The organism is Pseudomonas sp. PGPR40 (assembly GCF_022014505.1).
In the GTDB taxonomy this organism is placed as follows: domain Bacteria; phylum Pseudomonadota; class Gammaproteobacteria; order Pseudomonadales; family Pseudomonadaceae; genus Aquipseudomonas.
The window spans coordinates 113,200-203,067 of the sequence record NZ_JAKLSP010000006.1; the positions used below are offsets into that span (position 1 = coordinate 113,200).

General features: G+C 58.9%; 78 protein-coding genes and 2 pseudogenes (1 of these 80 only partly in view). 52 read left to right on the top strand and 28 right to left on the bottom strand.

What is annotated here, in order from left to right:
* The 9 genes from MEB48_RS07640 to MEB48_RS07680 form a co-directional block, all read left to right on the top strand.
* Positions 1 to 752 carry the 3' portion of an aldehyde dehydrogenase gene (locus tag MEB48_RS07640; protein ID WP_237883341.1) on the top strand. 739 nt of this gene lie to the left of the window's left edge, so only the last 752 of its 1,491 coding nucleotides appear in the window; its start codon lies off the left edge, out of view; the stop codon is at positions 750 to 752.
* Positions 753 to 804: 52 nt separating this feature from the next.
* Positions 805 to 2,088: an NAD(P)/FAD-dependent oxidoreductase gene (locus MEB48_RS07645; protein ID WP_237883343.1), complete on the top strand. Its 1,284-nt coding sequence runs from the start codon at positions 805 to 807 to the stop codon at positions 2,086 to 2,088.
* Between the two features lie 443 nt (positions 2,089 to 2,531).
* Positions 2,532 to 3,080, top strand: a complete 549-nt coding sequence (locus MEB48_RS07650) for a cupin domain-containing protein (protein ID WP_007895886.1) — start codon at positions 2,532 to 2,534, stop codon at positions 3,078 to 3,080.
* A gap of 300 nt (positions 3,081 to 3,380) precedes the next feature.
* The gene (locus MEB48_RS07655) at positions 3,381 to 3,848 is read left to right on the top strand and encodes a GNAT family N-acetyltransferase (RefSeq protein WP_237883346.1); all 468 of its coding nucleotides are present in this window, start codon (positions 3,381 to 3,383) and stop codon (positions 3,846 to 3,848) included.
* 177 nt (positions 3,849 to 4,025) lie between these two features.
* Complete coding sequence (locus tag MEB48_RS07660) at positions 4,026 to 5,021, top strand: isocyanide synthase family protein (RefSeq protein ID WP_237883348.1); 996 nt, start codon at positions 4,026 to 4,028, stop codon at positions 5,019 to 5,021.
* On the top strand, positions 5,021 to 5,737 hold the full coding sequence (locus tag MEB48_RS07665; protein ID WP_442969068.1) for an HAD family hydrolase: 717 nt from the start codon (positions 5,021 to 5,023) through the stop codon (positions 5,735 to 5,737). The genes MEB48_RS07660 and MEB48_RS07665 overlap by 1 nt, the downstream gene beginning before the upstream one ends.
* A gap of 27 nt (positions 5,738 to 5,764) precedes the next feature.
* On the top strand, positions 5,765 to 7,525 hold the full coding sequence (locus MEB48_RS07670) for an isocyanide synthase family protein (RefSeq protein WP_237883352.1): 1,761 nt from the start codon (positions 5,765 to 5,767) through the stop codon (positions 7,523 to 7,525).
* Between the two features lie 158 nt (positions 7,526 to 7,683).
* A complete protein-coding gene (locus MEB48_RS07675; protein WP_201060167.1) occupies positions 7,684 to 7,977 on the top strand; it encodes a type II toxin-antitoxin system RelE/ParE family toxin in 294 nt (97 codons plus the stop codon).
* Positions 7,978 to 7,979: 2 nt separating this feature from the next.
* Positions 7,980 to 8,288, top strand: a complete 309-nt coding sequence (locus MEB48_RS07680) for an addiction module antidote protein (protein ID WP_095053372.1) — start codon at positions 7,980 to 7,982, stop codon at positions 8,286 to 8,288.
* 61 nt (positions 8,289 to 8,349) lie between these two features.
* Here the strand turns inward: MEB48_RS07680 and MEB48_RS07685 are convergent, their stop codons facing one another.
* Both MEB48_RS07685 and MEB48_RS07690 read right to left on the bottom strand, forming a co-directional pair.
* Entirely contained in the window at positions 8,350 to 8,634 is a 285-nt protein-coding gene (locus MEB48_RS07685) for a fructose-bisphosphate aldolase (protein WP_237883354.1), read from the bottom strand.
* 541 nt (positions 8,635 to 9,175) lie between these two features.
* Positions 9,176 to 10,045 (bottom strand): helix-turn-helix transcriptional regulator, encoded by an 870-nt coding sequence (locus tag MEB48_RS07690; RefSeq protein WP_237883356.1) that lies wholly within the window; start codon positions 10,043 to 10,045, stop codon positions 9,176 to 9,178.
* 153 nt (positions 10,046 to 10,198) lie between these two features.
* On the opposite strand from MEB48_RS07690, the gene MEB48_RS07695 reads away from it, so the two are divergent.
* The 8 genes and pseudogenes from MEB48_RS07695 (at position 10,199) to MEB48_RS07730 (ending at position 14,618) form a co-directional block, all read left to right on the top strand.
* Positions 10,199 to 10,921 (top strand): cysteine hydrolase, encoded by a 723-nt coding sequence (locus tag MEB48_RS07695; RefSeq protein ID WP_237883358.1) that lies wholly within the window; start codon positions 10,199 to 10,201, stop codon positions 10,919 to 10,921.
* Between the two features lie 57 nt (positions 10,922 to 10,978).
* Positions 10,979 to 11,239 carry a DUF2798 domain-containing protein gene (locus tag MEB48_RS29335; RefSeq protein ID WP_442969067.1) on the top strand — a complete coding sequence of 87 codons (261 nt, stop codon included), beginning with the start codon at positions 10,979 to 10,981 and terminating at the stop codon, positions 11,237 to 11,239.
* 121 nt (positions 11,240 to 11,360) lie between these two features.
* On the top strand, positions 11,361 to 12,026 hold the full coding sequence (locus tag MEB48_RS07705) for a hypothetical protein (protein ID WP_237883361.1): 666 nt from the start codon (positions 11,361 to 11,363) through the stop codon (positions 12,024 to 12,026).
* 221 nt (positions 12,027 to 12,247) lie between these two features.
* Entirely contained in the window at positions 12,248 to 12,670 is a 423-nt protein-coding gene (locus MEB48_RS07710; protein ID WP_237883363.1) for an HD domain-containing protein, read from the top strand.
* Between the two features lie 461 nt (positions 12,671 to 13,131).
* Positions 13,132 to 13,488, top strand: a pseudogene (locus MEB48_RS07715) (DeoR/GlpR family DNA-binding transcription regulator); the annotation flags it as partial.
* Positions 13,489 to 13,549: 61 nt separating this feature from the next.
* Complete coding sequence (locus tag MEB48_RS07720) at positions 13,550 to 13,786, top strand: hypothetical protein (RefSeq protein ID WP_237883365.1); 237 nt, start codon at positions 13,550 to 13,552, stop codon at positions 13,784 to 13,786.
* Positions 13,787 to 13,915: 129 nt separating this feature from the next.
* Entirely contained in the window at positions 13,916 to 14,146 is a 231-nt protein-coding gene (locus MEB48_RS07725; protein ID WP_095053364.1) for a hypothetical protein, read from the top strand.
* A 73-nt stretch (positions 14,147 to 14,219) separates the two neighbouring features.
* Positions 14,220 to 14,618 (top strand): DUF5329 domain-containing protein, encoded by a 399-nt coding sequence (locus tag MEB48_RS07730; RefSeq protein ID WP_237883366.1) that lies wholly within the window; start codon positions 14,220 to 14,222, stop codon positions 14,616 to 14,618.
* 12 nt (positions 14,619 to 14,630) lie between these two features.
* On the opposite strand, the gene chrA is transcribed toward MEB48_RS07730, so the two are convergent.
* Positions 14,631 to 15,989 (bottom strand): chromate efflux transporter, encoded by a 1,359-nt coding sequence (gene chrA, locus MEB48_RS07735; protein WP_237883368.1) that lies wholly within the window; start codon positions 15,987 to 15,989, stop codon positions 14,631 to 14,633.
* Positions 15,990 to 16,024: 35 nt separating this feature from the next.
* Positions 16,025 to 16,876 carry a CAP domain-containing protein gene (locus tag MEB48_RS07740; RefSeq protein WP_237883370.1) on the bottom strand — a complete coding sequence of 284 codons (852 nt, stop codon included), beginning with the start codon at positions 16,874 to 16,876 and terminating at the stop codon, positions 16,025 to 16,027.
* A 179-nt stretch (positions 16,877 to 17,055) separates the two neighbouring features.
* On the opposite strand from MEB48_RS07740, the gene MEB48_RS07745 reads away from it, so the two are divergent.
* The 4 genes from MEB48_RS07745 (at position 17,056) to MEB48_RS07760 (ending at position 22,701) form a co-directional block, all read left to right on the top strand.
* A complete protein-coding gene (locus MEB48_RS07745) occupies positions 17,056 to 17,676 on the top strand; it encodes a cell wall hydrolase (RefSeq protein WP_237883372.1) in 621 nt (206 codons plus the stop codon).
* 188 nt (positions 17,677 to 17,864) lie between these two features.
* Entirely contained in the window at positions 17,865 to 19,766 is a 1,902-nt protein-coding gene (locus tag MEB48_RS07750) for a potassium transporter Kup (protein ID WP_237883374.1), read from the top strand.
* Positions 19,767 to 20,211: 445 nt separating this feature from the next.
* A complete protein-coding gene (locus MEB48_RS07755; RefSeq protein ID WP_237883376.1) occupies positions 20,212 to 21,927 on the top strand; it encodes an amidase in 1,716 nt (571 codons plus the stop codon).
* 78 nt (positions 21,928 to 22,005) lie between these two features.
* Complete coding sequence (locus tag MEB48_RS07760) at positions 22,006 to 22,701, top strand: tRNA (adenine(22)-N(1))-methyltransferase (RefSeq protein WP_330932698.1); 696 nt, start codon at positions 22,006 to 22,008, stop codon at positions 22,699 to 22,701.
* A gap of 22 nt (positions 22,702 to 22,723) precedes the next feature.
* On the opposite strand, the gene MEB48_RS07765 is transcribed toward MEB48_RS07760, so the two are convergent.
* The gene (locus MEB48_RS07765) at positions 22,724 to 24,007 is read right to left on the bottom strand and encodes an MFS transporter (protein WP_237883378.1); all 1,284 of its coding nucleotides are present in this window, start codon (positions 24,005 to 24,007) and stop codon (positions 22,724 to 22,726) included.
* A 115-nt stretch (positions 24,008 to 24,122) separates the two neighbouring features.
* Between MEB48_RS07765 and MEB48_RS07770 the strand changes: the two genes are divergently transcribed.
* A complete protein-coding gene (locus tag MEB48_RS07770) occupies positions 24,123 to 24,581 on the top strand; it encodes a winged helix-turn-helix transcriptional regulator (RefSeq protein WP_237883380.1) in 459 nt (152 codons plus the stop codon).
* Between the two features lie 66 nt (positions 24,582 to 24,647).
* Here the strand turns inward: MEB48_RS07770 and MEB48_RS07775 are convergent, their stop codons facing one another.
* Positions 24,648 to 25,388 carry a Mut7-C ubiquitin/RNAse domain-containing protein gene (locus MEB48_RS07775; RefSeq protein ID WP_237883382.1) on the bottom strand — a complete coding sequence of 247 codons (741 nt, stop codon included), beginning with the start codon at positions 25,386 to 25,388 and terminating at the stop codon, positions 24,648 to 24,650.
* Between the two features lie 118 nt (positions 25,389 to 25,506).
* Positions 25,507 to 25,986, bottom strand: a complete 480-nt coding sequence (locus tag MEB48_RS07780) for a VOC family protein (RefSeq protein WP_237883384.1) — start codon at positions 25,984 to 25,986, stop codon at positions 25,507 to 25,509.
* 148 nt (positions 25,987 to 26,134) lie between these two features.
* Between MEB48_RS07780 and MEB48_RS07785 the strand changes: the two genes are divergently transcribed.
* The 6 genes and pseudogenes from MEB48_RS07785 (at position 26,135) to MEB48_RS07810 (ending at position 33,028) form a co-directional block, all read left to right on the top strand.
* Positions 26,135 to 26,476, top strand: a complete 342-nt coding sequence (locus tag MEB48_RS07785) for a hypothetical protein (RefSeq protein WP_237883386.1) — start codon at positions 26,135 to 26,137, stop codon at positions 26,474 to 26,476.
* A 98-nt stretch (positions 26,477 to 26,574) separates the two neighbouring features.
* A complete protein-coding gene (locus MEB48_RS07790; RefSeq protein ID WP_237883388.1) occupies positions 26,575 to 27,831 on the top strand; it encodes a TolC family protein in 1,257 nt (418 codons plus the stop codon).
* Complete coding sequence (locus MEB48_RS07795; protein ID WP_237883390.1) at positions 27,828 to 29,312, top strand: efflux RND transporter periplasmic adaptor subunit; 1,485 nt, start codon at positions 27,828 to 27,830, stop codon at positions 29,310 to 29,312. The genes MEB48_RS07790 and MEB48_RS07795 overlap by 4 nt, the downstream gene beginning before the upstream one ends.
* Entirely contained in the window at positions 29,309 to 32,467 is a 3,159-nt protein-coding gene (locus tag MEB48_RS07800; protein WP_237883392.1) for an efflux RND transporter permease subunit, read from the top strand. The genes MEB48_RS07795 and MEB48_RS07800 overlap by 4 nt, the downstream gene beginning before the upstream one ends.
* A pseudogene (locus tag MEB48_RS07805) lies at positions 32,464 to 32,544 on the top strand (copper-binding protein); the annotation flags it as partial. The gene MEB48_RS07800 and the pseudogene MEB48_RS07805, both read left to right, overlap by 4 nt.
* Positions 32,545 to 32,728: 184 nt before the next feature.
* A complete protein-coding gene (locus tag MEB48_RS07810; protein ID WP_237883394.1) occupies positions 32,729 to 33,028 on the top strand; it encodes a hypothetical protein in 300 nt (99 codons plus the stop codon).
* Between the two features lie 76 nt (positions 33,029 to 33,104).
* On the opposite strand, the gene MEB48_RS07815 is transcribed toward MEB48_RS07810, so the two are convergent.
* Entirely contained in the window at positions 33,105 to 34,169 is a 1,065-nt protein-coding gene (locus MEB48_RS07815) for an alpha/beta fold hydrolase (RefSeq protein ID WP_237883396.1), read from the bottom strand.
* 358 nt (positions 34,170 to 34,527) lie between these two features.
* Here MEB48_RS07815 and MEB48_RS07820 point away from each other — a divergent pair, with 358 nt between their 5' ends.
* Complete coding sequence (locus tag MEB48_RS07820) at positions 34,528 to 34,872, top strand: cupin domain-containing protein (RefSeq protein WP_237883398.1); 345 nt, start codon at positions 34,528 to 34,530, stop codon at positions 34,870 to 34,872.
* Between the two features lie 93 nt (positions 34,873 to 34,965).
* On the opposite strand, the gene MEB48_RS07825 is transcribed toward MEB48_RS07820, so the two are convergent.
* From MEB48_RS07825 to bcsQ, 11 genes are all read right to left on the bottom strand, one after another.
* Positions 34,966 to 35,484 (bottom strand): isochorismatase family protein, encoded by a 519-nt coding sequence (locus MEB48_RS07825; protein WP_237883399.1) that lies wholly within the window; start codon positions 35,482 to 35,484, stop codon positions 34,966 to 34,968.
* A gap of 236 nt (positions 35,485 to 35,720) precedes the next feature.
* Positions 35,721 to 36,281 (bottom strand): YSC84-related protein, encoded by a 561-nt coding sequence (locus MEB48_RS07830; RefSeq protein ID WP_237883401.1) that lies wholly within the window; start codon positions 36,279 to 36,281, stop codon positions 35,721 to 35,723.
* A gap of 226 nt (positions 36,282 to 36,507) precedes the next feature.
* Entirely contained in the window at positions 36,508 to 37,683 is a 1,176-nt protein-coding gene (locus tag MEB48_RS07835) for an alginate O-acetyltransferase AlgX-related protein (protein ID WP_237883403.1), read from the bottom strand.
* Positions 37,683 to 39,092, bottom strand: coding sequence for an MBOAT family O-acyltransferase (locus tag MEB48_RS07840; RefSeq protein ID WP_237883406.1), 1,410 nt, complete (start codon positions 39,090 to 39,092; stop codon positions 37,683 to 37,685). Before MEB48_RS07840 ends, MEB48_RS07835 begins: the two co-directional genes overlap by 1 nt.
* 17 nt (positions 39,093 to 39,109) lie before the next feature.
* Positions 39,110 to 39,778 carry an alginate O-acetyltransferase AlgF gene (locus MEB48_RS07845; protein WP_237883408.1) on the bottom strand — a complete coding sequence of 223 codons (669 nt, stop codon included), beginning with the start codon at positions 39,776 to 39,778 and terminating at the stop codon, positions 39,110 to 39,112.
* Positions 39,775 to 40,443 (bottom strand): SGNH/GDSL hydrolase family protein, encoded by a 669-nt coding sequence (locus tag MEB48_RS07850; protein WP_237883410.1) that lies wholly within the window; start codon positions 40,441 to 40,443, stop codon positions 39,775 to 39,777. The genes MEB48_RS07845 and MEB48_RS07850 overlap by 4 nt, the downstream gene beginning before the upstream one ends.
* Positions 40,444 to 40,460: 17 nt before the next feature.
* Complete coding sequence (locus tag MEB48_RS07855) at positions 40,461 to 44,324, bottom strand: cellulose biosynthesis protein BcsC (RefSeq protein WP_237883412.1); 3,864 nt, start codon at positions 44,322 to 44,324, stop codon at positions 40,461 to 40,463.
* Positions 44,300 to 45,520, bottom strand: a complete 1,221-nt coding sequence (gene bcsZ / locus MEB48_RS07860) for a cellulose synthase complex periplasmic endoglucanase BcsZ (protein ID WP_237883414.1) — start codon at positions 45,518 to 45,520, stop codon at positions 44,300 to 44,302. The genes MEB48_RS07855 and bcsZ overlap by 25 nt, the downstream gene beginning before the upstream one ends.
* Positions 45,521 to 45,527: 7 nt before the next feature.
* Entirely contained in the window at positions 45,528 to 47,777 is a 2,250-nt protein-coding gene (gene bcsB, locus MEB48_RS07865) for a cellulose biosynthesis cyclic di-GMP-binding regulatory protein BcsB (RefSeq protein WP_237883490.1), read from the bottom strand.
* Between the two features lie 41 nt (positions 47,778 to 47,818).
* Positions 47,819 to 50,050, bottom strand: coding sequence for a UDP-forming cellulose synthase catalytic subunit (gene bcsA, locus MEB48_RS07870; RefSeq protein WP_237883415.1), 2,232 nt, complete (start codon positions 50,048 to 50,050; stop codon positions 47,819 to 47,821).
* Positions 50,047 to 50,892, bottom strand: a complete 846-nt coding sequence (gene bcsQ, locus MEB48_RS07875) for a cellulose biosynthesis protein BcsQ (protein WP_237883417.1) — start codon at positions 50,890 to 50,892, stop codon at positions 50,047 to 50,049. Before bcsQ ends, bcsA begins: the two co-directional genes overlap by 4 nt.
* A 1,098-nt stretch (positions 50,893 to 51,990) precedes the next feature.
* Here bcsQ and nspC point away from each other — a divergent pair.
* Both nspC and MEB48_RS07885 read left to right on the top strand, forming a co-directional pair.
* A complete protein-coding gene (gene nspC / locus MEB48_RS07880) occupies positions 51,991 to 53,088 on the top strand; it encodes a carboxynorspermidine decarboxylase (protein ID WP_237883419.1) in 1,098 nt (365 codons plus the stop codon).
* A 27-nt stretch (positions 53,089 to 53,115) separates the two neighbouring features.
* A complete protein-coding gene (locus MEB48_RS07885) occupies positions 53,116 to 54,351 on the top strand; it encodes a saccharopine dehydrogenase family protein (protein ID WP_237883421.1) in 1,236 nt (411 codons plus the stop codon).
* Between the two features lie 148 nt (positions 54,352 to 54,499).
* On the opposite strand, the gene MEB48_RS07890 is transcribed toward MEB48_RS07885, so the two are convergent.
* Positions 54,500 to 55,984, bottom strand: a complete 1,485-nt coding sequence (locus MEB48_RS07890; RefSeq protein WP_237883423.1) for an aldehyde dehydrogenase family protein — start codon at positions 55,982 to 55,984, stop codon at positions 54,500 to 54,502.
* Between the two features lie 463 nt (positions 55,985 to 56,447).
* Here MEB48_RS07890 and MEB48_RS07895 point away from each other — a divergent pair, with 463 nt between their 5' ends.
* From MEB48_RS07895 to MEB48_RS07955, 13 genes are all read left to right on the top strand, one after another.
* The gene (locus MEB48_RS07895) at positions 56,448 to 57,116 is read left to right on the top strand and encodes a haloacid dehalogenase type II (RefSeq protein ID WP_237883425.1); all 669 of its coding nucleotides are present in this window, start codon (positions 56,448 to 56,450) and stop codon (positions 57,114 to 57,116) included.
* 36 nt (positions 57,117 to 57,152) lie between these two features.
* On the top strand, positions 57,153 to 58,427 hold the full coding sequence (locus MEB48_RS07900; protein WP_237883427.1) for an NAD(P)/FAD-dependent oxidoreductase: 1,275 nt from the start codon (positions 57,153 to 57,155) through the stop codon (positions 58,425 to 58,427).
* Between the two features lie 93 nt (positions 58,428 to 58,520).
* Positions 58,521 to 60,164 (top strand): ABC transporter substrate-binding protein, encoded by a 1,644-nt coding sequence (locus MEB48_RS07905; RefSeq protein ID WP_237883429.1) that lies wholly within the window; start codon positions 58,521 to 58,523, stop codon positions 60,162 to 60,164.
* Positions 60,165 to 60,210: 46 nt separating this feature from the next.
* Positions 60,211 to 61,167, top strand: coding sequence for an ABC transporter permease (locus MEB48_RS07910; protein ID WP_237883431.1), 957 nt, complete (start codon positions 60,211 to 60,213; stop codon positions 61,165 to 61,167).
* The gene (locus MEB48_RS07915; protein ID WP_237883433.1) at positions 61,164 to 62,036 is read left to right on the top strand and encodes an ABC transporter permease; all 873 of its coding nucleotides are present in this window, start codon (positions 61,164 to 61,166) and stop codon (positions 62,034 to 62,036) included. Before MEB48_RS07910 ends, MEB48_RS07915 begins: the two co-directional genes overlap by 4 nt.
* A 1-nt stretch (position 62,037) precedes the next feature.
* Positions 62,038 to 63,882, top strand: coding sequence for an ABC transporter ATP-binding protein (locus MEB48_RS07920; protein WP_237883435.1), 1,845 nt, complete (start codon positions 62,038 to 62,040; stop codon positions 63,880 to 63,882).
* On the top strand, positions 63,879 to 64,187 hold the full coding sequence (locus MEB48_RS07925; RefSeq protein WP_237883437.1) for a (2Fe-2S)-binding protein: 309 nt from the start codon (positions 63,879 to 63,881) through the stop codon (positions 64,185 to 64,187). Before MEB48_RS07920 ends, MEB48_RS07925 begins: the two co-directional genes overlap by 4 nt.
* Positions 64,169 to 65,560: an FAD/NAD(P)-dependent oxidoreductase gene (locus MEB48_RS07930; protein WP_237883439.1), complete on the top strand. Its 1,392-nt coding sequence runs from the start codon at positions 64,169 to 64,171 to the stop codon at positions 65,558 to 65,560. The genes MEB48_RS07925 and MEB48_RS07930 overlap by 19 nt, the downstream gene beginning before the upstream one ends.
* Positions 65,557 to 66,711 carry an NAD(P)/FAD-dependent oxidoreductase gene (locus MEB48_RS07935; RefSeq protein WP_237883441.1) on the top strand — a complete coding sequence of 385 codons (1,155 nt, stop codon included), beginning with the start codon at positions 65,557 to 65,559 and terminating at the stop codon, positions 66,709 to 66,711. The genes MEB48_RS07930 and MEB48_RS07935 overlap by 4 nt, the downstream gene beginning before the upstream one ends.
* The gene (gene argE, locus MEB48_RS07940; RefSeq protein ID WP_237883443.1) at positions 66,708 to 67,865 is read left to right on the top strand and encodes an acetylornithine deacetylase; all 1,158 of its coding nucleotides are present in this window, start codon (positions 66,708 to 66,710) and stop codon (positions 67,863 to 67,865) included. Before MEB48_RS07935 ends, argE begins: the two co-directional genes overlap by 4 nt.
* 1,094 nt (positions 67,866 to 68,959) lie before the next feature.
* Positions 68,960 to 70,417, top strand: coding sequence for an NAD-dependent succinate-semialdehyde dehydrogenase (locus MEB48_RS07945; protein WP_237883444.1), 1,458 nt, complete (start codon positions 68,960 to 68,962; stop codon positions 70,415 to 70,417).
* Positions 70,418 to 70,457: 40 nt separating this feature from the next.
* The gene (locus MEB48_RS07950; RefSeq protein WP_237883446.1) at positions 70,458 to 71,537 is read left to right on the top strand and encodes a tartrate dehydrogenase; all 1,080 of its coding nucleotides are present in this window, start codon (positions 70,458 to 70,460) and stop codon (positions 71,535 to 71,537) included.
* Between the two features lie 239 nt (positions 71,538 to 71,776).
* Positions 71,777 to 72,550 (top strand): nuclease-related domain-containing protein, encoded by a 774-nt coding sequence (locus tag MEB48_RS07955; RefSeq protein ID WP_237883448.1) that lies wholly within the window; start codon positions 71,777 to 71,779, stop codon positions 72,548 to 72,550.
* Positions 72,551 to 72,677: 127 nt separating this feature from the next.
* On the opposite strand, the gene tatA is transcribed toward MEB48_RS07955, so the two are convergent.
* The 4 genes from tatA to MEB48_RS07975 all read right to left on the bottom strand — a co-directional run bounded on the left by tatA (position 72,678) and on the right by MEB48_RS07975 (position 75,754).
* On the bottom strand, positions 72,678 to 72,902 hold the full coding sequence (gene tatA, locus MEB48_RS07960) for a twin-arginine translocase TatA/TatE family subunit (RefSeq protein ID WP_237883451.1): 225 nt from the start codon (positions 72,900 to 72,902) through the stop codon (positions 72,678 to 72,680).
* A gap of 88 nt (positions 72,903 to 72,990) precedes the next feature.
* Positions 72,991 to 73,698: a cupin domain-containing protein gene (locus MEB48_RS07965; RefSeq protein WP_237883453.1), complete on the bottom strand. Its 708-nt coding sequence runs from the start codon at positions 73,696 to 73,698 to the stop codon at positions 72,991 to 72,993.
* 57 nt (positions 73,699 to 73,755) lie between these two features.
* Positions 73,756 to 74,613, bottom strand: a complete 858-nt coding sequence (locus tag MEB48_RS07970; RefSeq protein ID WP_237883455.1) for a GNAT family N-acetyltransferase — start codon at positions 74,611 to 74,613, stop codon at positions 73,756 to 73,758.
* Positions 74,614 to 74,827: 214 nt separating this feature from the next.
* A complete protein-coding gene (locus tag MEB48_RS07975; RefSeq protein WP_237883457.1) occupies positions 74,828 to 75,754 on the bottom strand; it encodes a 2-hydroxyacid dehydrogenase in 927 nt (308 codons plus the stop codon).
* A 288-nt stretch (positions 75,755 to 76,042) separates the two neighbouring features.
* On the opposite strand from MEB48_RS07975, the gene gabT reads away from it, so the two are divergent.
* The 3 genes from gabT (at position 76,043) to MEB48_RS07990 (ending at position 78,619) form a co-directional block, all read left to right on the top strand.
* Complete coding sequence (gabT, locus tag MEB48_RS07980) at positions 76,043 to 77,335, top strand: 4-aminobutyrate--2-oxoglutarate transaminase (protein ID WP_237883459.1); 1,293 nt, start codon at positions 76,043 to 76,045, stop codon at positions 77,333 to 77,335.
* 92 nt (positions 77,336 to 77,427) lie between these two features.
* Entirely contained in the window at positions 77,428 to 78,084 is a 657-nt protein-coding gene (locus tag MEB48_RS07985; RefSeq protein WP_237883461.1) for an HAD family hydrolase, read from the top strand.
* 46 nt (positions 78,085 to 78,130) lie between these two features.
* The gene (locus tag MEB48_RS07990; protein WP_030128877.1) at positions 78,131 to 78,619 is read left to right on the top strand and encodes an Lrp/AsnC family transcriptional regulator; all 489 of its coding nucleotides are present in this window, start codon (positions 78,131 to 78,133) and stop codon (positions 78,617 to 78,619) included.
* A 20-nt stretch (positions 78,620 to 78,639) separates the two neighbouring features.
* Here the strand turns inward: MEB48_RS07990 and MEB48_RS07995 are convergent, their stop codons facing one another.
* Genes MEB48_RS07995 through MEB48_RS08005 form a run of 3 tightly spaced genes read right to left on the bottom strand, consistent with a single transcriptional unit; the run spans position 78,640 to position 81,278 of the window.
* Entirely contained in the window at positions 78,640 to 79,239 is a 600-nt protein-coding gene (locus MEB48_RS07995; RefSeq protein ID WP_237883463.1) for a TetR/AcrR family transcriptional regulator, read from the bottom strand.
* Positions 79,226 to 80,077, bottom strand: a complete 852-nt coding sequence (locus tag MEB48_RS08000) for a 3-hydroxybutyryl-CoA dehydrogenase (RefSeq protein WP_237883465.1) — start codon at positions 80,075 to 80,077, stop codon at positions 79,226 to 79,228. The genes MEB48_RS07995 and MEB48_RS08000 overlap by 14 nt, the downstream gene beginning before the upstream one ends.
* A gap of 16 nt (positions 80,078 to 80,093) precedes the next feature.
* The gene (locus MEB48_RS08005) at positions 80,094 to 81,278 is read right to left on the bottom strand and encodes an acetyl-CoA C-acyltransferase family protein (protein ID WP_237883467.1); all 1,185 of its coding nucleotides are present in this window, start codon (positions 81,276 to 81,278) and stop codon (positions 80,094 to 80,096) included.
* Between the two features lie 131 nt (positions 81,279 to 81,409).
* On the opposite strand from MEB48_RS08005, the gene MEB48_RS08010 reads away from it, so the two are divergent.
* Positions 81,410 to 82,426 (top strand): AraC family transcriptional regulator, encoded by a 1,017-nt coding sequence (locus tag MEB48_RS08010; protein ID WP_237883469.1) that lies wholly within the window; start codon positions 81,410 to 81,412, stop codon positions 82,424 to 82,426.
* Positions 82,427 to 82,463: 37 nt separating this feature from the next.
* Here MEB48_RS08010 and MEB48_RS08015 read toward each other — a convergent pair whose 3' ends face one another.
* Positions 82,464 to 83,414, bottom strand: coding sequence for a LysR family transcriptional regulator (locus MEB48_RS08015; protein WP_237883471.1), 951 nt, complete (start codon positions 83,412 to 83,414; stop codon positions 82,464 to 82,466).
* Positions 83,415 to 83,540: 126 nt separating this feature from the next.
* On the opposite strand from MEB48_RS08015, the gene MEB48_RS08020 reads away from it, so the two are divergent.
* The 4 genes from MEB48_RS08020 to MEB48_RS08035 all read left to right on the top strand — a co-directional run bounded on the left by MEB48_RS08020 (position 83,541) and on the right by MEB48_RS08035 (position 89,445).
* Positions 83,541 to 83,804, top strand: coding sequence for a DUF2798 domain-containing protein (locus MEB48_RS08020; RefSeq protein WP_237883473.1), 264 nt, complete (start codon positions 83,541 to 83,543; stop codon positions 83,802 to 83,804).
* Between the two features lie 1,177 nt (positions 83,805 to 84,981).
* Complete coding sequence (locus MEB48_RS08025; RefSeq protein WP_237883475.1) at positions 84,982 to 86,769, top strand: type I secretion system permease/ATPase; 1,788 nt, start codon at positions 84,982 to 84,984, stop codon at positions 86,767 to 86,769.
* A complete protein-coding gene (locus MEB48_RS08030; RefSeq protein ID WP_237883477.1) occupies positions 86,750 to 88,063 on the top strand; it encodes an HlyD family type I secretion periplasmic adaptor subunit in 1,314 nt (437 codons plus the stop codon). The genes MEB48_RS08025 and MEB48_RS08030 overlap by 20 nt, the downstream gene beginning before the upstream one ends.
* Before the next feature lie 2 nt (positions 88,064 to 88,065).
* Entirely contained in the window at positions 88,066 to 89,445 is a 1,380-nt protein-coding gene (locus tag MEB48_RS08035; RefSeq protein WP_237883479.1) for a TolC family outer membrane protein, read from the top strand.
* Positions 89,446 to 89,868: the final 423 nt, after the last annotated feature.

Genomic DNA, 89,868 nt, shown 5'->3' on the forward strand with positions numbered 1-89,868 from the left:
TTGCCAAGCAACTGCTGATCTACGCCGGGCAGAGCAACATGAAACGCGTCTGGCTAGAGGCGGGCGGCAAAAGTCCGAACGTGGTGTTCGCCGATGCGCCGGATTTGCGCGCTGCAGCACAAGCGGCGGTCAGCGCGATTGCCTTCAACCAGGGCGAAGTCTGCACCGCTGGCTCTCGCCTGCTGGTGGAGCGTTCGATCCGCGAGCAGTTCATTCCATTGCTGGTGGAAGCGCTGCAAGCCTGGAAACCAGGGCATGCCCTCGATCCTGAAACTACCGTCGGCGCGGTCGTCGATCAGCGCCAACTGGAGAACGTGCTGCGCTACATCCAGGTCGGTAAAGAGCAGGGCGCGCAACTGATCGCTGGCGGCAGCCGCACCCTCGAACACACCGGTGGCCTGTACGTGGAACCGGCGATTTTCGACGGCGTGACCAACGCGATGACCATCGCCCGGGAAGAAATCTTCGGGCCGGTTCTGTCACTGATCACCTTCGATACCGCTGAAGAAGCGCTGCAGATCGCCAACGACAGCATCTTCGGTCTCGCCGCCGGCGTGTGGACCAGCAACCTCAGCAAGGCCCACACCTTCGCTCGCGGCTTGCGCGCCGGCAGTGTCTGGATCAACCAATACGACGGCGGCGACATGACCGCGCCGTTCGGCGGGTTCAAGCAGTCGGGTAACGGCCGGGACAAATCGCTGCACGCGTTCGACAAATACACCGAACTCAAAGCGACCTGGATCAAGCTCTAACACCTTTACAGCGGCGGTCGCCGGCATAGGTTGGCGGCCCTCGGAGAAACGTATGAAACAGACTCATGTAAACAGCTACTACGCTGCGACTCGTAATCAGATCGGTGATTATCCGGTTCTTGAAGAATTGGTGGAGTGCGACGTCTGCGTGATCGGCGCCGGCTACACCGGTCTATCCTCGGCGCTGTTTCTCAGCGAAGCGGGCTATAGCGTCACCGTGCTGGAAGCGGCCAAAGTTGGCTTCGGCGCCAGCGGTCGCAACGGCGGTCAACTGGTCAACTCCTATAGCCGTGACGTCGATGTGATCGAAGAACGCTACGGCGACAAAACCGCCGAAGTGCTTGGCAGCATGATCTTCGAAGGCGCCGACATCATCCGCTCGCGCATCAAAGAGTACGACATCAAATGCGACTACCGCCCCGGCGGCATCTTCGCAGCGCTGAACAAAAAGCAACTCAACGGCCTGGTCGAGCAAAAGAGCAGCTGGGAGCGCTATGGCAACAAGAACCTGAAAATGCTCGACGCGGCTGACATCCAGCGCGAAGTCGGTTGCGACAACTACGTCGGCGGCCTGCTCGACATGCAGGGTGGTCACATCCATCCGCTCAACCTGGCTCTGGGCGAAGCTGCCGCGATCATCAGCCTGGGCGGCAAAATCTACGAACAATCCGCCGCCGTGGAAATCACCTATGGCGAACCGATCACCGTACGCACCGCCAAAGGCGTGGTGCGGGCCAAGTACCTGCTGATCGCGGGCAACGCCTACCTGCCTCAAGACCTCGACAACCGCGTCACGCGCAAAAGCATGCCCTGCGGCTCGCAAATCGTCGTCACCGAACCGCTGTCCGAAAAAGTCGCCCGCAGCCTGATCACCCACAATTACTGCGTCGAAGACTGCAACTACCTGCTCGACTACTACCGTCTCACCGCCGACAACCGCCTGCTGTACGGCGGCGGCGTGGTCTACGGCGCTCGCGAGCCGGACGACATCGAACAACTGATCAAACCAAAAATCCTCAAGACCTTCCCGCAATTGAAGGACGTAAGAATCGACTACCGCTGGACCGGCAACTTCCTGCTGACCATGTCCCGCATGCCGCAATTCGGCCGCATCGAAAAGAACGCCTACTACATGCAAGGCTACAGTGGTCACGGCGTCACTTGCTCGCACCTGGCCGGCAAACTCATCTCGGAAATGATCCGCGGCGACGCCGAGCGCTTCGACGCCTTCGCCTCCCTGCCGCACATGCCCATGCTCGGCGGCCGCACCTTCCAGGCCCCACTCACCGCCATGGGCGCGGCGTATTACGCGCTGCGTGACCGGTTCGGCATCTAAACCCAGGCGCAATCCCTGTAGGAGCCGAGCTTGCTCGCGAAGACGACCGGACATTCAGCATCAATGTCGACTGGCAGACCGCTTTCGCGAGCAAGCCTCGCTCCTACAGGATGATGTGTCGGGCACAGAAAGTTTATGCACCGCGTTCCCTTGTAGGAGCGAGGCTTGCCCGCGAAGGCGGCTGCACAGTCGCCATTGATATCGCCTGACACACCGCCTTCGCGGGCAAGCTCACTCCTACAGTTTCTGCATCTGAACTGACTAATATGAGGGCTGCTCGGCTTTTTTGTCAGCCGTTTATCGAACCTGCTGAGCAACACCAACAAACGTGATTTAATACCGCCTCTCACGTTTTTGGGACAGGGAATCGGTGTTCTTCGCGGCCAAAAGTCGCCCGCCATCCACCCCCATTACCCCTTAAGTCGTTCTCACATAAGGCTGTCATGGACACGGGCTCACGACTCAAATTAGTACGCGAAAGCTACAAGCTGTCCCAGCGCGAGCTGGCCCGGCGTAGCGGCGTCACCAATGCCACCATCTCCCTGATCGAACAGAATCGCGTCAGTCCCTCCGTCAGCTCCCTGAAAAAACTGCTCGAAGGCATTCCCATGTCCTTGGCGGACTTCTTCACCTTCGACCAACCGCCTCGCGAGCACCAATACGTGTTCCGCGCCAATGAACAGCCGGATCTGGGGCGTCATGGTCTGCGGTTGTTGCTGATTGGCGCTTCGGTGCCGAGTCGGCAGATGCGGCTTTTGCGCGAGCAGTACGCGCCTGGGGCGAGTTCGGGGGAAGAGCCGATTGTGCATTCTGAGGGAGAGGAGTGTGGGTTGGTTACCCGTGGCACGGTCGAGTTGACGGTGGACGGGCAGATTAGTGTGCTGAATGCCGGGGATGGGTATTACTTTCCGACGACTTTGCCACATCGGTTTCGGAATATTGGGGCCGATGAGGCGGAAATCATCAGCGCCAACACCCCGGCTAACTTCTGATATCGATAGTGAATATCAAACCTGTAGCAGCTGCCGAAGGCTGCGTTCGGCTGCGAAGCAGTCGTAAATCCGGGTACTGTTCCTGATCATTCCGCTCCACGATTGACAACCCGGATCATCCAAAACACTATCAGCCCATGACCTACACACGCCGCATGAACATGATGTGCTTCTACATGACCGCTTCTGGCGGGCCATGAGGTCATGCGTTCGTAGAATTTGACGTAATTACTCAAGGCCCCGCCAGAAATGGACGGGGCTTTTTAGTTCTCCGTCTATCGATGGCTAACGGAGAATGAAATGTTCGAGATTAGACGAGCCACGCACAGCGATGCCCAAACAGCGTTCGACATTCGCCTTCAAGCGATACGGCACCAATGCATCGGCGCCTATACCACGGAGCAAATGTTGGCCTGGACGGCAGGAGCAGCCAAGGACGGGTATAGCGATCTGATGGATAAACACTTTTATCTGGGCTGTATTCAAGGTGAGCCGGTGGCGACAGAAATGCTTGATCTGGAGAGGAGCGAAATCGGCGCGATCTTTGTCCTCCCGAGCTTTATGCAACGAGGCATTGGTTTGAAAGTTTTGGACTACCTTGAACGCCTGGCACGGGAGTTGGGGCTGAGGGAAGTCAATCTGGATGCCACTTTGAACGCCGCTGACTTTTACCGGCGCTGTGGTTTTGTTGGTGACAAACCTGCTATTTACCACTCACCCTCCGGGCTTCAGCTGGCTTGTGTGCCAATGGTGAAAGGGCTTTTGTAGGCGACAGGATTGATAGCTTCACCGACGGCAGACCCGGAGGAGCTCGTGCAGCCCGCAATATTCCGGATTGCCACGATTGACAGCCCTCACGACTTGTAGGAATTTAGCCGCCCGCAGGTAAGGAATATCTGCTGACGGCCAAAAAATGGCCGTTATTCACCTCACAAGGGATTGTCTATGCAAGGTTCAAACACCGGTGCTCAACAGGTGTGCGGTCAGATGGTGCACGAGCATCAGAACAACGCGCACATGAACATTGCCCAGCAAATCCTCGAATGCCTGTTTCGACGTCGTAGCCTTGCCCCAGGGCAGGATCACGAACTTTCGTTGCAGGTGCTGGAACCCCATCTGACCAAGGTCATGCAAGCGGTCGAGAGCGGACGCCAGATCGAAATGGTCTTGCCAGCCTTTCCCGGCAAGTCGCCCAGCCGCAAGAAAACCCTCAGTCATCTACCTGATCTTGCTGAACATCATGCAATCGACGAGTTACATCGCCTGTGCAATGAGGTTCAGGAGGTCTATGCACCGGGGGCGCTGATTCATATCTGCTCCGATGGCTATGTGTTCTCTGACCTGGTGCATGTTCCCGATGCAGACGTCAAAGCCTACACCGACGCTATCCAGGACTACGCCGACCAGCACTATCCCGGCACGTTCGCCCATTTCGACCTCAGGGATGCCTATCCTCCGCTTGATTGTCTGGACGCCATGCGTGAGGAAATGATGATCGAGCATGGCCAGTCATTGGTCTTGTTGCAGCAGCGCTTCAAGGATGATCCGCACATGATGTTGATGTACTGCGGCATCCATCGCTTTCTTTCCGAGGATTACTCGGGGCTCAAAGTATTCGCCGGCATGAGCCTTAATGCGGTGAAGAAAGTCGCCAAGCCGGCCTCGCAGCGGGTGATCCAGCGCAGTGAGGCCTGGAGTGCGCTGTTACAGGCGCGCTACCCGCATTGCCTGCGCCTGTCGATTCACCCGCAATTGGCGGTGTCGACGAAGATCGGTATTCGACTGGTGCCAACCAGTGACCTGTGGCGTACGCCCTGGCATTCGGTGGCCATCAAGCGACGGGGTGTGGTCACCCTCGAAAAACGCAGCAATGTCGATGAGCGCTACCACCGCTTGGTGTTCCGCAAGGGGCGTCCTTGTCACTACGCCAGTGCTCAATGATGGCGTCTCGGTTGCGGGTCGAAGCCGTACTCTTCGATTTGGACGGGACCTTGGTCGACACCTTGCCTGACATCACCTGGTGCCTGAACCAAGTGTTGCTCGAACACGGTTGCCCGGCGCAGACAGCGCAAACAGTGCGGGGTTATATCGGCGGTGGGGTCACGGCGATGATCGAGCAGGTTGCCACGCAGTTTGGCATAGCCGATGCGGTCGCCCTGCACCAACGCTATGTGGCGCTGTATCAAAATAACATTGTTCAATTTTCCCGGCCCTTCAACGGTGTGCTTGCGTTGCTCGAAGGTTGTCGCCAATTGCAAGTGCCGCTGGCAATCGTCACCAACAAGACCGAAGGCATGGCCCGGCAAGTAGCTGATGCGCTGCTTCCCCAGAATACCTTCGGGACGATTCTGGGGCATCGCGCGGGCAGGGCGCTCAAACCTCAGCCGGAGGTGGCCTGGGAAGCTGCCCGGCGATTATCGGTTGATCCGCAACGCTGTTTGTTCGTCGGTGACACCGAGATCGATCTGAAGACCGCCCGTGCTGCAGGCATGTACTCGGCGGCGGTCACTTGGGGCTATAGCCTGACCCCGGCATTGCAGGCTCAGGCCCCGAACTTCTGCTGCGAACAGCCGGCCGGATTGCTGCGCATTCTGCAGCAAGTCTGCGGAACAGCGCATGCATTCACCGAACATGGCGATACCGTTAAATCCTATTGATACACACATTCTCAAGGAAGTTGTTCTATGGAACATAGAGACTCATGGATCGCTGCTGTCAGCGATTTGCTCGCGGGTTATCTGCTCAAAGGCGCGGATGATTGTTTCGAAGCACAAGGCAGAGCGCATCTCGCCCTACGCCTGGGACACTGCTTCGATCAGAGCCTGCCAGTGCGCCTGGTACTGCCAGGCTTTCCCTGCAAGTCGCCGAACGCCACTGACCAGACATTCGGTGTGCTGCCGGATTATGGCGAAGTAATCGCCATCGAGCGCCTCGACCAACTCGGCCAAGCCATCGCCGCGTTGCACGCACCGGGTTGTGTGGTGTCGATCCTCAGTGACGGAACGACTTTCAACGACATCGTTGGCGTTGCCGACGACGTTCGCGCCGCCTACAACCGGGCTTTGCGTGAACTGTGCACCACCCATACGATTCAGTGGGTCAGCATGGAAGACCTGTTCCCCCAGGCTCAAAGTGCCGAATCGGTTCGCGCCAGCCTGATCAAGCAAGCCCGTCTACCCTGGAAAAACCTTGGGGATCTGATCGAGCAGAGCCGGCACGATGAATCCCTTAGCCAGGCCCATGACCACCTCTGCAGTCACCTCTACAACGACCTGCGCCTGTGCCGTGAAGAAGGGCAGAGCGAGGACGAATACCTGCAACAGATCAACTTCAAAGCCTACCAAATGATGTATCGAGGGCAGGCATTGAATGCGGCGGTGGATCGCTTCTTCGGCGATGACATTCGCTTGTCGGTCCATCAATACAGCAATGCCGGACCCAAATTCACCTTCGGCCTGGCCGAAGGGCTGACCCGTGTCGGCAGCCCCTGGCATGCCGTGCCGGTGTGCAACCTCGACGGCAGCCAAACCCTTCGCGCCCGAGCCCAAGTCGACCTCGACCAGCACGTGTTGGTCACCTATGAGGGGCGGCCGTGGCTCTACCACCAAACAGAAAACCCACAGGCCCAAGGCTTCGAGTACGAACTGCAAAAGCTGCCGCTCTTTGGCCTGGTGGTGCGAGACCCGTTGGGGCTGGGTTTCGAACGACTGTCCACCGGCTTGCTGGAAGCACTGGTGGAAACTTTCGGTTTCGTCTGCCTCAAGGGCTGCCGCTTCGACGACCAGGACAGCTTTGCGCGCGATTGCGAACGCTTCGGCACGCTGTACGAATGGGCCTTCGGCGCCGTGCACGTGGTCAAACCCGCGGACAAGCCCCAAGGCGTGGTGCACTCGCTGGAGAAAACACCGTTGCACTGGGACCTGAACATGCTGCCCGACAGCGACGCACAGGTTCAGCGCAATCCGAAATTCTGCGCCAGCAAATTCATGCTGTATTGCAAGACCGCACCGCAGCCGGGCGAGGGCCAGACCACCATCGTCGACAGCCGAAACGTACTGCGCAAAGTCGGGCAGCAAGTCGCCCGACAATGGCAGTCGGTGAGCATTACCTACTACACCAAAATGACCTACTTCGGCGGCTCGCCACGCATGTACAGCCTGGTGGATCACCACCCCCGCAGCGGCGAACTTATCCTGCGTTATCAAGAGGGCACTGATTCGACACTGCAGACGCTTAGTCAATCTGTGCAGGATCATGATGAGCAGGCGCAGCAGGCATTGCTGGAACAGGTCAATGCGCTGGTTTATGACCCGGAGTGCATGATTGCCCATCAATGGAGTGAGGGGGATTTGGTGCTGATTGATAACTATCGGACGCTGCATGGGCGGTTGCCGATGTCGGCGGGATCTTCGTCACGGGAGTTGTGGCGGGTGCAGGTTTACTGATTGGTGTTGTCTTGCGGGCCCTGGAGATAGGGCTTGCGAGAAGTCTCGAATCATCAGTAACCGTTTCGTCATGCTGTCTACACGATTCAGGGAAAAAACACACTAGACCAGAGAATGGCCTGACTGCTCGTCTGTATTCACATGGATACAGTCGAGCAATGAATTATCTTGTTCAGCAAACCACAATCTTCGTGGCATGGCATGCCTCGATTCGCGACTTGCGGGCCAAGGTTGCAATCGCTCGTCGCATTGACCGTGCCTCTGCGGGTAATCTAGGCGATATCAAGCCGGTAGGTGATGGTGTCTCCGAAATGCGCGTGGATGTCGGCGCTGGCTATCGGGTTTACTTCACTATGAGAAATGGCGCAGTCATCGTTTTGCTGGCCGGTGGTGACAAGTCTTCGCAAAACACCGATATCCGACGGGCGAAAAAATTGGCAAGGGAGGTTTAAAAATGGGCCACACGTTGACTACCTTCGACATGGCGGCACTACTCGACAGCGACGAAGCCATCAGCGAGTACCTCTCTCAGGTACTGGCAGACGGCGACAACGAAGAATTTCTTCGTGCTATTGGCTACGTGGTAAAGGCCCGTGGCATGACACAAATTGCCAAGGATTCCGGAATGGGCCGCGAAAGCCTGTACAAGGCTTTCGCGCCAGGCGCGAAACCACGTTTTGATACGGTTCTAAAGGTCATCCATGCCCTTGGCATTGATCTCTGCGCACAACCGGGACATGCGGCAAATCACTCGATTGTCTGAGCGCGACCTCGAAAAAGGTGACAGATCTATTTAAACAAATGGATCTGCCACCTTTTTGATTTTACGGCCTATCAAAACCACGCTGCTCAATCACCCGAAACACATCGCTCACATCCTGGACCATGATCCGGGCGATGTTGGTGACGGTGTTGATGTCGTGCTCGGCGTAGTCGGGGAGGCTGGTGCAGGCCATGAGGTTGAGGTATTTGAGGACGGCGTTGAGGCGTTCGCTGAGGCAGTTGTGGAGTTCGCGCAGTGGGGCGTCGGCGTCGATGAGGAGGACGGGGTGCTCGGTGGCGAGGTGGGACATTGGGGAGTAGTGGCGAAGCGGTTTTTGAGTCGTCATGGTGTTAATCCTAATAAAAGTAGAATCGCCACCGTTTTGCTGCGAAACAAAATGGGTGGCAGCTATGCGCGGGTTCGCAGACCGGAGGATTAACACCAAGACCCGGCAGACCCGAAGGTCTCCCACGCACAACCGCCATAAAACGATACGCAGCCGGGAGTCGGCCGTGCCTGACGGAACAAGGTGTCAATCTTAAGGGCTGCGAAACCCTATCGCCAACTGATGTCAGCGACAGACCCACTCTAGGCAGCGATTTTGATAGCTGCAACCGGGGTGTAGGACCGTGCACGGTCATTGTGGGGGGCTTGTCGGAACGCCGCATCGCCCCGTTCGGCGGCGTAGCCGTCGTAAAACCGGGTACTGCGGTGTGTCTGAGGAAACCGGCTAGTAGCGTTTGGGGCTGCTTCGCTGCCCAACGGGGGCAAGCCCCCTCACCACAATGAGAGGATTCCTACAGGATTTGCAGACTTCAAAATCCCGGCCGCTTCTTTACCGAACGATCACTCGTGGGATTTTCGGTGGTGAGGGTGCTTGCTTCTGACTAATCCTGTGCGGATCGCACGTGCGCGGTCACCAACGGTTCTTCTGCATTGGCATCACGTTTCAGCCATTCAGCTGGCGGGCAACCCATCACGTTCAGAAAGCTTTTCGAGAAAGACGCCTGCGAGCTGTAGCCAACCGACTCGGCAATCACCTTGATCTGAACACCATCGCGAAGCATGTCCTGAGCCACCTTCATTCTCCAGGCGGTGACATACCCCATGGGCGATATCCCCATTATCTGGGTGAAGCAGGCTGAAAATTTCGACCTGGACATGTTCGCCAGGCTCGCCAGTTTCTCGACGCTCCAGCGCGCATCCGGCACTGAATGAATGCTGTTGAACACCGCGCCGAGGCGGCCATCCTGCAGGGCATAAAGCAAACCACTGTATATCTTTCCATCTGCCACGGCGCGGCGCACGATCAGGACAAAAATGTATTCAAGCAGCAAGTTCAGCGCTTTGGTTCTTCCTGCACCTTGATCCTGAAATTCGGCAAGTAACGCGCCAATCACCGGGCTGAGATTTTCCAGCTCCCTGAATGGGAAGATCAGTGTTTCTTTGAGTCCGAGAGGGAAGGGTTGCAGGGTGTTGCGCCCGAATTGAAAGGAGGCGCAGATCAACTCCGCGCCCTCAACCGTATTGGAGCGTAACTGGTAACGGCAGCTGCTCGGACAGAACAACACACTGGGTTCTGCGATTGATATTTTCGGCAACCCAGGCTGAACCAAGTCGATATTGCCCTGACTGATGACATGGATGAACGCCATGCCTGGGGGTTTATCGAGGACAAGCGTGCCGTCGATCCGACCAGAGAAGAAAAGCCTGCCCTGAAGGTTCGTGCGTTCGAAGAATTCGGACAGGATATCCATGATAGGGACGACCGGATAAAGACTCTGTACGCGCTGACAAAACCGGATCAGGACGTGGAGATAGGATGAAGTTCTCGCCGATGGTAAACAACGACCCCTTGGGGCGCCATGGCACAGAGCAACTTTTCTTATCGACGATCGGAGTCAAATGTCATGAGCAATGAGACTACTCGCCTTGCACCCCAGTATGCAGACCCGGCAGCTCCTGCGCTGCCAAATCCAGGGATGAAAATTGATCTTTCTCGCGCCGCTCTGGTCGTCATCGACCCGCAAATCGACTTCCTCAGCCCTGAGGGCGTGAGCTGGGGCGTATTTGGTAAAAGCATCGTCGAGCATGATGTCGTCAACCACCTCGGCCAATTGTTCGCCGCCGCCAAGAGCGCCGGCATCACGGTTGCCGTCTCCCCGCACTACTACTATCCGTGCGACCACGAGTGGCATTTCGGCGGGCCGTTGGAAAAGGTCATGCACAACATCTGCATGTTTGATCGCAAAGGACCGTTGAGCCTCGATGGCTTCGAAAACTCCGGTGCCGACTTTATGCCTGAGTTCAAGCAATACATCCTCGATGGCAAAACCATCATCGCCTCGCCGCACAAGGTATATGGCCCGGAAACCAATGATCTTGCACTGCAACTGCGCAAGCATGGCGTGTCGCAAATCATCCTGGCGGGCATGGCGGCGAACCTCTGCGTTGAGTCGCACCTGCGTGAACTGCTGGAGCTTGGGTTTGAAGTGGCCGTGGTTCGTGACGCCACCGCAGGTCCAACTACTCCTGAAGGGGACGGTTACCTGGCCGCTCTGATCAACTTCCGCTACATCGCCAATGCGCTGTTGACGACTGCGCAGACTGTTGAGTTGCTCCAAGCCAAGTAAGGCCCATATAAGCCGGCTGCTCGCTACTCGCGACGCAGCCGTTCAGGAGTGCCGGAAATGCCCAAGCTCCATCGGCGATATCGTCAGCAGGCTTCTGCGGTGATCCAATCCGCAATCACCTGTGCTATTGCAACGGCCATCGCCAGTCCATCGACTCTTTCGGCCAGCCAGTTACTTTCGTATGGATTCAGAGCCTGGTGGGTGGCCTGGTTGACCATCGTGCCATTCGTATTACTGGCGACACCACTGATAAGACGGTTGACGTCCTTTGTGGTGCAAGATGAACCCCAAGAAGCTCGCCTGAATGAGCGACGCTGATTGAGGTCATCTCCGGCAGGGAGTGGCAATTCAGCCTCGGCCAGAAACAGGCACAGGGGTAGAAATGCATCTATCCTTTTTTTTGTCATTTTTTCCTGCTACATCGCATGCCGGAGTTGCTATGAGGAAAACTCATGCTGCCAGTTTCGCGCTATTTCTTGTTTTATGTGGCGTTAGGGTGGCCAACGCTGAATCAACATTCTCCTTTGAGTCAGCGGCAACGCTCGATGACATGTCATCTCTGATCAGATCAAAAACACCACTTGGATCTTCTCGCGAAAATGTCCGAAAAATTTTCGTAGAAGAGGGGCGCGCGACGCAAAAGGTCAAGACGAATGATTCTAGCGTCGAGAAATATATCTACGATATTGATTTATGCCATTACTACATTTGGCGGTGGAATATCTCGTTCGATTACGATGGCAGTGATCAATTGCGTCAAGCCTACGTAAATGGAAATACAGTTTTCCCGCACGGCAATCCAAAGAAGGTCATTCCGAAATTTGCGGAAGAAGGAAAAAAGGCGTCGATATATCGGATGCAACGCCCTAGGCGCGAAGCATACAAGGGCGAGAGTTCGCTGGGATTTTTGCTCTTTGATCGCGACAGCAACCCCAGCACCACTGATGATCAAGCCCTTATTGGCGCCGGTCCTAGCCGAGCCGATCCAATTAACATGGGCAAACTGGTCATCTATAAAGACGTCGAGCCCTGGCGCTCTATTTTCGACTTCGATGCCGCTGACCGCATCGTGCCTTATCAAGGTAATTGCAATACGGCCAGGTAGCCTGGATATCCGGATGGTGGAAAACCGCCAAGCGGATTTTTCACTCTACTGATGCATCCTGGCATTGTAGGGTGGACAACGTTTTTCTTGTCCAGCGGCTTTTATGAATGCCCGCAATGGGGTCGTGTGCAGCCGGTCGCTGGTCAGGTCATTGCGCGTAGGGGGGGCGTCGCAACATTCATTTCACCAGCCGTTACGGCGTTTAACCCGAGGAAAATCCCATGACCCAGACACTGGAACGCGCCATTGCCATCGCCGCCGCAGCGCATGAAGGGCAGGTGGACAAGGGCGGCGCGCCTTACATCCTGCATCCGCTGAGAGTCATGCTGCGGGTGAACACGCTGGAAGAGCGCATCGTCGCGGTGTTGCATGACGTGGTCGAGGACTGTGGCATCAGCTTCGACGATCTACGCAAAGAAGGCTTTAGCGAAACGGTGCTGATGGCGATTGCCTCGGTGACCAAGGTGCCGGGCGAGTCCTACGAGGAGTTTGTCGAGCGCGCCGCGCAGAACCCGATCGGGCGGGTGGTGAAACTGGCGGATCTGGAAGAGAACAGCGACTTGTCGCGGATTACCCAGCCGTCCTGGGAGGATCTGGAGCGTGTTGAGAAGTATCGGCGGGCGATAGGGGTGTTGCGTTCGTAATGAAGTTTGGCACCGCGCTGCAGGCGCGAGTTTCAATCATTCAGAGATGGACGGGCATCAGGGTTAAAAGAGCGAAAGTGTCATTAGTATTTTTCCATTTACTTGTCATCCTCCTTGAAGAGAATCGGTCTAAAAAGCCCGACCCAGGCGTCGTACGATTTGCTATTCTGAAACTGTAGGTGAAGACGCAGACTGATGCGCAAAGGGATAGCGAGGAAGCGTGGGGCGCGCTCCCAAGGGTACACGGTTAGAAAGATCTCCGCGCTGAGATCCAGCCCTTATGCCGTGTGAGGCAGAACAGCCTAAAGCTAAAAATCCTGTTCTGTGAGAGGCCCGATAAACCTTGTAAGCCAGAGACCAGCGCTGGCCACCTACATCGATTTCCAAAGCCCGCCTTGTGCGGGCTTTTTCCTGTTTGCGAGTCGGTGAAACCATTTTAACCACGACGCCCTTTGTAGCCGCTGGCGCAGCCTGCGTTCGGCTACATCAAAAACGGCCAGATCGTGATTTTCGATTCCGGCAGCACCACGCTGCAGATCGCGCGCTCGCTGCCCGCTGACCTCGCAATCACGGCCATTCATCCCGAAGTCGGCATCAGCTCACTTCATTTCGATGAGGTGCCGGTGAAGCAGGCGATGCTTGCCAGCGCTTCCCACGTGATCGCCGTCACCACTGCGGACAAACTGGGAGCGGTGGAGCCCTTCGTTGTCGCGCCTTGCAACCGTGTGCATACGCTGATCACCGAACGTCACGTGGCCTCGGGCAATGTCGAGGATTATCAAAAACTGGGGATCGAGGTAGTGCAAGTGGACGCTTGAGCGTCATCGCGGTCAGCGCTGCATGGGTTACGCTGATAGCAACCACGGGAGGAATACAGCCATGACTGAGCGCCATATGATCCACTCGGAAACACTGTCGAACGGATGCAGCATCGAGGTAAAAGCCGAGATATTGAGAGACGGCTCGTTGAAGATGTTCATTGGTGTTTACCGGCCGGACGGCTCTGTCATCGTTGAGGACAACCACCCGTCACCGCACCTGCTGGACATGGAAGCCGCGATGGAGTGGGGCATCGAAAAAGCCAAAACCATCGGTAACAGCCAAAGAACGCTGTAAGACCTGGCGATAACTGAATCATTAAGCATCTGGAAGGTCGTATCTGCGGTTTGCACGCACCGCGATTGAATTCGTGGATAGCGTCAACTCATCCCCGCAGCTCTGACCTTTGCTTTTAGGATGTTTCAAATGAAGCGCACCGCGATAATGACCCTGGCCATTGCAAGCACTCTCCTGTTGGGAGGCTGCTTTCCTCACTGGGAAGATGACGACAGGTACGATCGGGATCACCGCCGTGAATACCGTCGCGACCATGACCGAGGCTATGATTACCGTGATGATCGAAGGTATGACCGCGATTACGACCGTCGTGATGATCGCCGTCGTTACCGCGATCGGGACGACCGCGACGACGATTGATATTGGGCCCGTCAGCCTTCAGAGCGCAGGGCACTGCCGCTCTGATCTGCCGTCAGTCATGTGAGGTATCACCATGGGAATTTTGTCTGGACGTTTCGCTCGGCGCCTCAGCCATTGGCTGATCGCGGCAGGTATCGGCCTGACCGCCATAGTGCTCGATGCCCAGGCGCAAACCCCACCTCAAGCCACTCAGGAAATAAACAGCTTGCTGGACTTTGTCGAGCACAGTGAGTGCCGGTTTGTGCGTAATGGAAGCGAATACCCGGGCGCTGAGGCTCGGGTACATCTGCAGAAGAAGCTGAAGTATCTTGAAGACCGGAACAAGATAAACAGCGCAGAGGACTTCATCGATCTGGCGGCCAGCCAAAGCAGTATGAGTGGCCGCGCCTATGAAGTGCGTTGTCCGGCAGGCGTACAATCCGCCAGCCTCTGGCTGAAGACTGAGCTACAGAGGCTACGGCAAGGCCAATGATGTCTTGATGGGCTAGCGCAGTAGATGCACCGCCAACCCAATCAGCCCACACCCTATCAGCACCTCGATCACACCCCGCTTGAAGCGGAACAAGGCAATGGCCGCTGCAATGGCGATCAGCGCCGAAGGCCAGTCGAGTTGGCCGCTGAAGCCGTTGGGCCAGAGCACGTGGTAGCCGAAGAAACACGCCAGATTAAGAATCACGCCGACCACCGCCGCGGTAATCGCGGTCAGCGGCGCGGTGAGCCTGAGTTCGTTGTGCGTCGACTCCACCAACGGGCCGCCGGCGAGGATGAACAGAAACGAAGGCAGGAAGGTGAACCAGGTCACCAGCGTGGCAGCGAGGGCGCCGGCCAGGAACACTTGATCGGGGCCGAATACCTGCTGAACATAGGCACCGACAAAACCGACGAAGGCCACCACCATGATCAGCGGCCCGGGGGTGGTTTCGCCGAGCGCCAGACCATCGATCATCTGCGTGGGTGTCAGCCAGCCATAGTGACCGACAGCGCCCTGATACACATAGGGCAGCACGGCATACGCGCCGCCGAACGTCAGCAACGCCGCTTTGGTAAAGAACCAGGCCATCTGGGTGAGGGTGCCGTCCCAGCCGAACAGTGCGGTGAGCATCCCCATCGGCAATGCCCACAAAACAGCGCCCACCAGCAACAGACGCAGCAATTTAAAACGGCTGAAACGGGCGTGTTCGGGAGGCGGGGTGTCGTCGTCGATCAAGGCCGGGCCGAAGGATTTTTTCGCCGCGCCGTGGCCCCCGGTCCTGAACCTTTCAGGTGCCAGACGTCCGCCGATATAACCGATGATCGCGGCGCCCAGCACAATCAACGGGAACGGCACATTGAACACGAAGATGGCCGTGAATGACGCCGCGGCGATCCCCCACAACCAATTATTCTTCAACGCCCGCGAGCCGATCCGGTGGGCCGCCTGCACCACAATGGCGGTCACGGCAGGCTTGATCCCATAAAAAAGACCAGCCACCGCCGGCACTTCGCCAAAGGCGATGTACACCCAGGACAACCCGATCAGGATGAACAGCGAGGGCAGCACAAACAGCGCGCCGGCGATCAGGCCGCCCCACGTGCGGTGCATCAGCCAACCGATATAGGTCGCCAATTGCTGAGCCTCCGGCCCGGGCAGCAACATGCAGTAGTTGAGGGCATGCAGAAAACGCCGTTCCGAGATCCAGCGTCGGCGCTCCACCAATTCCTGGTGCATGATCGAGATCTGTCCGGCCGGCCCGCCGAAACTGATGAAGCCGAGCTTCAGCCAGAACAGGAAGGCTTCTCGCAGGCTGATCGACTCAGGCTTCGACAGGTCCTGTTCGACGGTCGAAGAGGGGTTTTTATTCAAATGACCATTCCCTTTTCAACGGGCGATTCAGGCCTTCAAGGCGTCCCGAACATCGCTGTCCAATAGATTCCCGCGTCACTCTTCGGGTCCACCGCATAGGCCGCACCCAGCTCGCGAAATTGTGGGTTCATCAGGTTGGCGCAATGTCCCGGGCTGGCCAGCCAGCCATCGACCACCTTGCGCACGGTGTCTTGCCCGGCGGCGATGTTTTCACCGACCTGCTGACCGGCGTAACCCGCCAATTCAGCCCGATCACCCGGTGTACGGCCATCGCGGTCCTTGTGATCGAAATAGTTATTGTTGGCCATGGCCCGGCTGTGGGTCTCGGCGGCGGAGCCCAGCGTGGCGTTCCACGCCAGTGGCGTCGTGGCGCCAAAGGCTTGGGTGCCGCACTGGCGTGTCTGAGCGCGGGCGCTGTTCATCGCTTCAAGCAGTTTTTGTCCCTCCGCCTGCCAGTCGCCCAGACGCCCGGTCAACAGCGGACGCGCCAGCACGATGCGCCATTCACGGCCATCGCGGCTGACGCCGATGTCGACGAATTGCGGGTCCAGCACCACCTGGCAGAAGCTCTCCTGAATTGCCTTCATGGCGGATGGCGCATCACGCGGGCCGGACAAGCTGATCGCCTGCACATTGACCATCGGATAAGCCGCGCGGGCCAGTGCCTGTTGCAAGTCGCCGATGCTGTTGGCGGACAGGACCAGACGTGGATCGCTCGCCAGCGGTGGCAGCTCCGATGACGCCTGGCCGCCGCAACGCTGCACCTGACTGCGGTAAACGTTGATCGATTCGACCAGTTGCGTTTCTTCGACCGCCGACGCGGCGACGTTGAACACCAGCGCGAATGACAACACGCCAAGATGCAAAACGGATGACAGGCTGCGCATGAAAATCTCCCTTGATCGGACTGCGCCCATGATGCGCGATTTCACCCCTCCCGAGGCAATGCCTTTTTGCGTTTATTGCCAGGCGACTGGAATGATTGGCGACGACTACAATCACAGCAGGTCAGGCCACAACATCGTCGTTTCATTGCTCAAGCCAAGTGTCATCGGAAGGATCGATCATGCGATTAAAATGGGTAGCCACCTGCTTCGCAATCATCCTTCTGTGTGGACAGCTATTGGCGGCTGACCAGGAGCAAAAACAGGAAGTGGCTGAGGACAAGGCGCAGGTCCTGGAAGAGAAAGCGGCAGAGAAGGGCAGCGAAGTTCCGGTGCCCAAGGCCGCAGTCATCAGCCCCTCCGAAGCGCAGGCGGTCGATCCGGCAGGCGCAGCCCCTCTGGACGATGCAATCACTTGCATGGCCCGCAGTATTTATTGGGAAGCCAAAGGTGTGGCAGGTGCCGACATGGAAGCCGTCGCCAACGTGGTCATGAACCGGCTCGGCCACGAGGGTTTTCCCGATACGGTGTGTGCCGTAGTCAAGCAAGGTTCTGAAACGCGTTCCTGCCAGTTTTCGTGGTGGTGCGACGGACGTGCGGATCAGGTCAAGGAAGACGACGAATATGCCCTCGCCAAGGAAATCGCGCGCAAGGCCCTCAACAAGCAACTCACGGACCGCACCCATGGTGCTTTGTATTTCCACGACAGAACGGTAAAGCCCGCCTGGGCGAAGAAATACATCAAGACGGCCGAGACCCGGAAGTTTCTCTTCTACAAGCCTCGGGGCGGGAAGGCGCAGTAGGTGCGAATCGCTTGATGAGCATAGAAGGAGGGAGTGCTGCCGGTAGGATTTTACGGTTTTTTTACGGTGGATATTCTTCCCCACGATGATACTTACCGCGTTTTTTGATCATCAATAATGCCTGCGATCCTTCGTCCTCCGGTTGATTTGAGGTCAGTTCCTTTTCCTCCGTTTCAGAGAAGCTATCCGTGAGCGAAACAACAATCCTTGCCCATGAAGAGTCCCACTCCAAAACATCAGGCGTGGGTTTGCTCATCGCCGCGGTGGGCGTGGTTTATGGGGATATCGGCACCAGTCCGCTTTACACCCTCAAGGAAGTGTTCGCCGGTCACTACGGAGTTCAGGCCAATCACGACGGTGTACTGGGCGTTCTGTCGTTGATCTTCTGGTCACTGATCTGGGTCGTCTCGATCAAGTACGTATTGTTTATCCTTCGCGCCGACAACCAGGGCGAGGGTGGGATCATGGCCTTGACGGCACTGGCGCGTCGGGCCGCCGCGCCGTTTCCCAAAATGAGCAGGGTCCTGGTATTGCTTGGCTTGTTTGGCGCGGCACTTTTTTACGGCGACAGCATGATCACCCCAGCCATCTCGGTGCTCTCTGCGGTTGAAGGGCTACAGCTTGCGTTCGATGGCATCGAGCATTGGGTGGTGCCGTTGTCCCTTGTCGTCCTGGTGGCACTTTTCCTGATACAGAAACATGGCACGGCGCGTATCGGCATCCTGTTCGGCCCGGTCATGGTGCTGTGGTTTGTGGTGCTAGGCACACTCGGCATTTATGGCATCTTGCAACGGCCGGAAGTTCTGCAAGCGCTGAATCCTGCGTGGGCGGTGCAATTTTTCGTGGTTCATCCGGGCATCGGTGTCGCCATTCTGGGCGCCGTTGTGTTGGCATTGACCGGTGCTGAAGCACTGTATGCCGACATGGGCCATTTTGGCCGCAAACCCATTGCTCGTGCCTGGTTCATCCTGGTGCTCCCCGGTTTGTTACTCAACTATTTTGGTCAAGGCGCGCTGATACTCGGAAACCCGGAGGCGGTACGTAATCCGTTCTATCTATTGGCACCTGACTGGGCGTTGCTGCCGATGGTTGCGCTCTCGACCCTGGCCACCATCATCGCCTCCCAAGCGGTAATTTCCGGGGCGTTCTCACTGACTCGCCAGGCCATTCAACTGGGTTACGTGCCGCGTATGTTCATTCAGCACACCTCCAGTCAGGAACAGGGGCAGATTTACATCGGCATGGTGAACTGGGCGCTGATGGTCGGCGTTGTGTTGTTGGTCATCGGCTTTGAATCGTCCAGCGCCCTGGCGGCGGCCTATGGCGTGGCGGTGACGGGGACCATGCTGATTACGACCATTTTGTCCTCGGCCGTCGTCTTGCTGCTTTGGAAAACACCTCGTTGGTTGGCGATTCCAATGCTGTTGGGTTTTCTCATTGTGGACAGCCTGTACTTTGCCGCCAACGCACCGAAGATTTTCCAGGGCGGTGCGTTCCCGGTCATTGCGGGTATTGCCCTGTTCATTTTGATGACCACCTGGAAACGGGGTCGAAAGATCATTGTCGAGCGACTGGACGAAACCACGCTGCCACTGCCGTTGTTCATCAGCAGCATCGGCTCGCAACCACCTCATCGTGTGCAGGGCACAGCGGTATTTCTGACAGCCAGGTCTGATGCCGTCCCTCATGCGCTTTTGCACAATCTGTTGCATAACCAGGTGCTGCACGAACAGGTCGTGTTACTCACCGTGGTGTCTGAAGACAGCCCGCGGGTGGCGGCGGATCGGCGATTCGAGGTCGAGGCGTATGGTGAAGGGTTCTTTCGGGTGAGTTTGCACTTTGGTTTTATCGAGGAGCCCGATGTACCTCTGGCGTTGAGCCTGTGCCATTTGAAAGAACTGGATTTCAGCCCGATGCGCACCACTTACTTCCTCAGCCGGGAGACGGTCATCCCGACCAAGCGTATCGGCATGGCCCGTTGGCGCGAAACCCTGTTCGCGTTTTTGCTGAAGAACGCCAACAGCAACCTCAAATACTTCAAGTTGCCGCTCAATCGCGTGATAGAGCTGGGCACGCAGGTTGAGATGTAGACGGCATAATCCAAGCGGGCTTGCTCGCGAAGAGGGAGTGTCAGTCGACATCACCGTTGCCTGATACACCGCTTTCGTGAGCAAGCCCGCTCCCACAGGTTCTGCGTTTAATGGCCTGGATGTTTTTAACTCTGCAGTGTTGTCATTAAACCCAGCGGTTTATCGAGTTCTTACATGTGAACCTTCAGGGTGCCTAGCGCTCCAGCGCTGTTCATGGCGTGCGCTCTTTCTCAATTTTATGCAAAATCACGAGTATAACGTCCTCACAGCGTATTGATCGCAGATCCTGCATCAAGCGCCCTGAAGTAAAGATGTTAAGCACGTATTGTGAATAATCGATCGCGCTGATGCAGCGCAACGAGAACCGATATGAAAACCCATTTTGAGATAAGTGATGTCCTTGAGCCCAAGAGCCAGTCACCCATCAGCAGCCGGCGGTAACAGCATGATCGAAGTCACCGAGGTTTCCATTGCCCAACTGCGTGCTGCGCTCGCATCGGGCCGGACGACGGCGGTTGAGTTGGTCCAGGCCTATCTCGCCAGAATCGACGCCTACGACGGCCCTGACACGCCCACCGCCCTCAACGCGGTGGTGGTTCGCAACCCCGATGCGCTCAAGGAAGCGCAGGCGTCCGATGCCCGTCGGGCCAAGGGCCAGACGCTGGGTCCGCTCGATGGCATTCCTTATACGGCGAAAGACAGTTATCTGGTGAAGGGGCTTACCGCAGCCTCTGGAAGTCCCGCTTTCGCGAACCTGATTGCTTATCGCGATGCGTTCACCATCGAACGGCTTCGTGCCGCTGGCGCGATTTGCCTGGGCAAAACCAATATGCCGCCCATGGCTAACGGCGGCATGCAGCGCGGGGTTTATGGCCGTGCGGAGAGCCCGTACAACGCGGATTATCTCACCGCCCCCTTCGCATCGGGCTCATCGAACGGCGCCGGTACTGCAACCGCCGCCAGTTTCGCGGCATTCGGCCTCGCCGAGGAAACCTGGTCGAGCGGCCGGGGGCCTGCCTCGAACAATGGTTTGTGTGCTTATACGCCTTCGCGCGGCGTGATCTCGGTGCGCGGGAACTGGCCGTTGACGCCGACCATGGACGTTGTCGTACCGTTTGCCAGAACGATGGCAGACCTGCTCGAAGTGCTCGACGTAGTCGTGGCGGAGGATCCCGACACACGAGGCGATCTGTGGCGGATGCAACCCTGGGTGCCCATTCCGAGTGTCGCCTCGGTGCGTCCCGCGTCCTATGGGTCGCTTGCCGCAAATCCCGATGCCCTCGCCGGAAAACGCTTCGGCGTTCCTCGTATGTACATCAACGCGGATCCCGAGGCAGGCACCAGCGATGCGCCTGGCATCGGTGGCCCGACGGGCCAGCGAATCAACACCCGCCCCTCGGTGATCGGGCTCTGGGAACAGGCTCGCAAGGCACTCGAAGCCTTTGGTGCCGAAGTGATCGAGGTCGATTTCCCGCTGGTCTCCAATTGCGAAGGCGATCGTCCTGGTGCACCGACCGTGTTTAACCGCGGCCTGGTTTCCAAAGAGTTCCTTCACCATGAGTTGTGGGATCTGACGGCCTGGGCGTTCGACGATTTTCTGCGGGCCAACGGCGATCCAAAACTCAATCGCCTGGTCGATGTGAACGGACCGCTGATTTTCCCGCACGATCCGGGAACGCTGCCCAACCGCGAGGGCGATCTTGCCGCTGGCATGGATGAGTATGTGCGAATGGCCGAACGCGGCATCACCCCTTGGGATCAGATCAGCACGGTGCCTGACGGACTACGCGGCCTTGAACAGACGCGCCGAATCGACCTTGAGGACTGGATGGATCGATTGGGGCTCGACGCGGTGATCTTCCCGACGGTGGCCGACGTTGGGCCGGCGAATGCCGATATCGATCCGAAGTCGGCGGATATCGCATGGAGTAACGGTGTCTGGGTCGCCAACGGCAACCTCGCCATCCGCCACTTGGGTGTGCCCACGGTCACAGTGCCGATGGGCATCATGCCGGACATCGGCATGCCCGTCGGGCTGACCTTTGCCGGTCGAGCCTATGACGATTCCACACTGCTGCGCTTGGCTTCGGCGTTTGAGTCGACGGGGACGAAGCGATTGATCCCGCCGCGAACCCCACCATTGTCCGGTGGCCAAAAATAGAAACGGCGGGGTTGGGGCTCAGAATCTCGCCCTGACCCGGCCAAGGGTGCTGGACTTCGTGGTGAAAAGGAATTGCAGTTGAACGAACAGACATTGTCCATGCGCCTGGAGCGCGTAGCGGCGCATGTGCCAGCGGATGCGTGCCTGGCCGATATCGGCTCGGATCACGGCTACCTGCCGGTGGCGTTGATGCGCCGTGGCGCCATCGCGGCGGCGGTGGCCGGCGAGGTGGCATTGACGCCGTTTCGCTCGGCCGAACGCACCGTGCGCGACAACGGCCTGACTCGCCGGATCACCGTGCGCCTGGCCAGTGGCCTGGCGGCGATCGAGCCGGGAGACGGGATCACAGCGATCAGCATCTGCGGCATGGGCGGCGAGACGATCCGCGACATCCTCGACAGCGGCAAGGCGCGTCTGAGCGGCCAGGAGCGGCTGATCCTGCAGCCCAACGGCGGCGAACAACCCCTGCGTCACTGGCTGATGGAAAATGGCTACCGCATCCTGTGTGAGGAAGTGCTGCGGGAAAACCGTTTCTACTACGAAATCATCGTCGCCGAGAGTGCCGGGCCGGTGATGTACAGCGCCGAGGAGCTGTACTTCGGCCCGCTGCAGATGCAGGCACGCAGCCCGGCGTTCCTGAGCAAATGGCAGCGCATGCTGCGCGAAAAGCACAAGACGTTGGCCAACTTCGCCCGGGCGCGGCAGGCCGTACCCGAGGAGAAGGTGCAAGACATCGCCCGGCAGGCCCGGTGGATTACCGAGCTGCTGGCTTGAGCCCGGTCCTGATGCCCGGCTTTCATGCTGATCTTCCTTGAGTAGTACTCGAGAAATGACTGGTAAAAAACCACAGCGCCAAAGCTGTAGCACTGAGCAAGGCGCCCAGCAGGCTGACTGCCATCCAGCCCCAGAGCGCATAAACCTGGGTCGCGGCTGCCGCCCCCAGCGCGCTACCGACCGAGTAGAAGCACATATATGCGCCGACCATGCGACTTTGGGCATCGGGTCGTGCAGCAAAAATGAGGCTCTGGTTGGTGACGTGTACCGCTTGCACCGCGAAGTCGAGCAAAACCACGCCGCAAACCAGCGCGATCAGGGACGTCTCGGCAAAAGTGATGAGCAACCAGGAAAGCGTCAGGAGTCCCAGCGAAATGCCGGTCACTCGTTGTCCCAAACCCTGGTCGGCCCAGCGACCGGCTCTTCTTGCAGCAAGGGCTCCGGCGACGCCGGCCAAGCCAAACATGCCGATGGCCGTGTGTGAAAGCGTCAGAGGCGGAGCGCTCAACGGCAGCACCATAGCTGTCCATAGCACGGAAAAGGCGGCAAAGATCAGTAAGGCCAGCAGGCCCCTGATCCGCAAAACCGGTTCGGTCATGAACAGCTTGAACAGCGACCGGATGAGCGCTGGGTAGGAGTGTTGAGTGCGTGGTGACACTGCGGCAGGAACCACTTTCCAGAACACCGCCGCGACAGTCAGCATCAATCCCGAGGAAACGAAATAAACGGCGCGCCAGCCCGCGAGATCTGCGATCAGCCCAGAGGTAAACCGTGCCAGCAGAATACCCAGGACAATGCCGCTGGTGACTGTCCCCACGGCCTGCCCACGTTGTGATGGCGTTGCCAGCACGGCGGCATAGGCCACAAGCACCTGCGCGACCACTGCCAGTAAGCCCATCATGATCATGGCTCCCAGCAGGGCCAGCCATTGCTGCGATGCGCCAACGGCCGCCAGCGCAATCGCAGACAGCACCACTTGAGTGATAATCAGCCGTTTGCGGTTCACCCGGTCGCCCAGCGGCACGATGAACAGTAACCCCAGCGCATACCCCACCTGAGTGGCCGTCACCACGACCCCGATCAATCCCGAGGCGACGCCCAGGCTTTGCGCCATTGAGGCCAGCAAGGGTTGGGCAAAGTAAACATTGGCGACTGCAAGTGCGCAGGTGACGGAAAACAATAATGTGAGCGACGGAGAAAGTCCCGCAGTCCGGTCGGTTCTGCTGCTTTCTCTGGTATCCGTATGCGGCAATCCCGAAGGCTGCCTGGAGAAAGGTTGGGTGGCTGAGTCGGCATCTGCTGTCATACACGCCTCCATGGCGTTAAACTGGTTTCAATTAAAAACTGGTTGCGATTGTTATCGAGCAAGGTTTCAAATTGCAACCGGATTGATCGACAGACTTGGTCAGGAGGTAAATACGATGGTCGAAGGTGCTTCACCACAAAGCGGCGAATGCCCGGTAGCAAGAACACTGGAGGCCATTGGCGATCGCTGGTCGCTGATGATCATCCGCGACGCATTTGACGACATTCGCCGATTCAGTGAATTTCAAAAGAGCTTGGGCGTGGCCAAAAATATTCTGGCATCGCGCCTGAAAACCTTGGTCGAGGTCGGTGTATTCGACGTTCGACCGGCATCAGATGGAAGCGCCTACAAGGAGTACGTGCTTACGAACAAAGGACGGGAGATCTTTCCGGTTGTGGTCAGCATGAGGCAGTGGGGCGAACGTTTCCTGTTCGAGCCGGGAGAGACGCGTTCTGTGCTGTTGGACAACGAGTCCAGACAGGTGCTGATGCCGATTGATGTTCGCTCATCAAGCGGTCAAAAACTTGGACCGTCTGACTGCCACAGAGTGAGACTTGTTGCCGACAAGTCGTGAATCGACAGCAGGCTTATCTCAAGGCCCGTTATCCCAGGCAACGCAGCCGGCGCCCGACGCATTCGGCTATCGATTCAGCAGAGGTGCCAGCAATGCGCACATACTGCGCCAGTGCGAACCCTCCCAGTAAACCCGTTGGCAGGCATCGCAGCGCAGGAAGTGCGAATAGAGGACGCCAACGCGTGGCGGCACCTGCTGTCGGGCCAGCTCCGGGCTGATCTCGTGCAGCGGCAGGTTGCAATGAAGGCACAGGCTGAATGGCCGTGCGCTACGCGCCAGGTCGAGGCGCTCATACAATTCGCGCAGCTGCAGCGACGGTTTCAGGGCATGCACATAACAGCCGTGACTGATGATCCGCCGCTTGAGCAGTTCGCGGTCGCGGGTTAGCACGATGCGTCCTTGCTGCGCAGCGATCTCGGCGATCTCGCCATCCTCGAAGCCATTGTCGTAGAGGGTGTCGAAGCCACTCATGCGCAGCAGATTGGCCAGCCCGCCAAGGTGTGCATCAGCGACGAAACGCAGCACCCGTAAAGGTTGCGCACGAACCTTGAGCAGCGGGCTGATGTCCAGCGCTTCGAACTTGGGATACACCGCCAGCCGGTCACTGTCCAGGATCACCCGCTCGAAACCCACCGACTCGCCGTTGAGCAGCACCAGCTCGACCTCGGTGTGCGGTATGCCGAGCGCCTCGATCATGTGCTTGACCGTCGCCCCTCGCGCGCACTCGCAGGTGAAGGACTGCCGCCGCCGTTCGGCCGGCAGGAAATCGTTGAGCTCCTCGTAGAAGCGGAAGGTTGCACGGGTCATGTTGAACAGTATGGCAGGGCTGCAGGATCAGCGAGGTTGTAGGAGCGAGCTTGCTCGCGAAGGCGGCAGTACAGTCAACAGTGATGTCGCCTGACCAGCTCCTCAACCTTGCCAAGCACTAACCCTTCAAAGCCGCTTCGATCGCAGCGATGTCGATCTTTGTCATCCCCATCATGGCGTCGAACGCGCGCTTGGCCGCCGCTCGATCAGGACTGTTTATCGCGGCTGTCAGCACGCGCGGTGTGATCTGCCATGACAGCCCCCATTTGTCCTTGCACCAACCGCATGCACTTTCCTGGCCGCCATTTCCGACAATCGCATTCCAAAAGCGGTCCGTTTCGGCTTGATCGTCGGTCGCGACCTGGAACGAGAAAGCTTCGTTGTGCTTGAACGTTGAGCCCCCATTCAGTCCAAGACAAGGGATGCCCATCACCGTGAACTCGACCGTCAAGACATCGCCCTGTTTGCCCGCCGGATAGTCGCCAGGCGCACGAAGAATAGCTCCCACAACGCTGTCCGGGAATGTTTCGGCGTAGAACTTCGCAGCGTCCAGCACGGTGCCGTCGTACCAGAGACAAATCGTGTTCTTGCTGATCATCTTGGTTCTCCAGAATTGGGACTGATACGTGCATTCTAGCAGCGCAGGCAACCGGACTATTTTGGCAGCCTGAATCAGGGCTGGCGGCAGGCCATTGAGAACATGCATTCAATTGTAAGAGCCCATTTCAGCGACTACACTGCAGCCCATGAAACGCTATCTGCGGTTTTGCATCATCTTCATGATCAGCTTGGCGCTTCCTATCAGCGGGATGGCGGGCGTTCAGGCACAGACAGAACCTTGCCCAATGAAGACGATGAGCATGGCGATGATGGACGACATGGAAATGGACTGCTGCAACGACATGAAAAGCCCGACAGAGCATGGCAAACCCTGCAAGCCGGGCCAGGAATGCAAGACTGGCGGCATGCTGCAAGTCTCGATCCTCAAGCCTCCTGTAACCGTATTCAGCCCCGTCGTGCTTTCCTGCTCCAGTGAATCCCTACCCGTACAGACCCCGTCCGGGGTATGGCGACCGCCTCGCGTTTGATTCCTGTCCCACATTGAGCCTCATTCCGCATTAGCGGGGTGGACTGGCTGCGCGCATGTCTTTGACGCGTGCAGTGGATGATCACAGGAATCGTAAACATGAACTCCAAGTGCTATTGCACAGGTTGGTCCCTCGTGGCCGGTCTGGCGGCAAGCGTACTGGCATTGCCGAGCTTCGCTGGCGCATTGACACTCGATGAAGCGTTGCGGCTGGCTGAAACCAATGCACCGTCGCTGACCGCACAAGACGCCAAAATTCAGGCTGCCAGCAGTGCGGCTATTCCAGCGGGTGAATTACCTGACCCCAAGTTGCTGGCAGGTGTGCAGAACTACCCCATCGGCGGCCCGGATCGCTGGAGCATTGACCAGGACTTCATGACCATGCAAATAGTCGGGGTCAGGCAAGAGATGCCCAATAGCGACAAACGCAAAGCGCGTATTGAGGTCGCCGATGCGGCCGTTGATCGAGCCGCGGCAGAGCGTCGAGTCGAACGCTTGAACGTACGCCAGTCCACGGCGTTGGCCTGGATCAGCAGCTACTCGGTCGAGCGAAAAGATGCGCTGTTCCAGGACTTCTACAAAGAAAACCGCCTACTGACCGATACTATCCGGGCCCAGATTGCCGTTGGCCGCGCTCAACCCGCCGATGCGGTGACACCCAAGCAAGAAGCGGCTCGACTGGCGGAGCAACAGGACGATCTGATTCGTCAGCGCATACAGGCCCGAGCGGCCCTAAAACGCTGGATCGGCTCCGCCGCCAACGACAAGCCTGTGGGCGGCTTGCCTCAATGGCCTGTCGATCCCTCAAGCTACGCCCATAAACTGCAACACCATCCCGAGTTGGCAGCGTTTGCGCCGATGACCCGTGAAGCGCAAGCCAAGGTTCGTGAAGCCGTGTCGGAGAAGCAGTCGGACTGGAGCTGGGAACTGGATTACCAGCGCCGTGGCCGTGAGTTTGGCGACATGGTCAGTGTGCAATTTTCCTGGGATCTACCGCTGTTTCCTGACTCTCGGCAAAATCCCAAAATCGCAGCCAAACAGGCTGAACTCAGTCAGCTTGAGGCTGAGCGCGATGCCCTGTCACGCGAGCACACTCAGCAACTGGAAAACGAACTGGCTGACTATGAGCGCCTGAATCGTGCGGTAAGCCGGAACCAGGAAAGCCTGTTGCCGCTGGCCAGGGAAAAGGTCGAACTCAGCATGGCCAGCTACCGTGCCGGCAAAGGCGATTTAAACGCCGTTGTTACTGCCCGACGTGAACTCATCGAAGCCAGACTCAAACAGATCGACGTGGAAGAACAGCGAGCACTGACCAGTGCGCGTCTGTTTTTTGCTTATGGGGAGTCCAGCCAATGAACCTTACAAAATGGAATGGGGCATGGCTGGCAGGCATCTCGCTGGCATTGGGTGTGGCCGGTGGTTACTGGTTCGCTCCCCAGCGCATGAGCGGAGTACCCAGTACCGCCCCGGAGAAGAGCCTCAATTCACCGGACGAACGCAAGGCTCTGTATTGGTACGACCCCATGTACCCGCAGCAAAAGTTCGATAAACCGGGTAAGTCCCCCTTCATGGACATGCAACTGGTCCCCCAATACGGCAGTGGCGTCGGGGAGCGTGCGACCGTCAGTATCGATCCGAGTCTGACCCAGAATCTCGGTCTGCGTTTTGCGACCGTCACTCGTAGCGTCTTTGAGTCCAGCCTCGAAGTAACCGGTGTCTTGGCGTTCAACGAACGTGATGTCGCTGTGATCCAGGCACGCACGCCGGGCTTTGTGGAGCGGGTCTATGCCCATGCACCCGGTGATGTGCTCAAAGCCAACGCGGCATTGGCGGATATCCTGGTGCCGGAGTGGGCCGCTGCCCAAACAGAGTTTCTTGCCCTCAAGCGCAATGGGGATGCCGACCTGTTGGCTGCGGCCCGCCAGCGACTGAGGCTCACAGGGATGCCGGTTGCGCTAATCACCCAGGTAGAGCGCAGTGGCAAAGTCCAACCGAACCTGACCCTCACCAGCCCCATCAGCGGCGTGCTGCAAGAGTTGAACGTACGTGCGGGTATGACCGTGGCGGCTGGCGAGACTCTGGCACGCGTCAATGGCCTGAGCAGTGTCTGGCTGGCCGTGGCCGTTCCAGAATCGGATGCTGGAGCCATCACCGTGGGCCAGGCAGTCGAGGCGCGCTTGCCAGCCTTTCCAGGGGCAACGCTCAGTGGCAATGTCAGCGCGATTTTGCCCGAGACCAATCCGGACAGCCGCACCCTTCGCGTACGTGTCGAGTTACCCAATCCGGACGGGCGCTTGAGACCAGGTTTGACGGCGCAGGTCCGCCTGAATCGTACAGCTGAGCAAAGTGTATTGTGGGTTCCGAGCGAAGCGGTGATTCGCACTGGCCGACGTGCCCTGGTGATGCTCGCCGAAGATGCGGGCCGCTACCGTCCAGTGGAGGTGCAACTCGGGCAGGAAAGCGATGGCAAGACGGCGATTTTGAAAGGTCTGGAAGAAGGCCAGAAGGTGGTTACGTCTGGCCAGTTCCTCCTCGATTCCGAGGCCAGTCTCAAGGGCATCGTTGCAAGCTCGGAGGAAGAGTCACCACCCAGTGCGGCAGTCGCCAGTTTTCATGAAGCGGATGGGCAGATCGTTGAGATCAACGACAAAGACGTCACGCTCGCCCACGGTCCCTTCAAGACGCTGGGCATGCCTGGCATGACGATGACTTTCCCTCTCGCCACTCCGGCGCTGATGCAGGGCCTCAAGGCGGGTGACAAGGTTCGGGTCGCGGTGAGCCAGACCGACGATGGCTTGCGTGTCGAGCGCCTGGATAAATCGGGGAGCCAGCCATGATTGCTGCCCTGATTCGTTGGTCGGTCGCCAACCGATTTCTGGTGCTACTGGCGACGTTGTTCGTTACGGCTTGGGGTATCTGGTCAGTGCAGAGCACGCCCATTGATGCACTGCCAGACCTTTCCGATGTGCAGGTGATTATCCGCACCCCTTATGCAGGACAAGCGCCGCAGATTGTCGAGAATCAGGTGACCTATCCGTTGGCCACCACCATGCTCTCGGTGCCGGGCGCCAAGACCGTGCGTGGTTATTCTTTCTTTGGTGACAGCTTTGTCTACGTGCTGTTTGAAGACGGTACTGACTTGTATTGGGCTCGCTCACGGGTGCTGGAGTACCTGAGCCAAGTACAGAGTCGGTTGCCGGCCAGTGCCAAGCCAGCGTTGGGACCCGATGCGACGGGGGTGGGTTGGATTTTCCAGTACGCACTGGTGGATCGCAGCGGCGGACACGATTTGGCACAGCTTCGCGCACTTCAGGACTGGTTTCTCAAGTTTGAACTCAAGACGCTGCCCAACGTTGCGGAAGTGGCCACTGTGGGTGGCATGGTCAAACAGTACCAGGTGCAGCTTGATCCGCTGAAACTGGGCAGCCTTGGTATCACTCAGGCTGAGGTGACCGACGCTATCGGCAAGGCCAATCAGGAAACCGGCGGGGCGGTGCTGGAGATGGCAGAGACCGAGTTCATCGTGCGGGCTTCCGGCTACCTGAAGACGCTCAATGACTTTCGGGCGATTCCACTCAAATTGGGTGCGGGTGGTGCTCCGGTGACCCTTGGCGATGTCGCCACGATCCAATCAGGACCGGAAATGCGGCGTGGCATCACCGAACTCGACGGCGAAGGCGAGACGGTCGGTGGCGTGGTGATTTTGCGCAGCGGCAAGAATGCTCGCGAGACCATTGCAGCGGTCAAGACCAAGCTCGACGAACTTAAAAGCAGTTTGCCGGCCGGGGTGGAAATCGTCACCACCTACGATCGCAGCAAGCTGATCGATCGCGCGGTGGAAAATCTCAGCCACAAACTAATCGAAGAGTTCATCGTCGTCGCGTTGGTCTGCGGGGTCTTTCTCTGGCACTTGCGCTCATCGCTGGTAGCAATCATCTCTCTGCCGATGGGAGTGCTTATTGCCTTCATCGTCATGCGCTACCAAGGTATCAACGCCAACATCATGTCCTTGGGCGGAATCGCCATCGCCATCGGCGCCATGGTCGATGCCGCCGTGGTGATGATCGAGAATGCCCACAAGAAGATTGAAGCATGGCACGTGGCCAATCCTGGAGAGGAACTGAAGGGTGAACATCATTGGCATGTGATGACCGAAGCCGCGGCTGAAGTGGGACCAGCACTATTCTTCTGTCTGTTGATCATCACCCTGTCGTTCATTCCGGTGTTCACCCTGGAAGCACAGGAGGGGCGACTGTTCGGCCCATTGGCGTTCACCAAAACCTACGCCATGGCCGCAGCGGCGGGATTGTCAGTGACCTTGGTGCCAGTGCTGATGGGCTACTGGATTCGGGGGCGAATTCCCAGTGAACAACAGAACCCGTTGAACCGGTGGTTGATTCGAATTTACCAACCAGCCCTGGACGCAGTCTTGCGTCGACCAAAGATCACATTGCTGGTGGCGCTGTTGTTTTTTGTCAGTGCGTTATGGCCAATGTCGCGTTTGGGTGGCGAGTTTCTCCCCCCGCTGGACGAGGGCGACCTGCTCTATATGCCTTCAGCTCTGCCAGGTTTGTCTGCGCAGAAAGCGGCGCAACTGCTGCAACAGACTGACCGCCTGATCAAGACCGTGCCAGAGGTCGAACATGTCTTCGGTAAAGCCGGTCGTGCCGAAACTGCCACCGACCCGGCACCGCTGGAGATGTTCGAAACCACGATCCAGTTCAAACCACACGAGCAATGGCGTCCAGGCATGACTCAGGAAAAGTTGGTGGAGGAACTGGATCGCGTGGTGCGCGTACCCGGTTTGACAAACATCTGGATACCGCCGATTCGCAACCGTATCGACATGCTGGCGACGGGTATAAAGAGCCCAATCGGCGTGAAGGTTGCCGGCACCAATCTGGCGGAAATCGATGCGGTCACCCAGGTGGTCGAGCGAGTAGCCAAGGACGTGCCCGGTGTCAGTTCGGCTCTGGCCGAGCGATTGACCGGAGGCCGCTATATCGACGTGGATATCGACCGCAAGTCCGCCGCTCGTTACGGGCTTAACATCGCTGATGTGCAGTCCATCGTGGCCGGTGCTATCGGCGGTGAAAACGTCGGCGAGACCATTGAAGGTCTCGCACGTTTCCCGATCAACGTACGTTACCCACGGGAGTGGCGCGACTCGCTCGGCGCCCTGGAACAATTGCCGATCTACACCCCTCTGGGGAGCCAGATCACCCTTGGCACTGTGGCGAAGATCAAGATCAGCGACGGCCCACCGATGCTCAAAAGCGAGAACGCACGGCCCTCTGGTTGGGTATACGTCGACGTGCGTGGTCGGGACATTGCCTCGGTGGTCGCCGATCTACGCCGGGTCGTAAGCGATCAGGTCAAGTTACAGCCCGGTATGAGCCTGAGCTACTCAGGGCAGTTCGAATTTCTCGAAAGAGCCAACGCTCGACTCAAGCTGGTGGTGCCGGCCACGCTGTTGATCATCTTCGTGTTGCTCTACCTGACTTTTGCCCGCTTCGATGAGGCCTTGCTGATCATGGCCACTCTGCCGTTCGCACTGACTGGGGGGGTATGGTTTCTCTATCTGTTGGGCTTCAACCTGTCGGTCGCCACCGGGGTCGGTTTCATAGCCTTGGCCGGGGTTTCCGCGGAATTTGGTGTGATCATGCTGCTCTACCTGAAAAACGCATGGGCCGAACGTGAAGACCTCGGCGACAGCACTGAGCGCGGGCTGGTGGCGGCCATTCGTGAAGGCGCTGTGCAGCGCGTTCGACCCAAGGCCATGACCGTGACCGTGATCATTGCCGGTCTGTTACCCATCCTATTGGGCAGCGGCACCGGCAGCGAAGTCATGAGCCGCATTGCCGTGCCCATGGTTGGCGGCATGATCACCGCTCCCTTGCTGTCCCTGTTTGTCATTCCGGCAGCCTATCGATTGATGCGCCGTCGGCACCTCCAATTTGTACCCATTACACCTCAAGGAAAAGTCGTATGAAACTGACCCTGATTGCAGCTGCTAGCACCGTAGTTATGCTGTCTTTTTCTGCCCCGGCAGAGGACATGCCGGGAATTACCGGACTCAGATTTCACGTGGCAGCGTCCTAAAAAGGCTGCCAAGCATGGAGAGCAATCGCCAATGTCAGGGCTAGCGCAAATCAGTCCGCCAAACGGGGCCAAGGGCATGCGCAACACCGTCTAATCTGAGTAGTACGCGAGCACAGACGTGACTCACGCCTCTTTCTACAGGGGAAACGGGATGACCGGAAAAACAGCGCGCCGATGCTCGTCATGGATCCTGTCCTCCCTGCTAGCCATTAACCTGGGAATGACGGCGGGATGTGCAGGCAACGCTGCCACGGCTCGCTATTCGGCCTCAAACATAGGCTCAAGCTGCTATGCAAAAGCGCTACCCACTGCCGGTGAGGGCGGCCTGGCTTGGGGGGATACCTTGAACATGGCTCGCGAAAAATCCCTGGCTAATTGCATACGCTATGCCGGCCGATCCGGTGGAACGCCGGATACCTGCCATGTGGTGTTGGCGGAGTGCAAAAACTAGAAAACGGCTCGTTAAATGAAACGAGCCGTTGTTGTGATGGTGCTTATCGGGGAAGTGCACGGATGTGAGACCGGATTCAAAGGTGGTCCGCATCAATCACGGCCTTGGCGAATGCCTGTGGATCTTCCTGCGGCAGATTGTGGCCGATGCCGCCGCTGATCAGCCGGAACTCATATTTACCGGTGAAGCGCTTGGCATAATCCTCGGGGGCAGGGTGCGGCGCGCCGTTGGCATCGCCTTCGAGGGTGATGGTCGGCACGCTAATGGAAGGCGCCGTAGCCAGTTTCTGCTCTAGCGCTTCATATTGGCTTTCGCCTTGAACCAGCCCCAGGCGCCAGCGGTAGTTGAATACGGTGATGTCGACATGGTCGGGGTTCTCCAGAGCCTTGGCGCTGCGGTCGAAAGTGGCGTCATCGAACGCCCATTTCGGCGACGCCAGTTGACATATCAACTTGGCGAAGTCGTGGGTGTTTTTCTCGTACCCGGAGCGACCGCGGTCGGTGGCGAAGTAAAACTGATACCACCATTGCAACTCGGCCTTGGGTGGCAGCGGATTTTTGCCGGCCGCCTGGTTACCGATCAGATAGCCGCTGACCGAGACCAATGCCTTGACCCGTTCTGGCCACAGCGCCGAGACGATGTCGGCCGAACGCGCGCCCCAGTCATAGCCGCCGAGCACCGCCCGTTTGATCTTCAACGCATCCATAAAGTCGATGACGTCACTTGCCAGCGCGGCCGGTTGACCATTGCGAACAGTTTTCCCGGACAGAAAATGCGTATCACCGTAGCCACGTGCATATGGCATCAGCACTCGATAGCCCTTTGCTGCAAGCAATGGCGCGACCTTGTCATAGCTGTGAATGTCGTACGGCCAGCCGTGCAGAAGAATGACTACGGGTCCATCGGCCGGGCCTGTTTCGGCGTACGCCACGTTCAACAGTCCGGCGCTGACATGCTTCAGCGGGCCGAACGGGGAGGGTGACGCATGAGTGGTGCTGGCGCCGATCGCTTCTGGCTGCACAGCTGCGGTCGTATGTGCGTGGGCCGCACTGAGAGCACCGAGCAGGGTGAGCGCGAGGATTGACGAGCCGACCAGACGGCGACGAGTTTTGCCGGTTTTGTTCTGCAGCGCCATCTTCATGGTGATGTCTCCGTTGCAAGCCGTTGGCCAGGGGGGCTGGGTGATCCCCTTTAAACCTGGCTTGCATTTGAACGCGGCGACGTATCTGGCTTGTGTCGGATCGGAGGCCAGATGAAAACCCGTGTATCAAGAGGCTGGCCAGACACACTGCGATACACAGCGGAGCAGCTGTGAAATGACCTCGACATTCTTTATGAAGCGGGTTATCCCCTTGTGACGGCGGTGCAAGACTCCTGCTTCGACGTTCATACAGCGTTATGCGTACATCAGGAATTTCCGCCTTCTGCCCAACGAGCTTTCCCGTCTTTTAGGGTGTTTACTTCTAGTCAGGCCCTGTATGTACAGAGAGGAGAGCACCATGAGCAACGAACAGGTGGCACCTGAGACTAAAGGCGTTGCGGTGAAGTTACTTGCAACGGTTGACCTTGGGCCTGAGATCGAGGGCATGGCAGGGCGCCAGCTTAGAATGCGTATGGTGATCATCGAGCCTGGAGGCGTCTTCGGGCCGATTCATAACCATAAAGACAGGCCAGGCACTGTCTACATACTGCAAGGAACGATCACTGACCATCGAAATGGAGTCGCTACGGACTATGGGCCGGGAGTGGGCTGGCCCGAGGACAGGAACACCACCCACTGGCTCGAGAACAGAGGAACGATGCCAGCGGTGGAGATCTCGGTCGATATTGTCAGGCAAGAGTAAGCTCAGGCCCGACATCTGACACGCGACCCAACCGAAAACGACGCTGACAGAAGGGCAGATCGACCCAGTCTTGAGCCGATCTATCAATGCCGGTTAGAAGTGCCAGTTCTCAGCAAGAACGACACGACAGAATGGGCCCGCCAGGGTTGCATTGTGATGAGCGACGATACTTTCGGCCTTCAACGCGGGGGTGTCGGTGCAGGTATGACCATCGGCGATCAGCACTGCATCGAACCCAAGATATCGTGCAGCGCGGCAGGTGCTGTCGACACAATACTGGGTCTTCATTCCGGCAATGACCACGCCTTGAGATCCACAAGCTTTTAACCGATCGGCCAGGTCGGTCATGGCGAAAGCGTTGGGTCGGCTTTTTTCGAAGACCACCTCGTCGCCTTGTAGCAGAAGTTCCTGCACCAGTTGCGTCAACGGGTTTGCAGGTTCGATAGGCGAGCCAGGCGGACCTACGTGGCGAGCAAGAAAAACCGGTGCGCCTGCTTTCCGGGCTTTGCTCAACAGGCTATTCAAAGTATTCAGCAACGCTTCGCCAGCCCATGGTTTATCCGGGCCATGAAACAATCCAACCTGCATATCGAGAATCAACAGTGCGTACATCGTGCTTTTCCTTGCGTTTGGACCAGTGACGCAAGGGCAAAAGAAAAGGCCCTATCCATCACTGGCGGGCCTTTTGAAGTTCGTGCGTTATTGGCTCACGACACCTCTCACGACCCGCCTTGGGCGGTCGTGGTAGTGGTGGTCGAGGCAATGCGTGGCTGATTCATAGCGCTGACAGTATCTGCACGGTACCTGGTTGGCAAGAGGGCGCATCCGTGCGCCAAAAAACGACCGTTTCAGCGCTTGATCAGGGAAATCTTGGTTCCTTCGATGCTGATCCCGGCCATTAACCCCTGCTGGTCGAAAATGAACGCATAAGCATCGTCCTTCACTGTCGTGCTGGACAGATTCTTCGCCACCCCTTCATCAACCATAACAACAGTGGGTCCTACGCCGATTTCCCAACCCTTGGTTTTACGTATGTAGTCCACGGCTTTGTCGGTCATCAGGAAAACCGCATAGCCATACGATTGGGCGCCTGCTTGCAGCCCCCATGACCCGGTTACGGAGTTGTAATAATTCTCTACTTTCTTGCCCTCCAACAACACGCCCTCGCCATAGCTGCCGCCAAATACAAGGCCCGCCTTGATGATTTTCGGGAAGACAAGAATCGCTTTGGCGTTGTGCGAAATGCTTTCAGCAAAAGGTGTGGACTTGTAGAGAGTTTGCAACGCTTGCCGAGAATCGACATCCAGATCCTCGGCGGTTGCCGCTCCTGCCGTGTTCAGGAAGCTCGCCGATGCCAGTGAGGCTGTCGCAAGGATGATCGATAGGAAGAACCGCATTGACTGAGTCATTTTAGTACTCCAATACGGGAGCATTGGATGTGAGTAGCCGTCAGCACCTGCCCTCGGCAGAAATCCGAGCCTGCTGACATTATCCAGCGCACCCTAAAGTGTGTGAACTACTGGCTTCGCCCTTGAATGAAGCAGGCCAGAGGCCTTTGATCATTGGCGATGTCATCACTTGCTTTGACCGCTGGGTATGGGCGGGGTTCGTCGTCCGTTTCCGGAAGAGAGCGAGCTATTCTTTTGCTTCATGAAGGCTGTCATTCAATAGCGATCGATCCTCTTCGGCGTATGCCGACTGCAGGTCCCGTTCCGGGATTTCCCAGATGATCAATTTTGGCGGTGTTTCCTTGAAGGCCGGGTTGTTGAGGTAGCTGTTTGCGGCGCCAGAGAAAGCGCCCCCATCTTTTGCGAAATTACCCACCGGAGCCCCTAGCGCCTGTTGCAGGAACCCTGCGAAGTTCGAGTTGCGCGAAAATGAGGTTCCGATCAGAGCGGTGTTGGGTAAGTCGGCATCACCAAAAAGGTCTCCCTCATTGTCAGCGCTGTCGGCCGACACGTCGGGAATTTCGCGGATGCTGGTCTGGGCGATCCATTCGGGTGTGGGTTGCCATTCAAGCGGCAGCCAGTCGATGCCCGCCAGGTGCACCAGATCGCCGGGCCGTATGGCGAGCGGGGCGTGACTTTCGTTGAACGATCGGTGTGGTGTTGCGCTGATGCCCAGGGTTTTCAGGTGCTGCGCGATAGCTTCGGCTGCAGCCTTGGCGCCGGATTCACTCCAGTGCGTATCGGTACGCAAATAGGCTTGGGGTCCTAGTGGCGCCAGTGCACCGGTCAGGTCCAGATTCGCCAGCCTGGCCACATTGAGCTTCGCCGTCCAGGACTGGATGCGTTCTTCGAAAGACGCCGGGCGATGCAGTGAGCAACGTTGTGCAGAAGCGATGCGGCTCTTGTCTGGAACGATGACCACCAGCAAGCTGATGTGTCGTTGAGAGAGCTGTTCTTTCAGATCGATCACGGCCTGCAGCTTGGCATCGGCATTACGTTGCGCTTGATGATTGACCTTTAGCTCATCGGCCAGAAACAACCAGTCAGTGCATCCTGAACGAACCCTGGGCCCCGTGTCATTGAGCAGGAGCCAACTGGCACCGCGTTCCAGCTTGGCGAACGTGGTGGGGAAGGCGGCTTTCGACAGCTCCTTGGCGATTTGATGGGTGATAGCGCCGTCAAGCATCTGCGTCGCCGATAATTTCGGGGGGAGCGGCTCTAGTTGCCCTGACCCGATCAGCCAGCCAGAGGACAGCAGCCCGACGAACAGGAATATCAGCAGCGATGCGCCTGCCAATGGACGGGTGCGTGCGACCGGATCGTCAGGTTGAGCAAGCGTAAGGGTGTGCTCTGGCGTCTTCATCAGAATTGAAAGTACAGAAAGGGTACGGTTTCGCGACTGGCGGTCAGCGCGAACGACAGCATGAAACCGACAATGGGCCAAAGGGCGGCGGGGTAGAGCGCTATGCCGACCCGGTGTTTTTCAGCGTAAGGGCGTAGCAGCGGTGCGACGATACCTAACACACCCAACAAGCCCGCGAGGCCATGTACCGGGCGTAAGGTCGCGGACAGTTCTTCACTGAGGGCGATGCCCTGCAGCCCGAACTGTCCGGCATACAGGCTCAGTGCACTGTGAAAGTCGGGGGCGCGGAACAGTGTCCATGCCAGGCAGACAAACAGCAGTGTCAGTCCATGGGAAAGCACGGGCGGTACAGGGGGCAGGGAGGAGCGGTTCCAGGCACGATCAACACACAACGCAATGCCATGGGCGCAGCCCCACAGTAGATAATTCCAATTGTCGCCACCATGCCAGAGGCCGGCGATCGCCATGATCAGGAACAGGTTGCGATAGGTTTTCCAGGGGCCATTGCGATTGCCACCCAGCGGGATATACAGATAGTCACGCAGCCAACTGGACAACGACATGTGCCAGCGGCGCCAGAAATCCTGGATGCTGTTGGCCAGATAAGGGTGGTTGAAGTTCTCCGGAAAGTGGAAGCCCAGCATCAATCCAAGACCGATGGCCATGGAGCTGTAGCCGGCGAAGTCAAAGAACAGTTGCAGGGAGTAGGCCAGGCAGCCCAGCCAGGCGTCAGAAAAACTGGGGTTCTGCACACTGAACGCCACGTCGACCACGGGCGCCAGGGTGTCGGCCACCAGGACCTTCATACACATGCCGAGCATGAACCGGCGTGCACCCAGCGAAAAATTTTGCAGGTTGAAGGAACGCCGATGCAACTCGCGCCGGACCCAGTCATAGCGAATGATAGGGCCGGCGACCGAATGGCCGAACATCGAAATATAGGTCGCGTAATGGATGAAGCTGCGCTCGACCGGCACGGTGCGACGATGCACATCCACCAGGTAGGAAATCGCCTGCAGCACGACAAACGACAATCCGGCCGGCATGATGACCCGCTGCCAGGACAGGGGCGCGGCTCCGGCCCAGACCATCGCTTCGCTCAATGTGCCGGCGACATTGTTGGCGTACTTGTACCAGCAGAGCATTGCTGTGTTGAGCACGATCAGGGCCACCAGTATTCGCACACGGCCCTTGCTCTCCTGCCGCCAGGCATCAATCAATAAGCCACCCACCCATGCCGTGATCGTCAGCATCACATGCACAGCGAGGAATCGTGGGCTCAGCCAGCCATAAAACAGCCAACTGCCGATCAGTAGCGTGACATTCCGCCAGGCGGCCGGGGACAAGGCATAGGCGCACAGGAACAGCGGCAGGAACAACGTCAAAAATTCGAGAGAGGCAAAAACCATGGGGTGACGCCATCCGATCAGTGGGCCAGGACGTCAGTCGCGAGCAACAGGTACGGGCCATTTGCGCCAGGCAACAGCACGACGCTGTAGCGCTCGCCGGCCTTGAGCTGACCGAGATCAAGCGGTGCACCTACGTTTGTTTGGGCGCACACCAACTGAACCGAAAGACTGACCGGGTTAATCGCGCGGCGTTGCACACTGGCGCTGGCCACATCCTTGAACAATTCAGCATTCAACCGCGAAGCGCGCAACCCGGCCCGGGGGCAAGCGGCATCGGCGTTGATAAACGCCAATGAGGCTCTCAAGCTATTGAAATCCTCAGGCTGCTCGCGGATGACGACAGGGCGCATGCCCTCAGCGCTGTCCGGCAATGCAATCACGGTCGCGAACTCCCCGGCCAGGACCTGGATGTCCAGCGGCTGGCTTTTGCCGCCGCGTTCCAGGGTGCCCTTGATCGGCTTGCTGGCGGGTACCGAGAGGTAGTCGGACACGGCATTGCGGCCTTCGAGCCGCAGATTTGCCCGAGAATTCTCGGCCAGTATTTGCAACGGTTGGTCGGCGGCGTTGATGAAGCGCAGAAACGCCGAGTCCTGGTCCGGCCCCGTCGGGTACAGAGCAATGTCAGCGCCCTGGGCCTGCAGGCTCAACAACAAGGACAGGGCGGCGGCCAGCTTTGCTCGAGTCATTTTCCGGCTCCTTTGCTGGCCAGGCTGGCGGCGGGCAGTTTGGCCAATGCAGTGCCGATGGCGGTGCCCCAGGATTGATAACCGGCAACGGTGAAGTGCTGCCCATCGGTGGTCACCCATTGCCCGGGTTTGGAGAACGCCAGCGAATCAATATAGGTGCAAGGCGCAACGTTGGCGGCCAGAAACTGGGACATCAAATGGGTGCGCAGATCATTTTTCTGGTACATGCCGCCCGCTTTGCCCCAGGCTGGACCTACCCAGGCACAACGCGTGCCGGTGGCAGCGATAGCCTTGGCCAGGCCGGTGATGCTTTGCCAGGCCCAGGTTTTCGGAAACACCGGTTTGTCATAGGACGCCATGGTGTCACCGATGACCAATACCACGAGGTCAGGTTTGTCGGCCGCGATCAGGTCCTGGATCGGTGTGGTACTCGCCTCGCGGCCCTTGATCACTATTTTGTCATTGCCTTTGCGCTCGGCACCGCAGTCGACCTTCTTGCTGATCAGCCAGTCGGACGCGCTGGCACCACAGGCGCCAATGGAATGAACGAGCGCGCCTTGACGAGTCAGGTTGTCGTGCAAGGGCTCCAGCAAATGATCCGCAAGGCTCATATGACTCTCCCCAAGAACAAGCAGAGTGAGGCCGGCGAGGGCAGAAGTGGGCATCGAAAGCTCCAGAATGATCAGTTGGAATAAGGTGAGGTGTAGGGGCTGACCGGCAAGCTCATGGGGCCGCTGATATCCTCGAAAAGGTAGCGCAACGACAAGGCACCGCTGACTTGCTGGTAGTCGCGGGCGTTGTCCAGGCCCAGGTTGGCGCCCAAGAGGAAGTTCGAAGCGACCTTGTATTCAGCCGCCGCGGCAACGCTGTAGCCGATCCCGGTTTTGTTTTGCCCTTCGTAGCGCAGGCCCGAGGCCGCTTGCATGGCTTTGTCGTTGGGGAAATAGCCGGCGCTGTCCTGCTCGAAATGCTGCACGCCGACCGAGCCCTTGACTTGATACGTCAAGCGCCCGCTGCGTTGTGCCCAGGTCACCGGAATGCCCAGGGCGAAGAACGTCTGCGGGCTGAAATAGCCGCCATGGCCGTAGGTGAAAAAGTCCTGATTGTTGGCGTAGCTCATGCCGGTCATGCTCAGGCCGACGGTCAATTTGCTATCCGTTTCATTTTGCAGGTACCAGTAGACGCCACTGCCCAGTTCACTGCGGTTGTTGGACTGGACATGGTTGCCCAGCAGTTGGTGCCAGGAGGCGTAGCCATAGGCGCCAACTTCGTTGTCGTCATAGCTCAACTGAGCACGCCCGCCGTTGGCGCTCACGCCGCCCCAGGACTGGCCGCTGCGTTTGTCCGTGGTGCCGGCAAACGAGGTCACGCTGTCGGTTACCGGGCGCCGGGAAACGCTCACCCCGTAACGGACATTGGAGGCGTCGCTTACCGGGCGATCAATGCTGATGCCGCCAGTGGCGGTGGTGTATTTGAAGCCGAGCGGGGTGGTGCCGAGATCGGCTTTGAGCCCATCCGCGGGCCGTTGAATGGCGACAGAAAGGCCGACACCCTCGGCTTTTTGTGATCCGACGCCGTCGCTCCGCGCACCGCTACCGAAACGCTGAAGTGCCTCGCCGCTGGCACTGCCGGCGTTCAGCGAGACCGGCGTCACGCGCAGGGCAACGCGGCTTTCATCCAGCGGAATATTGATTTCCAGCGGTGTTTCAATATCGGTCAGTTTGCTCAACCCCGACTCACTGTCGTTGCTGCGAATGCTCACGCCCTGGGTGACGTAGGCACTGCGCTCCTGAAGGATTTTATTCAGCGCCAGTTGCGCGGGGCTGATGTCCTCGCTCACCCGTGCTGCGCGCGGCAGCTGCGACTCGAATGCATTGCTCGCCTGCTGCGGCCTTGGCGGGGCGTCGATGCCAAAAGGGGTCTGAGACCTCACGCTGCCCGGCATCTCCTGGACCGGTGGCGGGATCGCTGCCAGCAAGGTGTCGCGACTGACCTCGCTACGTGGACCCGACACCCCGGCAAAAGGGTTGGGCGCCACCGTCGAACCGGCCAGTTGGCCGCCCTGGGTTCTGCGTTTCTCGCTCTGTTCAATGGCCACCGCTTTGCGCAGCAGATCGGTCGCCGTGCCGGTCTTGCCCATATTCTGATAGAGGCGGGCGGCCTCTGTCAGCGTTTGAGGGTTACCGGATTCAGTCTTGAGCAACTGTTGCAGTGCCTGTTCGGCAAAGGCAGTGTCATGTGCCAACACCGCCGCATCGGCGGCACCCAACAGCAATTGCGGGTCGTTTGGCTGACGTTGTAACAGCGGTTTGTAGAGTTCGAGGGCTTTTGCCGTGTCGCCGTTGGCCGAGTACATCCGCGCCAGCGCCGCGACGGCAGCGCTGTCACCGGGACGTTGCGCCAGTGCGGGCGCTAGCGTGTCATAAGCGCTGGCCAGATTGCCTCGTTCACGCAGTTGGTCAGCCTGGCGGATGCGATAGAGATAGAGCAGGTCGTCGAAACGCTTGCGGGCCGGCGCGTTCAACGGCTTGTTCTGAAGGTCGCGCAGAATCTCGTTGACCTGTGCGTCTTCTCCGGTTTTAAGCAGGACAGCGGCGTATTGCAGGATGAAGTCTGCCGAGGGCGCCGTGGTGTTTTGCAACTGGCCGCGCATGAGGGCCAGTGCACGGGTCGGCTCGTCGATGTCGACATAGGCCGAGGCCAGGCTTGCCGTGCGATCTGGACTGTTGTTGGCCATCGGCTGAATACGATCGAGCAAGGTCAGGGCTTCCTGGCGCTGTCCGCGCTTGCCCAACTCGATCGCCTGACTGAGTTGCAGGTTGAGGCTGACATCCGCGGCCAGCGCGTCCATGTCCGGGGTGCGCTGGTCAGGGCGCAAGCGTCCCAACGTTGTCTGAGCGGCTTTCCACTCACCCATCTGGACCGACAGCAAGGCGCTGACGTAAAGCGCATCGGCATTGTCGGGGTGGGCCTGGAGCATGGCGTTGATCAGGTCCCGAGCCTTTTGCGGTTCGCCCATCGCCAGGTTCAGGCGGGCCAGGGCGAAACGTGTCCAGATGTTGTCCGGTTCGTAGCGCAGCGCGTCTTGCAAGGCGTTGCGTGCAGCGGGCAGGTCGTTGCGTTGTTCGGCGAGGGCGGCCAGTTGCGTCGCGCGCAAGGCTTGCAGGCGTGCGGACTGGCCGATCTTTGCCTGTCCGGTGGCGGGCAGGCTGTTGATCAGTTGCAGGGCTTCATCGTTCTTGCCGCTCTTGAGCAGCACATTGACCAGCCCTTCCTGTGCTTGAGGGTCGTCGCGGCGCTGGTTCAAAATCTGCCGATAGTTGCGCTGAGCGTCGTCGAACTGGCCCGCGCTGGCCTGGATATCCGCCAGGGCGAGGCGAGCGTCGGCCCCGTTTGGATTCAGCCGCAGCGCCTGGTTTACCAAGGCTTGTGCCTGGGCTGTCTGGCCTTTGGCCTGGGCGTCGCGGGCCTGCTGCAACGCCGACCAGTAGCGCACTTCGTTCAACGCAACTTGCCAGTGGCTGCCGCCGGGTTGTCGCGTGGCCTGACTCAAGAGCTTTTCCGCTTCGGCCAGTCGGTGTTGCTGCTGGCGAACAACCCCAAGGCCGCCCAGCGCATCAGCATCATCGGGCCGGGTTTTCAAGCGAGCTTGAAAAGCCTGTTCGGCGGTGGCCTGATCGCCTTCTTTGAGCGCCTTCAGACCGCGCGCGACTTCGGCGGGCGGTTGCCATTCATTGCTGGCCGTTGTTGCCACCTGTTGCTTGCCCTTGTTCATCTGCGCGCGGATTTCCACGTCATCCGGATGCGTCTTGAGGTACGACTCGAACAACGGCATTTGTGCAGGATTGGGCGGACCGATCCAGGTCAGCGCCAGGCGCCAGCTTTCGTCGGCATCACCGGCAATGTCGGCACGCTGGGTCAGCGCGGCCAGGGCGCGGATGCCCTCGGCACGGCTGTCTTCACGGCGGACCAGATGCTTGGCGTAAAACAGCGCGACGATCGAGTCGTCGGGCATTTCCCGCTGCAAGCGCTGAAACCCGCTGCGCGCTTCGGGCCAGTCAGCCTGATTGAAGGCCAGGTTGTTGTAATACTCTCGGCCGATCACGCCTTGAGGGGGATTACCCCCAAATAACCCACGAAACACGGCGGTTGCCTTGTCGCGCTCGCCGGCATCGACGAGGCGGCGGGCTTCTTCCAGGCGTTGCTGGTTTAGCGGTTGTGCCAGGGCGATGTCCTGTGCCAGTTGCAATGCCTGGCGGGGCACTGGCTGGAGTGCCTGCAGGCGGGCGAGGTATTGCTGCGCTTGCTGGGGCTTTTCCTGCTGCACACCGATCAGGCCCAGGCCATACAGCGCATCGATCTGGGTGGGGTCCAGCTGCAGGACTTTGAGCCAGACTTCCGCCGCGCGTTGAGGGTTTTTGTGCAACTGCCAGTACTGTCCCTGCCCGATGAGTAATGTCTGAGGCGTCGGGCTTTGCGCGTGGACAGCCGAGGCTGTCAACGCGCTCATCACGGCGATGGTTAGCGTGCGGTGATGCGCGTGCATGCGGTCTCCCAGGAGAGTTTCAGTGTTCCGTCTTCCCGGAATCGATAGTGTTTATCTGCCCAGCCGAACGCGAACAGGCTGAGCATGAAGTTGTAGTAGCGAGGCGGGCCCGCACTGGCATCGGGTCTGGCCAGGGCTTCGCGCAAGTCTTGTTCGGCGCGCTGGCGCAGTACGAGGGCGACGTCGGATTGGCCCTTGGCATGAAAGTAAGGAATCAGTGCCGCGCTGAATCCGAAAGGGCTCTGACCCTGAACGCTGCCTTGCAGGACCTGAACGGTTTCCGGCGGCCGACCGGTCGCGGCAGTGAGGCGGGCCATGCCATCGAGCTGTTTCAACAGGGGCGCCGCCAGCGGTTCCCTGACGTCGCTCATCCCCAGCCAGAGGTAGACGCGAATGGCATCGTAACTCCCCGTCTCACCTTTGATCGGGTCGCTGACGAAGTCGCCGGATTGGGCTGAGGTGCCCTGATAACCGACCCAGTCAGCCACGAAGCCGTGGGGGCTTGATTGGCTGATCATCGTCGCCGTGTTGTGGGCAATGGCTGGCCAGGGGCCGGAAGGTGCTTCCTTGGCCAACCGCCGCAACACGGGAAGTGGCAGGTAACTGGGGTTCAGCCGCCAGAGCGGACCGGGCTGGATGAAACCCTCTGGCCCGGGCAGTAGCATCGGGCCCAGCCCGGGCAGATCAACAATCAACTGCGCTTCGATGGTTGCCATGAGTTGCAGAGCGTCCTGACGATAGTCCGGCCGATGCCACAGGCGTGCGGCTTCGAGCAGGGCGTAGGCGAACCACAGGTCGGCGTCGGAGGCGGAGTGGCTGTCTTGCAAGCGCCATTGACCATCCGCGCCTTGCCCCCATAACCAGCCCGGCAGGCGTGTGCCAATGGCGGACCCGGCGAGGTTTGCGGCAGTCCAGCGCCACAATTGGTCGAAGCGTTGCGGGTCATTGCCGATAAGGGCGAAGAGCATGGCGTAGGACTGACCTTCCGACGTGCTGTGATTGTTCTCCAGGCTGGATTCCAGCACCCGGCCATCGGCCTGGACGAAGCGCGACGCATAGGTGTGCCACAGCGGCCATGTCGGCTCCTCGCAAGGTTGGCGGGCCGCCATCGCAGGCGTCACCAGCGCCAATGCCAGTACAACGCTCAACCCGCGCAGGCACTGACGAAGTGACCAGTCCATGATCGACGGCGGCATGCGTGGCTTACTGACCAAGACGACGTTTGGCCCGCATGCGCAAGGACAGGTAGGCCAACGAGGTCAGCAACAGGACCCCAATCAGCGTGACCAGTGCGAGTGCCAATCCGTGTTGCGAGAGGTACCACTGTACAAAGCGCAACGGGCCCAAACGTCCGACGTAGTAATCCTGTTCGGCGACCAGCGACTCAACGTGCTTGCCCTTGATCGCCACCAGGCTGCCTTGCAGTGAGTGGGCGTTTGCGTCGCTGCTGAGCAAGGCATCAGTCACCTCGGCGAGACCACTGGGCCGCGCGCTGGCGATGAACACCACGCTGCGTCCGCTCTTGAGCGGTGATTCGAATCCGGTCAGATAAGCACTGCCGTCCTCAGCGGAGAACCTGAGGCTGTTACGCGCCTTGCGCAGATTGCTTTGCGTATCCGGGCTGACCCAGTTGCGTACGCGCAAAGGCAGGTCGGACAGCTCGACGTATTGCTCATCGCCTTCAGTCCTGGCCGGCAGCAGGCTCTGCCATTGCTTAAGCAGCGGTTGGTTATTGCCTGAGGCGAGAACCAGCAAATCCCGATCACGTTGCTCGGCCAACTGGTCGGCGTGGACCACTCTCAGGCCGGTGGCCGGGTAGCCGGTGGAATCGCCAAAGCGACCGAGCAGGGTCAGGTAGGCGCTGAGGTCGGCCGGGCCCGGGTCATTGGGCAGGATCACTGAGGTTTCAGAAAGATCGGCCATACGCGTGAACGGAAAACCACTGTCCTTGAACACACCAAGATTGGGCATGGCCATGAAGTGGTCGTAGTGGCTGACGTCCAGCGTTGAGTCCGGGTCAATCGCACCGCGCATGTTGTCGATGATGATGTCGCGGCAGTCGCCCTGCTTGATGTAGTCATACATAAAGCGAAATTGCAGACGCGATTGCAGGGCTACCGAGTTGAGCGGCAACAGCATGCGCGATGTGCGGGCCAGGCTGTCGTCGGTTTTGAGCATCGCCAGCAGGCTGTCGCTGTTGCCGAGCTTCTCGATGGAGGGCAACTCGATCGATTTGATGAACGTGTCGTTGAAGCTGACCAGCAACGAGGAGTTGGTAGCAACCGGTTGGGGCGTATAGCGGTACTTCAAATCCAGTTGCGCGCCGGGCTCACGCCAGTTGAACAGGTCCGGTGGCAAACGCAGGGCCACCGTCATTTGCCCAGGGTTGTAACCCGACACGTTGAGCTCCGCCGCTTTGGCCAGTTCACCCAGGCGTACCGGGCGGTCAGAGGGCAACCAGTTGGGCGCATCATAGGGCTGGCGTGGCTTGATCGCGTCGATGCGATCAATCGCCACACTTTGCCCCGAAAAGGCCGAGCCGCCGAGTGCCAGCGCAGTGGCGGCGATTTTCAGATCGGCGCCATCACGCCCGGAAACGATCAACAGCTTGCCTTGAGGATCATTCGGGTTACTCACCATCGTCAATCGCGGGCCGGTGACCTCTTTGATCTTGAGGCCACTCAACGTCGCTGCTTCGCTGCTGCTGACAAACACCACGGCGTTGCCAGTGGTCGGCAGCTGGGTGAGATTGACCGGAAAAGTCGCGCCACGGTAGCTGGCCAGGGCGCCGAACCAGGAAGACAGAATACCGGCGGCCTCCAGCTCGGAGGTGTCAGGGCGTGAGATGAACACGAAGGGCAGCTTCAAGGGCAAGGCGTCGCGTGGATCGAACAAGGGCAGCGGCAACGCGGAAAGATCGTTGGGCTGTGGCACCGAGGACACCTGGAGGCTCAACTGGCTGGCGTTATCGATCCTGGCCCACAGACTGGAGTGCAACGGGTCTTCGCATTGCATCGTGTAGTGACCGATGAACTGCAGGCTGAGCCGGTTGAACTCGGTAATCATCTGCGGCGGGATCTGCACGGTCCGGGTCTGCAACCCGCCGGCGTCTTCCTTGGGCAGGGGCAGGCTGGCGGCCACTTGATCGTTAACCAATACGTTGATTTGCGAAAGGTCGGCCAGCAGTGCCGGTGAGTAGCTGTATTTCAGCGTGACCTGCGCCGCCATCACGATTTCATCGGCACGCACATCGAAGTTCACACTGTCCGTTGCCTCCACACCTTTGAGGCTCATCGAATAGTTCTTTCCCAGTTCCTTGAGCGTGCGCGTGTAGCTGTTGGGCGGCGCATCGGTCAGCGGCGGCGGTGTGATCGTCGCCGTTGTGGCACTGGGTTGGGCGGCAACACTCAGGGCTACAGCACTCCCGCCCAATAGTGTGCAGGCGATAAACAGGAGTGAGCGGCGAGGCGTCGAGGTCTGGCGAGAGGAACAGTTCAAGATCGGTGCATTTCCGCGATAGGGTCGATAGATGATGGCGTGTTCGAACGTTTGCGCAGCAGCGCCTGACCATCTTTAAGGGTGGCCATGAACAGGCGGAGAATGGCGCGCAGGCCGATGCGGCTGACGTCCCTCAGGGCCGACATAGGGGCGTCGGGGCGACCGTTACCCCATGTGCTGGCCCACGTATCGGCGCGTGAAAACGTGAGTCGCACCAGTTCACTCTGCAGACGCAGGGGCATGGCATCGAATTGCACGCCGGCCACATTGCCGTGGCTGAATATCGCCGTTACAGGAAAGAGGCTGGAGGGCGGCGTGCGCAGAATGCTGAGTTGCAGCGTCTCCTGGGGGCAGAGTCGAATATCGCCTGGCAGGTTGAGACCTACGCCATTCTGCGAGAAATTCTGGGTGGTGCAATCGAACCACGTGCCATCTTGACGGTAGGCACGCACGGGCAGATCGGCGGGGACCCTGGGTTCGACGCGTACCTGCGAAGACTCAGTGGCAACCGCGACCGCGGTGCTGACGATGATGATGTTGTAGAGGGTCCAGGCCAGGTTGATCAACAAGGTAGCGCCCTCGGCCGAATCACTCCCGATCAGTTTCACCAAACCGGTCACCAGGCCGAGCATGTTCAAGGTCAGCAACACGATGTAGGGGCGCGCGAGCTTCCAGTCGAAGTAATCGTTCTTGATGGTGCCGCCCTTATCGGTCACGTTGAACGTTCCCAGTGACGGTTTGATCAGGGCGAGCAGCACGGGTCGCATGATGTACCAGGCCAAAACCGACTCATAGACTTCGTTCCAGAACGAATGACGAAATCGCCCCTGGATGCTGGAGTTGGTCAGGCTGGAATGGAAAATATGGGGCAGCACATAGACCATCACCATCAATGCCGAGGCGTGGAATATCTGCGCGTCGAAAATCAGGTAGGCCAAGGGGGCGGTCAAGAACACCAGGCGAGGCAGGCTGTAGAAAAAATGCATCATGGCGTTGAGGTAACAGATGCGCTGGCCCAGATTCAGGCCTTTGCCAAGCAGCGGGTTGTCGGTGCGAAAAATCTGCGCCATGCCCCGCGCCCAACGTACGCGCTGACGGATGTGGCGAGAAAGGTTTTCCGTGGCGAGGCCGGCTGCTTGGGGAATGGCAAGGTAGGCAGTATTGAAGCCCCGGCGATTGAGCTTGAGCGCGGTGTGCGCATCCTCTGTCACGGTTTCGGTGGCGATGCCGCCGACTTCCAGCAGATGAGTACGGCGCATGACGGCGCAGGAGCCGCAGAAGAATGTTGCGTTCCAAAGGTCGTTGCCGTCCTGCACCAGGCCGTAGAACAACTCACCTTCGTTGGGGACCGAGCGAAACGTATCGAGGTTTTTTTCGAATGGGTCGGGTGAGTAGAAAAAATGCGGGGTTTGCAGCAACGCCAGGTTTGGATCCTTGAAAAACCAGCCCATGGTGACTTGCAAAAAGGAGCGGGTGGGGACGTGGTCTGCGTCAAATACGGCAATGAACTCGCCATCGGTCACTTTCAGCGCCTCATTGAGGTTGCCGGCCTTGGCATGCTGATTGTTGTCGCGGGTGATGTAGTTGACACCAATCTGTTCGCAGAAAATCCGGAACTCTTCCCGACGTCCGTCATCGAGTACATGCACACGCAACTTGGCTTCGGGCCAGTCGATGGCTTGGGAGGCGAGCACCACCAGTTTCACGATGCTCAATGCTTCGTTGTAAGTGGGTATGAAGATGTCGACCGTTGGCCAGTGATCGGGCGCCTGCTGCAAAATCTGTGGCTTGCGGTGCAGCGGCCAGGCCGTCTGGACATAGCCGAATACCAGGACGAGCAAGGCATACAGCTCGGCCAGGACCAACCCGTAGCCAAATACGGCATCCTGCCACCTGTCGAAATCCAGCGTGTCGGTCAGGCGCCAGTACATATAACGTAACGATGCGATCAACGAGAGGGTGATCAGGGTCAGGATCGCCAGTCGCCCGGCTTGTTTGCGGATGATCAGGCTGACGGTGAAACACGCGGCGGCAAACGCTGCCTGGGAATACAGATCAAGCGGTGCGGTAAGGATGCCCAGCGCGAACAATGCTGCAATCAGCCCGGCGGTGATTTTCAGGGCTTGGCGATAGCGCTCGGGCCATCGGTTGAAGCGAGCCTGGAACGTATCCAGTAGCACTTGCAACCGCCAGGTCTTTGGCGAGGGGGCATTGAGCTGGGCTGTCATGGCGCGACGTGCTCGTCGGTAGCGTCCGGGAGAAGCAAGGCGTGAACCGCACTCGCAAGCGAACGGATGTCCTGACAGCCAATGGAATCCGGTGCGTGCTGCAGAGGATCCCGGCTGTAGGCCAGCGATTCGTTGAGTTGGTGATCGAGTCGTATCGTCCTGATCAGATCACTGCCGAGCCGGCGTTGGAACAACAAACCCATGTCTCGGCAGAACGAACGCGAACCATCCTGTTTGTTAAGCACATACCTGTGACGTTGTGCATGTCTTCGAGTGGTATCCAGCCACTGCGCCATGGTGTCCAGCGCCAGATAGGAGGCGGCGTCGGCAACGGTGATGACCAGCGCCAGATCAGCGGCATCCAATGCCTGTTGCGAATAGACGTTTGCGCCTGAAGGGGTGTCCAGGATCACCGTATCGTTTTCACCGAGATTCATCGACACCAGGCGCTGGTTCAGCCAGTCGGTATCGTCAAGCAACTGCTGCTTGAGCGATCGGCGATCATTGACGCTGCCCGTGCCAAAGGGCAGGAGCTCGCTGTCGCCATAGCCAGGCTGACAATGGGCGTTCCAGTCGGCATCGGCGTGTTTCAGCTGGATCAATCCAGGCCCCTGTTTAAGGGCGCCCAAGTGACTGGACAGGGCGTTCTGAGGGTCCAGATCAATCGCGATGGTTCGCCCGCCAAGGCGCCCGAGAGCCTTGGCCAGCCCGGCCGCGACAGTGCTTTTACCCACACCGCCGTTGGCCGAAACGATAGCGATGACCTTTGCCTTGGTTTGCTTGCGAGGCGTTGGCAGACCGTCTCGACGAATCTGGTTCAGTTCACGTAACAGTTCGCTCAAACGATACTGGTCACCCGTTACAGAGGCCGCCGTTGACTCGCTCGGCAAGGGAGCTGTTTTCGGTGAAGGCAGCGAGATGACAACGTTTTTTGCACGCTTCACGGGCGGGCCGATCAGTAATAAGGGAGGCGCGAACTCGTCAAGTAGAGGCACGACGGTAGTTGCTTGAGGCAGCGCCTCGCTTGAATCCTGCTCAGCGACCGATGTAACAGTCGGGGTCAGGTTATCTTTGAAGTCTTTATAGCTGGGTTGTATTTCCTGGTAACTACCTGCGGCTTCGCCAAAACTTGCAAAAAGCCTGGTGATGTCATCTACATAGTTCATGCGTTATACCGGGAATTAAATAACTCAGGCATATAGAGTTCATTAACCTGACAAGGTCGGTGCTTTGTTGGATGATGGCAATGTGGCGCCATCATCTGGCGTCTGTGTCTGAGTGTCAATGATTGTTATAAAAAGTCAGTGACGGTTATTGACGGCCCTTGTTTGAGATGTTTGATGCACATTGGTCAACCGGATTTAACGCCCTAAGCCTCGGGCTAGAGGCTGCGCTGGCGGCCGTGGCTTGAGTGATCGAGAGTTTTTCCATGTCGGCGAATTGGCGAGTGCATCATGTTAAAAGAGTTCTCCTGATGGCATCATTGAAGTGTTTGATAACAGTCGGAAAGTGTAGTGCAGTTTAAATGGCGGGCGTGTATCTACTTATTAGGCGGGCTGTCAATGAAGTCGGGGTTATTGCTGGTTCAAGCAGGGAAGGGTCGACACTGTGTTGGTGGTTTCTAATTGTGGATCGACTTATAAGTTTTTAACCAGGCTATGGATGAAGAACTGTTGCGAGAGCCTGTTCGCGATGCTTTCTGCCGACATCAACCTATTTAGGCTTATAGTTATTGTCTCTATCTGGATGGCGCTGTCAGTGCGGGTGCGTGCCATACAGAGAGTCGCGCGCGGCGTCTGATCCTCTACCGGAATAATCAAACAGGCTCCCGGATCCCGTTCAGGACAACTCGGCGAATTGGGCGTTCTGCTCTTTCGATATGCAGTCAGTGAAGGCACAATGCGCATCCTTTTTTTGGCTAGCCTTGCCGGAGGCCTGAAATGATCAAAACGCCGTACTACCTCATCGACAAACAAAAGCTGCTGGCGAACATGCAGAAGATCGCTTATGTGCGCGAACAGTCCGGGGCAAAGGCCCTGCTGGCACTCAAGTGCTTCGCCACCTGGTCGGTGTTCGACCTGATGCAGCAATACATGGACGGCACCACGTCGTCTTCGCTCTATGAGCTCAAGCTCGGTCGACAGAAGTTCGCTGGCGAGACCCACGCCTACAGCGTGGCCTGGGCCGACGACGAGATCGAGGAGATGCTCGACAACTGCGACAAGATCATCTTCAACTCCATCGGTCAATTGCAGCGCTACACTGAAGCTTCAGCAGGCAAGGTGCGCGGTCTGCGGGTCAATCCGCAGGTGAGCAGCTCGGATTACCTGCTAGCCGACCCGGCGCGGCCGTTCAGCCGTCTGGGCGAGTGGGATCCGGTGAAGATCGAGCAGGTCATCGAGCAGATCTCGGGCTTCATGTTCCACAACAACTGCGAGAACGCCGACTTCGGCCTGTTCGACCAGATGCTGTGTACCATCGAAGAGCGCTTCGGCCATCTGCTGCACAAGGTCGAGTGGGTCAGCCTGGGCGGCGGCATTCACTTCACCGGCGAAGGCTACGCGATCGACGCGTTCTGCGCGCGGCTCAAGGCCTTTTCGCAAAAATACGGCGTGCAGGTCTACCTGGAGCCGGGCGAAGCCGCCATCACTCAGAGCGCGTCGCTGGAAGTCACCGTGCTCGACACCCTCTACAACGGCAAGCACCTGGCCGTCGTGGACAGCTCCATCGAGGCGCACATGCTTGATCTGCTGATCTATCGCCTGAATGCCAAGCTGGCACCAAGCGATGGCGAACACACCTACATGGTGTGCGGCAAATCCTGCCTGGCCGGCGATATTTTCGGTGAGTATCAATTTGATCGTCCCTTGGCCATCGGCGATCGGCTGTCGTTCATCGATGCAGCGGGTTACACCATGGTCAAGAAGAACTGGTTCAACGGCCTGAAAATGCCGTCCATCGTAGTGAAACAACTCGACGGTAGTGTCGAGGTGGTTCGAGAGTTTGGTTACAACGACTACATGTCCAGCCTTTCGTAAGCTGGCAGAGAAGGAGAGAGAGAAAAATTGAAGAAGAACGTACTTATCATTGGTGCAGGAGGTGTCGCCAAGGTGGTGGCCCACAAGTGCGCGCAGCACAACGATGAACTCGGTCGTATTGCTATCGCGTCGCGCAACATCTCCAAATGCCAGGCCATCATCGACAGCGTCAAGGCCAAGGGCAGCCTCAAGCAGCCCGCCGACATCAAGGCCTTTTCGCTGAATGCTCTGGACGTCGAGGCGACCAAGGCGCTGATCCGTGAAACCGGATCGCAGATCGTCATCAACGTCGGTTCCGCCTTCCTCAACATGTCGGTACTGCGTGCCTGTATCGATACCGGTGTGGCCTACCTGGACACCGCCATTCACGAAGAACCGGGCAAAGTCTGCGAGACGCCGCCCTGGTACGGCAACTACGAGTGGAAGCACCTCGAGGAGTGCAAAGAGAAGAACATCACCGCCATCCTCGGTGTGGGCTTCGACCCGGGTGTGGTCAACGCCTATGCAGCGCTGGCGCAGCAACAGTATTTCGACCGTATTGATTCGATCGACATTCTCGACGTCAATGCCGGTTCCCACGGCAAGTATTTCGCCACCAATTTCGACCCGGAAATCAACTTCCGCGAATTCACCGGACAAGTGTGGAGCTGGCAGAACAGTCAGTGGACCAGCAACACGATGTTCGAAGTCAAACGCACCGACGACCTGCCGGTCGTAGGGGCGCAGAACCTGTACCTGACCGGCCACGATGAAGTGCACTCCCTGTCGAAGAACCTCGGCGTGCCCAACGTGCGTTTCTGGATGAGCTTTGGCGAGCACTACATCAATGTGTTCACCGTACTCAAGAACCTCGGCCTGCTCTCCGAGCAACCGGTCAAAACCGCTGAAGGCCTGGAAGTCGTGCCGCTGAAAGTGGTCAAGGCCGTGCTCCCTGATCCGAGCTCGCTGGCGCCCGGCTACACCGGCAAGACCTGCATCGGCGACCTGGTAAAAGGCACCAAGGATGGCCAGCCGCGCGAAGTGTTCATCTACAACGTGGCCGACCACGAGGAAGCCTACGCAGAAACCGACAGCCAGGGCATTTCCTATACCGCTGGCGTACCACCGGTAGCGGCAGCCCTGCTGGTCGCACGCGGTGAGTGGGATGTGCAGCGCATGGCCAACGTCGAGGAGCTGCCGGCCGAGCCGTTCCTCAAGGCGCTGGATGTGATGGGCCTGCCGACCCGCATCAAGGACGAGAATGGAGACCGTCCCTGGAGCTGAAACGCCTGAGGCGCGCCAAATACAGGTGAAACTTGTATCGCGCTCCAAACGCAAAAACGCCGCTCATTGAGCGGCGTTTTGGTTTGTGCCGATGAGCAGGCGGTGAGGCAGTAACCTCATGGCCTGACGTTAAATCAGAATACTGGCCCTATGTGTGCGAAGGATTATCAGGCCCGCCAAATCCAATGATTGCTTTGGTTTCCAGGTACTCTTCAAAACCGTAGACACCGTACTCACGACCATTACCAGAGCGCTTGTAGCCACCGAACGGAGCCATTGGATTCCAGGCGGGGTAATTCAAATGCACTTGTCCCGCGCGAATACGAGAGGCCACTGCACGTGCAAGATCAAGGTTCTGAGCCTGAACATGGGCGCCCAGCCCGTAGACCGTATCATTGGCGATAGCAACCGCCTCATCGATCGTTTCATACGGGATGATGCACAGCACCGGACCAAAGATTTCTTCTTGAGCGATGCGCATGGCCGAATCCACCTCAGAGAAAACAGTGGGTCGGGTGTAGAAACCTTTTTCATGACCCGCTACACGTCCTGGTCCGCCACAAACGAGTTTTGCGCCTTCGTTCAGGCCGGCTTCGATCATTGCTTGCACGCGATTGAACTGGGCCTCGTTGGCAATGGGGCCGAGTACCGTATCCTCCGATTGCGGATCACCCACGATGATCGCATTGGCGGTTGCGGCCGCCAGCGATTCGACCTCCGCCAGCCGATCTTTTGGAACGATCATTCTTGTCGGGGCGCTGCACGATTGACCGACGTTGCGAAACGCAGACATCACGCCCAGCGGGACGGCTTTGGCGAAGTCGGCGTCGGGAAGCATTAGATTCGGCGACTTGCCTCCGAGCTCTTGCGTGACGCGTTTCACCGTAGGGGCGGCCGCCTGTGCGACCAGCGCACCCGCGCGGTTTGAACCGGTAATTGAAATCATATCGATATCAGGGTGCGCCGCCATGGCTGCGCCGACCTCGGAGCCACTTCCGTTCACCAGATTGAAGACGCCCGGTGGGAGGCCTGCGTCATGCACCAGTTGGGCGAAAAGAAGGGCGCTCAGAGGTGACAGTTCGCTGGGTTTCAAGACCACTGTGCATCCGGCCGCAATAGCCGGGGCGACTTTCGCAGTGAGTTGATAAAGCGGCCAGTTCCACGGAGTGATGAGACCGCAGACGCCTATGGGTTCGCGTTCAATCGCCGTGTCGCCTTTAACGGTTTGGAAGCGATAGGTGGACAGGAGATCACGTGCGACCCGAACGTGTTCGGCCGCCAGAGGTACTTGCATTGCCCGTGCGGAACCGATGGCTGCGCCCATTTCCAGAGAGATCGCCTGGGCGAGCACTTCTTTTCGTTCAAGGATGAGGTCATGGATCTTTCCAAGGAAAAGTGCGCGCGATGCTGCCGAGGTGGCAGACCAGCCAGCAAAGGCTGCACGAGCCGCAGCGACTGCCCGATCAACATCCTCGGCGGACCCTTGCGCGACGTGTGCAACAACCTCTTCAGTGGCCGGATTGACCACCGGCAAACTGGCCGGGACTGCCGGGGAAGACCAACAGCCATTGATATAAAACGCGTGAGACGTTTGCGGATCAACGCTGTAGCTATTCGAAGATTGTGTTGTCATCCAACGAGCTCCTTAGAGCGGTAATAGGCACTGCGAGCAGCAGAGGGTAGTCATCAATAAGCTAACAAAGCGGCCCAGACACAATGTGCCGTTCTTTAAGTTCGCAAGGGATAATCTGCTGTATCTGCCAGGCTAAACGGGCGCACTCTCAGGGGGATGCGCCCGTTCTCGTTGCGCAGGTAGATTCTGCCGCATGTGGGGTTTCGGGAGTTCGTCGGCGCGCTATAACGGCCCACAAAGCTCAGAAAAAGGAGGCCAGCGCCCGAGTCTGGAGCATCCCGCACAGTCTGCTGAGCAAGCCCTGCAAAACGGTGGTTTGTGCCAAGCAACCTATACTTTTAACGATTTATGCAGGGTCTCTTGGTGTTGTAATAATTTCGTGATGCAGCGTTGCCCCGATGCTTCTCGAACGGAGTAACTGCTTGCCCCGTCATGACCTCAACCATCATTCAGGACTGCACTCATGAGCTTTCTCCGACCCAAGTTTATTACCTTTGACTGCTACGGCACGTTGACCAACTTCCAAATGGGAAACATGACGCGCGAGCTGTTCGCCGATCGTGTCCCTGCCGGGCAAATGGATCAGTTCGTCAAGGACTTCTCCGCCTATCGTCTGGATCAGGTGATGGGTGACTGGCGGCCGTATGATGAGATTATCAAGACCTCTCTGGCGCGGGTCTGCAAACGTTGGGGCATCGAGTACAAAGGCGAAGGCCAACTCTATTACGACGCCGTACCGACGTGGGGCCCACATGCCGACGTGCCGGCTGGCCTGGCGAAAATCGCCGACAAGATTCCGCTGGTGATTTTCTCCAACGCGATGGACGAGCAGATCATGTCCAACGTCGACAAGCTCGGCGCGCCTTTCCATAAAGTCTTCACCGCCCAACAGGCCCAGGCCTACAAGCCGCGCCTGGCCGCCTTCGAGTTCATGCTCGACAACCTGGGCTGCGGGCCGGAGGACGTTCTGCATGTGTCCTCGAGCTTCCGTTATGACCTGATGTCGGCCCACGACATGAAGATCAAGAACAAAGCCTTCGTTGCCCGTGGTCACGAACAGCCGGCGAATGCGGTTTATGGCTACCACCAGATCCCGGACATCGGCGGGTTGGCCGGATTGGTCGGTCTCTGAGTCTCACGGCACTCTTCAAGGCAAAAGGGGTTAGACATGGGCAGTGAGTCCTATTGGCTCGATACCGCACCGGTGTTCACCGGTGCCCAGTTCGGCGGGTTGCCCGGGCAGGTTGATGTGGCCATCGTTGGTGGTGGTCTCACCGGCCTGGCGGCGGCCCGGGCCCTGGCCTTGAAGGGGGCCAGTGTGGTGGTGCTGGAAGGGGGCCGGGTAATTGGCGAGGCGTCAGGGCGCAATGGCGGTCAGTGCAACACCGGCGTTGCCCAGGACTACGCGGCGCTCAGCGCCAGCCTCGGTGCTGATAAAGCGCGAGCCTATTATCTGGCCTATGAAAGCGCCGTGCAGAGCGTCGTCTCACTGGTGGAACAGGAGCAGATTGCCTGCGATCTCAAGCGCAATGGCAAGCTCAAGCTGGCCGCCAAACCGATGCATTACGAAAGCCTGGCGCGCACCTGCGAATTGATTCGGCGCGAGGTCGATGCCGAGGTCGAGTTGCTGTCTGCGCAAGAGGCGCGTGCTGAAGTCAACTCGGCCGAATTCCATGGAGGTTTGCTGCAGCGCAACGGCGTGCAGATGCACGTCGGGCGCTTCGGTGTCGGTCTGGCCGAAGCGGCAGCACGTCACGGCGCGTTGATCTTCCAAGGCGTATCGGTGACGGATTGGAAAGCTTGTGCCGGCGGCTATCAGGTCAACACCACCAAGGGCTCGCTGCATGCCAAACAGGTCCTGCTGGCCACCGGCACCTGTCAGCAGGGCGGATTGGGCTGGTATCGGCGGCGGATCGTGCCGGTGGGCAGTTTCGTGATCGCCACCGAGGTGCTACCGCAGGCCCTGATCGACAGCTTGTTACCGGCACGGCGTTCCTATGTCACCAGCCGCATGATCGGTAACTACTTCCGCCTGACGCCGGACAACCGCTTGCTGTTTGGCGGTCGTGCGCGGTTTGCCATGTCTGACAGCGTTTCCGACGCCAAGAGCGGCAAAGTGTTGCAAGCGGCAATGGTGCGGATGTTCCCGCAGTTGGCTGGCGTGAAGATCGACTATTGCTGGGGTGGGTTGGTGGACATGACCTCTGACCGGTTACCCCGGGCCGGCCAGCATGGAGGCGTTTATTACTCCATGGGTTACAGCGGTCATGGGGTGCAGATGTCGGTGCACATGGGACAGGTCATGGCCGAGGTCATGGCCGGCAAGGTCGAGGCCAATCCCTGGCGCGAACTCGAGTGGCCGGCCATTCCCGGGCATTTCGGCAAGCCCTGGTTCCTGCCCTTGGTAGGTGCGTATTACCGCCTGCAGGACTACCTGCACTGAGTTCATGTGGTTGCTTCTCATTTTTACGTTTCAATCACGCTGCGCTTAATCGCCAGCACTTGAGCCTTATCATTTGCGAAAGGTAGGACTGACATGACTGACGATAAAAAGAATATCGACTCCCAGTTGATTACAGGTGAAGAAAGTCTGCGTGTTTTTGAAGGGCTCAATCGCGGCATGTCACGCCGCAATGCATTGCAAATGCTGGGGTTGGCAGGGGTGGCCGCAGTGGGAGCTGGCAGTTTGTTCGGCGCCGCCGGCAAGCTGTTTGCCGAGGAAGCCGCAAGCCCTGGCAAAGGCAAACCCGGAGGTCGTATCCGCGTCGCAGGCTCGTCCAGTTCCACCGCCGACACCCTGGACCCGGCCAAAGGATCATCGTCCACCGACTACGTGCGCCATTACATGTTCTACAACGGCCTGACCCGTTTCGACAGCCATATGGTGCCGCAACTGGAGTTGGCCGAGCGTATCGACACCACTGACGCCACGCTCTGGGTGATCACCCTGCGCAAGGAAGTGGTCTTCCACAATGGCAAGCCTCTGACCGCGGCCGACGTGGTGTTTTCTCTGTTGCGGCACAAGGATCCCATCACCGGTTCCAAGGTCCTGCCGCTGGCGTCGCAGTTCGCCGAAGTCAAGGCCAACGGCACCCATGAAGTGCAGATACAGTTGAGCGGCCCGAATGCTGAACTACCATCGGTTCTTGCCATCTCTCACATGTTGATCGTTCCCGAGGGGACGAGCGATTTCAGCCAGGGCATCGGAACCGGCCCGTTCAAGGCCAAGGAGTTCAAGCCCGGGGTGCGTTCGATTGGTGTGCGCAATACCAATTACTGGAAACCCGGCTTGCCGTATCTGGACGAGATCGAATTTATCGCCATTGCCGATGAGCCGTCACGGATCAACGCTCTGTTGTCAGGCGACGTACACATCGTCAACGAGGTGAACCCGCGCTCAACGGTCCGCATCAAGGCCAGCACCAAGCATCAGGTCGTGGACTCGCCGTCGGGTAACTACACCGACCTGATCATCCGTCAGGACCAACTGCCGGGCAAAAGCCCGGAATTCACCGAGGCCATGAAATTGCTGCTGGATCGGGAGCAGATCAAGTCGGCGATATTCCGGGGCTACGCCCGGGTCGGCAACGATCACCCGATCGCACCCGGTGCGCGCTTCTTCAACGCCGACCTGCCACAACGTGCCTATGACCCGGAAAAAGCCAGGTTTCTGCTCAAAAAGGCCGGAATGGAAAGCATCACCATGCCGCTGATGTGTTCGCCGGCCGCGACCGGTTCGGTGGACATTGCTGTGCTGCTGCAGCAGTCAGCCAAACAGGCCGGGCTCAAGCTCGACGTCAACCGCCTGCCGAGCGATGGCTACTGGTCCAACCATTGGGCGAAGCACCCGCTGAGTTTCGGCAACATCAACCCGCGGCCGAATGCCGACATGCTGTTCTCGCAGTTCTTCCAGTCGACAGCACCCTGGAATGAGTCCGGCTGGAAAAACGAACAGTTCGACCAGCTGCTGGTACAAGCCCGCGGTGAAACCGACGAGGCCAAGCGCGGCAAGATGTACGCCGACATGCAAGCCCTGGTGCATGAGCACAGCGGTATCGGTGTGCCGGTGTTCATCAGCAACATCGATGGTGCCGATCAGCGGGTCAAAGGCTACGGCACCAACCCTCTGGGCGGTTTCATGGGTTACATGTTTGCCGAGCAGATCTGGCTGGACGCTTGATGAAAGGCGGGTTTTTGCTGCAGCTACATTGCATGAGGATTGGGTGATGAATAGCAACACACTGTGGTTGATCGGTCGGCGCGTGGGCTCGGCGATCGTGACCTTGTTGATTGTGTCCATGGTGGTTTTCGCCATCACGGCGGTGCTGCCGGGGGACGCGGCGCAACAGTCTCTGGGGCAGTTCGCCACGCCGGAACAAGTGGCGGCCTTGCGCCTGAAAATGGGGCTGGATCAGCCCGGTGTGTTGCGTTACCTGCACTGGTTGATGAGCCTGCTTAGCGGTGACATGGGGTTGTCAGTGTCCAACGCCATGCCGGTCAGTGACTTGATGGCCGGGCGTTTACCCAACACCCTGATGCTGGCGGCCGCCACGGCGTTGGTGTCAGTGCCGGTGGCGTTGATTCTGGGCATCGGTTCAGCCATGGGCCGGGGCGGGCGCATCGACAGCTTCCTCAGCTTTTTCACCTTGACCATGGTGGCGGTGCCGGAGTTTCTGGTCGCGACCCTGGCGGTACTGATTTTCGCGGTGAACCTGGGCTGGTTGTCGGCGCTGTCCTACGCCAGTGACATCACTTCACCCTGGCAATTCATGCGTACTTACGCGTTGCCGGTGATGACGTTGTGCTGCGTTATTGTCGCGCAAATGGCGCGCATGACGAGGGCGGCGGTGATCGATCAGCTCGACAGCCCTTATGTGGAAATGGCCCGGCTCAAAGGTGTCAGCAAGATTCGGATCGTCCTGCGCCATGCCTTGCCCAATGCCATCGGCCCGATCGCCAATGCCATCGCCCTGAGCCTGTCCTACCTGTTGGGCGGCGTGGTGATTGTTGAAACGATCTTCAACTATCCCGGTATCGCCAGCCTGATGGTCGATGCCGTGACCAATCGCGACATGGCCTTGGTTCAAGCCTGCACCATGTTGTTTTGTACAGCGTATTTGACGTTGGTGCTGATTGCCGACCTGTGCGCGATTCTTTCCAATCCGAGGCTGAGAAACCAATGAACAATCTCATTGTGAAATCGCCGGCTACTACCAAATTGGCGTTGGGCAAGGTTTCCCACGGATCGTCCTGGCTCGGCCTGATCGGCGCTGCGATGTGTGTGATCTGGTTGCTGGTAGCCATCTTCGGCCCATGGCTGGCACCGCATCCGGTGGGGCAAGTGGTCTCGGATAATGTCTTCGACAACCTGAGCGCTGCTTACCCGTTCGGCACCGATTACCTGGGCCGCGACATGCTCAGCCGGATCCTCGTCGGCGCACGCTTCACCGTCGGCCTGGCATTGGTGGCCGCGGTGTTGGCCAGCAGTCTGGGGACCGGTTGTGCATTGTTGTCGGTGGTGTCACCGAAGTGGCTGGATGAACTGATCAGTCGACTGATGGACGCTTTCATTTCGATCCCCAGCAAGATGCTGGCACTGATCATGGTCTCGGCCTTCGGCTCCTCGGTCACCTTGCTGATTTGCACGGCGGTATTGAGCTTCACTCCGGGCGCATTCCGCATCGCCCGCAGCATGGCGGTGAATATCGAAGCGCTGGAATACGTGCAAGTGGCCCGTACTCGCGGCGAGCGTCGACTGTACATTGCCTGCGTGGAAATCCTGCCGAACATGCTCAACCCGGTGCTGACGGACCTGGGCTTGCGCTTCGGTTTCATCGTGCTCCTGCTCAGTGGCATGAGCTTCCTGGGCCTGGGTGTGCAGCCGCCGGATGCCGACCTCGGCTCGCTGGTGCGCGAGAATATCGGCGGCCTTAATCAGGGCGCGCCGGCCATCGTGATTCCGGCCCTGGCCATCGGCACCCTGACCATCGGTGTGAATCTGTTTATCGACCGGCTGTCGTCGCGACGTAGTCGACGTTCGGGAGGCCATTGAAATGAGCGAATTAATTCGAGTCCAGGACCTGCGAGTGGTCGCCTGTGGCGAGCTCGGTGAGGTGGAAATCGTCAAGGGCGTGAGCTTCGCCCTGGAAAAAGGTGAAGTGCTGGCGTTGATCGGTGAGTCTGGCTCCGGCAAGACCACCATCGCCCTGGCGTTGCTCGGTTATGCCCGCCGTGGGTGTCGGCTGGCGGGTGGCGTGGTGCAAATCGGCGAACACGACATGCTGGCGTTGAGCGAAAGCGAGCTGCAAGGCCTGCGCGGCAATCGTGTGTCGTACATCGCGCAAAGCGCTGCGGCGGCGTTTAACCCGGCGAAAAAACTCATCGACCAAGTGGTGGAGGGCGCGTTGATTCATGGTCTGGGCAGCCGGGCTGTGCTTGAGGCCAAGGCCATCGAGTTGTTCCGCGACCTGGCCTTGCCAGACCCTGATCGCATCGGCCAACGCTATCCCCATCAAGTCTCCGGCGGGCAACTGCAACGGGTGATGGCGGCCATGGCGCTGATCAGCGATCCGCTGCTGGTGGTGCTCGACGAACCGACGACGGCACTCGATGTGACGACCCAGATCGATGTGCTGCGTGCCTTCAAGCGAGTGGTGCGCGAACGCGGCGCGACGGCAGTCTACGTTTCCCATGACCTGGCCGTGGTCGCGCAAATGGCTGACCAGATCGTGGTGCTCAATGGCGGCGAGATCTTCGAGCAGAGCGCCACGGCACCCTTGCTCAAAGGTCCGGCCCACGAATACACCCGCAGTTTGTTGGCAGCGGCGCGGCCGGACACGACGATTCGTCCACCTTGCGGCATCGCCGAAGAGACGCCATTGCTGACCATTCAGGGCCTGACCGCCGGTTACGGCAATAAGAACGCGCAAGGCATGCCGGCCATTCGTGTGCTGGAAGAGATCGACCTGACGGTTCGCAGAGGGCAGGCCATCGGGGTGATCGGTGAGTCGGGTTCTGGCAAGTCGACCCTGGCGCGGGTCGTGGCCGGATTATTGGAGCCGGCCCTTGGCGGACTGACCTTCGATGGCCAGCCCTTGGGTGGCAGCCTGTCGTCGCGCACCGACGAGCAGTTCCGACGCATTCAAATGGTCTTCCAGAACGCCGACACCGCACTCAATCCGATGCACAGCGTCAGCACGATTCTGAGTCGTCCGCTGAAGATGTATTTTGGTCTCAAGGGCTCAGCACTGCGTCAGCGTATCGACGAGTTGCTGGATCTCGTTCGTTTGCCACGCGCGATGGCTGAGCGTCGTCCGAACGAACTGTCTGGCGGGCAAAAACAACGGGTCAATCTGGCCCGGGCCCTGGCCGCCAAGCCGGATCTGATTCTGTGCGACGAGGTAACGTCGGCACTGGATACCGTGGTGGGTGCAGCGATCCTCGAACTGTTGCGCGACCTGCGTCAGCAACTGGGCGTGTCCTATCTGTTCATCAGCCATGACATCTCTACCGTGCGAGCGCTGTGCGACGACATCGTGGTGATGTACAGCGGCCACAAGATCCAGGCTGGCAGTCGCCAGTCGTATGCCCAAGCGCCGTTCCATCCCTACACCGACCTGTTGATCCATTCGGTGCCGGAGTTGCGCCAGGGCTGGCTGGAAAGCTGCGGAACAACGACCTGCGGCACGCTGCCGCCCATGGGTGCAAAAGCCAATGTGCCTGGGCTGTGCACGTTCCTCAATCGTTGCCCGGTGCGGGTTGACGGCCTGTGCAATTGCGTTCCGCCGGAACGTCACTTGATTGTTGGCGGCAGTGAAGTCCTTTGCCATCACGACAGTGCCGAGCTGCTGAAAACCCAGCAGGATTCCAACAGCATGACCGTGGGAGCTTATGCATGAACGGGCGTTTCGTCAGGCTGGCCGAAGAGGGCCGGTGCATCGTCAAACTGAAGGTAGACGGCATGCCCATCGAGGCGTTGCAGGGCGATACGCTGATGGTCGCGTTGCTGACTCAGGGTTCGGCGTTGCGCCAATCGGAGTTCGATTCGGGCCGCCGCGCCGGTTTCTGCCTGATGGGCGCTTGCCAGGACTGTTGGGTCTGGACCCGCAGCGGCGAGCGTCTACGTGCCTGTTCCAATGAGGTCCGTGAAGGATTGGATATTGTCACTACACAACCGGAGGCGATATGGCCACTGCGCGGCTGAGCACTCATCGAGTCGTTATCGTCGGCGCCGGACCGGCCGGCACACGCTGTGCCGAAACCCTGGTCGCTGCTGGATTCAAGCCCATCCTGATCGACGAGAATCGCCGGGATGGCGGGCAGATCTACCGTCGCCAACCCGAAGGGTTTACCCGCAATTACGCCACGCTGTATGGCACCGAAGCCGCCAAGGCCAATGACCTGCACCAGAGCTTCGACCGCTTGCGCGGGCAGATCGATTATCGTCCGGACACACTGGTGTGGAACCTGACGCCGGGCCAACTGTGCTGCGTCAGCCAGGGCAAGCACTCGACGGTGGATTACGACGCGCTGATCCTGTGCACCGGCGCCACCGACCGCTTGATGCCGATCGAAGGCTGGCAGTTGGCGGGCACCTATAGCCTCGGCGGGGCGCAGATTGCGCTCAAGTCCCAAGCGGTTTCCATCGGTCACCGCGTGGTGTTCATGGGCAGCGGGCCGTTGCTGTATCTGGTCGCCAGTCAGTATGTGAAAGCCGGGGCCAACGTCGCGGCGGTGCTCGACACCTCGCCGTTGAGCAAGCGGATCGGTGCATTGCCGAAGCTGATGGCGCGCCCCGGATTGCTGCTCACCGGGATGAAACTGTTGGCGCAGTTGTATCGCGCGAAGATCCCGGTGCATCTGGGCATTTCGCCGCTTCAAGTGCTGGGCGATGCGGCCAATGGTGTCAGTGGCGTCCGCGTGCGCACGGCTCGCGGTGAGACCTTGACGGTGGACTGCGATGCCGTGGCCCTGGGTTATCACTTGCGTCCGGAAACTCAATTGGCTGACCTGGCCGGTTGCCGTATGCGCTTCGATGAAGCATCGAGCCAATGGTGGCTGGCCACGGATGAAGACGGCCGGACCTCGGTCAGCGGCGTGTATGCCGCTGGCGACGGTTCGAAGATTCGCGGCGCCGATGCCGCCGAACACGCCGGGCGACTGGTGGCCATGGCGCTGCTGGAGGATCTGCAGCAACCGGTGAACGCCGGATTGCGCGACGCACAACGGCACGCGCTGGCGGTCATGGATCAGTTTCGTCTCGGCCTGGCCCAGGCGTTTCCGTGGCCTTCTGCCCAGGCCAAAGCGCTGCCGGACGAAGCGATCGTCTGCCGTTGCGAAATGATCACGGCCGGCGAGTTGCGCCGTACTGTCAGTGAGAAGGGTGCCTGTGAAGTTAACCGGGCCAAGGCTTTCAGCCGGGTTGGCATGGGCCGCTGTCAGGGGCGTTATTGCTCCCAGGCCGGCGCTGAAGTGATCGCCGCTGCGGCGGGTGTTGCAGTGCAACAGGTCGGTCGGCAGCGCGGTCAGGCGCCGGTCAAACCCCTTTCGATGCTCACCGAGGAGGTGTCGCCATGACAGTACAGAAAGCTGATGTCGTGATTGTCGGCGGCGGACTGATGGGCTCGGCGGCGGCGTTTTTCCTGCGTCAGCGCGGGCAGTCGGTAATTTTGCTGGAGCGCGACCAGATCGGTCAGTACGCCAGCGGCGTGAATTTCGGCAATGTTCGGCGTCAGGGACGTTACCTCGGACAGCTTGAGTTGGCCAATCGGTCCTGGGCGCTGTGGAAGCGTCTGCCGGAGCTGATCGACGACGACCTCGAATTCATCGCCAGCGGGCATATGCGGGTGTGTTACCGGGAAGATGAGATCGCCGAGCTGCAAGCCTATGCCGACGCGCCCGAAGCCGAGCAGTTGGACCTGAAAATCTTTCGTGGCGCCGAGCTGCACACGCGATTTCCGTTCCTCGGCCCGGATGTGAAGGGCGGCTCCTACGCTCCACACGATGGTCACGCCAACCCGCGTCTGGCGGCCCCGGCGTTTGCCCGGGCGGCACGACGTCTCGGTGCGCGGATCGAAGAACGGACTGAAGTGGCCGAGGTGCAGAAGGTCGGCGGCGAGTTCAGCATCAGCACCACCGACGGCCGCCAGTTCAGTGCCGAGCGCCTGCTGATTACGGCCGGCGCCTGGGGCCAGAAACTCTCGGCGCAGTTCGGTGAGCCGGTGCCGCTGGACACCCACGGTCCGCAAATGGCAGTGACCGAACCGGTGCCTTACGCCTTGCCGACGGTGATCGGCGTTTACACCAGGATTCCCGAGGAAATGATTTATTTCCGCCAGATCCCCCGCGGCAACATCGTCATTGGTGGCGGCTACCGCAGCAAGCCCGACATGCTCACTCGTCGGGCTCAGGTCGAGCCGCGCAGCATTCTCAATCAGTTTGAGCAAATGCGTCGTTTGCTGCCGGGTGTCGGCAACCTGAACATCATTCGGGTCTGGAGTGGTATCGAAGGTTACCTGCCTGATTCCCTGCCCATAATGGGGCCGAGCGGCACCGTTGATGGTTTGTTCTATGCGTTCGGTTTCAGCGGTCATGGCTTCCAGCTTGGGCCGGGGGTCGGCGATGTGATGGCGGAACTGATCAGCACCGGCAGCACCAGCACTTCGATTTCGCCGTTCTCCATCAACCGGTTCGCTTCTTCAGTCGAGCAACGGAGCAAGGTCTCATGAAACCCCGCGTACTGGACATTCTCAAACGGTTGTTGGCTTTCGACACCGTCTCTTCGGAGTCGAACATGGCCTTGATCGAGTACGTGCGCGATCTGCTGCTGAGCAAGGGCATCGAGTCCTTGATCGTCAAGGATGAAAGCGGCAAAAAAGCCAATCTGTTTGCCAGCACCGGTCCACGGGAAGTGCCGGGAATTTTGCTGTCTGGGCACACCGATGTCGTGCCGGCAGCGGGGCAGGCCTGGACCTTCCCGGCGTTTCAGGCGACGGTGCAGGACGGGCGGATTTATGGCCGAGGCAGTTGTGATATGAAGGGCTTTATCGCGCTGGCCATCGACGCCATGCTCGATGCTGCCGACCATTCATTGAACCGGCCATTGCAACTGGCGCTGTCCCATGATGAAGAGATCGGCTGCGTCGGTGTGCGGCGTTTGCTCGACGTGCTGCACCTGGCGCCGGTGCGGCCGTTTTTGTGCGTGATCGGTGAGCCGACCAACATGCGGTTCGTGCTCGGGCACAAGGGCAAGGGTTCTTATCGCACTTACTGTCGCGGCCTGGAAGCGCATTCCTCGCTGGCGCCGCGTTCGGTCAATGCGATTCACGTGGCCTGCGATTTCATCGCGGCACTGCGTCAGAGCCAGCAGCAACTGCAAGAGCAGGGTGCCCAGGATGCCGACTATGACGTGCCTTACAGCACCGTGCATGTCGGGCAGATTGTCGGCGGCAAGGCGCTGAATATCGTGCCGAACCTGTGCACCCTGGATTTCGAAGTGCGTAACTTGCCGGCGGACGACCTGGATCAGTTTCTGGAGCAGATGCGCGAGCGTGCCGAAGTGATCGTGCGCGAAGCGAAAAAGCTGTCCAGTGTGGCGGATATCGAAATTGAAACCCTGAACGTCTATCCCGGCCTCGATACCCACCCGAGTGTCGAGGCGGTGCGCTTTCTGAAAAACTTCGCCGCGCCGGATACCGGCACCGCCAAGGTCTCTTTCGGCACCGAGGGTGGGTTGTTCAAGCAGCGGCTGGATGTGCCGGTGGTGGTCTGTGGCCCGGGTTCGATAGAGCAGGCGCACAAGCCTGACGAGTTCATCGAGATCGGTCAGATGGAGGCCGGCGAGCACTTCCTGCAAGGGTTGTTGGGCTCGATGCGGTTTTAGGGTTCCGTTTGGTTCCCGATTTTGGTCGGTGTACATATCCGTTGCTGCGGTCATGGCGGCTGGCGGTTTCGCCCTTACGGCGAGTCACTTGGAAAAGCCCCAAGTAACCAAGGGCTCTTTGCCCCTTTCGTTCGGTGCCTCGCTAAGGCTCGGCATGCCCTCGCTCCGGTCCTGCTCCGTGGGCCCGCCGCGATCGGCCATCCTTGGCCGTGCGCGGCTAACCCGGCATCCATGCCGGGTTGCCCACTGCGCAGAACCTCCACTCGGCCTCTCGATGGGGGCGGTGCATCAAGAGCTGCAGGCGAGCTAACGCTCGGCCTGTTGAGTGATCGGGCGCACGCCGCTGCATTGTAGGAGCGAGGCTTGCCCGCGAAGCTGTTGATCTTGCCGTTGCCGTTGCCGTTGCCGTTGCCGTTGCCGTTGCCGTTGCTTTGGCTTTTGATCTTGATCTGGCGCCCCTTTCCCAGAGGCCGAACGCAGGTATTGCGCAGGGGGCACCGCGGCAGGGATGCCGCGGTAGTCGCCCCCGGCCAGGGATGGCCGATGGCGACGGGCCCCCGGAGCAATGCCGGAGAGAGGGCATGCCGAGCCTAAGCGAGGCACCGAATGGCGGGGCAAGAGCCCTTGGTTACTTGGGGCTTTTCCAAGTGACTCGCTGTAAAAGCGAAACCGCCAGCGGCCGTGAGCGCAGAAATGGATATGTACACCATCAAACATCCCGGTCGGCTATCAGGCCGCCTTCGCGGGCAAGCCTCGCTCCTACAAGGGGCAATAACCGCCAGCAGCCGTTACCGCAGAAACGGATATGTACACAATCAAAAATCCCCGGTCGGCTATCAGGCCGCCTTCGCGGGCAAGCCTCGCTCCTACAAGGGGCAATAACCACCAGCCGTTACCGCAGAAACGGATATGTACTCCCGACCACCTGGCCCCGACAGTGAATCCCACGACAATATCCATCCCTCCACCCACAGTAGAGCCTGCCGTCGAATGCCGATTTTCAGCATTCGACGACTGCCAGGGCGGCGCTTTCAGCATCCTCGTCCGGGACGACTCAATAGACTGAAGGCTGTCTCGGAACAGGACTCGACATCATGCTCAAGCATCGCCTGAAAGACCCCAGCCTGCTGGTAGAACTCGCTTACATCGACGGTCAGTGGATCAGCGCCGACAACGCCGACACCCTGGACGTTATCGACCCGGCCAGCGGCCAGTCGCTCGCCCGCGTACCCGCAATGCAAGGCAGCGAAACCCGACGCGCCATCGAAGCCGCTGACCGCGCGTGGCCGGCATGGCGCGCACGCCCGGCGGCAGAACGGGCGGCGCTGCTGGAGCGCTGGTATCAGGCCATGATCGACAACCTCGACGATCTGGCGCTGATCATGACCTGCGAACAGGGCAAACCGTTGAATGAAGCCAAGGGCGAAATTCGCTACGGGGCCGGCTTCGTCAAATGGTTCGCCGAAGAAGCCCGACGGGTCTACGGCGAAACCATCCCGGCCCCCAGCGGTGATCGCCGCTTGCTGACCCTCAAGCAACCGGTGGGTGTCTGCGCCGCAATCACCCCATGGAACTTCCCCAATGCGATGATCACCCGCAAGTGCGCACCGGCCCTGGCCGCCGGGTGCACAATCATTGTCAAACCCTCGGACCTGACCCCGCTATCGGCCCTGGCGCTGGCAGTACTCGCCGAACGCGTCGGCATTCCGGCCGGGGTGTTCAACGTCGTGATCGGCACGCCCGCCGGCATCGGCGAAGAACTGACCGGCAACCCGACAGTGCGCAAGATCTCCTTCACCGGTTCCACCGCCGTAGGTCGACTGCTGATGCGCCAGAGCGCTGAACACATCAAGCGCTTGAGCCTGGAACTGGGCGGTAACGCGCCGTTCATCGTGTTCGACGACGCTGATCTGGAGCAGGCAGTGGCGGGCATCATGCTCAGCAAGTTCCGCAACGCTGGCCAGACCTGCGTCTGCGCCAACCGGATTCTGGTGCAGGACGGGATCTACGAGCGCTTCGCCCAGCGCCTGGTAGATGAGGTGGGCAAGCTCAAGGTCGGCAATGGCCTGGACGCCGACGTGACCATCGGCCCACTGATCAATGCGGCGGCGGTGAGCAAGGTCGCTCGACATATCGACGAGGCTTTGAGTCAGGGCGCCCGTCTGCTCTGTGGCGGAATCCCCGAGGGCGACAGCCAGTTCGTCCAGCCAACAGTGCTCGGTGAGGCCCATGCCGGGATGTTGCTGGCCAACGAAGAAACCTTCGGACCGGTCGCACCGCTGATGCGCTTTACCACTGAGGAAGAGGCGCTGGCCCTGGCCAATGCCACGCCTTATGGCTTGGGCGCCTATTTCTTCACCCAGGACTTGCGCCGTTCATGGCGGTTCGGCGAGGCACTGGAGTTCGGCATGGTCGGTCTCAACACCGGGCTCATTTCCATGGAAGTCGCGCCATTCGGCGGTATCAAGCAATCGGGTCTGGGCCGTGAAGGCAGCAAATATGGCCTGGATGAATACCTTGAAGTCAAAGCCTTCCACATCGGCGGGCTGTGATCCGGTCACCGTTTGAACAGACATTGAGGAGCCACGATTGATGAGCAAACCATTCAGAATCGCCGCCATTGCCGGCGATGGCATCGGCAAGGAAGTCTTGCCGGAAGGGCTGCGGGTACTGGAGCAGGCCGCGAAAAAATGGCAACTGGATTTGAGCATCGAAGTGCTCGACTGGGCTCACTGCGATTACTACCTGGAACACGGGCAGATGATGCCCGCTGACTGGTTCGAACAACTCAAGGGCTTCGATGCGATTTACTTTGGCGCCGTGGGCTGGCCGGACAAGGTGCCGGACCATATTTCCCTGTGGGGTTCGTTGCTCAAGTTTCGCCGTGACTTCGACCAATACGTGAACATCCGTCCGGTGCGGCTGTTTCCCGGTGTTCCGTGTCCACTGGCCGGACGTGAAGCCGGGGACATCGATTTCGTGGTGATCCGCGAAAACACCGAAGGCGAGTATTCGTCGGTTGGCGGCAAGATGTTCGAAGGCACCGAGCATGAGTTCGTGCTGCAAGAGTCGGTGTTCACCCGGCGTGGCGTGGACCGGATTCTCAAGTTCGCCTTTGACCTGGCCCAGACCCGGCCGCGCAAACGCCTGACGGCGGCGACCAAATCCAACGGCATTTCCATCAGCATGCCGTACTGGGACGAGCGCACCGCATTGATGGCTGCGAAGTACCCGGACGTCACCTGGGACAAGCAACACATCGACATCCTGTGCGCGCGATTTGTGCTGCAACCGGACCGCTTCGATGTGGTAGTGGCGTCGAATCTGTTCGGCGACATTCTGTCCGACCTGGGACCGGCCTGCGCCGGTACCATCGGTATCGCACCCTCGGCGAACCTTGATCCAGAGCGGCGATTTCCGTCGCTGTTCGAACCGGTGCATGGCTCAGCGCCGGATATCTATGGGCAGAACATCGCCAACCCGATTGCGATGATCTGGTCCGGTGCCTTGATGCTCGACTTCCTCGGCAATGGTGATGAACGTTATCGCGCGGCCCATGACGGTATTCTCAAGGCCATCGAGCAGGTCATCTCCGAGGGACCGATCACCCCTGATCTGGGCGGGCAGGGATCGACCCAGGATGTCGGTAGGGCAATCGCCGCAGCGCTTTGATCTGAGGCATCAGCGCCTATTCATTCTTATGTGTCACCCTTTTAGCCCGTTCACACTGCGGGCTTTTTTTTTGCTTTATTGCGGGCCTCGGACATTTCGCCCCTGATTAAGTAAGCATTCGGGAGCGTCCGCTTTGGCCGAAAGCAGAGGTTGGTTACTTCGCCTACGCTAGAAAGGAACAAGGATGAAGGCGTAGCCTCGTCCAGCGCACTGACACACCTCGCCACGCAAAGGAAGCGATGAATAGTCTTGTGATGCTCCAGCCGCTGTTCGACATGCTGAAGTGGCTACTGCCATTGTTTGTCTTGGTCATCCTCGTCAAGACGCCCTGGTTCAAGGGCTGGTTCGGAGAGCTGCTGGTGCGAACATTCGCCCACTATGGGTTGGATAGCCAGATCTATCGCCGGTTGCATAACGTCACCCTGGATACGCCCGATGGCACCACCCAAATCGATCATGTGTTCCTGTCGCCTTTTGGCATTTTCGTCCTGGAGACCAAAAACATGGGCGGCTGGATCTTTGGAGGTGAGCGCCAGGCCCAGTGGACACAGCAGATTTTTCGGCATCGCTTCAGGTTCCAGAATCCGCTGCGGCAGAATTACAAGCACTTGAAGGCGCTGGAAGCGCTGCTCTGTGTTCCGCCCGAACACATCCATTCTGTAATCGCCTTCGTCGGCGGCAGCAGCTTCAAGACCGTCATGCCGGACAATGTCACCCAAGGTGTCAGTTGCATCCGCTATATCAAGTCCTTTCATCTGCCTGTGTTCAACGAAGCGCAGGTGAGTGTAATGGTGAAGGCGCTGCAGAACGGGAAGAGGGACGGTTCGCTCGCTACCCACTACGAGCATCTACAACATCTGAAACAGCGAAATGATCCTTTGGCAAAACACTTTTGCCCGCGTTGTGGAAGCGCTTTTGAAATTCGCATCCGTAAGACAGGTGCCAGAGCAGGAGAGCGATTTTGGGGCTGCAGCGCTTACCCCAAATGTCGAGCGAAACAGGACTTGGACTAGTTCCTCAAGCACTTCGCCGTGTAAAGCCACGGATGAGAACAATGATGTACCGGGGTGCGGACGTCTTCTGCCATCAGAGCGCTCCAGCCATCAGTAGCCGTTCGCCGAAGCCGATATTTGACAGGGTTCAATATTTTTTTACCGAGTCTTGGAGCGTGCGCGCATGAGCTTCAACGGGCGGGTCCTTGGGTTCCTCAGTGATTGGCTTATCGTCGCCCATGGATTTGCGGAACCCTCTGATCGTATCGCCGATATCCGCCCCCAAACCTTTCAGACGCCTGGTTCCGAACAGCATGACCACGATCAGCAGGATGATCAGGAGTTTTCCGGTACTGAAGCCACCTAATCCCATTGTCTGTACTCCGTAGCAAGTGAGTAATCCGTTCGGCAGCGGGGCCGGTGGAGGAACATTCCTCTGCCGGCGCTAACCGCGAATCGTGTTATTTGACGACGTAGAATTTACGTACATAAATGCTGCTATGCCAGGCACATGGGGCACCTCGGGGCACAAATACCGTATCGCCGGTGTTGACCTTCAGATCGATCCCGTCCGCCAGCTGGAGAGTGACGCTGCCTTCAATCAGATGCATCAGTTCATGCAGCAGGTGCGGTCTCGCCCCGCGGGTATAGGGTGTCGAGTCCCAGACGCCGATGCGCAGGTTGGTCGGTTCTTCGACAAGCAGATTGTTCGAGCGACATTGCGGTGCCGGGCTGATCAGAATTTCCGGACCCGGTGCCGCCGAGGGCGAGAGCAGGGTTAGCGGGGGGAGCGCTGTGAGCCCGGGATGGCGCTCTTCAACGGGCTGGGTATCCGCGCAGAATGCCCAAAGAGAATCGGGTTGCGCCTCGATCTGCAGCGACGTGCCGCGGGCGATCACCGCGCTGTCACCGGGATTGAGTTGGAGCGTGCAATCCTGGCTCTGCAGGCTGACACGTCCTGCGTGAACCACGATCATTTCGCTGTAGGGATAGTCATCGATGCTGAATTGTCCGCTCGCCTGGACCACGCCAGCAGCAATGTCCTGCGGCCCGTTATAAGCAATGTGCCTGTCGAAAGGGTCGTTGATCCCCAACGAACCGGGAGTGAATTTTGTTGGGACGGGACTGCCGTCGGCGTGTGCCAACAGCACTGCAGTGGGCTCGAGCATGAAGGTGTTTCTCCAGGAAAATGCATCGTATGGCGTTGGATGTAACGGTGCGGTTTGTCAGCCGATGGCCTGAGTCACCAAAGCAAACTGGTGCACTGCGCCGATAGCCTGCGGTGGGGTGCCACGAGCCATTTGTGCGACGCTGTCGACGCGCTTCAGCCCGGCCTCTTCCAGCCAAGGGGCCAGACCGCTGTCGGACGGTATGTCCATGCGCACGAAGGCGTCCGGCACTTGGGCCAGCAACACCGCGATCAAATGCTTGGCCTGTTGTGGATTTTCGGCGATGACCGGGCCGATATAGCGGCCTCGGCCGAATTGACGCAGCAGGGCGAAAGTGCGCAGCTGACCATCGCGCTCGATACCGACCGAGTGTTCGACACTGTCGAACAGATCATTGAGCACGGCGTGTCTGTCCAGGCCGCTGCCGGCGTTGGCCAGTTCAATCTGGTCGCTCCGATCGGTTTCGGTCAGCGGGCGGCAGCGCTCACCGGCTGCCAGGTCATTGGGTGCAGGAACCCGCGCGTGCCCCTGATGTTGTTGAATATGGCCAAACTCAATGAACCCCTGGCTGGCATAAAGCGGGGCGCCGGCCAGCGTCGCATTGAGCACGGCGGTACGCGATCCGCAAGCCTCAAGTGCCAGCTCCATCAGCTTGCGACCTATACCCTGGCCCTGGTACTCATCACTGACGATCACCAGGCCGATAGTGGCGTAATTTCCCTGTGCACAGGTGAACGCGGTACCGATCAGGCGTCCTGCGTCTTCTACGACAAAACCCTGCGCAATGCGCTGCAACATGGCCCAGTCTTCCAGGCGGTGGGGCCACTTCAACTGCACGGACAAGGCATGGGCCGACGCCACATCGGCCGGGGTCATGGGGCGATAGATATAGGCCGGGCGTTGCGAAATGGACATGGCAGGTCTCCATTGACAGGAAGCGTAATCGGTCGGATTTCTCCGCGGAAAGGCTTTGTATCTCACCTGCGGAGAGGCCTGACAATAGGCACGGATTGATTCGGCAGATTCCGTCAGCGACCGCTCTGCGGGCCACAGTTACTGCTCAAACACGCATCGGGATCGGCAGCAAATACCGCGTCGGTTTTTCACGATGCGGGTCAAAGCGAAAGAGTTAATAACTTCGCTCGCGGTCAACCTGGCCAAGCATTGATTCACCGCGTTGATGCCGACGAATATTCTCCAGCAACACGCCAAACGCGCTTTCTGGCTGAGTCATCGCAGCGATATGCGGAGTCAGTAATATCTGCGGATGGTGCCAGAAGGGATGATCCGGCGCGGCCGGCTCCTGTTCCAGAACGTCGAGCACCGCCGCGCTGAGCTGGCCGCTGGCCAGAGCCTCAAGCAGATCCTCTTCTATCAGGTGCCCACCGCGGCCCATGTTGACCAAGGCTGCACCTTTGGGCAGGCGCTGGAACAATTCACGGTTGAGAATTCCTCTGGTCTGCTCGGTCAAGGGCAGGACACAAAGCACGATGTCGCACTGGCCGAGGAAGGCCGGAAGTTGCTCGGCACCGGCAAAACAGTCCACCCCGGCGATGCGATGCTCGCTGCGTGCCCATCCCGACAGAGCGAAACCAAAAGTCTGCAAGGTGGCCAGAATCTGTTGCGCCTGCGTGCCGAGGCCCATCACGCCCACCCGACGTTTGGCGGCCGGTTGCAGCAGGTGAGCCTGCCAGCACCGAGCCATTTGTTGCTGGCGATAACGGAGCATATCCCGGTGCAGGCTCAGCACCGCAAAACTGGCGTATTCGCACATGCCCCGGGTGATGCCTGGGTCGAGTAGACGTACCACCGGCAAGGTCGCTGGCAAGCGATCAAGGTCAAGCTGATCGACCCCGGCCGACAAGGCGAACAGTACTTGCAGGTTGGGCAACAAGGTATCGAGATCGTCCGGCGCCTGCCAGGCCGCCAGGTAGCGAATTTCCTTCGGATCGCCGATGTCCGGCCAGGCACGCCATTCGATATCTGGAGCGTGCTCGGCGAACAGGCGCTTCCATTGTTCGCCGCGCACCGGATCAGCTTTATAGAGCAGGGCCATGGGTAACTTCTCGCATGAAATAGTGAACATCAAGCATGCCCGAGTGGCAGAGCAGGATATGTCGAAAGATTCTGCTTGAACGCATTTCGCTGCGTTGTATGGAGCACCTGTCAGCAGATTCCATGGGCGCTGGCAACCGCTGAAGGATTCTGCTGTTTGCCGGGGTGAAAACAGTCGATCCCGATTTCTCAGAGGCCAAGTTCGGCTTAGACAATTGCGTCGAAAGCTTAACCTGTGAACCACATCGCAGCCGCTTTCCGGTTGCCAGACCCACTGTGAGAGATGCCAATGAACAGTAAAGTCGAAGAAACCCCGAGTTTGCTCCGTCAACGCGATCAATTCGTGCCACGGGGTTTGGTCACCGCGCACCCGCTGGTTATCGATCGAGCCCAAGGTTCCGAGGTGTGGGATGTCGATGGGACGCGCTACCTGGACTTCGTCGGCGGCATCGGTGTGTTGAACATCGGCCACAATCACCCGAAGGTGGTCGCGGCGGTGCAAGCCCAATTGCAAAAGGTCAGCCATGCGTGCTTCCAGGTAGTGGCCTACAAACCCTATCTCGACCTGGTACAGCGTCTGTGCGAATTGGTCGGTGGTCGCGAAGCCTATAAGGCAGCACTGTTTACCTCCGGCGCAGAGGCCGTGGAGAACGCGGTGAAAATCGCCCGCGCGCATACCAATCGCCCGGCGGTCATCTCCTTTCGTGGCGGTTTCCATGGGCGCACGTTGCTCGGTACGACCCTGACCGGCATGAGCCAACCCTACAAACAGAACTTCGGACCCTTCGCACCCGAGGTTTTCCATACCCCGTACCCTAACGGCTATCGCGGTTTCACCAGCGAAATGGCCCTGCAAGCCCTGAATGAATTACTGGCGACCCAGGTGCCTGCGGACCGGGTAGCGGCGATCATCATTGAGCCGGTGCAGGGCGATGGAGGCTTCCTCTCCGCGCCGCCGGAGTTTCTCCAGGCGCTGCGGGCTCTGACCGAACAACATGGCATCGTACTCATTCTCGATGAAATTCAGACCGGCTTCGGCCGCACCGGCAAATGGTTCGGTTTCCAGCACGCAGGCATTCAGCCGGATCTGGTCACCGTGGCCAAGAGCCTGGCCGGTGGTTTGCCGATCTCGGGCGTGGTGGGTCGTGCACACATCATGGACGCGCCATTACCCGGCGGTCTCGGCGGTACTTACGGCGGTAACGCCCTGGCTTGCGCGGCGGCGCTGGCGGTGATCGACGCCTACGAACAGGAGCAATTGCTCGCGCGCGGTGAAGTATTGGGCGAACGCTTGCGTCAGGGCCTGCTGCGCTTGCAGGCACGTCACCCGCGGATTGGTGACGTACGCGGTACTGGCTTCATGCTGGCGATCGAACTGATCAAAGACGACGAGGCCCGCAGCCCCGATGCCGAACTCACCCAGCAACTGATCGATCAGGTCCGGATGGGTGGGCTGTTGGTGATCAAATGCGGCGTGTACCGTAATGTGCTGCGCTTCCTTGCGCCTCTGGTCACCGAAGAGGATCAAATCGACGAAGCGCTGGCGATTCTTGAGGCGGCATTGTTACGCGTGTTGAATTAATCTCAGGCTTCAGTTGGCGCAACGTAGCATTGCGCCAACCGGGCATTTGAAACGCATGGATTGATGAAATGCATCATGGGAGGCAACACACCATGTACCTGACTGATTATCGTGCACTGCTGATCGATTGCGATGAAGTCCTGGTCGATCGGGATTCCGGTATCTGGACGGCCCTGCAACCGGTGCTCGAAAACCATCCGGGCGTGCTGGGCAGGGAAGAGGTATTGGCTGAGTTTGACGAGGCAGTGCGCATGCTCTATCCACGTTTTTCCGAGTTGGGTTTCAGTGGCTTATTGTGCTTTGCCCATCGCCAGTTGGCAGAGCATTTCGGGCTGAAGACCCGTTGGGAGGACGGGATGAGTTTCGCCCGATCGGTGGGCAACTGGTCGCTGTTCGAGGATGCGCCCGGTGCCATGTTGTATCTGCGCAAATTCTATCGACTGCTGGTGTGCTGCGATCGTGACGCCGAGGATCGCGAACAGCTTTGTGAGCGTTTGGGGATTACGCCCGAAGACTTGCTTTCCCGAGTCAGCAAGCCACTGGAGGACAGCGTCTGGTTGCAGGACAATAACCTGCAAGCCAAAGATATCCTGCAGGTCTCCAGACCTCCTGTCGAGCCGCCAAAATCGGCTGGTTTGTGCCTGATTTGTCGTGGCCATGGCAACGATACCCAACAATGTCCTGCGGATTTTTGCATTAATAGCATGGCCGACCTGGTCGCTCAGCATCAGCAATCCTTACACCGGTGATTTTGTTATAACCTCTGTACATCCGAACGGCATCAAGAGGTACGCGATGGAAGGTTTGATCAAACTGGACCGCATTGATATCAGTATCCTGGTTGAGCTGCAAAAAGACGGCCGAATGACTAACGTCAGTCTGGCCGATGCGGTGGGTCTGTCGTCCAGCCCTTGCTTGCAACGGGTCAAGCGACTTGAGTCGGCCGGCTATATTTCCGGTTACAGAGCCCATCTCAATCTTGCCAAGATCACCGACTCGGTGACGGTATTTACCGAGATCACGCTCAGCGACCACAAGCGGGAGGACTTCGCCAAGTTCGAGTCCAATATCCGTTTGGTCGAGGAGGTGCTCGAGTGTCACTTGATCAGCGGCGGTTACGATTACCTGGTGCGTTTCATGACCTGCAGCATCCAGCATTATCAGGAAGTGATGGAAGGTCTGCTGGACAAGAACATCGGTATTTCCAAGTACTTCAGTTACATCGTCATCAAATCGCCGGTCCTGAAAGATGGGGTTCCGCTGCGTAGACTATTGCGTCACTGATGCCGCTTTGATCACACGCGTTAATTTCTGCTTATCGCTTTTGGCGCCAGCAACCGTTCAATGGCGCCACTCACCATGTTTTCCATCAGCTTATCGCGCTCTTGTTCATCCATCGAATAGTGCATCAGCCAACTGGGCGCGCTGTTGAGCAAGGCGGCAATGGCATGACCGGTAGCCAACAGACCCTGTTCACTGAGTCGGGGGCGGACGCCAAGCATCAGCAGCAACTTGCGTTCGTACTGCTCGCGCAGTTGCCGGACCCGTTCCTGCTGCTCTTCATTCAGGCAGCCGCTGTCGCGCTCCACCAGACGAAAATGCCAGGGCATCTCCCGATGCAGATTCAGGTGCGCGCGGATCAATTGGTTGAGTCTGTCGCGTTTTGCCGGGGCCGTTTGTTCGATGCGCCCCAGGGTGGCCAGCAGCTCTTCGTAGAACTCCTCGATCAGGTCAAGCAGCATGTGCTGCTTGCTGGGGTAATGGTGATACAGCGAGCCCGGGGCGAGCCCCAGGCAGGTCGCGAGCTCACGCATGCCGACCTGACCGAAACCCTTGCTGGCAAAGAGCTCCAGCACCTTGTCCCGGTACTCGGCGAAGCGCGAGCAACGCTCAGGCGTAGGCATGGAAGCCGCGCCCCGTTTTGCGTCCCAGGTAGCCGGCGGCGACCATTTCCTTGAGCAGTGGAGCGGGGCGGTATTTGCTGTCGTTGAAGCCGTCGTAGAAGGCTTCAAGGATTGCCAGCACGGTGTCCAGGCCGATCAGGTCCGCCAATGCCAGCGGGCCGATCGGCTGGTTGCAGCCCAGGCGCATGCCGGCGTCGATGTCTTCGGCGCTGGCCAGGCCTTCCTGAAACACCAGGATCGCTTCATTGATCATCGGCACCAGAATCCGGTTGACCACAAAACCCGGACGGTTGCCGGCAGTGATGGCGGTTTTGCCGAGTGTGGTCGCCATGTCCAGCGCCAAGGCGTGGGTGGCATCGCTGGTTTGCAGGCCACGAATCACTTCGATCAGGCCCATGACCGGCACCGGGTTGAAGAAATGCAGACCGATGAAGCGCTCAGGCTGACTGACGCTGGCCGCCAATTGGGTAATGGACAGCGATGACGTGTTGGAGGCGATCACACAGTCGGCGCTGACCTGCGCGGCGATTTGTTGCAGCACGCGCAGTTTCAGATCGAGGTTTTCGGTGGCGGCTTCGATCACCATTTGCACGTTTTGCAGGCTTTTGTAGTCGGTACTGGTGCGAATCTTGTCGAGGGCCGCGAGCTTTTGCTCGTGCGTCAGCGTGTTTTTGACGACCTGCCGATCGAGGTTTTTATCGACGGTCGCGATTGCCTTTTGCAAGGCACTCTCGGAGATGTCGATCAAGGTCACGTTGAAGCCGGCCAGGGCGCAGACTTGCGCGATGCCATTGCCCATGGTGCCGGCGCCGATAACGCCAATGTTCTGCAGATTCATGTTCATGTCCTTGTGATCAAACCCGCTCGAACAACACGGCGATGCCTTGGCCGCCGCCGATGCACATGGTCGCCAGGGCATAACGGCCTTGGCAGCGATGCAGCTCGTGAATGGCTTTGGTGGCGATGATCGCGCCAGTGGCGCCCACTGGATGGCCCAGCGAGATGCCCGAGCCGTTGGGGTTGACCTTCTGTGGATCGAAGCCCAGCTCTTGCGCTACGGCACAGGCCTGGGCGGCGAAGGCTTCGTTGGACTCGATCACATCAAGGTCGGCAACGGTCAGACCGGCGCGCTTGAGCACCAGGCGGGTGGCGGGAATCGGTCCCAGCCCCATCATCGAAGGTTCAACGCCTGCATGGGCATACCCCACCAGTCGAGCCATGGGCTTGAGGCCTTGTTCCTGAACAGTTCGGGCCGTGGCCATGATCAGTGCGCCGGCACCATCATTGAGGCCCGATGCGTTGCCGGCGGTGACGCTACCGTCCTTTTTGAAAGCGGGTTTCATGCGGCTCAATTGCTCGGCGTCGACCTCGGCCCGAACATGCTCATCCGTCGCAAACGACACCGTTCCTTTACGGGTCGCTATTTCGATCGGCACGATCTGCCCGGCAAAACGCCCTTCGGCAATCGCTCGGGCAGCACGCTGCTGGCTGAGAAGCGCCAATTCATCCTGGGTCTGGCGTGTAATACCATAGTGCTCAGCGATATTTTCAGCGGTGATACCCATGTGGAAACCGGCAAACGGGTCTTGCAGTGCTCCAAGCATGTAGTCGACGGCCTGCATGTCGCCCATTCGTGCGCCCCAGCGCGCCTGCGGCAGCAAGTACGCGCCTCGGCTCATGGACTCGACGCCACCTGCCAGCGCAGCGCCCGCATCCCCCAGCATCAAACTTTGCGCGGCACTGACAATCGCCTGCAAACCCGAACCGCAAAGGCGGTTGACGTTGAACGCAGGAGTCTCTTTCGTCAGGCCGGCATTCATCGCCACAACCCGGGAGATGTAGGCATCGCGTGCCTCGGTCGGGATCACATGCCCCATCACCGCATGGCCGATGTGTTCGGGCGCCAGGCCAGATCGTTCGATAGCGGCGCGGCACACGTCGGTTGCCAACTGAATAGGCGGCACATCCTTGAGTGAACCGCCAAAGCTGCCGATGGCAGAACGGACGGCGCTCACTACAAAAATATCGGAATGGTTCATGTCGGCTCTCTGAATAGGTCTTTTTTGTTGGGCACGAGTCTAGAATCAGCAGCGCCACTGGCCTATGCCAAAACTGTTCAAGGGTGATGGCGTTTTTTGCCATGTTCAGATGTGACGAGAGAGGCATTCAAATGCGGGAAACGGATTCGGTGGCGGTTTACTTCATGTACCCCATGATCCATGCGTTGCGTGAGGAACCGCAGCGTCTGCGGTCGGTACTTGAACAGGTGGGCATTGATCCGGCACTGATGGACCAGCCGACGGCACGGGTGCCGGCCACGGCGTTCGCCGCGTTGTGGCTGGTGCAGATTCGTGAGTTGAACGACGAATTTTTCCAGTTGGACTCACACGGCATGCCGCCGGGCAGTTTTGCCTTGATCTGTCGGGCATTGATTCAGGAGCCGACGCTGGAAAAAGCCATGCGTCAGTGCTTAGCCAATTTCGCCCTGTTCCTGCGTGATTTTCGCGGCACGTTGAGCGTGCGTGGCAAGCGTGCGGTCATCAGCTTGCAAACCTGTTCGCAGAACAGCGAGGTCAGCCGGTTGGGCGAAGAAACGTTTCTGGTGTTGATGATCAGTCTGCTGTGCTGGCTGGCCGGACGGCGCATTCCTATCGATCGGGCAGACTTTCGTCATCAACGTTTGTCGCTGCGTGATGATGCCTTGCTCTGGGGGCCCAACCTGACCTTTGGCACCGAACGCACCGAAATCGAGTTCGCCAGTGACTACCTGCGGCTGCCGGTGATTCAAGACCTGGCGTCGCTGAAAGTGTTTTTACGCACCGCACCGCAATGGCTGGTGATCCGCTTCCGCAACCAGCATGGGCTGGCGTCGCAGGTTCATCAGCGCCTGCGCCACAGCCATTACAGCGAATGGCCGACCTTGCAGGCCTTCGCCCTGGAACAGCACCTGAGCCCCAGTACCTTTCGCCGGAAGCTGGGGCGAGAAGGCTGTTCGTATCAGGAAATCAAGGATGAAGTGCGGCGCGCGGTGGCGTTTGAACGGTTGCGCCAGAGCAAGGCGAGCATCAGCGATATTGCTGAACAGTTGGGATTTCAGGAACCGAGTGCGTTTCATCGGGCGTTCAAGAAGTGGACGGGGGAGAGCCCGGGGCGGTATCGGGCGCGGTTTCAGGAGCGTTCTGAATGAGCCCTGCTCGCTGGCCTGTCACTGATGACCATGATGGTTATCGTGGTGATCTGGGGCGCGATCCTGCGAGGGCATGCGACTGGCTTTGCATCTCTCGTTCGAGAAAATCAATGAACGCGCGCACCTTCGCATTTAAAGCCGATCGCTCAGTGACGCAGGCATAGATGTCCATTGGCTCAGGCTCTGCGCAAGCTGCGTTGCGACTGCCCGTCTCGAACAAGGGTAGAAGTCGGCCGCTGTCGATCAGTGGCTGAGCGATAAAGCTTGCGAGGCGTGCGATCCCACCGCCGTTTACAGCAATCTGCGCGATAGTATCAATGTCATCGCAGACGAAGCCCGGGTTTACTTTGGCCTCGAAGCGGCTGCCGTTGAGTACAAAGGTCCAGGGCAGAAAACGACCATCAGTTGGATAGCGAAAGACAAGGCAAGTGTGTTGCTTCAGCTCCTCAAGGTTTGTCGGTATGCCCGCGCGGTCGAGATACGCGGGTGACGCACAGAATACGAAAGGAAACGAAGCGATGCGCCGGACGATGAGCTGATCGTTCAGCTGTGCTTCGATACGGATACTGATGTCAACGCCCTCCAGCCGATGATCAACGCTGCGATCCGTACTGATCAGTTCGATGTCGATACGCGGATAGGCGTCCTTGAACGCGGGCATTAATGGCGCGAGTACACGACGTCCAAATGCCGCTGTGGTGGCGATGCAAAGTGGTCCCTGCGGCTTGGTGCCGACCGTGGCAGCTTGCGAGGCGAGATCGATATCGCGCGGAATGTAGCGCACCTTCTCGAAATAGCGCGTGCCGCTTTCGGTGAGCGCCATGCTGCGGGTTGTACGAGAGAGCAGGCGCACGCCCAAGTGAGCTTCGAGTCGCGTGATACTCTGGCTGACCGCAGCGGCGCTCATGCCTTGGGCACGGGCCGCCGCCGCGATGCTGCCGTTTTCCACCACACGGATATAGGTATTGATCAAACCAAGAATATCCATCGGGTCCTCGCGCTCGATTCGTTGATTTTGCTTAAGAAAGATTCAAGCATAACGCGTCTACCGGCGTGTTCGGCAGCTTGTTAGGTTAGCCGCTCTCGCTACTGACGATTGACAAGGCTTAAATCGATGACCGATAGAACATCTAGAAATACTGCACGTTTTCGCTTGCCTAAACACGCGACGCCTTACGTTTTTGCGCTTTACATGGCCACTATCATGGCGTTTCTCATGTGTCTCGTCATCACCCTCGCGGAATTCGGAGTAGATGAGCATTACCTGGAAAATGTGATGAATGCGTATCGGGTGGCAATGCCTTCGGCGTTCGTTTGCGTGCTCGTCGTGCGCCCAATCGTTGCGCGACTTGTGGCGTGGACCGTGCAGACTCATTGAGAGATCGGGTCGACGAAGTACGGCCTGTCGGTGCATGGGTATCTACACATCTATTGAGCTACAGAGATTCATTGCCGATGCTTGGTGCTTGGTGCTTGGTGCTTGGTGCTTGGTGCTTGGTGCTTGGGAGTACATATCCGTTTCTGCGGTCACGGCCGCTGACGGTTTCGCTTTTACAGCGAGTCACTTGGAAAAGCCCCAAGTAACCAAGGGCTCTTGCCCCGCCATTCGGTGCCTCGCTTAGGCTCGGCATGCCCTCACTCCGGCATTGCTCCGGGGGCCCGCTGCCATCGGCCATCCATGGCCGGGGGCAGCTACCGCGGCATCCTTGCCGCGGTGCCCCCTCCGCAATACCTGCGTTCGGCCTCTGGGAAAGGGGCAAGCAGATCAGGATCAAAAGCCAAAGCAACGGCAACGGCAAGATCAACAGCTTCGCGAGCAAGCCCGCTCCCACAGTTTGATCGGGGTACATTCGGGGAAGATCCGTCGGCTGACAGGCCGCCATCGCAGCGATGCGGCGACCCGATAAGCCAGCCACAAAAGTCAGCCCCCATCCACTCTGCTTCTCACCACTCAACAGGCCGAGCGTTAGCTCGCCTGCAGCTGTTGATCTTGATGCACCGCACCCTCGAGAGGCCGAGTGGAGGTTCTGCGTAGTGGGCAACCCGGCATGGATGCCGGGTTAGCCGCGCACGGCCATGGATGGCCGATCGCGGCGGGCCCACGGAGCAGGACCGGAGCGAGGGCATGCCGAGCCCAGGCGAGGCACCGAACGACAGGGGCAAAGAGCCCTTGGTTACTTGGGGCTTTTCCAAGTGACCCGCCGTAAGGGCGGAACCCTAAGCGGCCGTGACCGCAGAAACGGATATGTACCCCATCAAACTCGGAAAGATGTGTAGATACCCATGCTGGCGGGTGCCGACCATCGGATTGCCATAAGTGAAGGGAGGCCGCACGACGAAGTGCTATTTGGCCAGTAACCTACACCACAAACCTCTCATCAACCCCGCGATAAGGGCGACAGCACGTCATAGAGCATCCTGGCGTCGTCGCCGATCACTCGCGCTCCTCACCGCCGGGTCGTTGCAGCGGGTTGAGGCGATCCGGCCAATGGCTACACACAGTCGTTCGGCATGATCTAAGCTCCAGAAGATGGTTTTCCCGAGCAGGGGTTTCAATGCGAAGCACACCTGAAAACAGTCTGAAAAATGCGTTGAAAGCCTGTAGAGACAGCTTTATTTCTGTTGGCTTTTTCAGCTTTTTCATCAATGCGCTAATGCTCGTTCCTACTTTCTACATGCTTCAGGTGTATGGGCGAGTGATGGCCAGCGGAAGCCTGACAACCCTGGCAATGCTGACGTTGATCATGACTGGGCTGATCATCACGCTCGGCTCCCTGGAATGGATCCGTTCGCGGATCATGGTTCGGGTCAGTACCCGACTGGATGTGTTGCTCAGTCGCCAGGTCTATAAAGCCAGTTTCAAACGGGCCCTGGACAGTGGTGGCATGGATGCGTCGGCCCAGTCGCTCAACGACTTGACGGGCTTGAGACAGTTTCTCTCCGGCAACGGTTTGTTCGCCTTTTTCGATGCGCCCTGGTTGCCAATCTACATCGCTGTGATGTTCATGTTTCATCCCTGGTTTGGCTGGGTAGCGACGGGCAGTGCGCTGTTGTTGTTATTGCTCGCGTTTATCAATGAGAGGCTGACGGGGCCGGCACTGGCCCAGGCCAACAAGGAACATATCGGTGCGACGCTCTACACCACGAAAAATCTACGCAACGCTGAAGTCATCGAGTCTATGGGCATGCTTGAAACCCTGATGGACCGTTGGGGACTTCGTCAAAGAAACGTCCTGTTGCTGCAGGCTGAGGCAAGCGACAGAGGTGCCATAATCAGCACGCTTTCCAAGACCTTCCGGATCCTGGTGCAATCACTGATCCTTGGCCTGGGGGCGTACCTGGCCGTGGACCATCAAGTGGGGGCCGGCCTGGTGTTTGCCGGGGCCGTGCTGCTCGGGCGCGCATTGGCCCCCATCGATCTGATCATCGGCAGTTGGAGGGGCTTTATTGCGGCCCGCTCGCAATACCGCCGTCTCAACGAGATCCTCGATAAACAACAGGCTCAGCCCGAGCGTATGTCATTGCCTGCGCCTCAGGGGCACGTGCAGGTGGAGAATCTGGTCGTCGCGGCACCTGGCTCGAAAACCCCGATCATCAACAACATAAGTTTCAGCGTACCTGCCGGCTGCGTTGTCGGCATCATCGGTCCAAGTGCCGCGGGCAAGTCCACCCTGGCCAGGGCACTGATAGGGGTATGGGCGCCGCTGCATGGCGTGGTCCGGCTCGATGGCGCCGACATCAGCGCGTGGGACAAACATGAACTCGGGCCGTATATAGGTTATTTGCCCCAGGACATTGAGCTATTCGAAGGCAGTATCAGCGAGAACATTGCCCGCTTCGCCGAGGTCGACTCGGTGAAAGTCATTCAGGCTGCCAGGACCGCTGGCGTTCACGAAATGATTTTGCTGTTGCCCGATGGCTACGACACCGTCATTGGCAGCGAGGGCCTCATGCTGTCGGGAGGCCAGCGCCAGCGCATCGGTCTGGCCCGTGCGCTGTATGGCAACCCGCGGCTGATTATTCTCGACGAGCCCAACTCCAATCTTGACGAAGTCGGTGATCGCGCCCTGGTGGCAGCCATCCAGCAGCTCAAGCAGACCGGCGCAACCCTGTTTGTCATTACCCACCGAACCAACATCGTGTCGCAACTTGACCGGCTCATGGTGATGAACGCAGGGGTTATCAGTCTCTACGGGCCACGCGAGCAGGTGCTCGCCGAACTCAATGCGCAGCAACAAAAGCACGCGCAAAAGCACGCCATGCCAGTAGGCGTCAGCATGGCTTCGGTCGATACCAGCAAGGGCGATACCGATGAACCCTACGATGCCCAGTCGTCAAATTGAAAGCTTCGCCGGCCTGCCGACATCTGATCGAAAAGCACGCCGCCTGGGCATTGGTATTGTAGGGGTGACCTTCGGCCTGTTCGGCACCTGGGCGGCGCTCGCGCCCCTCGACGGTGCCGCTTACGCGCCGGGGGTGGTCACCGTGCAGACTTACCGCAAAACGGTCCAGCATCCTGAAGGGGGCATCGTCAAAGCGGTACTGGTCCATGACGGTGACATCGTCAAGCGTGGCGATCCGCTGATTATTCTTGATGATGCCCAGTTGCGCTTCGAATACGAGATAACCCGAGGCCAGCTGGTCGCGACCAGAGCCATGGAGGCAAGGCTCAGAGCCGAGCGCGATACACAGTCGGCGATCAGCTTTGGGGAGATAGCCGATACCGAGAGTCTGCGAGGAGTGGAAGCGCGCCAGGGCGAGACCCAGGTATTCAACGCCCGGCAGGGCTCGCGGCTGGGTCAGATCTCGGTGTTGCGCGAACGCATTGGTCAGTTGAATCAACAGATCAAGGGACTGGAAGCGATGATTGCTGCCAAGGTTCATCTGGAGAAATCCTACAGCGGTGAAATCGTTGAATTGACCGACCTGCTCAAGCAAGGGTTCGTTGACAAACAACGTCTGCTCGATCAGGAACGCAAGCTGGGGATGCTCAGGTCGGAGGTGGCTGATCACCGTTCCGCTATTAACAAGACTCGTCTGCAGATCAATGAAACACAGCTGCAGATACTGCAAATCGACAAGGATTTCAGTACCGAGGTGGTCAAAGAGCTGGCCGAGGTTCAGACCAGGATGTACGACCTGCAAGAGAAAACCTCGTCCCTGGAAGACCGGCTCAGTCGCATCGTCATTCGCGCACCCGACGCGGGCATGGTGATTGGCATGACGGTGCACACCATAGGGGGTGTCGTGAGTCCGGCGACGCCGCTGCTGGATATCGTGCCATCGGTTTCCGAGCTGGTCATAGAGGCCCAGGTGGCGCCGGTGGATATTGATCGCGTCGCCATCGGCAAGCGTGCCGATATCCGTTTCGGCGCGTTCAATAGCTCGACCACTCCCGTGATCGAAGGCGAGGTCAGTAGCGTATCGGCTGACCGGCTGGTCAACGAAAAGGCCGGGACGGCCTATTATCTGGCGCGGGTCCGGGTAACCGAGGAGGGCGTGCGCACCTTGGGTGAGCGTAAGTTGTTGCCGGGGATGCCGGCGGACGTCTTGATCATCACCGGGCAACGCACATTGTTGCAGTACTTGATGCAGCCGGCTCGCGATGCCATGGCTCAATCGATGATCGAGGAATAACCATGAGCGCATCGACAGTTCTGCTGGGCGGTGCATTCATGCTTGCAGCAGGTGCCGTCCTGGCGCAAACCGCTGCAGCGACGCCTACCGGGGTCAGTGCCTCGACGTTTTCCACCGACCTCATGCAGTTGTATCGTGAGTCACGGCTGGAAGATCCGCGCGTTTTGGCCTCCTATGCGCAAGCGCAGGCGGGCAAGGAACATCAGCGCGAGGCTATGGGTGCGCTGTTCCCGCAGGTATCGCTGAACGCCGGGACGAATCGGATTCATCAGGAGAGCGACCTGGTGGAGCAGAGTTACGACAGCGAAAACTACAGCCTGGTGCTGCGTCAGTACCTCTACAACAAGGCCGCGTGGGAGAACTACCAAAAATTCAAAAGCCTGGCCAAGCAGTCCGAATCGCAAGCGCTGGATGCCCAGGCCGAGGCCACAGTGGACTTGGCGGAGCGTTACTTCACCGCGTTGGCGGCCGAAGATGAACTGGAGTTGGTGAGGGCCGAGCGTCGAACCACGCAAAAGAGTCTGGACCGAGTCAATGCACTGTACGAAAAGCAGCTGGCAATGGTGACCGATCAACTCGACCTCAAGGCCCGGGTAGATTTGCTGGCGGCGCAGGAACTGGATGCCCAGAACCAGGCCAGTATCAGTCGCGAGGCACTGGCAGAGATCGTCGGCAGGCCGGTCAAGGAGAAGCTCAACCGGATTCGCGATGATGTGCAACTACGGGTTTCGGCGCAGAGCCTGGAAAGCTGGGTCCGCGACGGTATAGCGCTAAACCCGGCGCTCAAGGCCAACGAGAGCAGTGTCGAAGCGGCAGGCGCAGCGTTGCGCAGCGGCAAGGGCGGGCACTATCCGACCCTGAGCCTTACGCTGAGCGCGCAGCAGACCAACGAGGGCTACAACAATGCCTTGGCGCCGCGCACCGACAGCTATGTCGCCGGTATTGGCGTTCAGGTGCCGCTGTACAGCGGCGGTTCGACCTCGGCGCGGGTCCGTGGGCTCTACCAGGATCAAATTACCGCCGAGCAGGAACTGGAAGCAATCCGGCGCCGGGTGGTCAAGGAGATCACTAGCGCTTACCTGACCGCCAATTCGAGCGGAGAAAAGATCAGTGCGAGCCGAAATGCCCTGGCCTCGGCACAGCTGTCGAGAGTGGCGGCGGAGAAAGCGCTCGATTACGGCATGGTCAATGCCGTCGATGTACTGACCAGCGTACGCAACGAATTCCGGGCTCGTCGTGACCTGCTCAAGACGCAATACGAATTCGTCACTAATGTCCTTACGCTCAATCGCTGGGCGGGAAAGCCGCCTGCCGAGGGTGTCGAAAGCGTTAATGGCTGGTTGAGCTCCGGCAGCTCCAGCCAAAACTTCACATCCCCCTGATTCTTTCCAAATAGCGACTGTATATTCCCGTCCCACTGAACGCCGATTTGAGCCATAACCTTCGGCAGGTGATGGTTGCTGGGGCGTTATCGCGCAAAAAACTCAAGCACTGTAGTAAGGCTGTTCTCGAGCGTCTCCAGGTATCTACATATCTTCCCTTTATGGTGTACATATCCGTTGCTGCGGTCATGGCGGCTGGCGGTTTCGCCCTTACGGCGAGTCACTTTCGAAAAGCCTGCGCGGCCCGGCGGAAAGTAACCAAAGCGCTCTTGCCCCTGTCGTTCGGTGCCTCGCCTAGGCTCGGCATGCCCTCGCTCCGGTCCTGCTCCGTGGGCCCGCCGCGATCGGCCATCCCTGGCCGTGCGCGGCTAACCCGGCATCCATGCCGGGTTGCCCACTGCGCAGAACCTCCACTCGGCCTCT

Bases quoted from the DNA above. Each gene is read 5' to 3' on its own strand.
- MEB48_RS07645 (WP_237883343.1), top strand. From the start codon at position 805: ATGAAACAGACTCATGTAAACAGCTACTACGCTGCGACTCGTAATCAG.
- MEB48_RS07650 (WP_007895886.1), top strand. From the start codon at position 2,532: ATGGACACGGGCTCACGACTCAAATTAGTACGCGAAAGCTACAAGCTG.
- MEB48_RS07655 (WP_237883346.1), top strand. From the start codon at position 3,381: ATGTTCGAGATTAGACGAGCCACGCACAGCGATGCCCAAACAGCGTTC.
- MEB48_RS07660 (WP_237883348.1), top strand. From the start codon at position 4,026: ATGCAAGGTTCAAACACCGGTGCTCAACAGGTGTGCGGTCAGATGGTG.
- MEB48_RS07665 (WP_442969068.1), top strand. From the start codon at position 5,021: ATGGCGTCTCGGTTGCGGGTCGAAGCCGTACTCTTCGATTTGGACGGG.
- MEB48_RS07670 (WP_237883352.1), top strand. From the start codon at position 5,765: ATGGAACATAGAGACTCATGGATCGCTGCTGTCAGCGATTTGCTCGCG.
- MEB48_RS07675 (WP_201060167.1), top strand. From the start codon at position 7,684: ATGAATTATCTTGTTCAGCAAACCACAATCTTCGTGGCATGGCATGCC.
- MEB48_RS07680 (WP_095053372.1), top strand. From the start codon at position 7,980: ATGGGCCACACGTTGACTACCTTCGACATGGCGGCACTACTCGACAGC.
- MEB48_RS07685 (WP_237883354.1), bottom strand. From the start codon at position 8,634: ATGACGACTCAAAAACCGCTTCGCCACTACTCCCCAATGTCCCACCTC.
- MEB48_RS07690 (WP_237883356.1), bottom strand. From the start codon at position 10,045: ATGGATATCCTGTCCGAATTCTTCGAACGCACGAACCTTCAGGGCAGG.
- MEB48_RS07695 (WP_237883358.1), top strand. From the start codon at position 10,199: ATGAGCAATGAGACTACTCGCCTTGCACCCCAGTATGCAGACCCGGCA.
- MEB48_RS29335 (WP_442969067.1), top strand. From the start codon at position 10,979: ATGCCCAAGCTCCATCGGCGATATCGTCAGCAGGCTTCTGCGGTGATC.
- MEB48_RS07705 (WP_237883361.1), top strand. From the start codon at position 11,361: ATGAGGAAAACTCATGCTGCCAGTTTCGCGCTATTTCTTGTTTTATGT.
- MEB48_RS07710 (WP_237883363.1), top strand. From the start codon at position 12,248: ATGACCCAGACACTGGAACGCGCCATTGCCATCGCCGCCGCAGCGCAT.
- MEB48_RS07720 (WP_237883365.1), top strand. From the start codon at position 13,550: ATGACTGAGCGCCATATGATCCACTCGGAAACACTGTCGAACGGATGC.
- MEB48_RS07725 (WP_095053364.1), top strand. From the start codon at position 13,916: ATGAAGCGCACCGCGATAATGACCCTGGCCATTGCAAGCACTCTCCTG.
- MEB48_RS07730 (WP_237883366.1), top strand. From the start codon at position 14,220: ATGGGAATTTTGTCTGGACGTTTCGCTCGGCGCCTCAGCCATTGGCTG.
- MEB48_RS07740 (WP_237883370.1), bottom strand. From the start codon at position 16,876: ATGCGCAGCCTGTCATCCGTTTTGCATCTTGGCGTGTTGTCATTCGCG.
- MEB48_RS07745 (WP_237883372.1), top strand. From the start codon at position 17,056: ATGCGATTAAAATGGGTAGCCACCTGCTTCGCAATCATCCTTCTGTGT.
- MEB48_RS07755 (WP_237883376.1), top strand. From the start codon at position 20,212: ATGATCGAAGTCACCGAGGTTTCCATTGCCCAACTGCGTGCTGCGCTC.
- MEB48_RS07765 (WP_237883378.1), bottom strand. From the start codon at position 24,007: ATGACAGCAGATGCCGACTCAGCCACCCAACCTTTCTCCAGGCAGCCT.
- MEB48_RS07770 (WP_237883380.1), top strand. From the start codon at position 24,123: ATGGTCGAAGGTGCTTCACCACAAAGCGGCGAATGCCCGGTAGCAAGA.
- MEB48_RS07775 (WP_237883382.1), bottom strand. From the start codon at position 25,388: ATGACCCGTGCAACCTTCCGCTTCTACGAGGAGCTCAACGATTTCCTG.
- MEB48_RS07780 (WP_237883384.1), bottom strand. From the start codon at position 25,986: ATGATCAGCAAGAACACGATTTGTCTCTGGTACGACGGCACCGTGCTG.
- MEB48_RS07785 (WP_237883386.1), top strand. From the start codon at position 26,135: ATGAAACGCTATCTGCGGTTTTGCATCATCTTCATGATCAGCTTGGCG.
- MEB48_RS07790 (WP_237883388.1), top strand. From the start codon at position 26,575: ATGAACTCCAAGTGCTATTGCACAGGTTGGTCCCTCGTGGCCGGTCTG.
- MEB48_RS07795 (WP_237883390.1), top strand. From the start codon at position 27,828: ATGAACCTTACAAAATGGAATGGGGCATGGCTGGCAGGCATCTCGCTG.
- MEB48_RS07800 (WP_237883392.1), top strand. From the start codon at position 29,309: ATGATTGCTGCCCTGATTCGTTGGTCGGTCGCCAACCGATTTCTGGTG.
- MEB48_RS07810 (WP_237883394.1), top strand. From the start codon at position 32,729: ATGACCGGAAAAACAGCGCGCCGATGCTCGTCATGGATCCTGTCCTCC.
- MEB48_RS07815 (WP_237883396.1), bottom strand. From the start codon at position 34,169: ATGAAGATGGCGCTGCAGAACAAAACCGGCAAAACTCGTCGCCGTCTG.
- MEB48_RS07820 (WP_237883398.1), top strand. From the start codon at position 34,528: ATGAGCAACGAACAGGTGGCACCTGAGACTAAAGGCGTTGCGGTGAAG.
- MEB48_RS07825 (WP_237883399.1), bottom strand. From the start codon at position 35,484: ATGTACGCACTGTTGATTCTCGATATGCAGGTTGGATTGTTTCATGGC.
- MEB48_RS07830 (WP_237883401.1), bottom strand. From the start codon at position 36,281: ATGACTCAGTCAATGCGGTTCTTCCTATCGATCATCCTTGCGACAGCC.
- MEB48_RS07835 (WP_237883403.1), bottom strand. From the start codon at position 37,683: ATGAAGACGCCAGAGCACACCCTTACGCTTGCTCAACCTGACGATCCG.
- MEB48_RS07840 (WP_237883406.1), bottom strand. From the start codon at position 39,092: ATGGTTTTTGCCTCTCTCGAATTTTTGACGTTGTTCCTGCCGCTGTTC.
- MEB48_RS07845 (WP_237883408.1), bottom strand. From the start codon at position 39,778: ATGACTCGAGCAAAGCTGGCCGCCGCCCTGTCCTTGTTGTTGAGCCTG.
- MEB48_RS07850 (WP_237883410.1), bottom strand. From the start codon at position 40,443: ATGCCCACTTCTGCCCTCGCCGGCCTCACTCTGCTTGTTCTTGGGGAG.
- MEB48_RS07855 (WP_237883412.1), bottom strand. From the start codon at position 44,324: ATGCACGCGCATCACCGCACGCTAACCATCGCCGTGATGAGCGCGTTG.
- bcsZ (WP_237883414.1), bottom strand. From the start codon at position 45,520: ATGCCGCCGTCGATCATGGACTGGTCACTTCGTCAGTGCCTGCGCGGG.
- bcsA (WP_237883415.1), bottom strand. From the start codon at position 50,050: ATGACAGCCCAGCTCAATGCCCCCTCGCCAAAGACCTGGCGGTTGCAA.
- nspC (WP_237883419.1), top strand. From the start codon at position 51,991: ATGATCAAAACGCCGTACTACCTCATCGACAAACAAAAGCTGCTGGCG.
- MEB48_RS07890 (WP_237883423.1), bottom strand. From the start codon at position 55,984: ATGACAACACAATCTTCGAATAGCTACAGCGTTGATCCGCAAACGTCT.
- MEB48_RS07895 (WP_237883425.1), top strand. From the start codon at position 56,448: ATGAGCTTTCTCCGACCCAAGTTTATTACCTTTGACTGCTACGGCACG.
- MEB48_RS07900 (WP_237883427.1), top strand. From the start codon at position 57,153: ATGGGCAGTGAGTCCTATTGGCTCGATACCGCACCGGTGTTCACCGGT.
- MEB48_RS07905 (WP_237883429.1), top strand. From the start codon at position 58,521: ATGACTGACGATAAAAAGAATATCGACTCCCAGTTGATTACAGGTGAA.
- MEB48_RS07910 (WP_237883431.1), top strand. From the start codon at position 60,211: ATGAATAGCAACACACTGTGGTTGATCGGTCGGCGCGTGGGCTCGGCG.
- MEB48_RS07915 (WP_237883433.1), top strand. From the start codon at position 61,164: ATGAACAATCTCATTGTGAAATCGCCGGCTACTACCAAATTGGCGTTG.
- MEB48_RS07920 (WP_237883435.1), top strand. From the start codon at position 62,038: ATGAGCGAATTAATTCGAGTCCAGGACCTGCGAGTGGTCGCCTGTGGC.
- MEB48_RS07925 (WP_237883437.1), top strand. From the start codon at position 63,879: ATGAACGGGCGTTTCGTCAGGCTGGCCGAAGAGGGCCGGTGCATCGTC.
- MEB48_RS07930 (WP_237883439.1), top strand. From the start codon at position 64,169: ATGGCCACTGCGCGGCTGAGCACTCATCGAGTCGTTATCGTCGGCGCC.
- MEB48_RS07935 (WP_237883441.1), top strand. From the start codon at position 65,557: ATGACAGTACAGAAAGCTGATGTCGTGATTGTCGGCGGCGGACTGATG.
- argE (WP_237883443.1), top strand. From the start codon at position 66,708: ATGAAACCCCGCGTACTGGACATTCTCAAACGGTTGTTGGCTTTCGAC.
- MEB48_RS07945 (WP_237883444.1), top strand. From the start codon at position 68,960: ATGCTCAAGCATCGCCTGAAAGACCCCAGCCTGCTGGTAGAACTCGCT.
- MEB48_RS07950 (WP_237883446.1), top strand. From the start codon at position 70,458: ATGAGCAAACCATTCAGAATCGCCGCCATTGCCGGCGATGGCATCGGC.
- MEB48_RS07955 (WP_237883448.1), top strand. From the start codon at position 71,777: ATGAATAGTCTTGTGATGCTCCAGCCGCTGTTCGACATGCTGAAGTGG.
- tatA (WP_237883451.1), bottom strand. From the start codon at position 72,902: ATGGGATTAGGTGGCTTCAGTACCGGAAAACTCCTGATCATCCTGCTG.
- MEB48_RS07965 (WP_237883453.1), bottom strand. From the start codon at position 73,698: ATGCTCGAGCCCACTGCAGTGCTGTTGGCACACGCCGACGGCAGTCCC.
- MEB48_RS07970 (WP_237883455.1), bottom strand. From the start codon at position 74,613: ATGTCCATTTCGCAACGCCCGGCCTATATCTATCGCCCCATGACCCCG.
- MEB48_RS07975 (WP_237883457.1), bottom strand. From the start codon at position 75,754: ATGGCCCTGCTCTATAAAGCTGATCCGGTGCGCGGCGAACAATGGAAG.
- gabT (WP_237883459.1), top strand. From the start codon at position 76,043: ATGAACAGTAAAGTCGAAGAAACCCCGAGTTTGCTCCGTCAACGCGAT.
- MEB48_RS07985 (WP_237883461.1), top strand. From the start codon at position 77,428: ATGTACCTGACTGATTATCGTGCACTGCTGATCGATTGCGATGAAGTC.
- MEB48_RS07990 (WP_030128877.1), top strand. From the start codon at position 78,131: ATGGAAGGTTTGATCAAACTGGACCGCATTGATATCAGTATCCTGGTT.
- MEB48_RS07995 (WP_237883463.1), bottom strand. From the start codon at position 79,239: ATGCCTACGCCTGAGCGTTGCTCGCGCTTCGCCGAGTACCGGGACAAG.
- MEB48_RS08000 (WP_237883465.1), bottom strand. From the start codon at position 80,077: ATGAATCTGCAGAACATTGGCGTTATCGGCGCCGGCACCATGGGCAAT.
- MEB48_RS08005 (WP_237883467.1), bottom strand. From the start codon at position 81,278: ATGAACCATTCCGATATTTTTGTAGTGAGCGCCGTCCGTTCTGCCATC.
- MEB48_RS08010 (WP_237883469.1), top strand. From the start codon at position 81,410: ATGCGGGAAACGGATTCGGTGGCGGTTTACTTCATGTACCCCATGATC.
- MEB48_RS08015 (WP_237883471.1), bottom strand. From the start codon at position 83,414: ATGGATATTCTTGGTTTGATCAATACCTATATCCGTGTGGTGGAAAAC.
- MEB48_RS08020 (WP_237883473.1), top strand. From the start codon at position 83,541: ATGACCGATAGAACATCTAGAAATACTGCACGTTTTCGCTTGCCTAAA.
- MEB48_RS08025 (WP_237883475.1), top strand. From the start codon at position 84,982: ATGCGAAGCACACCTGAAAACAGTCTGAAAAATGCGTTGAAAGCCTGT.
- MEB48_RS08030 (WP_237883477.1), top strand. From the start codon at position 86,750: ATGCCCAGTCGTCAAATTGAAAGCTTCGCCGGCCTGCCGACATCTGAT.
- MEB48_RS08035 (WP_237883479.1), top strand. From the start codon at position 88,066: ATGAGCGCATCGACAGTTCTGCTGGGCGGTGCATTCATGCTTGCAGCA.